Genomic DNA, 106,482 nt, shown 5'->3' with positions numbered 1-106,482 from the left:
GGCTCGCCCGGCTGCCACCGCCGGTACGGTCGGCGGGGGCCATCTCCATGCCCTGGAGGTCGAGAAGCGCCATGTCGAGTCATCTCCTTCTGTGCTGGTCTATCGGGTGGTCGTGCCCTGACGTCGCCGGTGAGGGCGTTCGGTTCAGTTGCAGGTCGTGACGGACAGCGAGCTGTCGCCGCAGAGCAGCAGGCTCGCCCGGCTGCCACCGCCGGTACGGTCGGCGGGGGCCATCTCCATGCCCTGGAGGTCGAGAAGCGCCATGTCGTGTCACCTCCTTCCGTGCTGGTCGGTCGGATCGGTCGCCCTCGCCGAGGCGGGGGAGTCGGGGGCGCCCGCCAGGGGCGCGAGGAACGGCAGGCTCACCGGGGCGTCGGGCCGCGCGGCGGCCAGCGCCAGCAGCACGCCGGCGGTGCCGGTGCCGAGGTCCATGGACAGCCGCAGCAACTGCTCGCCGGGGAAGGCGGTGCCGTCGGCGTAGGGCAGGGCGTGCCAGGCCAGCCGGGCCACCTGGGCGTCGCGTTCGCGGCAGCGCTGCGGATCGTCGGGGTACGCCGCCAGGTAGGCCACGATGCCGGCGCGTCCGGCGAAGAGGCCGGACTGCGCGTAGAACGGGGACCGGGCGGCGCGGCGCACGCCGGCGCTGGCCTCGGCGAGCCGCTCGTCGGCGCGGTGCCGCAGGTACTCGTCGAGCACCAGCCCGATCCCGACGCTGCCCTGCCCGAGGTAGGGCATGGTGCGCCAGCCCTCGTTGACCTCCAGCGCGCCGTCGGGGCGTACCACGCAGCGGCGCAGGTCCTGGCGCAGGGCCGTGGCGGCGTGCTCCAGCAGCGCCTGCTCGCCGGTCAGCTCGTGCAGCCGCACCAGCAGCAGCGCCGGCCCGGTCCGGCCGCGCAGCAGCCCCGCGTACGGGTTGCGTCCGCCGCTGATGTCCGGCCCCGGGTCGTCGGCGAGCTGGTCGACCACCCGCTCGGTGGCCCGCCAGGCCGCGTCGCGCAGGGCCGTCTCGCCGGTGCGCCCGGCCAGCTCGGCCAGGTTGAGCGCGATCCCGGACAGGCCGCCCGAGAGGCTGTGGTCCAGGCCGTCGAGCGGCTGGCGCAGGCAGATGTCGAGCACGTCGAGGGCGTCCTGCCGGCGGCCGAGCGCCTCGAGGGCGTACGCGACGCCGTGCAGGCCGTCGTAGAAGCCGCACCGGGTGCCGGAGGCGGGCGCCGTGGCCCGGCGGACCAGCCACTGCTCGTGTTCCGGCCACCGTCCGGCGCCGCTGACGTGCAGGGCGTACAGGACGCCGGCCGCGCCGTGGGCGAGGTTCAGCCCGCCGCTGCGGAACTGCTCGATGTCGCCGGGGAAGAGCCGGTCGTCCCGCTCCGGTGTCGCGCTGGCGAGGATCGCCCGGGCGAGCCGGTCGCGGTGGGCCGGTCCGACGTCGACGGTGAGGTCGGGTGCCGGTCCGGCGTCCGCCGGGGCGGCGCCGGTGATCTCCCGTACGGCGTCGTCGAGGAGTTCCCTCGGCACCGGGAAGTGCTCGGCGATCACGTCGGCGAGGTGCGCGGCCTTGTCCGGCCCGAGCCGGACGAGCTGGGTCAGCGGCAGGAACAGCGCCAGCCGCAGGCAGGCCAGGGCGTACCGGTCGACGGCGGGACCGGTGCGGTCCCGGGGTGCGGCGAAGCCCTGGTTGCGCAGTCCCGGCCGGCGGTGACCGTCGATGGGCGCGGCGACCTCGAAGTCGACGAGCGCGATCCGGTTGTCCGGGCGGACCATGACGTTGAACAGGTGCAGGTCGCCGTAGACCAGGCCGCGGTCGTGGATCGCCGTGACGACCTCCTCGACCTGCCGGTGCACGTCCAGCGCCCAGCGGGTGTAGTCGGCGCGGTCGGCGTCGGTGGCGTCGGCGTCGATCAGCGGGTACCGGTCGACGAGGACCTTGTTGAGCGCGCGGCCCTCGATGAACTCCAGCGCGAGGAACCGGTGCTCGCCGAGGGCGAACTCGTCGTGCACCCGGGGCACCTGCGGCAGGTCGGCCAGCCGGCGCAGCGCGTCGGCCTCCCGGGCCAGGCGGGCCACCGCGTCGGTGCCGTCGGCGTCGAGACCGGCGTGCGGCCGGGCCTCCTTCAGCACCACCTGGGCGTCGGTCCGCACGTCCCGGCCGACGTAGAGGCCGCCGCCGTTGGAGAAGTGGATGACCTTCTCGATCCGGTACGGCACCTCGTCGGTGCTGGTGGCGCTGCGGGCGGCCAGGTGCGGGCCGAGGAAGTCGGGCAGCGTCACCCAGGACGGCACGTGGAACACCGGGTCGCGGCGGTCGGGCACCAGCGTGCCCGTGTCGTCCTCGATCGCCGGGACGACCTGGCCGTCGGGGGAGTGGCAGTAGCGCGCGGCGAAGCCGCCGTAGCGTACGTGCACCGGGCCGGCGCCGTGGCGCAGGTCGCTGAGGATGTACGGGCCGGGCTCGCCGGCGAGCAGCTCGTCGAGCTCCTTGCAGACCAGCTCCAGCTCCGCGTCGTCGCGGGGGTAGACGGTGACGAACTTGCCGCTGGCCGCCCGGGAGGCGTACTTGGAGTTGCGCAGCAGCAGGGTGCGCGGGCCGCGCAGGAACTTGAAGGACAGTCCACGCGGGACGCAGTAGTCCCAGACGGCGGCCAGCACCCGCTCGGCGTTGTCGAGCGTCGCCGACACGTGGATCTTCCAGCCCTGCTGGGGCAGCGTGCCACCCTCCGGGGCGTAGATCAGCCAGTCGTCGAGCGGCTCGGAGCGCCAACCGTCGGGGACGGGCCGCTGGGCCGCCGCGAAGGTGGGCTGCTCGACCGCGCTGCCGAGGGAGTCGTAGAAGAGCCGGTCGGCGGCGCAGTAGCTGTCGTAGCGCTCGTCCACCCTGACCACTCCCTCCGCTGTTCGGTCGGTGCCTTTGCCGTTCGGCCGATGGCCCCGGCCTGTCGATGGACATGAGTCTGTCCGTTCGGGCTATGGCGGCTCCAGTGCGTTCAGTCATGACGACGAATGCGTGCCGCACGGGTCGGCCGTGACAAATGTCAGTTGCGCCCGCAGGCTCCTTGGCCAGGTACGCCCGGCAGAGGGCGCGCGGTGCCCGCCGGCGGTTCGCCGGCCATGGGGTCGGGCGGTACGCCCACCCGGGCCGGTGGCGGTACGGTGCTCGCCGTGACCGCAGACGATCACCCCTCCGTCGCCGGCGTCGGGCCCGTCGCCGTGCTGGCCAACCCGACCGCGGGCCGGGGTCGGCACCGGGGGTTGCTGCCGCAGGTCCTGCACCGGCTCGCGGCCGCCGGCCGGCCCGTACGCCCGCTGCACGCGCGCACCGCCGACGAGGCCGAGGCGGCCTGCCGTGCGGCGGTGCGCGACGGCGCGTCGGCCCTGGTCGCGGTCGGCGGCGACGGGACCGTGCACCGCGCGGTGCAGGCCATCGCGGGGACGGGCGTCCCGTTCGGCCCGGTGCCCGCCGGCACCGGCAACGACTTCGCCGCCGACACCGGCTTCCCGGCCGACCCGCTCGCCGCCGTCGACGTGATCGCGGCAGCGCTGCGCGACGGTCGCACCCGCCCGGTGGACCTGGCGCGGATGACGGGAGCGGACGGCGCGGACCGGTGGTACGGGGCGGTGCTCGCGGCCGGCTTCGACGCGATCGTCAACGAGCGCGCCAACCGGATGCGCTGGCCGAGCGGTCCGCGCCGCTACGACCTGGCGATCCTGGTGGAACTGGCCCGGCTGCGCCCGCGCCGCTACACGCTGCGCCTCGACGGGGTGGCGCACGAGGTGGACGCCGTGCTGGTGGCGGTGGGCAACTGCGCCAGCTACGGCGGCGGCATGCGGATCTGTCCGGACGCGGACCCGACCGACGGCCTGCTCGACGTGGTGGTGGGCGGCCGCTTCGACCGGCGCACCCTGATGCGGGTCAAGCCGCGCATCTACCGGGGCACCCACGTGACGCATCCGCTGGTGCGCAGCTACCGCGCCCGTACGGTCGAGCTGAGCGCCGAGGGCATCACCACGTACGCCGACGGCGAGCGCGCCCTGCCCCTCCCCCTGACGGTCACGGCCACCCCCGCCGCCCTCCACCTCCTCCGCTGATCTCCCGCCCCGGCGTCAGGAGGGGGTGCGGGTGATGCGGTCGAGCCATTCGGCCAGCAGGGTCCGTTCGGCGGGGGTGAGGTCGGTGGTGAGGGTGTCGAGGGCGGCGCGCAGCGCCACCGCGTGCCGGACCGGTCGGTCGGCCCGGGAGGTCGCCCGGGCGGCGGGGGAGTCGGTGACCAGGGCGGCGAGCACCGCCTCGCGGGTGCGGGTCGACAGGGCCGGGTCGCGTTGCGGCGGCGGGGTCCGGATCAGGGTGAGGGTGACCCCGCAGGAGCTGGCGTGCAGCATCTCGGTCGCCTGGTCGACGCCCGTGCGCAGCCGGCCCGCCTCGGCCACCCGGTGCACGAGCTGGCGCAGGATGTCGGCCGCGACCCGGGCCGCGGTCGGGGTCTCGCCGGGGCGCGGGTCGCCGTACATGAGGGCGTGGAACGCCGGGTTGGCCACGCCGAAGCCGACGTGCAGGTCCCAGCCCCGGCGCAGGTCGTCGACCGGGTCGTCGACGAGGTCGCCGGCCGCCTGGGCGTGCAGGTACGCGGCGAACCCGTAGCTGGCCGCCGCGTCCAGCAGGCCGCGCATGTCGCCGAACTGGCGGTAGATCGTGGGCGCCTGCACCCCCGCCGCCCGGCTGACCGCGCGGGTGGAGACGGCCTCCCGGCCACCCTCGGCGAGCAGCGCGGCGGCGGCCCGGACGATCCGGTCCCGCGGCGACGTCTCGGTGATCATGGCAGCGACGATAACGCCTTCGCGTTAGCGCCGCGTGTTAACGGCGCTGTCGGCGTGCCGTTAGCTCTGCTTCTCGACGCCGGCCAGGTCCAGCACGGCGCCCAGTCCGTTGGCCCGGCCCGCCTCGGCGGCCGGCAGCACCAGCACCGCGCACCCGGCCGCGACGGCCCCCGCGTCGGCCGGGGTGTCGCCCACCATCAGCGTCCGCTCCGGGTCGACGCCGAGCATCCCGCAGGCGCGCAGGAAGATCCCCGGGTCCGGCTTGCAGCGCCCCACCTCGTACGAGAGCACGAACGCGTCGACCAGCCCGGCCAGCCCCCAAGCCTCGAAGTGCGGCCGGATGTCGAAGCCGATGTTGCTGACGACGCCCACCCGGACGCCCCCGGCCCGCAGCGCGGCCAGGGTCGGGGCGGTGTCCGGGTAGGGCACCCAGCCCTCGGGCACCAGCACCCGCTCGTAGAGCGCCTCTGCGAAGCCCTCGATGCCCGCGTCCACGGTCTCGGCCAGCCCGGTGTAGGCGCCCCGGTGGGCGTGCGGGTAGAGGTCCCGGTCGGCCCAGAGCTCGGTCAGCCGGGGCGGCACCCGGGTCGGCAGCGGCCCACCCGCCCGGCCGGCGGTCAGCAGCCGGTCGGCCAGCGCGGTGGCCCGCATCCGCTCCAGGGTCACCCCGCAAGCGGCCGCGGCCGCGAGCACCCAGTCCCGGGGCTCCTCCACCTGGGCCAGGGTGCCGTGGAAGTCGAGCAGGACCGCCTCCACCGGCCGGCGGGACGGACCCGGGCGGACGGCGTCGTCGGCGCCGCGCGAGGCGTGGGGCGGTTCGGCATGATCCGGCACGTCGTGCACCCTACCGACCGCCTCCGACCCCACTGCCGGTCGGCCTTGTCCGGTGGCTGTCGGCGGCACGCATTAATCTTGGAGGCATGTCGAGCCCCGCCGAGCGGTACGCCGCGGCGCGCCGCCGGGCCGCGCAGGCCTCACAGTTCCCGGCACTGGACGAGTTCGCCCTCGATCTGGGGTTCGATCTCGACGACTTCCAGCGGGAGGCGTGCCAGGCTCTGGAACGGGGCAGCGGCGTCCTGGTCTGCGCCCCGACCGGCGCCGGCAAGACCGTGGTCGGCGAGTTCGCCGTGCACCTGGCGCTGCGCGGCACGCCGGCGCGCGGCACGGCGGCCGGCGACGCGACGGCGCCCGCGGCCGGCGACGGGGGCGCCCCACCCCGCCGGCGCAAGTGCTTCTACACCACCCCGATCAAGGCCCTGTCGAACCAGAAGTACCACGACCTGGTCGACCGCTACGGCGCCGAGCAGGTCGGGCTGCTCACCGGCGACAACGCCATCAACGGCGACGCCCCGGTGGTGGTGATGACCACCGAGGTGCTGCGCAACATGCTCTACGCCGGCTCGGCCACCCTCGACGGCCTGGCCTACGTGGTGATGGACGAGGTGCACTACCTCGCCGACCGGTTCCGCGGCGGCGTGTGGGAAGAGGTGATCATCCACCTGCCCGCCTCGGTCACCCTGGTCTCCCTGTCGGCCACCGTGTCCAACGCCGAGGAGTTCGCCGACTGGCTGGTCACCGTGCGCGGCGAGACGGCCGTGGTGGTCAGCGAGCACCGCCCGGTGCCGCTGTGGCAGCACATGCTGGTCGGCAAGCGGATGTTCGACCTGTTCCACGACGCCGACGCCGCCCGCAAGCACGACGTGCACCCCGAGCTGCTGCGCTACACCCGCGACACCATGCGCCGGCTGGAACTCGGCGAGGGGCGCAGCGCCGGCCCCGGCGGCGGCCGGCGCGGGCCCCGCTGGCGCGGCCCGATGCGCCCCGACATCGTCGACCGGCTCGACCGGGAGGGGCTGCTGCCGGCGATCCTGTTCATCTTCAGCCGCGCCGGCTGCGCCGCGGCCGTGCAGCAGTGCCTCGCCGCGGGCCTGCGGCTCACCTCCCCCGACGAGCGGGCCGAGATCCGTCGCGTCGTCGAGTCGCGGGTCACCGCCATCCCCGGCGAGGATCTGACCGTACTCGGCTACTGGGAATGGCTCGACGGCCTCGAACGCGGCCTGGCCGCCCACCACGCCGGCATGCTGCCGGTGTTCAAGGAGGTCGTCGAGGAGCTCTTCGTCCGGGGTCTGGTCAAGGCGGTCTTCGCCACCGAGACGCTCGCCCTGGGCATCAACATGCCGGCGCGCTGCGTCGTGCTGGAACGGCTGGTCAAGTACAACGGCGAGGCGCACGTCGACCTGACGCCGGGGGAGTACACCCAGCTCACGGGCCGCGCCGGCCGGCGGGGCATCGACGTCGAGGGGCACGCCGTCGTCGTCTGGTCCCCGGAGACCGACCCCCGGCACGTGGCCGGTCTCGCCTCCACCCGCACCTACCCGCTGCGGTCCAGCTTCCGGCCGTCGTACAACATGGCGGTCAACCTGGTCGGCACGGTCGGCGCCGAGCCGGCCCGCGCGCTGCTGGAGTCCTCGTTCGCCCAGTTCCAGGCGGACCGCTCGGTGGTCGGCCTGGCCCGCCAGGTGCAGCGCAACACCGAGACCATCGAGGCGTACGGCGTGGAGGCGGCCTGCCACCACGGCGACTTCGACGAGTACTTCGCGCTGCGGGTGGCGATCGGCGAGCGGGAGCGGGCCATCGCCCGGCAGGGGCAGAGCCAGCGCAAGGCCGCCGCGGTGGCCTCGCTGGAGCGGCTGCGGGTCGGCGACGTGATCCGGGTGCCGTCGGGCCGGAGGGCCGGCCTGGCCGTCGTGCTCGACCCGGCCACCGGCGGCTTCGGCGAGCCCCGGCCGCTGGTGCTCACCCAGGACCGCTGGGCGGGCCGGGTCAGCCCCGGGGACTTCACCGCCCCGGCCGAGGTGCTGGCGCGCATCCGGGTGCCGAAGCACTTCAACCACCGGTCCCCGGCGGCCCGGCGCGACCTGGCCGCCGAGGTCAGCGGCACCGGGCTGGACCGGCACGGCGGCCGCCGGGGCGGCCGGTCCCGGCAGGCCGTCGGCGAGGACCACCGGCTCAGCCAGCTCCGCACCGAGCTGCGCCGGCATCCCTGCCACGCCTGCCCCGACCGCGAGGAGCACGCCCGCTGGGCGGAGCGGCGCCGCCGCCTGGAGAACGACACCGAGGAGCTGCGGCAGCGGGTGGCCGGCCGGACCGGCTCGCTGGCCCGCACGTTCGACCGGATCGTGGCGCTGCTCACCGCCCGGGGCTACCTGACGCCCGACGGCGCGGTGACCGACGCCGGCCGGATGCTCGGCCGGATCTGGACCGAGGCGGACCTGCTGGTCGCCGAGTGCCTGCGGCGCGGGGTGTGGGACGGGCTCTCCCCGGCGGAGCTGGCGGCGGCGGTCTCCGTGGTGGTCTTCGAGGCCCGCCGCGACGTCGACGAGCGGGCGTCGCTGCCGCGCGGCCCCGTGGCCGAGGCGGTCGACGAGACGCTCAAGCTGTGGAGCGAGATCGAGGCCGACGAGGCGGCCCGCGGCCTCACCGTCACCCGCGAGCCCGACCTCGGCTTCGCCTGGCCGGTCTACCGGTGGGCGCGGGGGGAAGCGCTGGCGAAGGTCCTCGGCAGCGGCCACGAGATCGACGGCGAGATGCCGGCCGGTGACTTCGTCCGCTGGGCGCGGCAGGTGGTCGACCTGCTCGGCCAGCTCGCCGACTCCGGCGGCGCCTCGGCGGAGCTCAGGTCGACCGCCCGGCAGGCGATCGGCGCCGTGAACCGGGGCGTGCTGGCCTACCACACCCCGGCCTGACCGTAACTGTCCGTCACCGGACATCGAAATCGACGCATCGCAAAGTCATCGCGACGGCACCCCCCGAATTGTCCGGGGGGTGCCGTCGTGCCTGGTAGCGGCATCCCTGATCATTGCTCCGGCGCGAGATCGCGCGTCGGTGGATCGATCTGGGAGAAGGCCGCCGTGGCGGAGATCAATCACTTTGAGTACGGGTGGATCACCCCCGCGCTCAGCTACGCGCTGTCGGTGCTGGGCTCGGCCCTGGGCCTGATCTGCGCGATCCGCATCCGCACCGCGGGCAGCGCGGGCCAGCGCGCCTGGTGGGGAACTCTGGCGGCCTGGGCCATCGGCGGCACCGCGATCTGGACCATGCACTTCATGGCGATGCTCGGCTTCGCCGTCCAGGGCACCCGGATCCGGTACGACGTGCCGATCACCGTGGCCAGCGCGATGATCGCGGTGATCGCGGTCGGCATCGGCCTGGCCATCGTCGGCACCGGGCGGTTCTCCGCCGTGCGGCTGCTCGCCGGGGGCCTGTTCACGGGCGCGGGGGTCGCCGCGATGCACTACACCGGCATGGCGGCCATGCGGCTCAACGGCCGGATCGACTACGACACCACCCGGGTCGTGCTCTCGGTCGTGATCGCGGTGGTCGCGGCCACGGTGGCGCTCTGGCTGGCGATGACCGTCCGCCGGGGGCTGGCGATCGTCGGCTCGGCGCTGCTGATGGGCGTGGCCGTCAACGGCATGCACTTCACCGGGATGAGCGCCATGTCGGTGCATCGGCACGCCGGGCAGGGCGAGGTGTCCGGCGCCGGCGTCAGCACCCTGCTCGTGCCGATCATCCTCGCGGTGGTGTTCGGCGTGGTCGGGCTGGTCTACGCACTGCTGGCCGCCCCCACCGCCGAGGACCGGGCCGCCACCGCGTACTTCGACGACCTGCGGGGCCAGGAGCCGGCCGAGGCGTCGCCGCCGCCGGCGCCGGACCCGGTGGGGCTGCGGGCCCGGTCCACACTCGGCCAGCCGGGCACCCCGTTCCCGTCCCGCCGGGGCAACCCGCCGCGCTGACCCGTTCCAGCGGGTCGACGCCGCCCGCCGGGCCCCGGCACGGCGGGCGGCGTCAGGACCGCTGCGCTAGGGCGTCGACCAGGCGGCGTGCCGAGCCCGCCAGGTTCCACTCGCCGGCCAGCTCGAGCAGTCGGTCGGGATCGGCCGGTGCGGTCGGCAGCTCGGTGGCCAGCTCGGGCAGCGGCACGTCGAGGGCGACCCGGACCACCTGCGGCGCGACGGCCAGGTAGTCTCGCGCGGCGGTGAGCTTGGTGCGCAGCCCGGGGGCGAAGCCGGAACCCGGCTCGTCCAGGGCGGCCAGGATGCCCGCGATGTCGCCGTACCGCTCGACGAGCCGGGCGGCCGTCTTCTCGCCCACGCCCGCCACGCCGGGCAGTCCGTCGCTGGGATCGCCCCGCAGGGCGGCGAAGTCGGCGTAGCGGTCCGCCGGAACCCCGTAGCGGGCGCGCACCGCGGCGTCGTCGCAGTCGTCCAGCTTGGCCACGCCCCGCCCCACGTAGAGCAGCCGCACGGGGCGTGCGTCGTCGACGAGCTGGAACAGGTCCCGGTCGCCGGAGACCACCTCGACCGGCGCCGGCTGGGTCACCGCGAGGGTGCCGAGCACGTCGTCGGCCTCGTAGCCGGCCGCGCCGACGTGGGCGATCCCGACGGCGTCGAGCACCTCCAGGATCAGCGGGACCTGCGGGCTGAGGGTGTCGGGCACCACCTCGCCGCCCTCGGGGGCCACCCGGTGCGCCTTGTAGGACGGCAGCAGCGCCACCCGCCAGTCGGGCCGCCAGTCGTGGTCCATCGCGCAGACCATCCGGTCGGGCCGGCGGGTGCGGATCAGGCTCGCCAGCATGTCGAGGAAGCCGCGCACCGCGTTGACGGGGCTGCCGTCGGCGGCCCGGGCCGCCGACTCGGGTATGCCGAAGTAGGCCCGGAAGTAGAGACTGGGCGCGTCGATGAGCAGGATCGGGGGTCGCTGTGCCACGCCCGACAGCCTGGCACATGCCACCGACGATCAGGGGGCACGGCGCGGCCGGTCAGGGGCGTTCGTGGTCGCGGTGGAACGTCTCGCGGCGGACCACGTACTGCAGGCCGTAGCTGGCGAGCAGCAGCACGATCGCGACCGCCACCTCGATCCACGCCGCCGTGCCGTCGGCGACGGTCAGGCCGACGGCCAGCAGCACCAGGCCCGCCACGGCGAGGATGCCCGCCCAGAGCAGCCGGCGGCGTCGGGTCGCGGCGCGCTCCCGGTCCGTCGCTGCCACGGCGGTCGGTCCTCTCCGTCGGCGACCCGTACGAGCCGAGCCTATCGGCGCGTACGGCCGCCGGCGGCGGAACCGGGCTGCGGGCCCGCCGCTGCGGGGCGCAGACTTGCCGGTGTGACGTTCGTTGCGGGCCTGACGCTCGGCCGCCGGTTCCACGACGAGGTGCTCGCCCCGATCCTGCGACGCCGCCTTCCCGGCCTGCGCTACGCGGCCGGCCTGCTCGACGGCGGCTCCGAGCTGCTCGGGCTGGACACCCCGCGCTCCACCGACCACGACTGGGGGCCGCGCGGGCAGCTCTTCGTCGCCGCGTCCGACGCGGCCCGGATCCCGCACCTGCGCGCGGCGCTGGACGCCGACCTGCCGGCGGAGTTCCTCGGCTGGCCCACCCGCTTCACCGGGGAGGGCCGGCTGGGGGTCGCCGACCCGGCGGGCAGCCGCCACGGCGTCACGATCGACGAGCTGGGCGGCTGGTGGCGCGATCGGCTGGGCTTCGACCCGGCCGCCGGCGTCACCACGGCCGACTGGTTGGCCACGCCGACGCAGCGGCTGGCCGAGGTGACCGGCGGCGGGGTCTTCCACGACGGCCTCGACGGCGCGCTGACCGGGGCCCGGGCGGCGCTGGCGTGGTACCCGGACGACGTGTGGCGGCACGTGCTCGCCGCCGCGTGGACCCGCGTCGCCCAGGCCGAGCACCTGCCCGGCCGTTGCGCCGAGACCGGCGACGACCTCGGCAGCCGGGTGGTCACCGCCGGGCTGGCCCGCGACCTGATGCGGCTCGGCCTGCTGCTGCACCGCCGCTGGCCCCCGTACGACAAGTGGCTGGGCGCGCTGTTCGCCCGGCTGCCCGACGCGGCGCCCCTGGTCGCGGCCCTGGCCGACGCGCTCGGCCCCGGCGACTGGCGCCGGCGGGAGGACGGGCTGGTCCGGGCGCTGGAGGCCCTCGCCGCCCGGACCGACGACACCGGCCTCGCGGCCCCGGTGCGCGCCCGGCCCCGGCCGTTCCACGGACGGCCGTTCCTGGTCCTGGACGCCGGTCGGGTCGCCGCCGCGCTGCGCGCCGCCATCACCGATCCGGCGCTGCGCGCACGCGCACCCCTCGGCGCGGTCGACCAGTACGTCGACAGCGTGGACGTGCTGACCCACGCGCACCGTGCCCGCCGGCTCGCCGCCGCGCTGCCGGTGGCGGCGCACGAACCGGGCTGACACCGGACCGGCCGGGCCAGGCCGAAGGGGAACAGGCCGGTGGCGGCGGGCGCGCCGGACCGGCGGTGGACGGTGCCGGGCCGGCCGAGCCGGCGTGCGGCTGGTGCCCGAGGGGCCGACCGGCGGCGCGCGGGGCCCCGCCCCGCCGGGGCGGTGACGGGGCCCGTGCCGCTCAGGCGGGCAGTCGCCAGACCTGGTTGGCGCCGCCGAAGCAGTCCCAGATCTGCAGCCGGGTGCCGTCGGCGGAGCTGTTGTCGGTGGCATCGAGGCACCTGTTGGACGCCGGGTTGCGCAGCGTGCCGTTGGCCTGGGCCTGCCAGACCTGCGCGCCGGTGCCGTTGCAGTCCCACAGCTGCACCTTGGCGCCGTTGGCGGTGGAGGCGCTGGTCACGTCGGCGCACTTGCCGAGGGCGCGCAGGGTGCCGTCGGTGCCCACCGTCCAGGTCTGGGCGTTGGTGCCGTTGCATGCGTAGAGCTGCACGGCGGTGCCGTTGGCGGTGCCGGCGGCGGCCACGTCGACGCACTTGCCGCCGATTCCGGTGATCGGGCCGGTACGCCCGACGGGCGGCGGGGTGGTGCCGCCGGTGGCGGTGTCGTAGATGGCGCTGACCAGGGAGGTGGCCCCGGTGGTGTCCTGGCTGAGTTCCCAGTTCATCATGCCGCCGGCGTTGGCCATGGCCCACTGGGTCTTGCGCTTCACCGTCGGGATGCCGTTGTAGCACTGCTGGGTCCCGCCGACGGTGGTGCAGTCGCGGTTGGCGTTGGCCGGGTCCATGGCGACCAGCGAGGCGTAGGTGTGGTAGCCGGGCCGGCTGTAGAACGGCACGCCGAGCACCGCCTTGCGGGCGGGCAGGCCACGGGACTTCCAGAAGTTGACGGCGTTGATCGACCAGTCGTAGTTGGCGTGCGGGCTGCCGCCGTCGTACGCCATGATGTTGAGCCAGTCCACGTGGCCGAACACGGCCGGCTGCACGCCCTCGGCGTACCAGCCCTCGGAGACGACGGCGGCGGTGAGCAGCTTGCCCCGGCTGTGCAGGGCGCCGGCCAGCTGCTGCATCAGCGCCGTGTAGTTGGTCGCCGAGGCGCCCGGGTCCGGGTACTCCCAGTCCATGTCGACGCCGTCGAGGTTGTACTGGTTGACGAAGTTGACGACGTTGTTGACGAACGTCGTGCGGGTGCCGGCGTTGGCGGCGAGCGCCTCGAAGGCGGAGTCGTCGCCGTTGTTCCAGCCGCCGATCGCGATCGACACCTTGACGTTGCTGGCGTGGCCACGGGACACCAGTTGTGAGAGCTTGGCGGGGTTCTCCACCGGGCGGAGGCTGCCGTCGCCGTTGGGCAGCACGAACGCGTAGTTGACGTGGGTCAGCTTGGCGTACTGCACCGCGTTGACGTCGCCGGTCCAGGACGGCAGGTAGCCGACGCTGCGGAAGCCGTTGGGCAGCACGGCGGCCTGCGCGGGGGCGGGGGCCAGGGTGAGGGTGGTGGCGGCGGTGGCCAGCGTGAGCAGGCCGGCGGCGAGGGCCGACCTGAGGCGGGACAGCGATGAGGGCATCGGGGGCCTTCCCGTGGCGGGTGGTGGCGGCCGTGCCGCCCGCGTCGGCGGCGTGGCGCCGGGTGCGGGCGTACGGGTGGGGACGGGGTGGACATCCTCGAGGCAGCCAAATCCTAAGGAGTGTTAACTGTCACGTCAACGACGATGTTCGATGGATTGGCGGGCGCTCCCGTGCCGCCGGGCGGGCTGGGTCCGCGCCCGAACGACCGTTAAGCTGACCGGGTGGGAATCGACGAGCTGTATCCGCCCCGGCGGCTGGCCGAGGCCCGGCGCGCCACCGCCGCCGCAGGCCTGGACGCCCTGCTGCTGACCCCGGGCTCCGACCTGCGGTACCTGACCGGCTACGACGCGCACGAAGGGGAGCGGCTCACCTGCCTGGTGCTGCCCGCGCAGGGCGAGCCCACCCTGATCGTGCCCACGCTGGAGCGGCCGGCCGCCGAGGCGTCCCCGGCGCCGGCCACCGGCGTACGCATCGTCGACCACGCCGACGGCACGGACCCGTACCCGCTGCTCGTCGCCGCGCTCGGCGGACCGGTGGCGACGGTCGGCCTGGCCGACCGGATGTGGGCCGAGCAGGTCCTGGCCCTGCGCGCGGCGCTGCCCGGCGCCACCCAGCGGCTGGCCTCCGAGGTGCTGCGCGAGATGCGCCTGCGCAAGTCCCCGGCCGAGGTCGCGGCGCTGGCCGAGGCGGGCGCGGCGATCGACGCGGTGCACGAGCGGATGGGGGAGTGGCTGCGGCCGGGGCGCACCGAGGCGGAGGTGGGCACCGATATCGCCGCGGCGATCCGGGCCACCGGCCACGTGAGCGTGGACTTCGTCATCGTCGCCGCCGGCCCGAACGCCGCCAGCCCGCACCACGGCACCTCCGACCGCCCGATCGGCGCCGGCGAACCGGTCGTCGTGGACATCGGCGGGACGATGCCGTCGGGCTACCGCTCCGACTGCACCCGCACCTACGTCGCGGGCGCCCCGGCACCCGCCGAGTTCGTCGACTACTACGCGGTGCTGCACGCCGCCCAGCGGGCCGCGGTGGCCGCGGTCCGCCCCGGGGTCACCGCCTCCGACGTCGACGCGGCGGCCCGGGAGCCGATCGCCGCCGCCGGCTTCGGCGCGGCGTTCCTGCACCGCACCGGCCACGGCATCGGCCTGGACGGCCACGAGGATCCCTACGTGGTGGCCGGCAACGCCCGCCCGCTGGAGCCGGGGATGGCGTTCTCCGTCGAACCGGGCATCTACCTGGCGGGCCGGCACGGCGCCCGCATCGAGGACATCGTCGTCTGCACCACGGACGGCGTGCAACGGCTCAACACCACCCCCACGGAGCTCATCGCGCTATGACTGTCGACCGGATCCTCCCCACCGACGAGGCCCACGACCTGCTGGACCTCGCCACCGAGCTCGCCGACCGGGAGCTGGCGCCGCGAGCCGCCGGGTTCGAGGAACGCGCCGAGTTCCCCCGCGAGGTGCTGCGCACCCTCGGGCGGGCCGGCCTGCTCGGCCTGCCCTACGCCGAGGAGCACGGCGGCGCCGCCCAGCCCTACGAGGTCTACCTCCAGGTGCTGGAGATCCTGGCCAGCCGCTGGCTCGCGGTCGCCGAGGCGGTCAGCGTGCACACCCTGTCCTGCTACCCGCTGGCCCAGTTCGGCACGGACGAGCAGCGCAAGCTGCTGCCCGACATGATCGGCGGGGAGCTGCTCGGGGCGTACTGCCTGTCGGAGCCGCAGGGCGGGTCGGACGCCGCCGCGCTGACCACGAAGGCCGTGCGCGACGGCGACGACTACGTGGTCGACGGCACCAAGGCGTGGATCACCCACGCGCAGGTGGCGGACTTCTACAACATCTTCTGCCGCACCGGCGGCCCCGGCCCGAAGGGCATCTCCTGCCTGCTGGCCGACCGCGCCACGCCCGGCATCGCGCCGCAGGCAGCCGAGCGGACGATGGGGCTGCGCGCCTCCCCGGTGGCGCAGATCGCCTTCGACTCGGCCCGGGTGCCGGCCGAGCGGCTGATCGGCGGCGAGGGGGCGGGCTTCACCATCGCCATGGCCGCCCTCGACTCGGGGCGGCTCGGCATCGCCGCCTGCGCGGTCGGGCTGGCCCAGGCGGCGCTGGACTACGCGGTCGGCTACGCCCGGGAGCGCCAGCAGTTCGGCAGGGCGATCATCGACTTCCAGGGGCTGGGTTTCACGCTCGCCGACCTGGCCACCCAGATCTCCGCGGCCCGGGCGTTGACGCTGGCCGCAGCCCGGCTGCGCGACGCCGGCCGGCCGTACTCGATTGAGGCGGCGAAGGCGAAGCTCTTCGCCACCGACGTGGCGATGCGGGTGACCACCGACGCGGTGCAGGTGCTCGGCGGGGCCGGCTACGTGGCCGACCACCCGGTGGAGCGGTACATGCGCGAGGCCAAGGTGCTCCAGATCGTCGAGGGCACCAACCAGATCCAGCGGCTGGTCATCTCCCGGGCGCTGGCGAAGGGCTGACGGGCGTCGCCCCGCCGACGCGGCACGTGTGCCGCGTCGCGTCGGCGGGCCGCGTCGTCGCCGCGACGCCGTTTTCCCGGTAGGTTGCACGCCGTGGAGGAGATCGACCGCGCCATCATCGCCGCGCTGACCGCTGACGGTCGGCTGTCGTACACGGATCTGGCGGAGAAGGTGGGCCTGTCGGTCTCCGCCGTGCACCAGCGGGTGCGTCGCCTGGAGCAGCGCGGCGTGATCAAGGGGTACGCCGCCCGGGTCTCCTTCGAGGCCCTCGACCTGCCGCTGACGGCGTTCGTGGCGATCCGGCCGTTCGACCCGTCGCAGCCCGACGACGCGCCGGAGCGGCTGGCCCACCTGCCCGAGATCGACTCGTGCTACTCGGTGGCGGGGGAGGACTTCTACCTCCTGCTGGTGCGGGTGGCCAGCCCCGCCGACCTGGAGCGGCTGCTCCAGGAGATCCGTACGGCGGCGAACGTGACCACCCGCACGACGGTGGTGCTGTCGACGCCGTACGAGAACCGGCCGCCGAAGATCAGTGCCGAGCCGCAGACTCGGGTGCGGTCGCGGGCGTCGGGGGAACCGGCTGGTTCCAGCGCAGGATGACCCGCCGGCCGTGCTCGTGGCCGAGCACGCTGACCGTGGCGGTGTCCAGGCGCAGCAGCCCTCCGGCCGACGGCGGCAGGCCGACCCAGCGGGCGCCGAGCACGCGCAGGCTGTGGGCGTGCCCGACGAGGGCGACGGTGCCCCGGTCGAGCAGCGGGTGGACCCGGGCGAGCACCCGGTCGAGGCGCTCGCCGACCTGGTTCGGGGACTCCCCGCCGGGGCAGCCGTCGGCCCAGATGGACCAGCTCGGGTGGTCGTCGCGGATGTCGGCGGTGGTGCGCCCCTCGTACTCGCCGTAGTTCCACTCGGCCAGGTCGTCGACCGTGCCGGTGACCGTGAGTCCGGCGAGCCGCGCGGTGTGCAGCGCCCGGGCGCGGGGGCTGGTCAGGACCGCGGCGAAGCGCCGGCCGGCGAGGAAGCGGCCGAGGGTGCGGGCCTGCCGCTCGCCGTCGGGGGTGAGCTGGAGGTCGGTGTACGAGGTGTGCCGGCGGCTGGCGCTCCAGGTGGTCTCGCCGTGCCGGATCAGCAGGAGCTCTCCCATCCCTCCAGTCAACCAGACGGCCCGTCTTCCCTCGTTCACCTAGTGTCCTAGGATGCCCTAGCGGATGTGCGGGCCGCCGCAGACCACGAAGGGAGACCGCCGACAACACCGCGAGCCCACAGAGCGCGTCGGAGGAGGGGGCTGGCTAGCCGGAGGGCGGTCCGCCCGACGTGGGTGTGCCGAGAGATGTCGCCGTGCCCGGCGGGGGAGACGTGGCGGGAGTCGTGTGCCGGGTCGGGTGGGTTTGGAAACGCGTCACCCCCGGGCCGGTGCCGGCTCCGGGGGTGACGGTGCGCTGGGGTCAGTCGTTGCGGTGCGAGGCCCACCACTGCTGCCCGGTCTCGGGCAGGGTGTCGATCGGGTCGTAGTAGGCGTGGCGCTTGTTGAGCGCCTCGGCGTCGGCGGACTCGATGGAGGTGCGGTAGTTCTTCGTCCAGTACGAGATGCCGCGGTCGCGGTCGTACTCGGTGAGCATGTGCACCCAGCGCTTGCCGACGAAGGGGACGTCGCAGACGATGCGCGGGGTGGCGTAGCCGGGCAGGTAGCCCATGATGTCGTGCTGGAGCTGCTGGGCGTGCCAGACCGGGACCCGCCAGTGCTCGGCGTTGGGGATCATGTCGCACATGTAGAAGTAGTACGGCAGGATGCCCGCCTCGCCCTGGAGGGCGAAGCAGAGGTCGAGCAGGTCGGGGGCGGTGGCGTTGACGCCGCGCATGAGCACGCCCTGGTTGCGCACGTCGCGTACGCCGACGTCGAGGGCGGTCTGGGCGGCCCGGGCGACCAGCGGGGTGAGCGACTGGGCGTGGTTGACGTGGGTGTGGATGGCGAGGTTGACGCCGCGCCGGGCGGCGGTGCGCGCGACCCGTTCGAGGCCTTCGACGACGTCGGGCTGGAGCCAGTGCTGGGGCAGGCCCATGAGGGCCTTGGTGGCGAGCCGGATGTCGCGGATGGTCTCGATCTCCAGCAGCCGCATCAGGTAGGACTCGAGGTTCTTCCACGGGACGTTGGCCACGTCGCCGCCGGAGACGACGACGTCACGGACGCCGGGGTGGGCCTTGAGGTAGCCGATGTGGGCGTCGTAGCGGTCGACGGGCTTGAGGGTCAGCTTGAGCTTGTCGACGGCGGGGGTGGAGTTGCCGACCAGGTCCATGCGGGTGCAGTGCCCGCAGTACTGGGGGCAGGTGGAGAGCAGCTCGGCGAGGACCTTGGTGGGGTAGCGGTGGGTGAGGCCCTCGGCGACCCACATGTCGTGTTCGTGCAGGGAGTCGCGGCTGGCGTACGGGTGGGAGGGCCAGTCGGTGCGCCGGTCGGAGGCGACGGGGATCATGTAGCGCCGGATGGGGTCGGCGAGGAACGCCTCGGTGGTCATCGGGGCGAACGGCACCATGGTGTTGATCATCTGCGGCGGCACCAGCATGGACATGGTGGCCAGGGCCTTCTGGTCGGCCTCGAGGTCGGCGTAGAAGGTCTCGTCGACCGCGTCGCCGAGGACGGTGCGCAGCTGTTTGATGTTCTTGACGCAGTTGACGCGCTGCCACTGTGCGTTCTCCCACTGGTCGCGGGTGACGTGGCGCCAGCCGGGGAAGCGGGTCCAGTCGGGTTCGACGAGGGGCGCGCGGCGGTATTCGTACGGCTGTCCGGCGGTGGGGACCGCGACCGGCGCCGGGCGGGGCGGGGACAGGGTCTCCGCCGGTTGGGTCTGGGTCACGGCCCCTCCTCGATGTTGGTGCGGTTGATCAGCGACCCCGAAGGCTACTGGAAAATATTCGGTGAAGAAATTAGTCTGCCGTAAGTTTTCCCGCTACGCGAGCCCTGGTCGGGGCTTCGAGCGGCGTGACAGGGGAGGTCGGCGTGACGTCACCGGTGGGTCTGCACCGCGTTGTCGAACCGGCGGGGGTGCTGCCGCAGGCCGCGTGGCGGCTGGACGCGAGTCCGGAGATCGCGCCGAACGAGGTGCGGATCCGGGTGGAGCGGTTGAACCTGGACGCGGCGAGCTTCCGGCAGCTGTGGGAGAAGCACGGCGGGGACGGCGACGCGGTCCGCGCCGAGGTGCTTCAGATCGTGTCCGCCCGGGGCAAGATGCAGAACCCGGTGACGGGATCGGGCGGGATGCTGATCGGCACGGTGGAGGAGGCGGGGCGGCGTTCCCCGCTGGGGCTGCGGGCGGGGCAGCGGGTGGCGACCCTGGTGTCGCTGACGCTGACGCCGCTGACGATCCTCGACGGGTTGGCCCGCTGGGACGGGCGCAGCGAGCAGGTGCCGTGCGACGGGTACGCGATCCTGTTCGCCCGGTCGATCGCGGCGGTGCTGCCGGCGGATCTCGATCCGCAGCTGTCCCTGGCGGTGCTGGACGTGTGCGGGGCGCCGGCGCTGACGGCGCGGGTGGTGTCGCGCTACGTGGCGGAGCGGGAGCGGGCGGGGGACGCGACGCCGGTGCGGGTGGCGGTGATCGGTGGCGCGGGTAAGAGCGGGTCGCTGTCGCTGGCGGCGGCGCGGCGGGCGGGTGCGGCCCGTACGGTCGGGGTGGTGCCGGTGGTGGCGGAGCGTGACGCGCTGGCGGCGGTGGGTCTGGCGGACGCGGTGGCGTTGGCCGACGCCCGGGATCCGGTGGCGTTGTCGACGGCGGTGACGACGGCGTTGGAGGCGCCGGCGGACGTGACGGTGGTCTGCGTGGACGTGCCGGGCTGTGAGCACGGTGCGGTGCTGGCGACGGCGGATGGCGGCACGGTGGTGTTCTTCTCGATGGCGACGAGTTTCGCGGCGGCGGCGTTGGGGGCGGAGGGCCTGGCGGCGGACGTGACGATGCTGGTCGGCAATGGTTACGTGCCGGGGCACGCGGAGTTCGCGTTGGGTCTGCTGCGCGCGGAGTCGGGGGTGCGGGCGTTGTTCGAGGCGCGTCTGGCGGCAGACTGATGGTCATGACGAACCCCTCGACTCTGTACCGCGGCGGGACGCTGCACTGCCCGGCCGATCCGAGCGCGACGGCTCTGCTGGTCACCGACGGCCGGATCTCCTGGTTGGGGGTGGACGCGGACGCGCCGGCCGCCGAGCGGGTGGTGGATCTGGACGGGGCGTTGGTGACGCCGGCGTTCGTCGACGCGCACGTGCACGCGACGGACACGGGGTTGGCGTTGTCGGGGCTGGACCTGTCGGGGGTGCGGTCGGCGGCGGAGTTGCTGGACGCGGTGGCGGGGTTCGCGGCGGGGTTGCCGTCGGACGCGGTGGTGCTGGGGCACGGCTGGGACGAGTCGAGCTGGTCGGTGCCGGAGCTGCCGGACGCGGTGGTGTTGGACCGGGCGGCCGGTGGTCGGCGGGTGTATCTGTCGCAGGCGTCGATCCATTCGGCGTTGGTGTCGGCGGCGTTGCTGGCGGCGTGTCCGCAGGTGGTGTCGGCGGCGGGGTATGACGCGTCGGGGTGGTTGCGGCGGGACGCACACCATGTGGTGCGGGCGGCGGCGTTCGCGTCGGTGACGCGGGCGCAGCGGGTGGCGGCGCAGCGGGCGGCGTTGGCGCACGCGGCGTCGCTGGGTATCGCGGCGGTGCACGAGTGCGGTGGTCCGGAGATCTCCGACGAGGAGGACTTCACGGGTTTGTTGGCGTTGTCGGGCGACGGTGTGGCGGAGGTGTACGGGTACTGGGGTGAGCTGCTGGGTGCGGCGCGGGCCCGGGAGTTGGGTGCGGTGGGGGCCGGGGGTGATCTGTTCGCCGACGGGGCGTTGGGGTCGCGTACGGCGCACGTGTCGCGTGACTACCTGGACGGTGACGGGGGTTGTGGGCACGGCTACCTGAGTGCGGAGCAGGTGCGTGAGCATCTGTTGGACTGTGCGGCGCACGGTGTGCAGGGTGGGTTCCACGCGATCGGTGACGCGGCGATCTCGACGGTGCTGGAGGGCTTCGCGGGGGCGGCGGAGAAGCTGGGCACGGACCGGGTGCGGGCGGCGCGGCACCGGATCGAGCACGCGGAGATCATGAACAAGCGGTTGATCGCGGGGTTCGTGGAGTACGGGATCGTGGCGAGCATGCAGCCGGCGTTCGACCGGTTGTGGGGTGGCGCGGGTCGGATGTACGAGTCGCGGCTGGGTTTGCAGCGGTCGTTGGAGTCGAATCCGATGGGGGCGATGCACGGCGTCGGGGTGGCGTTGGCGTTCGGGTCGGATTCGCCGGTGACGCCGCTGGATCCGTGGGGTTCGGTGCGGGCGGCGGTGTGGCACCACAGCCCGACGCAGCGGATGAGTGTGCGGTCGGCGTTCGCGGCGCACACCCGTGGCGGGTGGCGGGCGGTGCGTCTGGACAACGAGGGTGTGCTGGCGTTGGGGGCGCCGGCGACGTTCGCGGTGTGGTCGACGCCGGCGGGGGTGGACCGGGGGTTGCCGGTGTTGTTGGCGGCGGATGTGGAGGCGCGTGGTCCGTTGGACCCGACGCCGCTGCCGGTGTGTCGGCGCACGGTGTTGCGCGGTGACGTGATCTTCGAGGAAGGGTCTTCGTGAGCGAGCGAACCATCGGTACGGCACGGGGGGCGCGTGGCGCCGTCGCCGGGCGGAGTGGGGTGACGGTGTGACGGGCAAGCTTGACCTGGATCCGCGGCTGGTGGCGCGGGCGCGGGAGTTGGCGCGCCGGGCGGGGCAGCCGGTGGTGGATCTGGCGCGCAGCCACACGACGGTGTCGGTGGAGCGTGCGGTGTTGCGGCTGGCCGGGGTGGCCGGTGCCGATCCGGACGGGATTCCGTGGGTGAACCGGCTCGTGGACGCGGTGGTCGCGGACGTGGGGTTGGGGCACGGGGTGGCGTTGCCGGTGTTCGACGCGCTGGCCCGGGAGCAGCTCGGTGACGTGACGTTGCTGGCGCAGAAGGCGGCGGCCGGGTCGGTGCGGTTCGAGGTGCCGACGAGGAAGGCGGCCACGGCGGCGCGGAAGGCGGCGCGGCGGTCGGTGGGTGCGGGGATCCGGGCGATCGACCGGCGGCGGGCGGAGCGGGACCGGCTGGTGAGGCGGTTCGGGGATCCGAGGCAGCGGCCGTGGATCTATCTGATTGTGGCGACGGGGGACATCTACGAGGACATTCCGCAGGCGCAGGCGGCGGCGCGGGCGGGTGCGGACGTCATCGCGGTGATCCGGTCGACGGGGCAGTCGTTGCTGGACTACGTGCCGGAGGGTGCGACGCGGGAGGGCTTCGCGGGCACGTACGCGACGCAGGAGAACTTCCGGTTGATGCGGGCGGCGCTGGACGAGTCGTCGAGGGAGTTGGGCCGGTACGTGCGGCTGACGAACTACGCGTCGGGTCTGTGCATGCCGGAGATGGCGACGTTGGCCGGCCTGGAGCGGCTGGACATGATGTTGAACGACTCGATGTACGGGATCCTGTTCCGGGACATCAACCCGATCCGGACGTTCGTGGACCAGCGGTTCTCGCGTCAGGTGCACGCGCGGGCGGGGATCATCATCAACACCGGTGAGGACAACTACCTGACCACCGCGGACGCGGTGGACGAGGCGCACACGGTGACGGTGTCGCAGTTGCTCAACGAGTTCTTCGCGCACGAGGCGGGGTTGGCGGACTGGCAGTTGGGGTTGGGGCACGCGTTCGAGATCAACCCTGATGTGCCGGAGTCGTTGCGGTTGGAGTTGGCGCACGCGTTGCTGGCGCGGGAGTTGTTCCCGGACGCGCCGTTGAAGTGGATGCCGCCGACGAAGCACATGACGGGCGACGTGTTCCGGGGCAACCTGCTGGACGGGTTCTTCAACCTGGTGGGGACGGTGACCGGTCAGGGGATCCTGCTGGTGGGGATGATGACCGAGGCGGTGGTGACGCCGTGGTTGTCGGATCGGGACATCGCGCTGCAGAACGTGCGGTACGTGCTGGGTGCGGCGGGCGGGTTGCACGAGGACTTCGTGCCGGCGCCGGGCGGGTTCATCCAGCAGCGGGCCAACCGGGTGCTGGGTGAGGCGGTCGAGCTGTTGGAGCGCATCGGTGAGCAGTCGCTGTTGACGGCGATCGCCGAGGGCACGTTCGGGATCATGAAGCGGCCGGCGGACCGGGGCAAGGGGCTGGCGGGGGTGGCCGCGCACGAGGCGGACTACTTCAATCCGGCCACGGAGATCCTGGAGGCGCCGGCGGTGGCGGGTGGAGAGGTGGCACGGGCGTGAGCGCCGTCGAGGCCGGCGGGGACGCCGGGAAGAGGATCGTGCGGCCGTACGGGGACACGACGGGCGACGGCATGGTGCAGGTGTCTTTCACGTTGCCGGTGTCGCACGACAAGCGGGCCGAGGGCGCGGCGGTGCAGTTGGCGAACAAGATGGGCATCGATCCGGCGATGCTGGTGCACGCCAAGCCGATGAGCGACGGGTTCACGTTCTTCGTGGTGTACGGGCGGGTGAACCATCTGGTGGACCTGTCGGCGGTGCAGGTGGTGGAGCGTGACTTTCCGCTGCTGAGCGCCAAGGAGGTCAACGCGGTGGTGAAGCGGCGGTTGCGGCGCAAGCTGTCGGTGGTGGGGGCGTGCATCGGCACGGACGCGCACACGGTCGGCATCGACGCGATCCTCAACGTCAAGGGCATCGCCGGGGAGAAGGGCCTGGAGTACTACCGGGAGTTGAAGGTCACGAACCTGGGTGCGCAGGTGAGCGTGCCGGAGTTGGTGGAGGCGGCGCGGGTGGAGCGCGCGGACGCGGTGTTGGTGTCGCAGGTGGTGACGCAGCGCGACGCGCATCTGCACAACACGCGGGAGATGTCGGCGGCGTTCCGGGAGGCGATGCCGGCGGGGCGTCGGCCGTTGCTGATCGTGGGTGGGCCGCGTTTCGACGAGTCGATGGCCGGCGAGTTGGGTGTGGATCGGATCTTCGGCCGGGGGACGACCCCGGGTGAGGTGGCGAGTTTCCTGGTGCACGCGTTGATCACGGACAAGAGGGCGAAGGCATGAGTGATTCCCGGGTGGGTCTGACGGTCGTGCACCGGCGGTATGTGCCGTATTCGCACGCCCACTACGCCGGCAACCTGGTCGACGGGGCGTACGCGTTGGGGTTGTTCGGGGACGTGGCCACGGAGGTGTGTATCCGCACCGACGGTGACGAGGGGTTGTTCGCGTCGTATTCGGACGTGCAGTTCCGGGCGGCGATGCGGGCGGGTGACGTGTTGGAGGTGACGGCGACGGTGACCCGGGTGGGTACGCGTAGCCGCACGATCGACTTCGCCGCGAGGGTGGTGTGCCGGGGCCGGCCGGATCGGGGTGAGTCGGCCGCGGAGGTGCTCGACGAGCCGATCGTGGCGGTCACCGCGACCGGCACGGTGGTCGTTCCGCCGGTGGCGTGAGGTACGCGGTCTGCGCCGACGTCGGGTCCACGTACACGAAGGTGGCGGTGGTGGATCTCGACGGGGGCGCGTTGGTGGCGTCGGCGTCGGCGCCGACGACGGTGGGCACGGACGTGCTGCACGGCCTGGACGCGGCGGTGGCGGCGGCCACCGCCGGCCTGGCAGTGGGTCGGGTGCCGTGGTACGTGTGCTCGTCGGCCGGTGGTGGGTTGCGCCTGGCGGTCGTGGGCTACGAGCGTCTGGTGACGGCGCAGGCGGGCCGGCGGGTGGGTCTGTCGGCGGGCGCGGACGTGGTGCACGTGGCGGCGGGTCGGCTCGGTGCGGCGGAGCTGGCCGGGTTGCGGGCGGCCCGCCCGGACGTGGTGCTGCTGGTGGGCGGCACCGACGGCGGTGACGCCGAGACGTTGACGCACAACGCGACGCGGCTGGCGAGGGCCCGCTGGCGGGTGCCGGTGGTGTTGGCCGGCAACGCCGACGTCCGCGACGACCTGCACGCGGTGCTGGCGGGGGCGCGGGTGCCGGTGACGATGGCCGACAACGTGCTGCCGCGCATCGGGGTGTTGGCGCCGGCGTCGGCGCGGGCGGCGATCCGGGAGGTGTTCCTGCGGCACGTGATCGGTGGGAAGCGGTTGTCGCGGGGGTCGCGGTTCGCGCGGCTGGTGCGGGCGGCCACCCCCGACGCGGTGTTGACCGGCGTGGAGGTGCTGGCCGACACGCTGGGTGGTGATCTGGTGGTGGTGGACGTGGGTGGCGCCACGACGGACGTGTATTCGGTGCTCACGCCGGACGAGCGGGCCACCGGGCCGGGGCGGGAGGTGGCGGGGTCGCTGTGGCGGGCCCGTACCGTCGAGGGGGACCTGGGCATGCGGTGGAGCGCGCCGGGGGTGGTGCGGGCGGCCGTCGAGGAGCGGTTGCTGACCGACGGGCAGCGCGACGACCTGGCGGCGGGGGCGGCGGTGCGTGCCGGCGATCCGGGGTTCCTGCCGGTGGGGGACGCGGAGCGTGCGGTGGACGCCCGGATCGCGGCCCTGGCGGCGACGGTGGCGTTGCGGCGGCACGCGCGGGGGGCGGCCACGGGTGAGCGGGCCGGGCGGGACCTGCGCGACGTGCGGCTGCTGGTGGGTTCCGGTGGGGTGCTGCGGCACGCCGCGCCGGTGGACGCGGCGGGTGTGCTGGGTGCGGTGCTGGCCGACCATGCCGGTGGGTGGCCGTTGCCGCGGGCGGCGCGGCCGGTCGTCGACGTGGACTACGTGCTGGCCGCCGGTGGGTTGCTGGCCGCCGAGCATCCGGAGGCGGCGGGGGCGTTGCTGCGCCGGCACCTCGCCACGGATTGAGACTCGCCGACGCGACACGCCGTGGTGTATCGCACGACAGGCCCGGGTGGGTTGACAGCGGCGGGGGTCCACGCCGTACCGTCTTTGAGTCCTACTACGGGAAGCGGCTGTTGTTCGCTTCGTCCCTTCGTCCGCTGGCCGAGCGACATGTGAGCAGTGCGTCGCGGCGGCCAGGTCCAGCGGGCGGGGGTCGGCGGGGCGGCGCGAACCGGCCGCGGTTACCGGTGTACGGGCAGGGTGAGGTGCACGGCCAGTAGACAACGGCCAGGCGGGGGCAGCCAGTCCGCGTCGGGTCGGTCCGAAGGTCGGCGCAGCTCATTCTCGCCCCACCGGCCGGGAAGGGCCTGGGAGCATCGGGGCGCGGCGCGAGCCGCGCCCCGATTTGTGTCCGTGGCCTGCCCTGCGGGGTGTGTGGCCCGGTGGGGCGGCGACCGGCCGGCGGGTAGCCTTCGGCCCGTGATCGTGGGGATGGTGCCGGCGCCGACCGGGGACGACAGCGGGCCGCCTGCCGGGCGGGCGGGTGTGCCGCGGGCGCTGCCGTTGCCGGTGGCCGCGCCGATGGCGGTGGTGGCCGGGCTGGCGTTGCTGGCGGCGTTTCCGCCGTACGGGCTGTGGCCGCTCGCGCCGCTGGGGGTGGCGTTGCTGGCCGCGGCGACGCACCGCCGCCGGGTGCGCGGGGGCGCCGGGTTGGGGCTGCTGACCGGGGTGGCGTTGTTCGCGCCGCTGCTGAGCTGGACGAATCTGCACACCGGCTACCTGCCGTGGGTGTTGCTGTCGCTGTTGCAGGCCGGCTACCTGGCGCTGCTGGGCGCGGCGGGCGCGTACGCCTCGCCGCTGGTCGACCGGGTGCGGTGGAGTTGGCCGGCGGTGACCGGGGTGTTGTGGGTGGGGCAGGAGGCGCTGCGCGACCGCACCCCGTTCGGCGGGTTCCCGTGGGGGCGGCTGGCGTTCAGCCAGGACGGCTCGCCGCTGCTGCGGCTGGCCGCGTGGGGTGGCGCGCCGCTGGTGACGTTCGCGGTGGCGCTGACCGGTGGGCTGCTGGTCGCGGCGCTGTGGCGGCCGTGGGGCGGTCGGCGGCGCTGGTGGGTGCCGGTGGCCGGGTTGGCGGCCGGGGCGGTCGCGGTGCCCATGGTGGGGCTGCTGGTGCCGGTGTCCGGTGCGGGGGGCGGCGACGCGGTGACGGTGGCGATCGTGCAGGGCAACGTGCCCCGGCTCGGGTTGGACTTCAACGCCCAGCGGCAGGCGGTGCTGAACAACCACGTCGACGCCACGATCGAGCTGGCGGGGCAGGTGTCCGCCGGTGTGCGGCCCCGCCCCGACCTGGTGGTGTGGCCGGAGAACTCCAGCGACATCGACCCGCTGCGCGACACCGACGCCGGGGCGCGCATCTCACAGGCCGCCGACGCGGTCGGCGCGCCGATCCTGGTCGGTGCGGTGCTGCGCGGCCCGGGGGAGGGGCAGGTGCGCAACGCGGGGATCCTGTGGCGGCCCGGCAGCGGCCCGGACCTGGAGCAGCTGTACACGAAGCGGCATCCGGTGCCGTTCGCCGAGTACGTGCCGATGCGTGATCTGGCCCGGATGGTCAGCAAGCAGGTCGACCGGGTCCGCGCCGACTTCGTGCCGGGCAGTGAGCCGGGGGTGCTGCGTACGGGGGCGGCGGTGCTCGGCGACGTGATCTGTTTCGAGGTCGCCTACGACGAGGTGGTGCGTGACACCGTCACGGGCGGGGCGCAGCTGCTGGTGGTGCAGACCAACAACGCCACGTTCGACGTGGCCGAGGCACGCCAGCAGTTGGCCATGGTGCGGTTGCGGGCGGTCGAGCACGGCCGGCCGGCGTTGATGGCCTCCACGGTCGGGGTGTCCGGGTTCGTTGCCCCGGACGGGCGGGTAAGCGACGCCACCGGGTTCAACACCCGAGCGGTCGTGGTGCGGCAGCTGCGGCTGGACGACGGGCGCACCCTGGCCACCCGGGTCGGGTTGTGGCCGGAGGTGGCGCTGGCCACCCTGGCCGTGGTGGCCCTGGTCGGCGCGGGCGTGCTGCGCCGCCGGCCGCACGCCGGGTGACACCAGCCGGTACGCCGGCGGAGGGGGAGCGACGGTGGGCGAGACGACCGGCACCCGGACGGAAACCGGTCATCCGGGGGTGGGTCGGGTGCTCGTGGTGATCCCGACCTACAACGAGGCCGACAACGTGGCGCGGATCGTGGCGCGGGTGCGTCGCGCCGCGCCGGCGGTGGAGATCCTGGTCGCCGACGACAACAGCCCGGACGGCACCGGTGCGCTCGCCGACGCCCTGGCCGGCGACGACCGTCGGGTGCACGTGCTGCACCGCGAGGGCAAGCAGGGCCTCGGCGCGGCCTACCTGGCGGGGTTCGCGTGGGCCCGCGAGCGCGGCTTCGACGCGGTGGTGGAGATGGACGCCGACGGTTCGCACGCCCCGGAGGACCTGCCCGCGTTGCTGTCGGCCGCCCGCGACGCCGACGTGGTGATCGGGTCCCGCTGGACCGCGGGGGCGCGGGTGGTGAACTGGCCGCTGCGGCGGCTGCTGTTGTCGCGCTGCGGCAACCTGTACGCGCGGCTGGTGTTGGGCATGCCGTTGTCCGACGCGACCGGCGGCTACCGGGTGTACCGGCTGGCGGTCCTGGACGAGATCGACCTGGCGTCGGTCTGCTCGCAGGGCTACTCGTTCCAGGTGGAGTTGTCGCGGCTGGCGCACCGGTCCGGGGCGCGCATCGTCGAGGTGCCGATCACGTTCGCCGAGCGGGAGCGCGGCAGCAGCAAGATGAGCCCGCTGATCGTGGCGGAGGCGTTGTGGCGGATCACGGCGTGGGGGGTGCAGGACCGGCGGCTGGCGGTGCGGCGGGGCCTGCACGGTACCCCCACCGGTCAGGTGCGGTGGCCCTGAGCGGCGGCGTGTCATGCTGGACGGGGCGCCGGCGCCCGTGCGGGGTGGCCCCGCCGCAGGCGCCGCTGATGGCGAATGGGGTGAGATGCGCCGAGGACTGAGGTTTGTGCCGTTGGCCCTGTTGGCGGCGACGCTGCTGGAGTTGGTGGTGTTCGTCGCGGTGGGGCGGGCGATCGGGTTCGGCTCGGCGCTGCTGGCGGTGTTCGCGGTGTCGCTGCTGGGGCTGGTGCTGCTGCGTCGGGAGGGGATGCGCGCCTGGCGTGGCTTCAAGGCCTCCGCCCAGGCCGGTCAGCCGCCGGGCCGGCAGGTCACCGACGGTCTCGTCGGGCTGCTCGGCGCGCTGCTGCTGGCGATGCCGGGCCTGCTCAGCGGCCTGGTGGGGGTGTCGTTGCTGGTGCCGCCGGTGCGCCGGCTGGCCCGCAACGGGGTGCAGCGGGCCGCGGAGCGGCGGGTGTCGTCGATGGTCGCCGGTGACCTGTTCGGGCCGCGCCGGGTGCGGGTGCGTCGGGGTGCGCCGCAGCCGGCACAGCCGCAGCCGGCTGCCGAGCCGACCGTCGTCGTCGACGGGGGTCGTGCCATCGAGGGTGAGATCGTCGAGCCCGGCCGGAACTGATCCGGACACGACGGCGCCCCGGGAGCGGATGCTCCCGGGGCGCCGTGGCGTCCAGGTGTGGCTCAGGCGCGGCCGCGGCGGGTGCGGACCTCCTGCAGCCGCTCGGCGAGGATGTCCTCCAGCTCGGCGATGGAACGCCGCTCCAGCAGCATGTCCCAGTGGGTGCGCGGCGGCTTGGCCTTCTTCTGCTCCGGCTCGTTGCCGTCGACCAGCCGGGCCACGCTGCCGTCGAACTTGCACTCCCAGGTCGTGGGGACCTCGGCGTCGACGGCGAACGGAACCTCGAACTGGTGGCCCTTGGCGCAGAGGTACTCGCGGGTCTGACGCGGCGCGAGCTCCGTGTTGCGGTCGGATTCGTAGCTGACCGCGCCCAGACGGCTGCCACGCAGCATACGCTCGCCCATGATCGACTTCCCCTCGTTCGTGGTGCTGGTCTTCTCGGTGTAACGGTCCGTTCCCGCCGGGCCATTCCCGCCCGGACGCCGGGCGGGCCTGCACAAGGGTAGCCGGCCACGCCAGCCGCCCGACGGGGTCGCCCCGGGCCGCATCGGGCGGGTGGAGTGTTTCCGCTGTGCCACCGGCGATGGTAGCCGCCCCGAGGCGGCGCAGGTCGCGGCGGCCGGTGACGCGCCGGCCGCGCCGCGCGGATGCGCACTCCGACCGCTCACCCGAAAGCCCGGCCCGCTCCTCCTCGCGGGGACGGCACAGCGACTCTTCGCGGGGAACGGCACAGCGACGCGGCGGCCGGCTCAGGCCGCCGGGGTCGGTGGCAGCGGCAGCGGCAGGCCCGGCAGCCCGTCGATGCTGCGGGCCACGTGGTCCTTGCCGGCGAAGTAGTCGCTCAGCGACGCGTCGTCCTCCCGGGCGAAGCGCCGGGCGTGCAGGTCGCGGTCGGCGTCGTAGGACATGAACGGCACCGCGTAGCCGCAGGTGTCGCGGATCAGTTCGGCGCGCACGACGATGATCGCCCGCAGGCCGTGGACGCTGGTGTCGATGTCCGGGAAGTGGCCCACCAGCTCACCCCAGCGGGGGTCGTCACGGAACACCGGCTCGCCGCGCCCGTGCACCCGCACGATGTTCGGCGGCCCGTCGAACGCGCACCACATGAGGGTGATCCGGCCGTTCTCCCGCAGGTGCGCGATCGTCTCGGCGTTGCTGCCCGCGAAGTCCAGGTAGGCCACGGTGTGCGCGTCGACGACCGCCCACGAGCCACGCAGTCCCTTCGGCGACAGGTTGATGGTGCCGTCGCCCGACAGCGGGGCGGTGGCGGTGAAGAACAGCGGCTGGTCCTCGATGAAGCTGCGCAGCCGGCCCTCGATGCGCTCGTATGTCTTTCCCACCTGCGCATCATGGCCCGGTGACGGTCCCTGCGCTGCCCCGGGGCGGTGCGGTGCTCAGGGCGTGGACGCGGCGATGCGTACGCGGTCGCTGTCGTCGTCGGAGAGGAACGACGCCAGCGCCCGTCCCTGCTCGGCCACGGCGGCGCGCTCGGCGCGGGAGAGGCGCCGCAGCGGGGTGACGAGCACGGTGTCGGCCGTGCCGCTCCAGGTCGCGGCGACCCGGCCGTCGACCAGGACGACGCGGGCGCCGGCGACGGACAGGCCACGGTGGGCGTCGTCGACGATGCGGCTGCGGTCGTCGTAGCCGAGCAGCGCGTTGTCGAACGCCGGCAGGAACCGCACCGGGGCGGGTGTGTCGGGGTCGGGGCGCGGCGCGTCGGGCAGGTCCCACAGCCGCCGTCCGCGCTCGTCGCGGAAGGCGACCAGCTCGTCGCGGATCGCGGCCACCGCGGCCGGCAGCCCGGCGAGGCCACACCAGGCGCGCAGGTCGGCCGTCGAGGCCGGACCGAAGGCGGCCAGGTAGCGCCGCACGAGCGCCTCACCGACCGGGTCGCAGCCGGGCGGGGCCGGCGCGTCGATCTCGCGGCCCAGCCAGGAGGAGAGCAGCACGTTGCGTACGCCCGCGGTCGTGCGCCACAGCCCGCGCGGCGGCAGTTGCACCACCGGGACGAGGGCGGCGAGCAGCATCTCGCCCAGCGCCCTCGGTCCCGGTGCCGGCCACCGGTCGGCGAGCGTCCGCGCGAGCCCGCTCATCGAGCGGGGCTCGCCGTCGGCCAGCACCTCCCGGCCCGCTGCCGCGAGCTCGTCGAGGTCCACGCCGGCGAGCTCGCTCCGGTAGGCCCCGAGTACCCGCTGGCGCAGCATGCCGTCGTGGCGGGCCCGCCACGCCAGTGCGTCGTCGGCGGTGACGAGGTGCACGGTGCGGCGCATGAGGTGCATCCGCACCACGCCCCGGCCGGTCAGCAGGTCCGACAGCGCCGCCGGGTCGAACCCGCGCACCCGGGACCAGAGCCCGACGAACGGCTCCTGTGGTTCCTGCGCCTGCAGGCCGCCCAGGTGCGCGACGGCGTCGAGGACCGGCATGTCGGCGCGGTCGAGCAGCAGCTGCCGGGCCAGGGTGGCGCGGTTGAGCGCCCGGCTGTCGAGAACGGTCATCGGGTGCACGTCTTCCCTGCGGATCCACGGGACGGGTTCGGGCGGGTCCCGCTCAGGTGGCCCGCTGCCCGTCGAGACTCTCGCGCAGGATGTCGGCGTGCCCGGCGTGCTGGGCGGTCTCGGCGATGACGTGCATCAGCACCCCGCGTACGCTGAGCACCCCCGTCACCTCGTGCCACGGCGCCGGCGGCAGCGGGTGGGTCGTCGACAGGTCGGCGACGGCGGCGACGGTCTCCTCGGTGCGGGCGGCGACCTGCGCGTAGTGGGCGAGGATCCCGGCCAGGGTCTCGCCGGGCAGCATCTGGAAGCCGGCCTCGTGTTCGACGAGCCACTGCGGCACCTCGCGGGCCGTGCCGGCCGTGATGTCGGCCCAGGTGACCCCCTCGGGCAGGTCGAAGGACATGGCCGAGGGGCCTTCGACCACGAAGCGCAGCCACGACTGCTCCATGGCCGCGACGTGCTTGATCAGCCCGCCCAGGCACAGCGCGCTGACCGTCGGGCGCTGGCCGAGCTGCTCGTCGGTGAGGCCGCGGACGGTGCCGGTCAGGGCGGATCGGGCGGTCGAGAGTGCGGCGAGCAGGTCGGCCCGCTCGGGGTCGAGGGTCGACGAGGGCGTGGCGGTGGCGGTGTCGGTCACGGCGTTCGGGTCCTTCTTGTCGTCGGTGGGCACGTGACCTACGTTCGCAGTCGAAGCGGACAGGATGTGTCCGCTTCTGCGGGCACCATGGGGGAATGCCGAAAACTTCCGCGCGCCTGCTGGCGTTGCTGTCGCTGCTGCAGGCACGCCGGGACTGGCCGGGGGCGCTGCTGGCGGCGCGGTTGGACGTGAGCGCGCGCACCGTACGGCGCGACGTCGATCGGCTGCGCGAGCTCGGCTATCCCATCGCGGCCGTCAAGGGACCCGACGGTGGCTACCGCCTCGCCGCCGGTGCGCAGCTGCCGCCGCTGCTCTTCGACGACGAGCAGGCCGTGGCCCTGGCCATCGCGCTGCAGAGCGCCACCACCGCCGGCGCCGGTATCGAGGAGGCCGCGGCGCGCGCACTGCACACGGTCCGGCAGGTCATGCCCGCCCGGCTGCGTCACCGCATCGACATCCTCCAGGTCACCGCCGTCGAGCGGTCCCCGACGCGAGGGGTCCGGCAGGTCGACAGCGGCGTGCTCATGGCGCTCGGCGCCGCCGTGCACGCCCGCGAGGTGCTGCGCTTCGACTACAGCCCCGTGACCCCACCGGAGGCCGACGGCGACGGTGGGTTGCCTGCGCCGCGCCGGGTGCAGCCGCACCATCTCGTCACGTGGGGCGGACGCTGGTACCTGGTGGCGTGGGACCTAGACCGCGGGGACTGGCGCACCTTCCGCGCCGACCGGATCAGCCCGCGTACCCCCACCGGGCCCCGGTTCACCCCGCGTGAGCTGCCCGGGGGTGACGTGGCGGCCTTCGTAACCAGCCGGTTCCGGGGCTCCGGGGGCGCCGACGGCTGGCCCTGCCGCGGGGAGGTGATCCTCGACCTGCCGGCCGCGGTGGTGTCCAGGTACCTCCACGACGCGCTCGTCGAGGAACTCGGCCCGCACCGCTGCCGGCTCGTCCTGGGTTCGTGGTCGTGGGTGGGTCTGGCCGCCTCCATCGGCCGTTTCGACGTCGACATCGAGGTCGTCGGCCCGGCCGAGCTCAGGGACGCCTTCGCGCGGCTGGCGCGCCGCTACACCGCCACCGCGGGCGGATGACCGGACCGTTCAGCCGGCCTCGCGGGCGCCCAGGTGGGCCAGGGCGGCGGCGAGGTGGCTGACCTGCTCGGCGAGCTGGGCCGTCCGCCGCTGCGCCTCGTCGCGGTCGGTCTCGGCGGCGCGCAGCCGTACGGTCAACTCGGCGGCGCGACCCTCGGCGGCGCTCGCGGCCTCGCGCGCGGCGGCCAGGTCGGCGCGCAGCGTGTCGTGTCGGCCGGTGAGAGCGGCCAGTTCCGTACGGGCCTGCTCGGCGGTCGCCTCGGCGCGCTGGCGGGCGGCCTCGGCGTCCCGGCGAGCGGCTTCGGCGCGTTGCCGGGCCGTGTCGGCTTCGGCGGCGGCCGCGCGGGCGGCGTCGGCCTCGGCGCGGGCCTGTCCGGCACGCTCGCGGGCCTGCTCGGCCTCGGCGTGCAGGCGCTGCGCGCGGTCGAGGGCCTCGGTGGCGGCGCGGGTCGCCCGGTCGGCGTCGGCGCGGGCGGCGTCGCGTTCACCGGTGAGTTCGGTGGCGCGGCGGCGCTCGGCGTCGGCCTCGACGCGTAGCGCACGCAGCTCGTGGCGGGCCGTGTCGCGGTCGCGTTCGGCCTGGGTGCGCAGGGCCTCGGCGGCGCTGGCCTGCCGGCGGGCGTCGTCGCGGGCGGCCTCCGCCCGGTCGGCGCGTTCGACGGCGGCGGTGGCCCGCTCGGCGGCGCGCCGGGCCTCGTCGTGGGCGGCGTCGCGTTCGGCGGCGGCGGACCGGGCCTCCTCGCGGGCCCGGACGGCGGCCGCGGCGGCGTCCTCGGCGTCGCGGCGGGCCTCGTCGCGTTCGGTCTGGGCCGCCGCGACCTGCGTCGCGGCGTCGGCGCGGGCCTGCGCGAGCTGGCGTTCCACCCCGACCGGGGACAGCTCGGCGTGCAGGGCGTCGGCGAGGGTCTCCGCGACCTGCTCCAGCCGGTCCACCGCCTCCCAGGTGCGGGCCACCTGACCGGGCAGGCCGGGGGCGTTGCGGTGCCGCATCCGGCTGTTGCGCGAGGCCCGCTGACAGGCGCCGTCGTTGTCGCGGCAGTAGCGGAACGGCCGGCCGGCGCCGACGCGCTGCGGCACCTGGCGTCCGCAGTGGGCGCAGGGGCGGGTCTCGGCGGGGGTGGGCTCGGCGTCCATCGAGGGCGGAGTCTACTGCCGGGCCCGGTGGCCCCCGGCGCAGCGCCCCGCGCCCCCGGGCATGAGCGGCCGCCCCCGGGGCCGGAGCGACCCCGGCCGGTCCGCCGCGCGGCGGACCGCCTGCGGCATGGGCGGCGCGGGCCGGCGCTGCCGGGGGCGGGCCGCCGGCGGTGGGTGGCGCGCGGACCTGTGTGTGGGCTGCTAGCCGGCCGTGCGGGCCGTGCGGTCCAGGGTGTAGCGGCGTTGCAGCAGCAGCGCGACGAGCATCGCCGCGGCGGGCAGCAGCCCGAAGCCCCAGCGGATCGCGGTCAGCGCGCCGTCGGGCTGCGTGACGCCCTCGCCGGCGGTGGAGGCGACGAACCCGCCCGCGGCCAGGCACAGCGAGTACGCCCACGGGCCCAGCGCCGCGCCGGTGGCCTCGGTGGCCGTCCAGACCCCGGTGTAGGTGCCGGCGGCGCCGCCGCCCGCCCGGATGACGTCGGGCACCATCGAGAACGGCAGCAGTTGCATGCCGGCGAAGGCGACGCCGAGCACCGCCACGGCGGCCACCAGCACGGGCAGGCCCGCGGGGCGGCCGACGGCGAGGACCAGCGAGCCGGCCGCGAAGGCGCCCTGGGCGCCCAGCAGCGCCCGCTGCTTGCCCACGCGGCGGGCCAGCGTCAGCCAGGCCGGGGTGACCAGCAGCGCCGGGGCGACGAAGGCGGCCACCAGCACGGTGGTCAGCCCGGGGCGACCCAGCTCGTACTCGGCGTAGTAGGGCACCGCGGCCAGGACCAGGTGGGTGGTGGTGGACATGGCCAGGTACGCGGCGACCAGCCAACGGAACTGCCGGTCGCGCAGCGCCACGACGAGCCCCCGCCAGCCGCCGCCGTGCGGTGCGGGCGGCGCGGCGGCGGCCCGGCGCAGCCGGGCGATGCCGGCCACGCCGACCAGCATGGCGGCCAGCATCCCGACGGCCAGCAGCACGGCCATCCGCTGGTAGCCGGCCCGGGTGGCGTCCTCGCCGCCGGCCAGCAGGGGTGCCAGCAGCCCGGAGGCGAGGATGCCGAGGGTCAGCACCACCATCCGGAAGGCCATCAGCCGGGTCCGCTCGTGGTAGCCGATCCGCAGGTCGGCGGGGGTGGCCAGGTAGGGGACCTGGTAGGCGGCGAAGAGCAGGTTGCCGGCGACGAAGGCGAGCGCCACCCAGGCGGCGGCCGGCGCACCGGTGAGCGCGCCGGGCACGGCGAACAGGGTGGCGAAGGCCAGCGGCAGGGCGCAGCCGAGCAGCAGCAGCCGACGCCGGTCGCCCCGGCGTGCCTGTTCGACGTCGCAGCGGTGCCCGATCCAGGGGTGCAGCAGCACGTCGGCGACCTTCGGCAGCAGCAGCGCCAGGCCGGCCAGCCAGGGGGCGACGGCCAGCACGTCGGTGAGGAAGTAGAGCAGCAGCAGGCCGGGGACCGTCACCCAGACGCCCATGCCGAGGGAACCGGCGGCGAAGCCGAGCAACGGCCCGCGCGGCAGGGCGGTGGTGGTGTCCGTACCGGCCGGCTGCTGGTCGAGCCCGGTCATGGCGGCCTCCTCGGCGGGCACGCCGCCCGCAATCCAACGGATGCTGGATTGTAGGGGCAGAATGGCGGCCATGACCATGCCCCGCCGTCGACCCGGGCGGCCCCGCCGCGACGAGACCCGACCGACCCGGGAGGTGGTGCTCACCGCCGCGACCGCGCTGTTCGCCCGGCGGGGCTTCGACGCCGTCGGGCTGCGGGAGGTCGCGGCGGCCGCCGGCGTCGACGTGGCCACGGTCTCGCACCACACGGGTACGAAGGCGCAGCTCTACGACGCCTGCTTCGCGCGGGTCTTCGCCGCCGAGCGGGAGGCGCTCGAGGCGGCGGCCGGGCGCGCCCGGCAGGCGCTGGACAGCGGGCCGGCCGAGGTCCGGGGCGCGCTGCACGACCTGGTGGACGTGTTCGTGGACTTCCTGGAGGACCGGCCGGAGACCACCGCGTTGTGGCTGCGCCGCTGGCTGGAGCCGCAGCGGCACGCCGAACTCGACGAGCGGTACGCGGCCCCGCTGTACCGGCTCGTCGCCGACTTGCTCAGCGCCGCCGCGGCGGCCGGGGCGCTGGTCGAGCCGACGCCGCACGTGACGGTGCGCAGCCTGGTGTGGGCGGTGCACGGGCACGTGGTGGCCCTGGCCGCCGGCGGGGGATCGCAGGCGCGCGAGCGGCGGGAGTTCCGCGCCTTCGTGCACCGCTTCCTCGACGGGCTGTACGGGCCGGCGACGCCTTGACGTGCCGCCCGCACCGGGCCATTATCCAACGCACGTTGGATTAATGGGAAGGAGTCGGCGATGGGTGCGCAGCCGTCCGTGGCGGTCATCGGCGCGGGCGCGGCCGGACTGGCCACCCTCAAGGCGCTCGCCGACGTCGGCGTGCCCGCCGTCTGCTTCGAGGCGGCCGACCGCGTCGGTGGCCTCTGGGTGTACGGGGCGCCGGGCTCGCCCGCGTACCGGACCCTGCACCTGAACACCAGCAAGGCGCGCACCGAGTTCGTCGACCACCCGATGCCGGCGCACTGGCCGGACTACCCCGACCACGCCCGGGTCGCCGGCTGGCTCACCGACTACGCCGACCGGTTCGGGCTGCACGACGCGGTGCGGCTGCGGCACACCGTCGACCGGGTCGAGCGCGGCGGCGACGGCCGGTGGACGGTGCACGCCGACGGACCCGACGGCGGCGTCGAGGTCAGCGTCGACGCCGTGGTCGTCGCCAACGGCCACAACCGGGTGCCGAAGCCGGCCGCCCCCACCCCGCCGGGCGCCTGCACCGCCGAGCAGCTGCACAGCCACGCCTACCGGGGGCCCGAACAGCTCGCCGGCCGGCGGGTCCTGGTCGTCGGCGGCGGCAACTCCGCCATGGACATCGCCGTGGACGCCTCGTACGCGGCCCGGCGCACCCTGCTGTCGCTGCGCCGGGGCGTCTGGGTGGTGCCGAAACACCTCCTGGGCCGCCCGTCGGACACCCTCAACGGCGCCCTGGCCCGACGGTTGCCGTGGCGGCTGCGCCAGCGCATCACCCAGCGGCTGCTCACCGCGACCGTCGGCGCGCCCACCCGCTACGGCCTGCCCGCCCCCGCGCACGGCTTCCTGCAGGACCACCCGACGCTGTCGGACGGGCTGCTGTCCCGGCTGACCCACGGCGAGATCGAGCCCCGCCCCGGCATCGCCGCCTTCGACGGCGAACGCGTCACCTTCACCGACGGCCGCGTCGACGAGGTCGACCTGGTGATCTGGTGCACCGGCTACCGGGTGGAGATTCCGTTCCTCGACCCCGCGCTGCTCGGCGACGGGGCGGACACCCTGCCGCTGTACCGGCACGTGTTCCACCTCGACGCGCCCGGGCTGGCGTTCGTCGGGCTGATGCAGTCCACCGGCGCCGCGTTCCCGCTCGTCGAGGCGCAGGCCAAGCTGGTCGCGGCGCGGCTGTCCGGCCGCTACGCGCTGCCCGAGCCGCACGCACAGCGCGCCGCCTGCCGGGCCGAACTGCGCGCCGCCACCGCCCGCTGGGGACAGCGCCGGCCCGCCATGCGGGTGGACTTCGACGCGTACCTGGCCGAGCTGAGGCGGGAACTGGCCGCCGGCACCCGCCGCGCCCGCGCCACCGGAGCCACGGCGTGAGCGGGCTGGAGCACCGCCGGGTGCTGGTCACCGGGGCCAGCGGCACCTTCGGTCGGCATCTGTGCGCCGCGTTCACCGCCGCCGGGGCGCGGGTCGTCGGCATCGACCGTCGGCCGGGCACCGTCGGCGGCGTGCCGGTGCTCGGCTGCGACCTGACCGACCCGGCCGCCGTGCCGGCCACGGTCGCCGCCGCCGTGGACCGGCTCGGCGGGCTGGACCTGCTGGTCAACAACGCCGGCGTCGGCGGCCCCGCCCCGGCCGAGCTGGCACCGGACGCGGTGGTGCGCCAACAGTTGGAGGTGAACCTGCTCGCCGCCTGGCGGACCACCGCCGCCGCGCTGCCCGCCCTGGAGGCCGCCCGCGGCCGGGTGGTGTTCGTCGCCAGCCGGATGGCCCTGCTGCCGCTGCCGCTGGCCGCCGCGTACGGGGTCAGCAAGCGGGCCCTGGTCGCGTACGCCGACGCGCTGCGTCACGAGGTGGGCACCCACGTCGGGGTGAGCGTCGTCTACCCGAGCATGGTCGCCTCGCCGATCCACGACAGCACCGCCGACGCCGGCCTGTCCCTGCGGGGCGTGTCCCGCCCGGAACCGGTGCAGGGGGTCGTCGCCGCGATCCTGCGCGCCGCCACCGCCCGGCGGGCACCCCGGGACGTGGCCACCACCCGGCGCGGACGCCTCGAACTGGCCCTCGCCCGGCACGCCCCGACGCTGGCCGACCGGCTCGTGCGCCGTACCGTCGCCGCCCGGGTCGCCGCCGGTGACCTGGACGCCGCGCCGCTGGCCGCGGGGATGCTGCGCCGGCACCGCGACGCCACCGGCTAGCGTGGCCGGCGTGGCCATCTCCCCGTACGTCGCCCGGCTGCGCGCCCACGTCGGTCACGACCTGCTCCTGCTGCCCGGGGTCAGCGCGGTCGTGCGCGACGACGCCGGACGGGTGCTGCTGGCCCGGCGCGCCGACAACGGCCGCTGGTCCGTGCCCGCCGGCCTCATCGACCCCGGCGAGCAACCCGCCGACGCCGTCGTGCGGGAGGTGTACGAGGAGACCGGCGTGCACGTGCGCGTCGCCGGGGTCGCCGGCGTCGCCACCCACCCCGTCGTCTACCCCAACGGCGACGTCTGCGAGTACCTGAACGTGTGGTTCCGGTGCCGGGCGGTGGGCGGCGAGCCGCGCGTCAACGACGACGAGTCCACCGAGGTGGCCTGGTTCGACCCGGCCGACCTGCCGGAGATCAACGAGTGGGCGCGGCTGCGCGTCGACACCGCGCTGCGCGAGGACGCCCCCGTCTGGCACGCCGCTCCCGGCGAGCGGCATCCGGCGCTCGCCCGGCCCGACGCGCTCTGACCGCCCGTCGGCGCAGGGCGTGCGGGCACGGCCCCCGGCCTCGACGCCGAGCGCCGCTCATCCGGGGGCGTCGAAGGCCACCTCGACCGGCGTCGCCGCGGCCAGGTCCACGCCCCGTCCGCCGTACGGGCTGCGCACGCTGATCCGCTGCGCGACGGGGGAGAGCAGGCGTGCCCGCACCCGCCCCGGCGACCAGGACAGCTCCTCGACGGTGACGCGCCCCCGGCAGGTCACCCCGCGCAGCGCCCCGGCGTCCAGTCCCGGCAGGACGGCCGGCAGCAGCCGCAGCAGCCCTGGGCGGGACTGCACCAGCGACTCGATCAGCACCGCCGGCAGGGCGTGCGCGGCGTCGGCGTTGTACGTCACCAGGCCCGGGTTGTGCGCGCTCATCAGGGACCGGAAGAACATGTCGTTGCCGAGGATCTTCAGCAGGTTACCGGCGGTCAGCGCGCCGTCGCGCAGCCGGGCGGCGGCCAGCGCCCGGTGCAGGCTGCCGTGCGCGGAGAGGTTCTCGTCGCCGCGCAGCGTCAGCGCCCGGTGCGCGGCCCGGGCCAGCTCAGGCGTGTCGTCCGGGTTGATCTCGTCCAGCGGCCACACCGGGTAGAGGTGGCTGACGTGGCGGTGGTCGTCGTCGCCGTGGTAGCCGGGCCAGGCCCACTCGGCCAGCGCCCCGCGCCCGTCCACCCGGTACGCGGGCAGCCGCGCGAGCAGCCCCGCCCACCGGTCCGAGCCGGTCACCTCGGCGGCGGTACGCAGGGCGTGCCGGGCGGCGGCGATGTCCATCGTGGCGTTCACCGCCACGTGCACCGCCCGCCCCCGCTCGTCGTACGGGCCGGTCTCCGCCGAGTACGACGGCACGACGACCACCGTGCCCGCCTCGTCGGTGACGGTGAGCAGGTCGGCGAAGAAGTCCGCCACCTCCGCCAGCCAGCCGGCCACCTCCCCGAGGGGCGCACCGGTGACCAGGTGGTGCTCGTGCAGCGGGTGCAGCAGCCAGTCCGCGCCGGGCAGCCACGCGGCGAAGGGCCAGTCCTCGTGCAGGTGGAACAGGTGGCCGTGCTCGCCGTCGGTGCGGCTGGGCGCCAGCAGGCCCCGGGCCCCGTAGATGGCCCGCGCGTTGCGCCGCCAGTCGTCGACCTGGCCGCGTACCAGGTTCGCGTGCGCGGCGGTCACCTCCGGCAGGGCGCCGACGTTCGCGCCGGCCAGTTGCAGGTTCAGGTTGGCGTCGGTGGTGAAGTCGCCCGCCCAGGCGGCGTCCCACGAGCCGAGCCACAGCCCGGTCAGCCGGGGCGGCAGGACGCCGCTGGAGCTGAGCAGCAGGTACCGGCCGGCGTGGAACAGCCGCTCCAGCAGGGCGGGCTGGATCGTGCCCGGGTCGGCGTTCTGCGCCGCGACCAGCTCGCCCACGGGCCGCTGCCGCTGCGCGTCCGGCACCCGCAGGTCCAGGCTCACCCGCCGGTAGGCGCGCCCGTGCAGGGCGGCGTGCCGGGCCAGCAGGGTCTCGTAGTCGTCGCCGGCGTGCGCGGCCAGCCGGTCCTCCAGGTCGCCGGTGCGCCACGGCGGGGTGTCGGGGCGGTCGAGCACCGTGGTCAGCAGCGCCGGGCCGCGCACCGCCACCCGGTCGTCGCCGACGACCGCCACGTCGCCGCGCAGCAGGGTGAGCCCCTCGAAGCCGTACGCGCCGCCCGCGTCGGGGTAGCGGCCCCGCACCCGCAGGAAGACCAGATCCCCCCGGCGGTACGCGGCGGCGCCGTAGCGCACCGACGCCGGCCGGCCGGGCAGGTCCCCGGTGACGCCCACCTCGCAGGGGCCCGCGTCGACGTGGGTGACCACCAGCGCGTCGGCGCGGGAGACGAACGAGCGCCGACGGCCGCCCGACCACTCGACGACAACCTCACCGGTGGTGAACTCGGTGCGGCGCCGGTAGTCGTCGACCGGGCCGGGCGCCACGGCGTCGACGGTGAGGGCGAAGCCGGGGTGGAACGACTGCGTCCAGCGCAGCACGCCGTCGCCGGCGAGCAGCCGGCTGGCCTCGGCGCGCCGGCCGGCGAGGATCAGCTCACGGACGCGCGGCAGCAGGGCGGCCAGCTCGGGCGGCCGGGCGTCGCGGGTGCCGTTGGGCAGGACGAAGCGGTGGTGGTTGACGATGATGCGTTCGGCGTGCGGCCGGCCGTACACCATGATCCCGGCCTCGCCGTTGCCGGAGAGGAACGCGTCCTCCCAGCGGGCGGCGGGGGCGGTGTCGACGATGCGGTGCGCGGCGGGGGACGGCCCGCCCGTCACCGGCCGGCCCTCGCCGTCGGGGCGGGGGCGGCGGTGCTGTCGCGTACGGTCAGCCGGGGTGGCAGCAGGGTGACCTCCGGCACCGCCTCGCCGTCGAGCTTGCGCATCAGCAGCGAGACGGCCTGCGTGGCGATCTCCTCAGCGGGGACGGGCACGGCGGTGAGCATCGGGCTGGCCTGCTCGGCGAAGCGGTCAGGGCAGACGGCCACCACTGACACGTCCCGCGGCACCCGCCGGCCGAGGGCGGGCAGCGTGGCCAGCACCGGGTCCACGGCGGCCTCGTTCTGCACGATCAGCCCCGACACGTCCCGGTGGCGCTCCAGCAGGTCGGTGAGGCCGCGGCGCACGGCCACCGCCCCCTCCTCGCAGGGCAGCGCCAGCGCGTCGACGCCGTGCCCGGCGGCGGCCTCGACCACGCCCGCGCGGGTGCGGTGCGCGAAGCCGGTGCCCCGGTCGTAGACGGCGGCGGGCGCGCCGAGCAGGGCGACGCGCCGGTGCCCCAGCCCGGCCAGGTGCGCGACGCAGGCCCACCCGGCCCGGTGGAAGTCCAGGTCCACGCAGGTCAGGCCGGTGGCGTCGGCGGGCAGACCGATGAGCACGCTGGGCCGGGCCAGCTCCCGCAGCAGCGGCACCCGCGGGTCGTCCAGCTCCACGTCCATGACCAGGACGCCGTCGACCAGGGCGGTGGCGGCGACGCGCCGCAGGCCGGCGGGCCCCTCGTCGGAGGTGACCAGCAGCACGTCGTGGTCGAAGCGGCGGGCGGTGGTGACCACGGCCATGGCGAACTGCATCACCACGGGCACCTGCATCCCCGCGCGCAGCGGCAGGACCAGCGCGATCACGTTGGCCCGCCGGCTGGCCAGGGCCCGCGCGCCGGCGTGCGGGTGGTAGCCGAGCAGGCGGATGCTGGCCAGCACCCGGTTGCGGGTGACCTCGGAGATGGTGCGCTTGCCGCTGAGCACGTACGACACGGTGCTCACCGCGACCCCGGCGTGGCGGGCGACGTCGGCGATGGTCGGCTGCTCCGGCGACGTGCGCCCGCGCGACCCGCTCACCGCGCCCGCCCCGACGCCGGCACGGCCGCCCGGCCGTCGGTCGCCTCGTCGCCGCGTACGGCGAGGGCGCCGACCAGCCGCACGTCGCGCGCGGAGCGTCCGACGAGGACGGTGTGGGTGGCGTCCTCCACCACCCGGCGGCCCCGGGTCTCGTCCCACCAGCTCAGCTCGGCGGTACGCAGCCGCAGCCGGACCACCTGCCGCTGCCCCGGCGCGAGGCTGATCCGGGCGAAGTCCCGCAGCTGGCGCAGCGGCTGCTTGACGCGGGAGCGGCGCTGGCGCGTGTAGAGCTGCACCACCTCCTCGCCGGGCCGGTCGCCGGCATTGGTGACCTCGACGCTCACCTCGACCTCCTCGCCCGCGGTGGCCTCGGCGACGCTCAACCGCAGGCCGGCGTAGTCGAATCGGGTGTAGCTGAGCCCGTGGCCGAACGGGTACAGCGGATCGCCCCGGTGGTACAGGTAGGTCGCGTCGGAGCCGATCACGTCGTAGTCGAGCAGGTCGGGCAGCTCGGCGGCGTCGGCGTACCAGGTCTGGGTGAGTCGGCCGCCGGGCTCGGCGTCGCCCAGCAGCACGTCGCCCAGCGCGGTGCCGTGCTCCTGGCCGCCGTGCGCGGACCACAGCACCGCCGGCACGTGCGTGCCGGCCCCGCCGACGGCGTACGGGTAGCTGCTGGTCAGCACCAGCACGGTGCGCGGGTTGGCGGCGTGCACCGCCCGTAGCAGCGCCTCCTGGCCGGCGGGCAGGGCCAGGTCGACGCGGTCCTCGGTCTCCCGGCCGTTGACCATCGGGTGGTTGCCCAGCGCCACCACCGCCACGTCGGCGGCGGCGGCCAGGGCGGCGGCCTCGGCGGCCCCGTCGACCAGCAGTTCCACCGTGAACCGGGTCGCGTCGCCCGGGGTCGGGGCGTCGGCGCGCAGCCGCCCGTGCGCGTCGACGGCGACGTACCGGTCGGTGGCGAGGTGGTGCAGCAGCACCGTGCCGTCGAGGCCGTCGTGGAAGCGGAAGGTCTCGCGCACCACCCAGCCGCCCGGTCCCGGGCGGTCGTTGGCGAGCGCACCGGCCTCGTCGGCTCCGACGTGGCGGCCGTTGCCCGCGGCGCGCAGCGCCACCACGTCGCGTCCCCAGTCGAAGACGTCGAACCCGGTGGCGTCGGCGCCGACGGTCAGTGGGCCGCCGTCGGGGCTGTCGGGGCAACCGACGTACTTCCCGTCGACGCGCAGCGCGATCCGGTCGGTGCCGGGGTGGGTGGTGACCGTGGACAGCCGCTCGGCCAGTCCCTGGTACGCGGTCACCGCGTACGGCAGGGTGCCGCTGTACCAGTCGGTGTGCACGGCGTCGGCCAGCGGGCCGAGCACGGCCACCCGCAGCCCCGCGCCGGTCAGCGGGAGCAGCCCGTCGTTGCGCAGCAGCACGATCGACTGGCGGGCGGCCTCGCGGGCCAGGTCCCGGTGCGCGGGGCGGTCGGCGACGTCCGGCGCGACGCCGGCGAAGGGGTCGTCGCGCGGCGGGTCCAGGTCGCCGAGGCGGACCCGGACGGTGAGGATCCGCCGGGCGGCGCGGTCCACGTCGGACACGCTGATCAGCCCCCGGTCCAGCGCCTCGGTCAGCCGCGCGACGGTCGGGGCGCTGTCGGCGTCGTCCTCGGTGAAGCTGTCGATCCCGGCGCGCAGGGCGGCGGCGAAGCCGCTGACGTGGTCGGGCAGGTGGCCCTGCACCCCGGCGATGTTGGTCACCGCACCGGCGTCCCCGACCACCATCAGCTCCCCGGGCGCCCACCGGCGCAGCTCGTTCTCGATGAGCGGGCTCAAGTGCGCCGGCACCCCGTCGACCAGGTTGTAGGAGGCCATCACGGCGACGGCCGCGCCGGCGGCCAGCGGGGCGCGGAAGGCGGGCAGCTCGTACTCGTGCAGCACCCGGGGGGACAGGTCGCTGGAGGTGGTGGCCCGGTCGGTCTCGTTGTTGTAGGCGAGGAAGTGCTTGACCGTCGGCGCCGTACGCAGCCGGTCCGGGTGGTCGCCGCGCAGTCCCTGGGCGTACGCGGTGGCGAGCCGGCCGGTCAGCCACGGGTCCTCGGACCAGCCCTCCTCGTTGCGTCCCCAGCGGGGGTCGCGCAGCGGGTTGACCACCGGCGCCCAGACGTTGAGGCCGACCCGCTCGGGGTCGGCGTGGTGCTTGGCGCGCACCTCGTCGCCGACGGCGGCGCCGACGGCCCGGACCAGCTCGGGGTTCCAGCTGCTGGCGAGCCCGACCGCCTGCGGGAAGACGGTGGCCTTGCCGAGCCACGCCACCCCGTGCAGCGCCTCGGTGCCGGTGCGGAACGGGGGCAGGCCGAGCCGGGGCACGGGCGCCTGCCACTGGTGCAGCAGGCCGAGCTTCTCCGGCAGGGTGAGCCGGCCCAGCAGGTCGTCGACGAGGGCGTGCGGGGAGGGGGCGGGGTGCTCGGTCATGGTCGGTGTCGCCTTCCGTGGGTCCGCGTCGCGACCGTGTCGAAGCGCTTCGACGAACGGTGGCGCGAGCGGCGTCGCGGTGGAGGGTGGCGGTCGCCGGCCCGGAAGCGTTGAAGCGCTTCGACGACTGCGCGAGACATGCCGCCCCGGGTGCCCGAGCCACAGGGCGGCGGTTCGAGGTTGGCACTGCCGGGCCGCTGCGGTCAAGGCCCGGCGGCCCCGGGTCACGCCGCGGGAAGCCGGCCCGACTCGACGGCGGCGAGCGCGGCGGTGGCGCCACCGAGCGCGGTGGCCGCCGGGTCGAGGGTGGAGGCGTCGAGCAGGCAGCCGCCGGCGCCCGGGGCGTGGGTCCGCGCGGCGAACTCCGTCCGGGCCGCCGGCAGCAGCCACGGGGCCAGGGTCGCGAAGTGTCCGCCGACCACCACGGCCTCGGGGTTGAGCAGGTTGGCCAGGACGGACGCGGCGTGCCCGAGCCGGCAGCCGACGTCGGCCAGTCCCGCCAGGACGGTGGGGTCGTCCTGGCGGGCCAGCGCCTGGATCCGCTCGATCTCCGGCAGGAAGTCGGTGACCGGCCCGTCCTGCTGCGTGTCGGGCAGGAGGCGGCCGACCACCGCCGGCAACCCGGCGTACGCGGCCAGGCAGCCGCGCCGCCCGCACGCGCAGGCGGGACCGGCCGGGTCGAGCGTCAGGTGCCCGATCTCGCCGGCGAATCCCCGGCCGCCGCGCAGCAGCCGCCCGCCGGCGACGATCCCCGCGCCGACGGAGGCCCCGCCGGTGAGGTGGACCAGGTGGGCGGCCCCGGCGTACGCGCCGTGGCGGTGCTCGGCGAGGACGGCGAGGTTGGCGTCGGTGTCGACGTCGACGGTGAGGCCGGGCTCGCGCAGTGCGGCGCGCAGGTCGGCGGCGAGGGCGACGTCCCGCCAGCCCAGTGCGGTGGCCCGGGGGACGGCGCCGTCGGCGTCGACGAGGCCGGGCACGCCCACGGTCAGGCCCAGGACGCGGCGGTCCTGCCCGGTCAGCCGGGTGATCGCCCGCCGGGCCAGGGCCGCCAGCGCGCGGACCGTCTCGGCGGGGGAGGACGACGGCGCGGCGAAGGCACGCCGCCAGGTGAGCAGCCGGGTGCCGGCCAGGTCGACGGCGACCACCACCAGTTCGTCGGCGGCGATCTGCATGCCCAGGGCCGCGTACGGGGCGCCGTCGAGGACGAGCATGGTGGCGGGGCGCCCGACCCGGTTCTCGGTCAGCCCGGTCTCGCGCAGCAGCCGCCGCTCGATCAGCTCGCCGACCAGGCTGGACACCGTGGCCTTGTTCAACCCGGTGTGCGCCGCGATGTCGGCCCGGGAGCAGGGGGCGTGTCGGCGGACGTGCCGCAGCACGACGGCCCGGTTCGCCGTCCGGACGTCGCCGAGGTCGCTCGGCCGCGGTTCGTTGTGGCTGCTGATCACGATCTGTCCGCTCCCTGGGCGACGGTGCGCGATCCCGGTGGTGCCGCGCGCCCCATCATCGCGTACGTCGTCGGAGCCGCTGTCTTGTGGGACGGATCACCGTCGATTAGTTTGTTCGGCTAGAACCCCAACTAATTCTAGCCGGACACGCGCGGTCCGCGAAACCGCCACCGAAGACGAAGGGAGTGCGCCGTGAAGCCGTCCCTGCCGGGCGCATCCACCGACCGCCGGTCCCTGCTGCGCCTGCTCGGCATCGGCGCCGCCGCGACGATGGGCGGCACCACCCTGGCCGGTTGCAGCAAGGAGGCCGGGAGCAAGGGCAGCGCCACGAAGGCCGACGCCATCCGTTCGGTGCTGCCCACCCACAAGCCGGCCGAACTGCTCCCGCCGGACATCCCCGGCGAGGGGCCGATCCCCGACGGCTACCTCAGCTACCCGCGCAGCCTCGTCGACGCGGTCACCGAGCAGCCCGGCCGGGGCGGGCCGCCGATCCGCACCATGAGCCCGTGGTGGGGCCCCGCCCCGCCGACGGCGGGCCGCAACTCCTACCTCGCGGCGGTCAACGCCAGGCTGGGCGTCGAGGTGCACCCGAGCCTGCAGGACGGCACCACGTACGCCGACAAGCTCAACGCGATGCTCGGCGCCCGCGACGTGCCGGAGCTGCTCAGCGCCCCCAACTGGGAGGTCGACAAGGTCGCCCGGTTCTCCGACGCGGTCAAGGCGCTGTTCGAGGACCTCACCGACCACCTCAAGGGCGACGCCGCCGCGAAGTACCCCTACCTGGCCGCGCTGCCCACCGGCGCCTGGGAGTACTCGGTGTGGGGCGGGCGGCTGTACGCCGTGCCGTTCCCGACCGACGGGCCGTTCGGGTACGCCCTGTTCCACCGCGCCGACCTGCTCGCCCAGGCCGGCCTGGCGGCGCCGACGTCGCCGGAGGAACTGCACGAGTTCGGCCGCAGGGTCACCGACCCCGCCAAGGGGGTGTGGGCCTTCGGCAGCGTCTTCGAGATGGTGCAGCAGTTCTTCGGCTGCCAGCAGTACTGGCGCAAGAAGCCCGACGGCGGCCTGGAGCACAAGTTCGAGAACCCCGCCTTCGCCGCCGCCCTGGAGTTCACCGCCAAGCTGTTCGCCGACGGGCTCGTGCACCCCGACACCGTGGCCAGCAAGGGCGCCGACGAGAAGCAGCTGTTCAAGGCCGGCAAGATCCTGATGTACCAGGACGGCCTCGGCGCCTGGCAGGGCATGCAGGGCGAGCGGGTCAAGCAGCTGCCGAGCTTCGACATGCAGCCGCTGCCGGTCTTCGGCGTGGCCGGGGCGCAACCGGTCATCTGGGGCAGCGAGAAGCCCATCTTCTTCACCTTCCTCAAGAAGGGCCTCGGCGCCGAGCGCGTCGACGAGCTGCTGCGGGTGCTCAACTGGTGCGCCGCGCCCTTCGGCAGCCGCGAGTTCGAGCTGCGCGAGTACGGCGTGGAGGGCAAGCACTTCACCCGCTCGGCCGACGGCAGCCCCATCCCCACCGAGCTGGGCCGCAAGGAGCTGGGCGCGCAGTACACGCACATCGGCGGCCGGGTCCCGGTCAAGGTGCGCAGCGGGGACACCCCCGACTACGTGCGCGACTACCTGGGCTACTACCAGAAGAACATCGCCCGGATGGAGAAGGACCTGTTCGCCGGCATCAAGCTGGAACTGCCGGCCAACTGGTCGAAGATCATCCAGCCGACCGACGACAAGATCCGCGACATCCTCCGGGGCCGCCGCCCCGTCGGCGACCTGGACCAGGTCCGCAAGGAGTTCCTCGCCTCCGGAGGTGAGGAGGGGCGCGCGTTCCACGAGAAGGCGCTCGCCGACAACGGCCGATGAGCGGCCCGGGCACCGCCGGCGCGGTCGACGCGCCGGCGGCCACCGGCGAGGCCACAGCCGTTGGGCAGGACCCGGCCGCCGGCCGTACCCCGCCCGTGCGGCCCCGACGCACCCTGCGGGACCGGCTGCGCCGGGACTGGCCGCTGCTGGCCATGACGGCGCCGGCCGCCGCGCTGCTGCTGGTCTTCCACTACCTGCCGACGCTGGGCAACGTCATCGCCTTCCAGGACTACAACCCGTTCGTCGGCGACGACCCCGTCGAGGCGTTCTGGTACAGCGAGTGGATCGGCTTCGGCAACTTCGAGGCGCTCTTCGGCGACCCGCTGTTCTGGGACGCGGTCCGCAACACCCTCAGCATCACCGCGTTCCAGCTCGTCTTCTTCTTCCCGCTGCCGATCCTGCTGGCCGTCCTGCTCAACAGCCTGGTCTCCGGGCGGGTGCGCGGCTTCGTGCAGAGCGTGGTCTACCTGCCGCACTTCTTCAGCTGGGTGCTGGTGGTCACCTTCTTCGTGCAGATGCTCGGCGGGGCCGGGCTGCTGGCCCAGGAGATGCGCGAGGCCGGCATGCAGCCGTTCGACGTGATGACCGACCCGGACACCTTCATCGTGCTGGTCACCGCCGAGGCGGTGTGGAAGGACATCGGCTGGGGCGCCATCGTCTTCCTGGCCGCGCTGGCCGCGATCGACCCCAACCTGTACGAGGCGGCGGCGGCCGACGGGGCCGGGCGGTGGCGGCGGCTGTGGCACATCACCCTGCCGGGCCTGCGCCCGGTGATCGTGCTGCTGCTCATCATGCGGCTCGGCGACGCGCTGTCGGTCGGCTTCGAGCAGTTCATCCTGCAACGCGAGGCGGTCGGCCGGGAGGCCGCCGAGGTGCTGGACACGTTCGTCTACTACCAGGCCATCAGCACGCAGCAGTGGGGCCTCGGCGCCGCCGCCGGGCTGTTCAAGGCCGTGGTCGGGCTGGTGCTCATCCTCACCGCCAACAAGGTGGCGCACCGGCTCGGCGAGCAGGGGGTGTACGCAAAGACATGACCGCGCAGCTCAGTGGCGCCGGCCCGGTGCCGGCCCGCCCGAACCCCGACCCGCCGTCGCCGCGGCGGCGACGGTCCCGGCGACCCCCCTGGGAGGAGCCGCCCACGGTGCCGGGCACCGTGGCCAAGGGCGCCGTGCTCACGCTGCTCGTCGCGGCCGTGCTCGTGCCGCTGTGGGCGGTGCTGGTGACCAGCCTCGCCTCGCGGGACACGATCGACGCCGCCGGCGGAATGGTGATGGTGCCCCGCGAGATCGACCCGTCGGCGTACGTGACCATCTTCAGCGGCGGGCAGATCACCCAGGCGGTGTGGATCAGCACCCTCGTCACGGTGCTCGGCACCACCGTGAGCCTGGTGCTCACCGTCCTCGCCGCGTACGGGCTGTCCCGGCCCGGGTCGGTGGGGCACCGGGGTCTGCTCTTCTTCTTCCTGCTGACCTTCCTGATCTTTCCCGGCCTGGTGCCCAGCTACCTCGTGGTCACCGGCCTCGGGCTCAAGGACAGCATCTGGTCGCTGATCCTGCCCAGCGCGATCAGCGTGTTCAACCTGGTGGTGATCCGGGCGTTCTTCATGAACGTCCCCGGTGAGCTGCTCGACAGCGCCCGCATCGACGGCGCCGGGGAGTTCCACATCCTGGTGCGCATCGTGCTGCCGCTGTCCAAGGCGGTGATCGCCGTCGTCGGCCTCTTCTACGCCGTCGGCTACTGGAACGCCTACTTCAACGCGGTGCTCTACATCGACGACAATGACAAGTTCCCGATCCAGCGGGTGTTGCAGAGCTACATCCTCGCCGGGCAGTCGCCGAATGTGTCCGGGGCGGCGGTCAGCCTGCCCGGCGTGACCGCGTACCCGCCGACGCTGGCGGTGAAGATGGCGGTGGTGGTGGTGACCGTGATCCCCGCGGTGATCGTCTACCCGTTCGTGCAGCGGCACTTCACCAAGGGCGTCATCACCGGCGCGGTGAAGGGCTGAGCGGGCCCGTGCGGCGCCCGACCCGGCGCGGGTCGGGCGCCGCGGCGCGTCAGGCCGGGTCGGGCAGCCATCCGTCGAAGGGCGCCGGGGTCACCGGCTCGCCGTTGAGCAGCAGCCGGGCGGGGCAGTCCGCGCCGACGACGCTGACGTGCGTCACCCGCAGCGGCCCGTCGGTGTCCACGCGCAGGGTGTCGCCGTCGCGGACGGCCGCCACGACCGTGTCGCCGTCGACGTCGTGCAGCACCCTGCGGGCGTCGATCCCGCCCCAGCTCACCAGGGTCACGTCGCGGAACGGCCCGTCGCCCACCGTGTCGCCGGGGGCGACCACCGGCACGAGCGCGCCGTGCCGGACGTAGAGCGGCAGCCGGTGCGGCGGCACGTGGACCCGCAGGTGCCGCCCGCCGGGGTGCCGCTCGCCGGTGGCGGCGTCGACCCAGTCGTCGCCGACCGGCAGGTAGACGTCGCGCCGCCCGGACGGGTCGGTGACGGGGGCGACCAGCAGGTCGGTGCCGAGGCGGTACTGCAGGTCCGTCGTCCAGGCCGTCGGGTCGTCGGGGGTGTCCACCAGCAGCGCGCGCATCATCGGCGCCCCGCCGGCGGCCGACTGCACCGCCGCCGACCACAGGTACGGCATCAGCCGGTAGCGCAGCCGCAGGGCGGCCACCGCGTCGCGTTCGGTCTCGGCGGGGAAGTCCCACGGCAGCCGGCTGGTGGTGCCGTGCAGACGTACCAGCGGCGACAGCGCGCCGAACTGGGTCCAGCGGACGTACAGCTCCGGCGTCGGGGTGCCATGGAAACCGCCGGTGTCGTGGCTCCAGAACGGCACGCCGGACAGCCCGTGCGACAGCCCGCCGCGCAGGGTGCTGGCCAGCCCCGGCCAGGTGGCGTTGACGTCGCCGCTCCACTGGGCGCTGTGCCGCTGCCCGCCCAGGTACGACGAGCGGGCCCACACGGTGCGGTGCCCGGTCACCTCCTCGGTCACCTGGGCGACCACGTCGTTGAACAGCAGCGCGTACACGTTGTGCAGCTCGACGCCGGTCATCCCGTTGTGGGCGACGGCGTCGACGGGCACGCCCTCAGCGAAGTCGGTCTTGAACACCGCCACCCCCTGCTCCAGCAGAGGCCGCAGCAGCCCGGTGAACCACTCGACGGCCGCCGGGTTGGTGAAGTCCACGATGGCGCTGGCGGGGTGGCTGCCGTGCCAGACGTCGGCGACGTACGGGCTGCCGTCGGCGTGGCGCAGGAAGTACCCGGCCTCGGCCGCCTGCGCGTAGAGCGGGCTGTCGGTCATCAGGTACGGGTTCATCCAGAGGCAGACCCGGAACCCCCGCGCGGCGAGGGTACGCAGCATCGCGGCGGGGTCGGGGAACGCCTCGTCGTCCCACCGCAGGTCCGACCAGCGCCCGGCGACCTGCCAGTAGCAGTCCAGGTGCAGCACGTCGCAGGGGATGCCGCGCTCGCGCAGCAGGCGCCCCCGCTCGAGCACCCGCTCCTGCGAGTCGGGGAAGAAGCCGGAGGAGACCCAGGCCCCGAACGCCCACTTCGGCGGCAGGTACGGCCGGCCGGTGAGCCGGTCGAAGCGGTCGAGCACCTCGGCCGGGGTCGGGCCGGCCAGCACGTAGTAGTCGAGCAGGTCGTCGGGGACCAGGAACTGCACGCTGCTGTGGGTGGACTGGCAGACGTCGAACTGCACCGGCAGCCCGCTGTCGACCAGCACGCCGTAGCCGCGGTCCGACAGGTAGAACGGCACGTTCTTGTGGGAGCGGTCCGACTCGCCGCCGAAGGCGTCGAAGTTCCACATCAGCGGCCGCTGCCCCCGCTTGTCCAGCGGGGTGAACTTCTCGCCGAAGCCGACGAAGCGTTCGTCGCCGGGGGCGACGAAGCTCTCGTGCCAGGCGACGGGCGCGCCGTCGACGGTGGACCGGCCGAACGGCAGGGTGCGCCGCCGGCCGCTGATGTCGCGGGTGCCCGGGTCCTGGTCGAGCAGCAGCCGCCCGTCCGCGCCGAGGAAGCGCAGGTGCCACGGGTCCAGCCGGATCTCGGCGACCACCGCGCCGGCGTCGACCCGGACGCGGGCGTCGTCGACGGTGACGGTGGCCGGGTGGGTGCCGGGGCGCACCAGCGGCAGCGCCCGAGCGGAGCGGCTGCGGGCCTGCGGGTCGTCGGACAGGCGTACCCGGATCACCCCCTCGCCGGCGGCGTCGACGCGTACCACCATGCTCGCGCCGTCGGAGAGGGCGGCCTTGAACGTCACCCCGTGTGGGTCGGTCGCGACGACCTCGGCCCGACCGACGACGGCGGCACCCTCCTCGCCGGGGCCGCGCGCCGGCAGGTCGGGTGGGTCGGCCACGAAGGTCTCGTACGGGACCAACGGCGGTCGGTAGGGCATCGGCGTCTCCTCCGGGATGGTTCCGACGGTCCCGTCAGTTTCTTTGGCTTGCCAACTAACTGTCAACGACAACCTTCGCCGGGTCGGCGCGAGGTGGGCGTTGACAGGCGGAAACCTGATCAATATTTTGGATGCCTCCCCAACAAACTGGCGGTGGACGATGTGGGGTGACGGCGCGGGGCTGCGCTACGGCGGCGACTACAACCCCGAACAGTGGCCGGCCGAGGTGTGGCGCGAGGACGTCGCCCTCATGCGTCGCGCCCGGGTCAACCTGGTCACCGTCGGCGTGTTCGCCTGGTCGCGGCTCGAACCGGAGCCCGGCCGGTACACCTTCGACTGGCTGGACCGGGTGCTGGACCTGCTGCACCAGGGCGGCATCGGCGTCGCCCTGGCCACCCCGACGGCGTCGCCCCCGCCCTGGTTCTCGCTGGCGCACCCCGACGCGCTGCCGGTGACCGCCGACGGCGTCCGCCTGCACCACGGCAGCCGGGACACCTACTGCGCCGCCGCGCCCGCCTACCGGGCCGCCGCCCGGCGCATCGCCGCCGCCCTCGCCGACCGCTACGCCCACCACCCCGCGCTCGCGCTGTGGCACGTGCACAACGAGTACGGCACCACCTGCCACTGCGCGCACACCGCGCGGGCGTTCCGACGTTGGCTGGCCGAGCGGCACGGCGACCTCGACGCGCTCAACGCCGCCTGGGCCACCAGCTTCTGGAGCCAGCACTACACCGACTGGAGGCAGATCGACACGCCCCGCGCCACGCAGTACCTGGCCAACCCGGGGCACCTGCTGGACTTCCGCCGCTTCTGGTCGGACACCCTGCTCGCCGCGTACGTCGAGCAGCGCGACCTGCTGCGGACGGCCAACCCGGCGGTCCCGGTCACCACCAACCACGTCCTCGCCGACTGGGTGCCCGTCGACCACGCCCGCTGGGCCGCCGAGGTGGACGTGGTGGCGATCGACCACTACCCGGACGCGGTCGACGGCGGCGCCGAGGAACAGACCGCCCTCGCCGCCGACCTGGCCCGGGGCTGGGCCCGCCACGGCGCGGCCCACCGCACCGGCGACGGCGACCGGCCGGCGTCGTGGCTGCTGATGGAGAGCGCCCCCAACCAGATCCACAGCGGCGGGCGGATGCACGCCAAGGAACCCGGCCGGATGATCCGGCACAGCCTCTCCCACGTCGCCCGAGGCTCGCGGGGCGCCATGTTCTTCCAGTGGCGGGCCCCGGCGGGCGGGGCGGAACGCTTCCACTCCGCGCTGGTGCCGCACGCCGGCCCCGACACCCGCGTGTTCCGGGAGGCCGTCGACCTCGGCGCGACGCTGGAGCGGATCTCGGAGGTCGACGACGGCACGGTCGACGCCGCCGTCGCCATCGCCTGGGACGCCGCCAGCGGCTGGGCCCTGGGCCACCCGGGGATGCCGTCGCCGCACCTGCGCCACGGCGACGAGGTGGCCGCGGCGCACCGGGCGCTGTGGCACGCCGGGTTCGGCACCGACGTGGTGCTGCCCGGCGACCGGATCGACGGGTACCGGCTGCTGGTGCTGCCCGCCCTCTACCTGGCCTCCGACGCCACCGCCGACTGGGTGGGCGGGTACGTCCACGGCGGCGGTCACCTGCTGGTGACCTGGCTCAGCGGAGTCGCCGACGAGCACGCCTGGGTCCGGCTCGGCGGTCACCCCGGGGCGTTCCGCGACGTGCTGGGCGTGCGCGTCGAGGAGTTCCACCCGCTCGCCGACGGCGAGACGGTGCCCCTGTCCGACGGCGGGACCGGTCGCCTCTGGGCCGAGACGGTACGCCTCGCCGGCGCGGAGCCGGTGACCTCGTACGCCGGTGGCGCGCTCGCCGGGCTGCCGGCGGTCACCCGGCACCGCAGCGGCGCCGGCACGGCCTGGTACCTGTCCACCCGGCCCGACGACGGCACCTACCGCCGGCTGGTGACGGACGCGGCGCGGGCGGCCGGCGCGGCACCCGTCTGCCCGGCGGCGCCGGCCGGGGTCGAGGCGGTCCGGCGACGCGCCGCCGGGGCGAGCTGGCTGTTCCTGCTCAACCACACCGACCGGCCGCAGCGGGTCCCGGCGGCCGGGGTCGACCTGCTCACCGGCGCGACGGCCGCCACGGAGGTGCACCTGTCCGCCGGGGGCGCCGCCGTGCTCCGGGAGAACTGATGCCGCCGGCCGCCGTGGCGTCCCGGATCGCGCCGACGGCTGACCCGCCGCCCGGCGAACCCCCGATGCCGCTCGCCGCCGGCGTCCGGCCCGCGGGCTGCCGGCGCGCCGTCGCCGGCGGGCTCGCGGTCAGGGCATGGCGACGGCGGCGCGCGACCGGTCGGCGGCGATGCGCACCGCCAGCCCCGCCAGCACCGTGCCCATCACCAGGCGCTGCACCCGCAGCCACAGCGGCCGGCGGGCGAAGAACCCGGCGAGCGCGCCGGCGCTGAGCACGATCAGCGCGTTCACCGTCAGCGCCACCGCGATCTGGGTCAGCCCCAGCAGCAGGCTCTGCGCGGCCACGTGGCCACGGGCCGGGTCGATGAACTGCGGCAGCAGCGACACGTAGAGAATCGCGATCTTGGGGTTCAGCAGGTTGGTGACCAGGCCCATGGTGAACAGCCGCCGGGCCGGGTCCGGCGGCAGCGGCGCCGGGGCGAACGGCGACTGCCCGCCCGGTCGCAGCGCCTGCCACGCCAGCCACAGCAGGTACGCCGCGCCGGCCAGCTTGACCGCCGTGTACAGGGCGGGCACCAGCACGAACACCGTCGCGATGCCGGCGACCGCGGCGGCCAGGTAGACACCGAATCCGGCGGCGACGCCGAGCAGCGACACCAGCCCCGCCCGCCGGCCCTGCGTCACCGACCGGGACACCAGATAGACCATGTTCGGGCCGGGGGTCAACACCATCCCCAGCGCCACCAGCGCGATGCCCACCAACGCACCCGTACCGACCATGCCGCGTCCCCCCGTTGCACCCGACTCGCGCCGACCCTACGCCGTACGCCACCGCGCCGCCGACCCGTTTCGGCGTGCCGCGCGCCGCCCGCCCGCCCCCACCGCCGACGCGGCGACGGGCACACTGTGCCGATGCTGCACGCCCCGGCCACCCCGACCCTGCCGGAACTCCTGCTGCGCCCGTGGCGCGACGACGACGCCGACGCCCTGATCGCCGCGTACCGCGACCCGGTACTGCGGCGCTGGACCCGGGCGCCGGTGACCACGGCCGCCGAGGCGCGCCGGTTCCTGGCCGCGGCACACCGGGACTGGGACGACGGCAACCGGTTCTGCTTCGCCGTGCTGGAGCCGCACCCGGTCGGCGAGACCCTGGTGGCGCAGGTGGTCCTCAAGAACGTCACCGAGGGCGGCGGGGACGCCGAGGTCGGCTACTGGACCGCCGCGCCCGCGCGGGGCAGGGGCATCGCCCCGCACGCCCTGACCGCGGTCACCGACTGGGCGTTCGCCCGGTTCGCCGGCCTGCGGCGGTTGGACCTGCTGCACCAGGTCGACAACCCCGCGTCCTGCCGCGTCGCGGAGAAGGCCGGCTACCTCTTCCAGGAGGTGCTGCCGGCCCGACCGCCGTTCCCCCGCGACGGCCACCGGCACGCCCGGGAATGCCCGGCCCGGTCGGGGCGCTGACTTCTCCCGGCGGCCACGGCGCGGTGGCCGCGTTACCGTGGGGCCGGGGGAGGTGTCGGCAGGTGGACAGCTGGGAAGCGACGGTCGAGGCGCGCATCCGCGCGGCGCAGGAGCAGGGGGAGTTCGACAACCTGCCCGGCATGGGCAAGCCCATCCCCGGTCGCGGCCAGCCCTACGACGAGTCGTGGTGGATCAAGAGCTTCCTGGAGCGGGAGAAGCTCCCCACCGATCTGCTACTGCCGACGCCACTGCAACTGCGCCGCCGCATCGAACAGGTACCCGACGAGGTGCGGGACCTGCCGACCGAGGAGTCCGTGCGCGCGTTCGTCGCCGACCTCAACGCCCAGATCCTCTCCTGGCTGCGTACGCCCACCGGCCCCCGGGTCGCGGTGCGCCCGGTCAACGCCGACGAGGTGGTCCGCCGCTGGCGGACCGAGCGGGAGGCCACCGCCGCCGCCACCCCGCCCCCGGCGCCGCCGGCCGCACCGCGCCGGCGGGGCTGGCGACCGCCCTGGCGTCGTCGGGCGGCGTAGCCGCCGTCAGTGCACCGCCGCCCGCCACGACCAGGACGTACGCCGGGCGCGGCCGGGCAGCTCGCCACGGCCGGTCAACCACCGCAGCACCTGCGGCGCCGGCCCGGCGGGCGCGTCCGGAAACAGCCGCCGCACCACGGCGGCGCTGAGCCGCTGCGGCGGCTGCCAGGGCACCCCGAGCCCGCGGGCGATGTCGTCGGTGTGCAGCAACGTCTCCGCCACCCCCATCGCCGCGAAGCCCGCCGGGTCGCAGGGACCGTAGTGCCACGCCCGCGTGTCCGGCCCGGCGGCGTCGACGGCCGCCCGCAGTAGGCCACCGCAGGCGACGACGACCCGCAGCACCTCGGCCGGGCCGGCGGCGGGGGAGACGACCAGGTCGAACGGCAGATAGCCGTCGTCGGGACGCCCACTGACCTGACCGGCGTACGCCAGCAGGTCGTGCGCGACGTGCGCGGCGGTGGTCCAGCAGCTCCACTCCAGCCCGCCGGCCGGCACGCCCCAGTCCCGCCCGGTGTGCGGGCCGAGAACGGCGGTCATCTCGGTCACCGCGCGGTCCACGTCGACGCCGGTCAGCTCGGGCATCTCCCGACCGTGCCATCGCACCACGGCTGCGGCAACCGGATGACGCTTGCCCGCCGTGACCCCTCGGCACTAGGGTCGGATCCGTGACTGCCGGGTCGGCCATGGGCCACGAGCGGACAGGGCACCCGGCCGCCAGGTGAGCCGGGGGCGGGCCCGCGGCCCGCCGACGCCCCGCACCTGCCGGTGTCGACGCCACGTCCACCGCGCCACGCTTGCCTCACCGTCCACGCCGGCCGTCCGCCGGCGTATCCGCATCCTCGCCGCCACCGGTCGCCGGGCGGGCGATCCACCGTGGCCGCACCCTCCTGCCCGAGCAGAGAGCAGAGCATTGCCCAACGACTTCAACCAGCAGATCATCGACGAGTTCCGCGCCAACTCCGGCCGGGTCGGCGGCCCCTTCGAGGGGGCCCGGCTGATCCTGCTCACCACCACCGGGGCCCGCTCCGGCGCCCCGCACACCACCCCGGTCGGCTACCTGCCCGACGGCGAGGAACGCATCCTCGTCATCGCCTCGGCCGGGGGCGGTCCGAAGCACCCGGACTGGTACCACAACCTGCTCGCCGACCCGCTCGCCACCGTCGAGGACGGGGTCTTCACCTACCAGGCCCGCGCGGTCGTGCTGACCGGCGCCGAACGCGACGAGATCTTCGCCCGGGCCGTGGAGGCCGACCCCGGGTGGGCCGCGTACCAGGCGAAGACGACACGGGTGATCCCCGTGGTGGCCCTGCACCAGGTGGCGGGCGGGCCACCGGAGGCGGCGTCCTGGGGCGCGGCGCTCAAGTTGGTCCACGACGCGTTCCGTCGGGAGCTGGCGTTGATCCGCGACGAGGTCGCCCGTTCCGGTCCGGGCCTGGGCGCGCAGTTGCGGGTCAACTGCCTGACCTTCTGCCATGGCCTGCACCACCATCACCGCAACGAGGACGACGGCATGCTCGCCAGGCTGGAGGGGCAACGTCCGGACCTCGCCCCGACGCTGGCACGGCTGCGCGAGGAACACCGTCGCATCGCGGCGCTCGTCGAACGCCTCCAGCAGGTAGTCGCTGACCCCGACGCCGACCCGGCCCAGGCCCGCCGGGAGGTCGAGCGTCTCACCACCGAACTGGAGGCCCACCTGACGTACGAGGAGGAGCAGCTCATCCCCGTCCTCGACGGCACCGGCTGACGGCGGCGCCCGCGACCGGATCCGGCGCGAGCCGGCCCCGGTCGCGGGCGGAGCCCGGCGCGGCTGGTGGTACCCCGATTTGAGGGTTCACGACGCACATCTGGTGGAAATCGGGCGTAAGCCTCAAGAAGCACTTCAATGAAAAACTTGAGGCATGGACGTTGAGGACATGAAGCGGTACGTCCGCGAGACCTTCGACGGCGTGAACGCCGTGGAGGCGAACGGGGACACCTTCTACATCTACGACCCGGGTCGGGACCTGCCCGCCGAGCGACAGCTGCCGTTCGCGACGATCGTGACCGGCGACCACTACGACGACGCGTCCGCCCTGGACAGACCGGGTGCGTGGCGGCTCAACATCGGGTTGACCCGCTCGGCGTACGGGGCGCTGTTCGCGCAGCGGCACGGGCCGGACGTCGACCACACGGTGCCGGACGCCGTGCTGCCGCATCCGGTCTACGCGCCGCAGCACTGGGTGTGTGTCGTGAACCCCGGCGAGGCGAGCGTGGACACGGTGCGGCAACTACTGGCCGAGGCGTACGACTTCGCGGCCCGCAAGCACGCCAACCAGCGGTCCCGGCGGTCCTCGTCCTGACATGCGTGACGGCCGGCGCGTCCCACGGGCCGGCCGTCACACCTCGGGGTTAGCGTCGGCAGGTCTGCCGTCGGGCAGGCCCGCCGAGACGAGGGGACACCGCCTGATGTCGCGCAACACCCAGACCGTCGAGACCTACCTGGACGGCTTCCGGAAGAACGACCACGCGCAGATCCTGTCCTGCCTCACCGACGACATCGAGTGGACGGTGTTCGGCGCCTTCCAGCTCAAGGGCAAGCAGGCGTACGACGCCGCGATCGAGGGGCCGGGTTTCGTGCCGCCGCCCCACCTGGCGGTCGTACGCATGGTGGAGCAGGGCGACACCGTCATGGCGGAGCTCGTCGGCTCGGTGCGACGCGACACCGGCGAGGAGATGCGCATGTCGATGGCCGAGGTGTTCGTCCTGCGCGACGGCAAGATCGCCGAGCGGCGCGCCTGGGTCATCGAGTTGAAGGAGAACGACCACCGCTGACCGGCGAGAGGTCAGCCGGGCTTGATCTGGCCGAGCTGCACGAGCAGCTGCACCCCTCGGTACACCTCGACCATGTCCCGGCCGGTGAACGTCACCGTACGCGCGCCGGGGGCGCGGGCGAAACCAGGCACCAGCGTCGCCTGGTCCACGGTCGTCGGGCTGTACAGATCGACCTCGACGTCGACGGGCCCGGCGAGGACCAGCGGCGGCACCTCCGCGCGCCGTCCCACCGCCGTCGCGGCTGCCCGCCGAAGGCGGTCCTGGGCCTCCCCGGGGTGCAGCGTCACCGCAGCCGCCTGGCCCAGCGCGCGCTTGACCTCGACGGCCACCGCATCGGGGACCATGTCGCGCAGCTCGGCGCACGCGACGTCGTCGCCACTGATCAGCACCACCGGAACACCGAAGTGACCCGCCACTGCGGTGTTCATGCCGATCTCGCCCGTCGGCCGTCCGTTGAGTCGTACGTCGAGCACCGCGTCGCTCATGGTGTGGGCCAGCACCGCCGGTCCCGCACCGGCGCGCGCGTGGTACCCGACGAGCAGCAGCGCGTCAACGCCCATCTCGAGCCCCGCGACCATGCTCAGGGGGCGGGGCTTGCCGCGGACGAGTCGCGCCCGGCGGTCGAGTTCCTCGGGCAGGAGGTTGCGGAAAGGCCCGTGCGCGTCCGCCACCAGCACGTCCGCGGCCGGCTCCGCGTCGAGCACGCCAAGGACGGCCGCGTTCACCTCGGCCGTCATCAGCCTGCGGGAGCGCTCGTAGTCGTAGCCACCCGGATTCGTCTCGGTCGGGTGGACGATTCCCGAGATTCCCTCCATGTCGGCCGAGACCAGCACTCTGGGTTCCGTCGTCATCACCTCACCGTACCGACGCCGATCACGGTGCTCGTGCGGCCGCAGCGGTCAGCTCTGCTGGTAGTTCACCGCCGCGATGCCGCAGGGCGCGTGCAGGTGCAGGTAGTAGGCGCCCTCACCGAAGCCCACGTCGGCTCCGCCGACCAGGCCGAGATAGTCCATCGGCTGCCGGCAGGCGGGGCAGTCGACGTGCTCGGCGTCCTGGATCCAGTCGGGATGGCCGCCCAGGGTGGAGCCGCCTTCGTCCCACGCGCTGGCCTCGAACGATGAGGTCCGGCGGGGGCCGACAGCCGGAAGCACGGCCGGCGGGTCCTCCGGCTCGATGGTGACCGGCGCGTAGTCCGGGCGGCAGTTGCCCGCCCACCAGACGGCGTCGCCGTCGGGCGTGACCTCGCAGCACAGCGTCGTGTAGCAGGCGCAGAGGTGGCAGGTCACGATCCTCAGCCGGCCGGCCCAGCCGGTGTGGGCCAGGACCTCACCCACCTCCGGGGTGTCGGTGTCGAGGTCGGCGATGGTCCACAGCGGGGAGGCGCACCACGGGCAGGCAGGGCCGTCGACGGGCCTTGGCACCTCGATCGGAGTCAACCGGTACGCCGTAGGCGCGCACAGCTCCCGGCGGCTGCCGTCGGGAGCGACCGTCCAACCGGCCTGGTGGGCGTAGTCCAGCGCCCCGACGTGCAGTCTGTCCGCACCGGCCGGCGGCTGTTCCTGCCATCTCCGCAGGGCCTGCTCGGCGCGCGGGTCGGAGGCGTGCGCGAGGATGAGCAACAGATGGTTGAGCCGGTGCGGCGCCCGGCCGGCGTTGACGTCGTCGATGATCCGGCGGACCACGTCTCCGGTCGCGCCGCGATACAAGGTCGGCGGCCAGAGTACGCCGGCGTCGAGCAGTTGACCCAGGTGTCCGACGAGGCGTGCCGGCTCGGCGGCGGCGATCTCGATCAGTTCCTCGAGCGCGGCGTCGTCGCCGGCTCCGGCCGCCCGGACCAGTTCCTCGATCATGGCAGCATGGTAGCCAGGCGGTCCGTCGACCAGGCGTGGTGACCATCGGGCCGCCGCAGGTCGGGTTCAGGTCCTCCAGCCGACCCACTGCCTACGCGGGCAATCCCCGGCTCAGCGGTTGTCGCCGCTGCCACCCAGTACGCCACGGCCCTGGCGGCTGGCCAGCTTGGCCAGGTTGCCGGTCGCGATGTCGTCCAGCGTGAGATCGAGGTAGTCGGCAAGTACCGCCACGTACCAGAGGACGTCACCGAGTTCCTTGGCGATGTCGGCCCGGTCGATGCGTGACTCGTCGCTGTCGAGGTCCCGGACCCACTTCTTGAACTTCTCGGCGATCTCACCAGACTCGCCGACCAGTCCGAGTACGAGGTGGAGCAGTTCGTTCTTCTTGTCACGCGGGGCGGCCGTGCGAAGGGCCCCGCGCTGGTACTCGTCCAGGTCCATGGCGGACCAGTATGGACGAGCCGCTCCCACTCGCCCAGCCGGCTCACCCGACGACCGCGGCAAGGCGCTGCCTCAGCGCCCTGAGACGAGACGGGCGCCCTCCTCGCCGATTATTGGATTACCGGTAATGACAAACCAATAAAGAGCCTGCACGAAAGCCGCAAATCGGCCGCACATCATAATGACTGTTATGGGCGGCTGCTCGGCTGGGTGCGAGAGCCTGGATCAAAGTGCTGTTGGTGGATAACCGTGGAGAGCCAGACGGCGTCGACGCTGCCGTCGTCGAGCGGGATGCGCTCGGCGTCGCCAGGCACGACAGGCGGGGTTCACCGAGCGGGCGCGCATCGCCTCGGAGGGCTCAACCGCGATGACCTCAATGCGGTCGTACAGGCAGTGAAGGCTTGCGCCCACATTCCGGTGCCGGAGCCCAGGTCGAGCACCCGCACCCCGGCACGGGGATCGAGGCGCCGCGTCACGGCCTCCCGCCAAGCGGAGAGTCCGTCGTCGGTGAGGTGACGGGTCGCCTCTAACGCCGCGGCGTCCGCGTTGTCGTACGCGATTCGAGCCAGGCCGATGACCCAGCCGCCTGTGCGCACGAGCAAGCAAGGGGGTACAGCGGTGTGACGAACCGCCCACGCTGAAGGGCTACCGGTCGGACGCGGCTTACGTAGGGTCGGGCCATGGGCGCGGATTCTGAACTACGGCGCTGGCTACGGCAGCGTGGAGCCGAGACGATCCAGCACCCCGGCGGCACTCTCTACGCCCACCTGTGCCGACTGCACGACCGCCTCGCTGAGCTGGGGTGTGGCGTTGACGCGCAACTGGCCGGTCTCGCGCACGCCGTCTACGGCACGGACGGCTTCTATGTGACGCTGCTCGACCGGACCGATCGAGCCACGCTCCGAAACCTCATCGGCGACGATGCTGAAGCCCTGGTTTACCTGTACGGGGCCTGCGACCGCAGGCGGACCTGGCGAGAGCTGGCGACAACCGGTGAGGTCGTCGACCGCTTCACCGATCAGACGTGGCACCTGAGCCCGGGCCAGATGCGACCCTTTGTGGATCTCAGCATCGTTAACGAGTTGGACATCGTCGAGCAAGACCCGCTTACCGCGGACAAGTACGGCGCATACTTCCGCTCCCTGTTCGCCGCCTGGGCACCGATCGCTTCCCCACAGGTCACCAGTGAAGCGCAGCGACTCCTCAGCGAAGGTAGCCGAAGCACTTCGGCGAGGCCCCAGGATTGACGGTCCTCACCGGCGCTACAAACCACAGCCGGTTCACCGAGGCCAGCAAGATGGTGCCGTTGGTCTGGATAGCGTCACGGCTGCCCGTCCCAGCCCTCCGTCATGTCGAAGACCCGGCGGCCGACGATTGTCGCCCCGATCTGGTCCCAGTACGGCCGGGTGTAGTCGTAGGACGTCTGCGACACCTTCAACTCGCCGCTCTCGTCCAACGGCACGTCACCGCTGGACAACGGACGCATCGGCGGTGAGGCCTACCGCTCGGCGATGCCGAGCGTGTGCCTCACGGAAGCACTCGCCGAGGCGCCGCTGTCACCCAGTCGTGCCGTCCAGTCCCACACGATGTGCCGCACCCGCGGGCTGACAACCTGGCTGCTGCCGGCGCCGGCAGCGGTCATCGGTGATCTCCCGCGATCGGACTGGTCGTCGCAGTCGAGCGACACGAGAACGCCTGGAGATAGTCGTCGATCTCAGCCAGCACGGCGGCCTTGTCCGCAGCGGCGAGAAACGAGTACCGCACGGCCTGGCGGGCCAACTCGGCGACGCCGCGCCCGTCGAGGTCGAGCAGATCTGCGGCCACCTGGTATTCCCTGTTCAGGGTGGTGGAGAACATGGGCGGGTCGTCGGAGTTGACGGTGACCGGCACACCGGCGGCCACCAACTGCGGCAGTGGATGCTCGGCCAGCGACGGCACCGAGCGGGTACAGGCGTTGGAGGTCGGGCACACCTCCAGGGCGATGTCGTGCTCGCGCAGGTAAGCCATCAACTCGGGGTCACGGGCGGCGGCTATGCCGTGGCCGATGCGTTCCGCGCCGAGATGGCGTACCGCATCCCACACGGTCTGCGGGCCGGTCGACTCACCGGCGTGCGGAACGCTGCGCAACCCGGCGGCCCGCGCGGCGGCGAAGTGCCCGGCGTACCGGGCGCGGGGGATTCCGGACTCCGGGCCGCCCAGCCCGAAGCTGACCAGCCCGTCCGGGCGCTGCTTGAGCGCCACCTCCAGGGTGACGTCGGCGCCGGTCATCGTGGGCTCGCCCGGGATGTCGAAGCACCAGCGCAGCTGGATACCGTGGTCGCGGGCGGCCCGCAGCCGTGCGTCCTCCACCGCCTCGCAGTACGCCTCGGCCGGGATACCACGCACGATCGAGGAGTACGGGGTCAGCGTCAGCTCGGCGTACCGCACCGACTGGGCGGCCAGGCCGGCACCGATGTCGTAGGTGAGTGTGGCCAGGTCCTCGGCGTCGCGGATCAGGTCCACCACCGACAGGTACACCTCGACGAAGTGCGCGAAGTCAGTGAACGTGAAGTACTCGGCCAGCAGCGCCGAGTCGGCCGGCACCGCAGTGGTCCCGGCGTGCCGTTCGGCCAGCCGAGCCACGGTCTGCGGTGTTGCCGACCCGACGTGGTGAACGTGCAGTTCCACCTTGGGCAGGCCGGCGATGAAGTCAGTCAGGTCCGTTGCCATATGCACAACCCTCACCGTGCGGGTGATCCGCCGGAAGGACGGCAACCTCCCAGCGGGAGGCGCCCTTGGGCCAAGGAACGGGCCGAGCGTGGCGGATAGTCATCCGTCGCAGCGCCTCTCGACCCTCATCGGCACGCTAACAAGGCCGCTCGGTGACGACAACCCTCCGCGACGCGCCAAGATCGCCCTTGGCGGGTCTCTCCCGAACATCGGTCCCCGAGCGCCTACCCTGGCAGTGCCGCGCCTGGGGTACGGGTGCCGGACGGCGAACGGTCGGTCGTCGTGGCGAGCGCTGCGACCCGTTGTGAGAAGGAGAGCCGAAGTGGTCGCGCAACGGCTGCGGGTCGCCGCGTACGGCGTGTGTCTGCGGGACGGACATCTGCTGCTTGCCCGGTACGTGTCGCCCGACGGATCCCAGCGACACTGGACGCTGCCCGGCGGGAGGGTCGAGCACGCCGAGGATCCGTTCGACGCGGTCGTCCGCGAGGTGGCCGAGGAGACGGGCTACCATGTTCAGGTCGAGCGGTTGCTCGGTGTGGACTCGCGGGCGAGGCACGTCGAGTGGGGCGGCCCCGACGGCGCCGAGTTGCACAGCGTGGGCGTCTTCTATGAAGTAAGCGTCACCGGCGGCGAGCTTCGTGATGAGACGGGTGGTTCGACCGACCTGGCGCGGTGGATCCCGATGACGCGGGTCAGCGCCCTGGACCGCTCCGTCGTCATCGACGTCGGGCTCGAGTTGCACCGTCGGGCGCCGCTCACCGGGCACGTGGAGCCGATCGAGGTCACGGGACCGCTGCGGCACTGACCGCGGCCGTGCCGAGGAATCCGCCGGACTGCCGCGACCACAGGTCCGCGTAGAGCCCGCCGCGTTCCAGCAGCTCCGCGTGGGTGCCCTGCTCGGCGGTCCGGCCGGCGTCGAGGACCACGATCCGGTCCATGCGGGCGATGGTGGAGAGCCGGTGGGCGATCGCGATCACCGTACGGCCGGTCATCACCTCGCTGAGGGTGTCGTGGATGGCGGCCTCCGCCTCGGAGTCGAGCGCGGACGTGGCCTCGTCCAGGACCAGGATCGGCGCGTCGCGGTAGAACGCGCGGGCCAGCGCGATCCGCTGCCGCTGGCCACCGGACAGGCGTACGCCGCGTTCGCCGACATGTGCGTCCAGGCCGGTCCGGCCGTCCGCGTCCCTGAGCGTGGCGACGAACCGGTCGGCGGACGCCCGGCGTAGCGCTGCTTCGATCCGCGCGTCGTCGGCGTCACCGGGTCCGGCGATGTTCTCCCGGACCGAGCGGTGCAGCAGGGTGGCCTCCTGGGCGACCATGGCGATCTGGCCGCGCAGGCTCTCCTGCGTCACGTGGGTGACGTCGGTGCCGTCGATCATGATCGTGCCGGACTCCGCGTCGTGGAACCGCAGCAGCAGACCCACCAGGGTGGACTTGCCCGCACCCGACCTGCCGACGATGCCGACGCGTTCACCGGCGGCGACGTCGAGGCTGAGCCGGTCGAGCCCGCCCTCGCTACGGCCGTAGTGGTGGCTGACCTGTGCGAAGGTGATCGCTCCACCCCGTACCCGCAGCTCGGTCGCCCCGGGTCTGTCCGGGACCGCGAGCGGTTGCGCGACGGTCCGCAGGGCCCGCCGCAGCGCGCCGACGGACCCGAACAGCGACGACACGGCGTCCAGGAGCCACTCCGCCATCGCGGTGATCCGGAAGCTGAGCGCCAGCGCGGCCGCGACGAGACCCAGGGGCGCGGCATCGGCACGCCACAGCGCGATCCCGTATCCGACGAGTCCGACGAGCAGCGCGCTGCTCAGCGCCATCATGGTGCCGTTGATCGTCACCTCGACCCGCTGCAGGTCCAGGTGCGCGCGCCGGGACAGCGCGAACACCCGGCGGTCGTGCTCGGTGCGGGTGTCCCGGCCGCCGAGCAACGCGAGCGTGTCGACGTTGCCGTACGAGTCGACGAGCAGGCCGGTCAGCGTGGACTCCGCGTCCTGCAGGCGCTCCGACGCGCGCCGGTAGCGCGGCACCACCCACCGCATGAGCATCGCGTACGCCAGGATCCAGGCGCCCAGCGGAAGCAGCAGGCGCACGTCGATCGTGGACATCAGCCACACCGAGCCGGCTGTGTAGGCGATCACGAACACCAGCGTGTGCACGACCGAGTACGCGGCGGTGCTGGCGGCATCGCCACCGTCGCGGACCGAGGTGGCGATGCGTCCGGCGAGGTCGTCGCGGAACCAGCCGACGGACTGCCGGGACACGTGCCGGTGTGCCCGCCAGCGGGCGAGGGGGCGGGCGTTGGCGCGGAACGCGATGTCGTCCAGCGCCTCGCCGACCACGTGGATCAGCGGCCTGACCAGCAGCACGAACAGGGCGACGGTGAGCAGCTCGGTGCCGTGGTCGGCCCAGAGCCGCTGCGGGCTCGCGGCGGCGAGCGTGTCGACGAGGCGTCCGGCGTACCCGATGAGCCAGACCTCGATGGCGGCCGCCAGGACGGTGGTGGCGACGGCCGCCGTCACGACCGGTCGTAGCGGTCGCAGCTCCTCCAGGAGGAACCGCCGGGCGCCGGCGGCCGGGGTGCGGTCGTCGCCGGTCGGGAAGGGATCAACAGGGTTTTCGAACAGACCGAACACGAAGTGCCTTTCCGGCGGGGGAGACGGACGGGGAGCCGGGGAAACAGCCGGACGTCCTCATGATCGATCTCCTCTTCGTGTCGGGTGGGTGTCCTCGCGAGGCTAGGCGACATCGCGGGGTGCCGCCTTCCATTTAGCGGCGGGGGCCGCCGAAGGGCCCCCGGGTCAGGGCGCCTCGGTGCGGGTGCGGCGGGCGTAGGCGCGGGCCGCGCGGGCGCGATCGCCGCAGCGGACCGAGCACCAGTGCCGGCGGGCGTGGGTGCGCAGCAGGTAGCGGGTGCAGGGGGCGGAGCCGCAGGCGGCGAGGCGGTCGGCGTGGGGGCCGCTGAGCAGGTCGGCCGCGTCGGCGGCCAGGACCGCCATGGCGTGGTCGACGATCTGCGTGACGGGGTGCGCCGGGGCGCGGTGCAGGCCGCGTGCCTCGTCCCAGTGCAGCAGGTCGGCGGCGGGAGCCGTGGTCAGGGCGTCGTTGACCGCGCGCAGGGCGCCGACGGGGGCGGGTCGCGCGTCGATCCGGGAGGCGATCAGGGCTCGGATCTGATCGCGCAGCGCGCGCAACCGCTGCGCGCACACCTCCCGCAGCTCCGCCTCGGGCGGGGCGAGGTGGCGTTCGGCCAGCCACCGCGTGGCGGCCTCGGGGGTGCCGAGGAGATCCAGGGACTGGCCGCCGGGCAGCGTCGGGGCGCTGTTGGCGAAGTCCAGCGCGACGTGCCGCTCCGCTCCCGGCGCCGGTAGCAGCGCGGCGGGGCCGGTGGCCTCGGTGGTCGCGGACTCCGTCACGGTTCTCATGGTACATCTTGCATTTATCCGTGAGAGTCGATTACGGTTCCTCACGGCAAAGCTATTCCCCAACCGTGAGGAACCGTGGTGACCGACACCAGCACGACGACCGTCCCCGTCCGCGTCTTCGGCGGCCCGACCGCCCTCATCGAGTACGGCGGGCTCAGGTTCCTGACCGACCCGACCTTCGACGCCCCCGGCGACTATCCCCTGGGCCCCGGCATGGTCCTCACCAAGACGGCCCCCGCCACCGCCGGCCCGGCCGACCTCGGCCCCGTCGACGCGGTGCTGCTCTCCCACGACCAGCACCCCGACAACCTCGACCACACCGGTCGGGCCCTGCTGGCCGACGTCGCCCTGACCGTCACGACCCCCAGCGGGGCGGGTCGCCTCGGCGGCACCGCCCGGGGCCTGGCGGCGTGGGAGTCCGTCGAGCTGGACCGCCCCGGCGGTGGCACCGTGACCGTGACGGGCGTGCCCGCCCGGCACGGCCCGGAGGGCTGCGAGCCGCTCACCGGCGAGGTCGTCGGGTTCGTCCTGACCGCCGCCGACCTGCCCACCGTCTACGTCAGCGGCGACAACGCCTCGCTGGACCTGGTCCGGCAGATCACCGAGCGCTTCGGGCCGGTCGACACCGCCGTACTGTTCGCCGGGGCCGTGCGTACCCCCATGTTCGACGGCGCGCTACTCACCCTCGACAGCGTCCAGGCCGCCGAGGCCGCCCGCATCCTGGGCGCGCGGCGGGTCGTGCCCGTGCACGTGGACAGCTGGGCCCACTTCACCGAGGGGCGCGACGACGTGGTCGAGGCGTTCACCCGGGCCGGCCTGGCCGACCGTCTCCAGCTCGGCTGAGCTGAGAGCCGTCAGCGTCCGCTCCGAGGACGGCCCGGGGCAGGTCAGGTCCGCGCGCCGCCGAGACCGAGCAGGACGGCGAGGCCCAGGGCGCTGCGCGGGGCGTACGGCACCCGCCACAGTCCACCGTGCGCGGCGCCGTACGCCTCGTCCTGCCACGGGTGCGGCAGCGCCGGGCCGCCCGTACGCAGGTGGTGCACCAGGAGCGCGGCCATCAGCGTGTTGCTGGTCGCCGGGTCGAACACCTCGATGCCGAAGCGGTGCGCACCGGCGTACGCGGCGGCCAGCGCCCGGTTGCGCAGCACCGAGCGGGTGCGAGTGGGCGGGGCGACGGTGAACGACACGGTGGCCCCGGCGTCGCGGGCCACCGTCGCCCGCCACCGTTGCAGGCGTTTCGCCAGCGCGTAGTTGGGGCCCTGCTGGGGGACGAGGCTGTCATTGACGCCCGGGTCGACGCCCGGCGGGTAGTTGCGGTGCAGGAGCCTGCCGCCGGAGGCGACCCGCAACGACCGGCGGACGATGCCGCGCGCCGCGTAGCCGCGTTCGGCGTGGCGCACCGTGTCGCCGGGAACGGCGAAGACGTCGGTGGGGGTGGCCAGGAACGCGAGCGCCACGTCGTCGCGGCGCTCCTGCACCCGGAGGGTGAGCGCGTCGACCGCGGTGGCGACGCGGACGTTGGTCGCGCCGTCGGCGTAGACGTAGTTGCCCAGCACGAGCCGGCCGTCGACACCGAGCAGCCAGTCGGCCACCTGCGGAAGGTTGTGCAGCAGGTCGGCGCCGGCGCGGGCGGCCAACGCGCCGTCGTCGGGGTCGGTGCCAGCGGGGACGGGCAGGTGGAGCCGGCCGCCGGAGCGGCGCGTCGTGTCCAGCAGCCGCCGCCAGATCTCCGGGCGTGGCAGGTCGACCGCGACGACGTCGCCGCCCCAGCGCAGCACGGACGGCAGCGGGCCCATCTCCGCGCCCGCGCCGAGCACGACGATGCGCTGGTCGCGCAGGTCGAGCCAGTCCGGGTTGGCCATGACGGCGCGTACCGCGTCGGCGCAGGACGGCTCGACGACGCCGGCACCCACCCACGCGTCGAGCCGGCGGTGCAGGTCGTCGCCGCGCAGCCGCCGGCCCCGGTACGGCAGGGACAGCTCCCGGTCGACCTCGCCGGTGCCGGCGACCGTCGCCGTGTCTAGCGGCGCGACCTCGGTGGGCGTGCCGAACGCGTCGGCGAGGCCGATCTCGGTGCCGTCGGCGCGCAGCACGGTCATCCGGCGGTGCAGCGAGGCGAGCCCGTCGCGGGCGATCGTCACCGCGGCCTCGCGGGAGAGCAGTCCGGCCTCGACGAGCCGCCGGAAGTGCCCGAGGTAACCGTGGCGCCAGTCCGTCTCGTGTTCCGCCGAGCGCGCGCCGACCGGATCGACGGCGCGCAGGGCGTCGGCGACGACCGCCCGCCCGAGCGCGGACGTACTGCGTCCCGCGTCGGTCTTCGGAAACACCACCCCGGTCGGACCCTCCACGCGCACCGCCCTCCCTCGCCTGCCGCCAACGGTGTCACTCTGCCGCACCGGGCGACGCCGTGCAGCGCTGGCCCTCGGGCACGACGGGTGGTGGCGCGCGGTCCGCGGCCCCGCCCGGGCCGGATAGGCGCTGGGCACACAATTGGTCCTGTGACGATGCCGTTTCCCTCGCCAACCGTCCCGGCCGCCAACCGCGCCGAGGTGTTCCTGGGCTACCTCGACTTCTTCCGTGACAGCGTGCTGGCCAAGGTGTCGGCGCTGCCGGAGGAGGAGCTGCGCCGCAGTCGGCTGCCGTCGGGCTGGACCCCGCTGGAACTGCTCACGCACCTGCGGTACGTGGAGCTGCGCTGGATCGAGTGGGGCTTCCAGGGCCGCGACGTCGCGCAGCCGTGGGGCGACCGGCGGGGCGACGCGTGGTACGTGGGACCGGAGGAGAGCGTCGCGGATGTGCTGGCCGCCCTGCGCGCGCAGGGCGCGCACACGACCGCGGTGGTGACGGCCAACGACCTGACGGCGGTCGGCGCGCCGGGCCCCCGGTGGGACGGCGCCGATCCGGCGACGCTGGAACGGGTGCTGTTCCACCTGCTCCAGGAGTACGCCCGTCACCTGGGGCACCTGGACATCGTCGCCGAACTCGCCGGGGGCCCGGTCGGGAAGTGACCTGGGCTCCTACCCGGGCCGGGGCGGCCGATATCGCCGGGAGCGGCGTGGTGGCGGTCAGCCTCGGTGGCGTACCTCGGTGTCCCAGATCTCGGCCCACGGACGTCGCAGGCCACGGCAGACCCAGATCGGGCCGCCGCTCTCGTCGTTGTCGACAGCGACGCGCTGGTCCACCCGCCCGGCGAGGGTGACCTCGGTGAACCAGCCCCGCAGCCGGTCCGGTCGCGCGAACCCGACCGCGATCACCACGTCCGCGTTCTGCGGCGGACGGCCGAAGTCGACCATGCTGTTGTGGCCGGAGTACGCGCGCGGGAGTCCACGCGCCGGACCGTACCGCGCCACGGCGCCGGCCTCGCCGTAGTTGCCGGCGAGGATCACGGCGCGCTGCCGCTGGTCGACGGGCAGACCACGATGGACGGCGGCGAGCGAGTCCGCGAAGGCGGGCCAGCCGATGGTCTCGCCGGCGTCGTAGTTGGCGGCGACGACGAAGCCGGGAAGCCGATCGGCCGGCAGTACGGGCAGCAGCAGCACCATGCTGCTGGCGGCGGTGAGCACGGCGCCGACCACCAGCAGGCCTCGGCGGGCGACGGCGCGACCTCGCGACGCCCAGCCTGAGGCGACGACGGCTCCGGCGGCGGTGAGCACCAGCAGCAGCGGGGCGTCGTAGTAGCCCTTGCCACCGGCGAGCAGCACGATGCCGAGGACCACCAGCCAGGCCCATCCGACGGACCGCCAGGCGCGCCAGGCCGGCCGCCGCAGCAGCGCCACCAGCCCGGCGACCCAGATCGGGACCGTGAACGGGCTGATGATGACGAACTGGAGGACGAGCGCGTCGAGCCGGCCACTGTAGGAGCTGTCGCCGTCGGCGATCGCGGCGGCCACCGACAGCTGCGGGAAGTCGTGCGTTGCCTGCCAGATCAGGCCCGGCGCGGCGAGCAGCAGGAAGACGGCGGCGGCCACGAGCACCCACCGGTCGCGCAGCAGCCGCCTCGGCCCGGCGATGGTGATGCCGGCCAGCAGGCCCACGGCGAGCAGTGCCGGCAGCAGCTTGTTGAGCATCCCGACGCCGAGCGCGAGCCCGACGCCGAGCGCCCACCGGCTGTCGGCGGTACGCAGCAGCCGCACCACGCAGAATGCGGCCGTCAGCCAGACCAGCAGGTCGACGGTGGTGGTGCTGAGCAGATGCCCGCCGGCGAGCACGATGCCGGCGGTGGCCGCGAGGAACGCGGCCCAGGTCTGCGCGCCGCGACCGGCGCCGAACTCGCGGGCGATCGCGGCGACCAGCAGAACCGCCACGCCACCGACCACCGCCGACGGGGTGCGCAGCGCCACCAGGCTGCCCGGGGCGATCGTGTCGGCCAGCCGGGCCAGCGCCGGCACCAGGGGGCCCTGGTCCACGTAGCCCCAGTCGAGGTGCTGGCCGCAGAGCAGGAAGTACAGCTCGTCGCGGTGAGGACCGTAACGGCCGGCAAGCAGGAGCAGCACCGCCGTCGTCGTCGCGGCGACCACCCACGCGCCGGTGGCGCGGGGACCGGCAGCGGTGGGCCGCCCACCCGTGGGCGTCGCACGCCGCCGCGCCGGCGCGGCGAGGTCGGCGACGGGTTCGGTCACCTCTCCATCATCGCCCGTGAAGGCCGGTCGCACCGCCCCGTCGTCCGGTGCGATTTTCCGGCGACACCCCGCCGCCGGCCGTACGCGAGCCGCCGACGCGTGTTCAGGCCGGGGCCGGCAGGCGCAGCCGGCCGTCGACCATCTCGGCGACCGCGTCGACGCGGTGCAGGTGCTCCCGGTCGTGGGTGACCAGGACGGTGGCGGTGCCGCGCTGCCGGGTGAGGCCGGTGACCAGCTCGACGATCGCCGCACCGCGCTCGTGGTCCAGCGCGCTGGTGGGCTCGTCGACCAGCAGGACCGCCGGGTTGTTCATCAGGGCGCGGGCGATGTTGACCCGCTGACGCTGCCCACCGGAGAGCTGGTGCGGGCGACGGTCGGCCTGCTCGGTGAGCCCCACCGCCGCCAGCAGCTCGGCGGCGCGGGCGCGCCCGGCGCGGCGGGAACGGCCAGCGAGGTGGGCGATCACCTGCACCTGTTCGGCGGCGGTCAGCGAGGCGATGAGGTTGGGCTGCTGGAAGACGATTCCGATCTTCTCGCGCCGCAGCGCGGTCGTGCGCCGTCGGCCGAGCCCCGCGGTGTCGGTTCCGGCGACGACCACCGTGCCCGAATCGGGGGTGATCAGCGTGGCGGCCACCGCCAGCAGGCTCGACTTGCCGGAGCCGGAGGGGCCGATGACGGCGGTGGTGGTGCCCGCCGGCACGCGCAGGCTGACCCGGTCGAGTGCGGTCAGTCGGGCGTCGCCGTCGGGATAGGTCAGCGTGACGTCGGCGAGGTCGAGGCTCATCGGGCGCTCCCCAGGGCGATCAGCGGGTCGACGGAGGTGATGCGGCGGATGGACAGGGCGGCGCCGGACGCGCCGAGCGCGATCGTCACGGCGGCCGGGAACAGCACGGATTCGGCGGTGAGCGCGAACGGCACCGCGCCGGCCGCTGCGGCGCCGACCGCGACCGCGAGCGCGGTGCCGGTGGCCGTGCCGGCGAGCAGCAGCACCAGGGCCTGCCCGAGGGCGTCGCGCAGCAGGTGGCCGGTGGTGGCGCCGAGCGCCTTCAGCACGGCGACGTCGGGCGCGCGCTGGATGGTCCACACGGTGAAGAACGCGCCGACGACCAGGGCGGAGATCGCGAACAGCATCCCGCGCATGAGTTGCAACGACCCGTTCTCGGCGGTGTGGGAGCCGATCGCGGACAGCGCCGCCGATCGGGTGACCGTACGGGTGCCCAGCTGCCGGTCGGCGGCGGCCAGGTCGGCGTCGCGGGTGGTTCTCAGCGCGACGACCGTCGCGGCGTCGCCGTCGGTGCCGGGGGCCAGGGCATGCCAGTCGTCCAGGTCGGTCCAGATCACCGGGGTGTGGCTGTGGGAGGCGTCGCCGGTCACCGCGGCGACGGTCAGCCGGCGTCCGCCGACGGACACGGTCTGTCCGGCTCGGGCGTCCAGCGCGTCGGCGGCCCCCCGGGACAACACGGCCCGACCGGGGGCGAGGGTGTCGGGTGCCAGGCCCGACCCGCGCGGGACGCCGAACACGGTCAGCGCGGCGCTGCGGTCGCCCGCGCCGACCCTGGTGGTGGCGATTCCGAGCGGCGCGGCGCCGGTCACCCCCGGCACGGCCTGCCAGCGCCGCCACTGCTCCCGACTGACGGTCGACTCGGTGAACGAGAGCTTCTGCCCGCCGGCCGGGGCGGAGAACACCAGGTGGTCGGTGGGCAGGTCGGCGATGGCCGAGGTGCTGCCCCGCCCCAGGCCGGCCGTCAGCCCGGACAGCAGGACCACCAGCAGCGTCATCAGCGCGACGACCGTTCCCATCAGGGCGAAGCGGCCCTTGGCGAACCGCAGATCTCTCCATGCGACGAACACGATCGCATCAGCCTTCCGGTAGCGGGGCAGGGCCACGGTGGTGGCACGGCACCAACCGTCGTCCGGATCGCGGCCGCAGCCATCGCGCCACCGATCGGGTTCGCGACGTCGAACTGCGTACGGCGGGATCAACCTTTTGGTTGATGGCGGTGGCCGCAGGCGTCCTAGCCTGGAGACATCGTGAACCCGGAATCGCTCGCTCGGCCGCTGCGGGTGCTGCGCGTCTGCCTGCACCTGCTGGTCGGAGTCCTCCTCGCGGTCGCCGCCGTACGTGCCGTCACCGGGCAGGGGCCGCAGCGGGCCGCCGTGCTCGCCGCGTCGGTGACGCTGGCCGTCGTCTATGCCCTCGGGGCGGTGCTGCCGCTGGTGCGCCGGTCCCGCCGCGCCGCGGTGGCGTGGCTGGCGGTGCTGACGGCCGGGTGGCTGGTGCTGCTGGTCCTGACCCCGGACGGGGTGTGGTTCGCGTTCCCGCTGTTCCTGCTGCACCTGCACCTGCTGCCCGCCCGCTGGGGGACCCTCGCGGTGGCGGCGACGACGGTGGTGGCGGTCGCCGGTGTCGCCGGCCACCAGGGGACGATCACGCCGGGAGTGGTGATCGGCCCGGGCATCGGCGCCGCGGTCGCGGTGGGCACGGTGCTCGGCTACCAGGCGTTGTACCGCGAGAGCGAGCGCCGCCAGCGGTTGATCGAGCAGTTGACCGCCACCCGCGCCGAGTTGGCCGCCGCCGAGCACGCCGCCGGTGTCCTCGCCGAACGCGAACGCCTGGCCCGCGAGATCCACGACACCCTCGCCCAGGGGTTGTCGAGCATCCAGTTGCTGTTGCGTGCCGCGCAGCGGGCCCTTCCGGACCACCTGGACGTGGCGGCCGGGCACGTCGAGCAGGCCCGCCGCACGGCGCAGGACAACCTCGTCGAGGCCCGACGGTTCGTCCGCGCACTGACCCCGCCCGGCCTCGACGGCGCCTCGCTGCCGGGCGCGCTGCGGCGGCTGTGCGCCGCCACCGCCGCGGCGTCCGGGCTGGCCGTACGTCTGCATCTCGACGGGACGGCGGTGCGCCTGCCGACCGGCCACGAGGTGGCCCTGCTGCGGATCGCCCAGTCGGCGTTGGCCAACACCGTGCGCCACGCCGGGGCCACCCGCGCCGACGTGACGCTGCGATATCGCGACCCGGGTGTGGTCCTCGACGTGATCGACGACGGGTCCGGCTTCGACGTGGGCGACGCCGTCAGCCGGCCGGGCGGCGACGGGGGGTTCGGGCTGGCCGCGATGCGGGCCCGGGCCGAGGAACTCGGCGGCACCCTGGCCGTGGAGTCGACGCCCGGTCGCGGCGTCAGGCTGGCCGTGAGCTTTCCGTCTCCGGGCGCCGAGGCGACGGCGGCGGGCGCATGAGCGGTCGGATTCGGTTGTTGCTGGCCGACGACCACCCGGTCGTGCGTGCCGGGCTGCGCGCCGTCCTCGCCACCGAGCCCGACTTCGAGGTGGTCGCCGAGGCGGCCACCGCCGAGCGGGCCGTCACGCTGGCCGAACGGGACCAGGTCGACGTGGTGCTCATGGATCTGCGGTTCGGCACGGGGATGCACGGCGCCGACGCCACCGCCGCCATCACCGCCCGCCCCGACGGCCCGGTCGTGCTGGTGCTGACCACCTACGACACCGATGCTGACATCCTCGCCGCCGTGGAGGCCGGCGCGATCGGCTATCTGCTCAAGGACGCCCCGCCCGAGGAACTCGCCGCGGCCGTGCGCGCGGCGGCCGCCGGCCGGTCCGCCCTCGCCCCGGCCGTCGCCCGTCGCCTGATGGGCCGGTTGCGGTCCCCGGGCACCGCGTTGAGCCGTCGCGAGACCGAGGTCCTGCAACTAGTCGCCGACGGGCTGTCCAACCAGCAGATCAGCCGGCGGCTGCACCTCAGCCCGGCGACGGTCAAGACGCACCTGGTGCACGTCTACGGCAAGCTCGGCGTCGATTCCCGTACCGCCGCCGTCGCCGCCGCCAGGGCCCGCGGACTGATTCGTCTGTGAGGGGGGCCGTGCCGGCCGGTCACGCGCTCGGTGCGTTCAGCGTGCGGCGGCTCGTCTCGTCGGCGGGCGGCACCGGCGACGAGGTGAGCCGCCGCACGCCGGGCACGGCGGCGGTGCCGGCGCAGGCGACGAGGACCAGAGCGCCCGCCGCGAGCAGCGGTGCGGGCTCGCCCCAGGTCCGGGCGGCCATCGGCGCGAGGGCGTAACCCAGCGGCATCGCACCGAGGGAGACCAGCCAGTCGTACGAGGTGACCCGGGCCAGGACGTGCGGCGGGAACTGTCCCTGCACGACGGTCTCCCACACCGGGTTGAGGTAGCCGATGGCGCTCAGCGCGACCCCGTAGGCGGTGATGACCAGCGGGGCGGGCGCGGCGACGGCGAGCAGGACCAGCGGCGCGGCGTAGCTGGCCAGCCCGAGGTTGGCCGTCAGCACCGGTCTGCGGGGGCGGATCCGGGCGGCGAGCAGCGAGCCGGCGAGCATGCCGACCGCGCCGGCCTGGAGCATCAGCACCCAGACGCCCTCGCCGCCGAGGCGACGCACGGCGACCGCCGGACCGAGGGTCATGAGGACGGCGGCCGCGCCGTTCCACACGCCGTGGCCGAGCAGGCTGGTCCAGAACCAGTCGCGGCTGCGGACCTCCCGCCAGCCGTGTGCGAGGTCGGCCAGGACGCTCCGTCGCGGCATCGGGACGTGGCGGACCCGGACGAGCGCGAGCAGCAGCGCGCTGAGCGCGAACGTCGCGGCGTCGAGGACGAACGCCCAGCCGGGCCCGGCGGCCCAGATCAGCGCGCCGGCGAGGGCGGGGCCGGCGAGGCGGCTGGTGTTGGCGGTGACGCCCATCAGGGCGTTGGCCTGCTGCCGTTGGGCCGGTTCGACCGTGCCGGCGACCAGGGGCGAGGCGGTGGGCAGGGCGAACGCGCCGGCGGCGCCGCCGACGGCGGCGGCCACCGCGATCACGTCGAGCGATGCGGCGCCGAGCAGTTCGACGCCGACGGCGAGTTGCGCGAGGCAGCGTACGAGGTCGGCGAGGATCGCGACGCGGCGGGCGTCGAGGCGGTCGGCGAGCACGCCGCCGAGGGGCAGCAGGAGCAGGCGGGGCACCAACGCGCAGGCCAGCACGAGGGCGAGGGCGCCCGTGGAGCCGGTCGCCCGCAGCACGGCCAGGGCGAGCGCGGCGGGCACGACCGCGTCGCCGACGGTGGAGACGGTACGGCCGAGGAAGAGCAGCCGGAACTCGCGTACGCGGAGGGGATGGGTCACCCGGGCAATGTACTTCGACATCGAACCTTTCGACAACGAATAATTCGACGTCGCATAGGCTGGGCCGCATGAGCGACCGCGACCACGTCGACCGGCACGTCGAGCGCTGGCTGCCGATCCTGCCGACGCTCGACCCCGAGGTCGAAGGAGCGGTGACCCGGATCCAGTTCCTCACCCGCCACCTGCGCGAGGTCAAGGAGCGGACCCTGGTCGCCCTCGACCTGCACGGCCACGAGTACGACACCCTGCACGCCCTGGCCGGGCGGGGCGGCCGGGCGGCCCCCTCGGACCTGGCCCGCGACCTGGCGATGGCCCCTGCCTCCGTCACCGCCCGCGTCGACGCGCTGCTGCGGCGCGGCTTCGTGCGCCGGATCCCGTCCACCACCGACCGGCGGCGCGTCGACGTGGAGCTGACCGAGGCGGGGCAGGCGGCCTGGCACGGGGCCATGGACGTCCGGGGCGCCGAGGAGCACCGGCTGCTGGCCGCGCTCGCCCCGCACGAGCGGCGGCAGCTGTCCGACCTGCTGCGCCGGGTGGTGCTGCGCGCCGAGGCGGTCGGCGAGTAGACCCGCCGGGCTCGCGGCGGTGCCCCTCTGCGGGGGGCGGAAATGGGGGTGCGGCCCGCGTACGGCGGCTGGCAGGGTGGCCGCATGACAGCGCAGGCTCTGGCGGGGGCGCTCGCCGACGACGTACGGCGGCAGGTCTTCGCAGCGATCGTGCTGGGCGACGCCGACGCCCCGGCGGTGGCCGACCGGACGGGCCTGCCGGCGCGGCAGGTGCTGACCGCGATCCGCCGGCTCGTCGACGCGGGCCTGGTGGCCGGCGGCGACGGTGACCTGCGGGTCGACGCCGATCGGCTGCGGCAGGCGGCCCGGACGCCGGCGGCGCCCCGTCCGGCCGGCGACTCCACGGACCGCGTGCTGCGCACCTTCGTGCGCGACGACAGGCTGACCGGCCTGCCGGCGCAGCGCGCCCGGCGGCGGGTGGTCCTGGCGCACGTGGCGAAGTCCTTCGAGCCGGGGGTGCGCTATCCGGAGCGGGAGGTGGACGAGGTGTTGCGGCGCTGGTGCGAGCGCGGCGGCTCCGACCACGCGGCGCTGCGCCGGTACCTGATCGACGAGCAGTTGCTGGCCCGTGAGCAGGGCGTCTACTGGCGGATCGGCGACTGACCGTCCGCCTCGGGCTCGCCCCCGTCGTGGCCCGCAAGATATCCCGTTGACCCGGCGGCGAGGATCTACGGGTGAGCGCGACAGCCTGGACGACTGCCCCGACCCGTCCCGACCGGCCCGAGGCGACGGCCCTGCTCGAGGAGTACTTCGAGGAGATGGTCCGCCGCTACCACGGCCGCCCGGTCAGGCCGGGTGAGGTCGCGGCGGCGATGGCCGACGAGCCGAGCGACGACCTGGCCGCACCCACCGGGATCCTCCTGGTCGCGCACCGCGACGGTCGTCCGGCCGGCTGCGCCGGGCTGCGGTACCGGCCGGGCTGGGCGGAGCTGACCCGGGTGTACGTGCGCCCCGCACACCGCGGCCGCGGCGGCGGGGCGGTCCTGCTCGCCGCCGCGGCGGGGCGGGCCCGTGCCGCCGGGGTCGACCGGATCCGGCTGGACACCCGTGGCGACCTGGTCGAGGCCCGCGCCCTGTACGCCCGGCACGGCTACCGGGAGATCCCGGCGTACAACGACGGCCCCTACGCCGAGCACTGGTTCGAGAAGGTCCTGAGTTGACGACGCGGCCGCAACGCGCTAAATACAGAGGAGGAAGTTGAGTCGCATCGGCTCAACTCAAGGACCTTCGGCCAGGAGAACCGAGGAGGCAGGCCATGTTGATGCGTACCGACCCGTTCCGTGAGTTCGACCGGATCACCGAGCAGTTCTTCGGCACCGCCGCGCGCCCCGCGATCATGCCCCTGGACGCCTACCGCGACGGCGACTGGTTCTACGCGGCGTTCGACCTGCCCGGCGTCGACCCGGACAGCATCGACTGCACCGTCGAGCGCAACGTGCTGACCGTGCGCGCCGAGCGCCGCCGGCCCGCCGGCGACAACGTCGAACTCGTCGCCGCCGAACGCCCGATGGGCACCTTCACCCGGCGGCTCTTCCTCGGTGACACCCTCGACACCGACAAGCTCGAGGCCGGCTACGACAACGGCGTGCTGACCCTGCGGATCCCCGTCGCGGAGCGGGCCAAGCCCCGCCGGGTCACCGTCACGGCCAGCGCCAACGGCAACGGCCGCAAGCAGATCAACGCCTGATCCCGGCGGGCGGGGGCGGGACGGCCGGTGCGGCCGCCCGCCCCGTGGCGCTTGCGGGGGCGCGGGTGGCGGCGCCAGAGAGCCGGCCGCGACGGCGGGGGTGTACGCGGCGTCACGCCGGGAGGGGCAAATCGGTGGCGAGGGCCGTGGGCCGGTGCCACACTCGACGGCGATCCCGCAGCCGAACCGTCAGGAGTCGACCGGACGATGTGATCCCGCAGGACGCGGCAGGGCAGCGCCCCGCCGCCGCCGGTTCCGGCCGTCCGCCCGCCCGGGCGTCGACGGCCCCGCCCGTCGTCCCGCGGAGGAGCACCCGTGTTGAAGGTCGCGTCCGTCATCAAGCACTACGACACCGAGCCGCTGTTCACCGACGTCGAGCTGATCCTGAACGCCGGCGACCGGGTCGGCCTCGTGGGCCCGAACGGCGTGGGCAAGTCCACCCTGTTGCGGGTGCTCACCGGCGAGGAACCACCGTCGGGCGGGCACGTCGCCCTGGCTCCCGGCGTCCGGGTCGGCTACTTCGCCCAGCAGGTGCCGGACCCGGACGCCACCGTCGGGCAGTTCCTCGCCGCCGGGCTCGGCGAGCTGCAACCCCTGGCCGCACTGCTGCGTGATCTGGAACGGCGGATGGCCGACGGCGACGGCACGGCGCTCGCCGAGTACGGCGACGCACAGGAACGGTGGGCGGCGCTGGACGGCTGGCGGGCACAGGCCCGGCTGACGGAGGTCCGCCAGCGCCTCGACGTCGACCATCTGCACGACGACACCCCGCTGCGCCGGGTCAGCGGCGGCGAGCAGGCCCGGCTCACCCTCGCCCGGGTGCTGCTGCACGCCCCGGACCTGCTGGTGCTCGACGAGCCGACCAACCACCTCGACGCCGACGGGATCGCCTGGCTCGGCGACTGGCTGGCGGGCTTTCCCGGCGCGGTGCTGGTGGTCAGCCACGACCGGGCGTTCCTGGACCGCACGGTGACCAGGATCGTCGAGCTGGACGGCATCCACGAGGCGCCGCAGACCTACACCGGCGGCTACAGCGACTACCGGGCGGAGAAGACGCGCCGCTGGCAGCGGCTGCTGCTGGACTACGAGGCACAGCAGAAGGACCACCGGCGCTGGCTTGCCGACATCGACCGCACCAAGGAGCAGGCCCGCGGAGTCGAGGAGACCGTGCGCAGCGGCCTCGGCGCCGACCAGCAGCGCCGTTACGCCAAGAAGGTGGCGAAGAAGGCCAAGGCCCGCGAGCGGCGGCTGCGCCGGCAGATGGACTCGATCCGTTGGCTCGCCGAGCCCCGTACCCGGCCACCGCTGACGCTGGCGTTCCCCCAGCAGGGCACCGGCGGGCGGGAGGTGCTGCGGTCGCGGGGCCTGACGCTGCGCGCCGGCGGCCGGGTGCTGCTCGACCGCGTCGACCTGAGCGTCCGCGCCGGCGACCGGATCCTGCTCACCGGCGCGAACGGCGCTGGCAAGACCACCCTGCTGCGGGCCCTCGCCGCCGAGGAACACCCCGCCGGGGGCGAGGTCGTCGCCGACGAGCCGGTCGCCGTACTGCCGCAGACCCACGACGCGCTGCGTACCGACGTCACCGTGCGCGACTACTTCCGCTCCCGGGTGCCGGTGTACGTCGACGACGCCGAACGGCTGCTCGACGCCCACCTGTTCGGCCCGGAGCGGTGGGACGTGCCGCTGCGGGTGCTCTCCGCGGGTGAGCTGCGCCGGCTGCTGCTCGCGGTGCTGGTGAACAGCCCGGCCGAGGTGCTGCTGCTCGACGAGCCGACGAACTACCTCGACTTCGACGCCCTCGACGTGGTGGAGGAGGCGCTGCGGCAGTTCCGGGGCACCCTGGTGATGGTCAGCCACGACGCCTGGTTCGCCGAGGCGGTCGGGGTCGACCGGCGTTGGCGGCTGGTCGACCGGCGGATCGTCGAGGAGCCGGCGGTGGCCACGATCGCGTAGGGCGCGCCTCCTCCCGTTCCCGACCCGGAGCTGAGAACCTTTTTCACATGCTCTCCCCGAACGCTCCGGCGCGGCCAAGCCGGCCCACCCCGCTGGCCCTGCCCGGGGGACCCGTCGACTTCACCGAGGCGTGGCTGCGCAACCGGCGGCTGTCCGAGCACACCCGCGACGCGTACCGGCGCGACGTCGCCGGCTGGCTCGCGTGGTGCGCCGCCCGCGAACTGGACCCGTTGCAGGCGAACTTCCTGCACGTCAACGAGTACGGTCGGGCGCTGGAGGCCACGCTCGGCGCGCGTACCGGCAAGCCGCTCACCCCCGCCACCGTCGCGCGCCGGCTCTCCGCCCTGTCCAGCTGGTACGACTTCCTGGTCAAGCTGCGCGCGGTCGAGGCCAACCCGGTCGCCGGCGCCGACCGCCCCCGCATCGACCGGGACCACTCCGCGACGGTCGGGCTCACCCCCGAGGAGGTCGACGCGCTGCTCGCCGCCGCCGAGGCCGACACCGGGCCGACCGCCGCGCGCAACCGGGCCGCGCTCGCGTTGCTGGCCGACCTCGGACTGCGCGTGGGGGAGCTGGTCTCGCTCGACCTGGCCGACCTGGGCGCCGAGCGGGGCCACCGCAGCGTGCGGTTCGTCGGCAAGGGCGGCAAGTCGCGCCGCCGCGCCCTGACCCCCGGCACCGCGTACGCGGTCGACGCGTACCTGGCCCAGCGGGCCGCCGCGCAGGGCGTGGCGGTGCACGAGCTGACCGGCCCGCTGCTGGTCACCGCCAGCGGGGCCCGGCTGGACCGGCACGCGATGTTCCGGCTGGTGCGCCGGCTGGCCCGCACGGCCGGCATCCCGGCCTGGGCGAGGCTGTCGCCGCACTCGCTGCGGCACGCGTTCGCCACCACCGCCCGGGCCGAGGGCGTGCCCCTGGAGGACGTGCAGGACGCGATGGGCCACGCCGACCCGCGCACCACCCGTCGCTACGACCGGGACCGGCACAACCTCGACCGCGATCCCGCGTACGCCATCTGGGCGGCGCGGGCCCGCCGCCGCGGCTGAGCCGCGGTGGCCGGTGGACGCCGCGCGTACGCGGCATCCACCGGCCGGTAGCCGCGGCCTACGGGTCCGTGTGGATCAGCGCCCGGCTCAGCGCCTCGATGCTCTGCTGGCCCCCGGCGACGATCAGGACGTCGCCGTGGGCGAGGACGTGCCCCAGCCCCGGTGCGGTGATGGTCCGTCCGTCGCGTACGACGGCGACGACGCTCACTCCGTGGACGCGCGCGACCGCCTCGGCCAGGGTCCGGCCGTCGTACGGCGACGCGGCCGTGACCGGCAGCTCGACGACGCTGATCGCCTCCCGGTGCCGTTCCAGGTGCGTGACGTGGTCGATGGTGGCGACGGGGTGCAGCAGTTCGGCGACCTCCTGCGCCTCGGTCGCGCTGAGGGTCACGGACCGTTCCACGGTGTCCGGGTCACCGGGCGCGTAGACGACGACGTCGCGCCGGCCGCCGCGATGGCAGACGACCCCGATCACCTGTCCCTCCCCGGTGTGCAGGGTGTAGCCGACGCCGATACCGGGCAGCGGCACGCGTTCTATCTGCATCATTGCCTCCTGTCGTGTTGCACGGCGGACCGGCCGGCTGGCCGGTCGCCGGCGTGGGTGCGCCAGGGCTCGGCTACGCCACGAAGTAGCGCAGCCACACGTACACCCAGGCGATGACCGTGGTCATGATCGTGGTGACGATGCCGTACCGGGTGAACTGCCAGAAGCTGATGGGCTCCTTGGCGCGGGCGGCGATGCCCAGCACGACGATGTTGGCGCTGGCCGCCACGGCCGTGCCGTTCCCGCTCAGGTCGGCGCCCAGGGCGAAGGACCACCACAGCGCCTGGCCGGTACCCGGGTCCGGGGCCCCCGCGACGAGGCCCTCCACGATCGGCGCCATGGTCGCCGCGTAGGGGATGTTGTCGAAGAACGCGCCGAGCACCGCCGAGCCGAAGACCAGACCCGTCGCCGCCGCGAAGTAGTTGTCGCCGACGGCGGCGCTGGCCCGTTCGCCGATCCAGCTGATCACGCCGGTCTCGGTCAGGCCGGCGACCATCACGAACAAACCGGTGAAGAACACCAGCGTCGGCCATTCGACCTCGCCCAGATAGGTCGACTTGTCCGTCCTGGACACCAGGACCATCAGCCCGGCACCGAGCAGCGCGACGACGGCCACGTCGATGTGGATCACCGTGTGGAGCGTGAAGGCGACGATCACCAGGCCGAGCACGACCAGGCAGCGGATCAGCATCCGCGGGTCGGTGATGGCGGCGCGGGCGTCCATGTCGCGTACGGCCTCGAACCGCTCGGGGCGGTGCACGAAAGCTCGGCGGAACATGACCCGCGCCAGCACCAGGAACGCCAGGAACATCACCACCGTGATCGGGGCCATGTGCCAGAGGAAGTCGTTGAAGCTCAGTCCGGCGCGGCTGCCGATGATGATGTTGGGCGGGTCGCCGATCAGGGTGGCCGCGCCGCCGATGTTGGCGGCGAGCACCTCGGCGATCAGGTACGGCGCGGCGGGCATGCCGAGTCGGCGGCACACGGAGATGGTGATCGGGGCGACCAGCATCACCGTGGTGACGTTGTCCAGGACCGGCGAGGCGATACCGGTGATCGCGACGAGCAGCACCATCAGCCGGTACGGCCGCCCCTGCGAGCGCTGTGCGGCCCAGATCGCCATGAACTCGAACACGCCGGTCTGCTTGATCACCCCGACGATGATCATCATGCCGAGGAGCAGGAAGATAACGTCCCAGTCGATGCCGGCGTGGTGCGAGTAGAACACGTCCGAGCCGGGCACCAGCCCGAGCGCGGCCATCAGGCCGGCGGCGCCCAGCACCACCGCGACCCGGTTGATCTTCTCGGTGGCGATGAAGACGAAGGCGACCGTGAAGATGACGATCGCGGCGAGGGCGGGCCACGCGCTCACGGGCACCCGCCCGGCGGCGGACCGTGCTCCACGCCGCCGCGCCGGTGCGCGCGGGTGACCGTCCGGGCTTCCGGTGGCGCGGGTTCGGTCACCATCGGATGACGGTTCACAGGGTCCTCCCGGGTTCGGCACGGCGCGGCGGACAACGCCCGCACGGGCGGCGACGGTGGGAGCCGGGCACGAGGCATCGGAGCCCGGAGCGGCTCCCGGCCCCGGGCTCGCGTTCATGGTCATCGGTCCGCTGCGGGCCGACATCGGGGCTGACACCCATTTGCCGCCGGCCCGGTCGATGCCCGGCTTGTCGGCCGCCCGGTCGTTGCCCGGCTTGTTCGCGGCCCGGCGGACCCGCGGGATAATGGGTGCCGGCACGCATTTACAGGACGCGCCCCGGCCGACAGGCTGGCCATGATGAGGGTGATCACCGCCGCGGCGCGTGCCGGCCCGTCGCGTCCCGCGCCGCGGACGAGCGCCGGCGTCGGACGGCGTCGAAACCGGACCGGGAGGGGAGGTACCGTCGTGTCGCTGTTCTGGCGGATCTTCCTGCTCAACGCCGCCGTACTCGTCGCCGCCACGCTGCTGCTGCTCGGCCCGGTCACGGTGTCCACCCCCGTGCTGCTCACCGAGGCCGTCGTGCTGACCGTGGGTCTCGCCGCGATGCTGGTCGCCAACGCCGCGCTGCTGCGCGTCGGCCTCGCGCCGCTGCACCGGCTGACCCGGGCCATGACCACCATCGACCTGCTGCAACCCGAACCCCGCCCGGTCCCGGCCGGTCAGGCCGGCATCGCGGACCTGATCCGCGCCTTCAACGCCATGATCGACCGGCTGGAGGCGGAGCGGGCCTCCAGCGCGGCCAGCGCCCTGTCCGCCCAGGAGGCCGAGCGCCGGCGCGTCGCCCAGGAACTGCACGACGAGGTCGGCCAGACGCTGACCGCGGTCCTGCTCGAACTCAAGCAGGTCGCCCGGCACGCGCCCGAGCCGGTCCGCGCCCAACTCGCCCAGGTGCAGGAGACCACCCGCGACAGCCTCGACGAGATCCGCCGCATCGCCCGCCGGCTGCGCCCCGGAGTACTGGAGGAACTCGGCCTGACCAGCGCCCTCAAGGCGCTCGTCACGGAGGTCACCGGGCACACGGACCTGTCGGTGCGCCAGCACCTCGACGCGGACCTGCCCGCCCTCGACGGCGAGGCCGAACTGGTGATCTACCGGGTGGCGCAGGAGGCCCTCACCAACACCGTCCGGCACGCGCGGGCCGCCACCGTCGAGCTGTCGCTGACCCGCCGACCGGGCCACGTGCAGCTGCGGATCCGCGACGACGGCCGGGGCATCGGCGACGCCGCCGAGGGCGCCGGCGTACGCGGCATGCGGGAGCGGGCCCTGCTCATCGGCGCCCAGCTCAGCGTGGGGCCCGGCCCGGACGGCGGCACCGAGGTGCGACTGCGGGTGCCCGTCGGCGACTCCGAGGCCCGGCCGTGACCACCCGCATCCTGCTCGCCGACGACCACGCCCTCGTACGCCGTGGCGTGCGCCTCATCCTCGACAGCGAACCGGACCTGACCGTCGTGGCCGAGGCCGGCGACGGCGCGGAGGCCATCGCCCTGGCCCAGACCGAGCGCCCCGACCTGGCCATCCTCGACATCGCCATGCCGCGGCTGACCGGCCTGCAGGCGGCCCGGGAACTGTCCCGGCAGCAACCGGGCCTGCGCATCCTCATCCTGACGATGTACGACAACGAGCAGTACTTCTTCGAGGCCCTCAAGGTCGGCGCCAACGGCTACGTGCTCAAGTCCGTCGCCGACCGCGACCTGGTCGAGGCCTGCCGCGCCGCCGTACGCGACGAGCCGTTCCTCTACCCCGGCGCCATCAACGCCCTCATCCGCACCTACCTGGAACGCAGCGCCCGGGGCGAGAGCCTGCCGGCCAGGGCCATCACCGAGCGCGAGGAGGAGATCCTCAAGCTCGTCGCCGAGGGCCACTCCTCCAAGGAGATCGCCCGCCTGCTGTTCATCAGCGTCAAGACCGTCGAACGGCACCGGGCCAACCTGCTGCAGAAGCTCGGCCTCAGGGACCGGCTGGAACTGACCCGCTACGCCATCCGGGCCGGGCTCATCGAGCCGTGACCGCGCGCGGCGGGGGTGACGGGCGCGGGCGGCGACCGCGACCCGGCCGGCCGGCACGGGAACGACAGGGCCGACTTTCCTGCGGGCGGGCCCGCCGGTTCTCTACGGTCGACGGGTGGGCGCTGAGCAGCCGTGGAGCCGGCCGGCCCGTCGGGGCCGCCCGGTGCGTACCGGGTTGGTGTTCGCGGGCGTGACCGTGCTGCTGTGCTGCGTCGGGGTGGCCGGGCTGGGCGCCTGGAACGTGCAGGTGGTCACGCAGGCCAGCGGCCCGGTGCGGGAGACCGCCGACGGGTTCCTGCGGTCGGTGGCGGCGGGCGACACCGACGGCGCGTACGACCGGCTCTGCGCCGACACGCGCAGCCGGTGGAGCCCCATCGGGTTCACCAGCTGGCTGCGCACCCCGCCGGTGGTCGACGGCTACGAGATCGTCGACGTGTCGGTGGCGACCCGGGGTGGCAGCCCGCGCGGCACGGTGACGGTGCGGCTGACCCGTGACAGCGGCCTCACCGAGGAGCGGAAGCTGTCGGTGGTGCGCGAGGACGGCGACTGGCGGGTGTGCGGTGACCCGTACTGAGGCGTCAGCGGCGGGGGCCGAGTTCGCCCGCGCGGTAGTGCCGGCGGCAGAGCACCTGGTAGCGCACCTCGGCGCTGTCCACGGTGTCGCCGATGACGACCTGCAGGCCCTCGCGGACCACCCGGCCGTCGACGACGCGGGCGTTGAGCAGCCCTTCCCGGCCGCACCAGCAGAGCACCTCGACCTGGATGCGGGCCACCTCGTCGGCCAGTTCGAACAGCCGCTGCGCGGCCGGGAACAGGCACGAGCGGAAGTCGGTGGCCAGCCCGAACGCGTACACGTCGACGTCGTAGCTGTCGACCAGCTCGGCCATCTGCTCGATGTGCTCCAGGTTGTAGAACGACGCCTCGTCGCAGATCAGGTAGTCGACGCGGACGCCCTCGGCCCAGGTGTCGCGCACGAGGGTGCGCAGGTCCAGCTCGTCGGTGACCTCGACGGCCTCGTGGGCCAGGCCGATGCGGGTGGTGACCTGCGGGCCCAGCGAGCGGTCGATGCGGGTGGTGACGAGGCCGCGGCGGCCCTGCCGGGAGTGGTTGTGGTTCATCTGCAACGCCATCGTGGACTTGCCGCAGTCCATCGGCCCCCAGAAGAACTTCAACGCCGCCGCGTGCAGCGGACGCCCGTCCACGCCCCGCGCCGCGGCGCACCCGGCGGGGGAGTCGTCGGGGCCCAGCGGCGGGCGCGCCAGGCAGGTCGGGGCGGCGGCGTGGTGGGTCACGGTCGGGCAGCCTAGCCGATCGACGTCGGCTGATCCGGCCGGTGCGGGCGGGCGCGCGTCGCTCAGAGCACCCGGGGCGGGGTGTTGCCGGCGGCGACGATCGCCCGGCGGATCGGCACGGCCAGCAGCAGCAGGAACCCGACCACGAAGAAGATCAGCAGGGAGACCAGGCCCACCCGGTAGGAGTTGGTGAGCTGGAACACGATGCCGAAGGCCAGCGGGCCGAGCCAGCTGGTGCCCTTGTCGCTGATCTCGTAGAAGCCGTAGTACTCGCCCTCCTTGCCGGCGGGGATGAGCTGGCTGAACAGCGACCGGCTCAACGCCTGGCTGCCGCCGAGCACCAGGCCGATGGCGGCGCCGAGGATCATGAACGGCAGCGGCGCCTCGGCGGGCAGCCGGAACGCGCCGAGGATCACCCCGGTCCACAGCACCAGGCTGATCAGCACGGTCTTCCAGGCACCGATGCGCTTGGCGAGGGCGCCGAGCAGCAGCGCGCCGCCGAAGGCGAGAAACTGCACCAGCAGGATGGTGACGATCAGGGTGCTCTGCCCGAGCTTCAGCTCCTCGGTGCCGTACTGGCTGGCCAGGGCGATGACGGTCTGGATGCCGTCGTTGTAGACCAGGAACGCCAGCAGGAAGAACAGCGTCAGCGGGTACGCCTTGATCTCGCGCAGGGTGCGGCCGAGCTGCCGGAACCCGTCGGTGAGCGGGTTGCCGCCGGCCAGCGCGGCGGCCGTGGGGTGCTCGCGCAGCCAGCGCAGCGGGATCAGGGTGAACACCGCCCACCACACGCCGGCGGACACGATCGACCAGCGGGCCAGGTCGAGGGTGCGCTGGTGGTTGCCCTCCTCGCCGAGCATGCTGACCGCGACGAGGTTGAGCGCCAGCAGCAGGCCGCCGCCCAGGTAGCCCAGCGCCCAGCCGCGGCTGGAGATGCCGTCGCGTTCGTCGGGACCGCCGAGCCGCGGCAGGAACGAGTTGTAGACCACGACGCCGGCGCCGAAGGCGATGTTGGCGACCATGAACAGCGCCCCGCCGAGCAGGTACCGGTCGCCGGTGACGAAGAGCATGCCGACGGTGGCGCCGGCGCCGGTGAAGGCGGCGGCGGCGAGCAGCCGCTTCTTGTGCGCCGAGCGGTCGGCGATCGCCCCGACGACCGGCAGCGCGAACACGGTGAGGAACACCGACAGCGACACCAGGTACGGGAAGTACGAGCCGGCGGCGACCTTGATGCCCAACGGGTGGACGTAGCCGTCGCAGGTGTCGGCGCCGAGCTCGCAGCCGGCGGCGAGTTCGGTGACGGTGGTCAGGAACGGGCCGAGGAAGACGGTGATGACGGTCGTGGAGAAGGCGGACATCGCCCAGTCGTAGAAGTACCAGCCGCTGCGTTCGCGGCGGGTGCTCGCCGGGGCGGGGGTGTCGTCCACGGCGGGGGTGACGGTCTCGGCCATCGGGGTCCTTCGAACGGGTTCAGGCGGCCCAGTGGCCGCGGCTGCGGTAGACGTCGCGCAGCACGCCGACGTGATCGGTCATGATGCCATCCACTCCGAGGTCGAGTAACTCGTGCATCTCGGCAGGTTCGTCGATCGTCCAGACATGCACGTGCAGTCCGAGTCGGTGGGCGTGGCGCAGGAACCGGCGGTCCACCACGGGCACCCGCCCGTAGCGCACCGGCACCTGCGCGGCGACCACCGACGGGGGCAGCCGCAGCGCCCGCCCGGTCAGCGACGCCATCCGCAGCCGGGCCACCCCGCGCATGCCGAGGCTGCTGGCGACGCGCCCCTGCGTCAGGGCGCGCAGCCGGGCCAGCCGGGCGTCGCTGAACGAGGCCAGCAGCACCCGGTCGCCGGCCCCGACGCGCGCGACGGTGGCCACGGTCGGCTCGACGCCGCCGTCGGCCTTGACGTCGATGTTGAACCGCACCTGCGGCCAGGCGTCGAGGATCTCGTCGAGGCGGGGGACGACGGCGGCGCCGCCGACGCGTACCGAGGCCAGGTCGGCCCAGCGCAGGTCGGCGATGCGCCCCGGCTCGCCCGTGACCCGGGTCAGCGTGGCGTCGTGGAAGACCACCGCGACGCCGTCGGCGGTGCCGTGCACGTCGGTCTCGACGTACCGGTAGCCGAGCCCGACCGCCCGGGCGAACGCCGCGGCGGTGTTCTCGTCGCCCTCGGCGGCGCCGCCCCGGTGGGCGAACGCCAGCGGTGCGGGGCCGTCGAGGTAGGCGTGGGTCACGCGGGGAGTATGCCCGGCCCCGTTGGCCGCCGGGTGGCCGCCCGGTTGCCGCCGCGTCGACGCGCGGCTGGCGGATGTCGGACAGTGACGACGGTGTCGCGCTGCGGTGCGGTGAAGATGTCCGGGTGATGCCATGGATGCCTCCTCCCCGGCCGGGAGGGGCCGGGGAGCCGCCGGCGCCCGCGCCGGGGGTGGCGGCCCGGGCGTTGGACCCGCTGCCGGCCCGCATCGCGCTGCCGCCGCCGGAGCGCCCGCACCGGCGCGTCCCGCCGGAGGCCCGGCCGCTGCTCTGGCTGGTCCTGCTGGTCGGTAACCCGTGGGCCGCCCGGCTGATCATCGAGTGGCGCTACCGACTGCCCCGGGGCGACGGACCGGCCGGGCTCATGGGGGCGCTGGGCGAGGCGACCCTGGCGGGGCTGGGCTGGCCGAGGTGGGACGTGCGGCCGTTGCGGGCCGACCATGTCGCCTGGTGGCTGGCGGAGAACGCCCGCACCGTGCTGTTCGTCGTGATCGCGGTGGCGCTGCTGCGTCGGCTGGCCACCCCGGCGTTCGCGCCGCGGCGTACGCACCGGGTGCTCGCGGTGATCGGCGCGAGCGTGACGGCGGCGGTGCTCGCGGCGGTGGGCGGCGTGACGACGCACGTCCTCACCGACAGCGGCATGCTGCGCGGCGTGGACCTGACCTCGGCGGTGCTTGGCGCGATCTCCGGGGCGCTGTACTGCGGATTCGTCGTGGGTGTCCTGCTGGCCTGGGCGGCGGTGCGCGGGCCGGGGCCGCGCCGTGGGGGATTCCCGGCGACCCGGCACGGAGGTGGCTGACATGGTGGTACGGCAGCACAGCGGCCCGCGCGACGAGGCGCCGTCGGCACGCGCGCATCCGGACGCCGGCAGCGAGGCCACCCGCTACCTGTGCGCGGCCGCCCACACCGACGACGCGTTCACCGAACGGGTGCTGGCCGAGGTGTTCGACGACGACCTGCGCGCGGTCGCCCCGTCGGTGGGCTTCGACCTGGGCACGGTGCTGCGGCACTGCCTGTCCGCCCGCCGGCGGCGTCGTCTGCGTGACGTCGGGCTGCTGGTCGCCGGCGGCCTGGCGGTGCTGCTCGCCCCGCTGGCGACGGTGCTGGTCGGGGTCACGATGGCGGTGGGCAGCTCACTGGCCCCGCTGCGGCCCGGCCGCAACGGCCCGGTGGGCCCGTTCCTGTCGATGATCGCGATCGCGACGGTCTCGCTCGTGCTGGTCTTCCAGCTCGGCGCGGCCACCCCGGGCGACGACCCGGCGGGCCTGCCCGGTTGGGTCGTCGGCCGGCCGTGGCTGGCGTTGCCGGCCGGCCTGGTCGCCTACCTGGTGCTCGTGGGGCACCTGTTGGGCACCCGGCGGCTGCTGGTGACCCGGTTGCGCCGGGCCCGGTTCCGGCCCGGGCCGCCCGACGTGGCGTCGCTGCCGGCGCGTGACGCCGAGCGGCTGGCCGCCGTCGAACGCGCCCAGGGCGGCAACGTGACGGTCTACGGCGGCTACACCCCGTTCGTCGGGCACGGCACGCCGGTGGCGGGGTGGTCGTTCGCCCTGCCGATCCTGGCGGACGCCCACGGGCCGGCCGGGACCGCCCCCACGGGCGACGTGTCCGCCCCCGCGCCGTTCACCGTCGTGGAGCTCATCGACCACGTGCGGGCCCGGCTGGCGGCGATCCGGCTGGACCAGGCCGGCGATCCCACCCCGCAGCGGCTCGCGGGGCTGCTGCTCGAAGACCGGGTGTTCGTCTGCGGCGACCGGCTCACCGGCGACGCGCGGCTGCTGCCGCACCGGGAGCGGATGCCGCGCCAGCGGTGGTCCGACGACGAGGTACGCGAGGTCGCCGGCCGCCCGCAGGGCGCGGCGCGGCACTACCTGTGCGCCCTGGTGCCGTCCTGGGGCGGGGAGGTCGTCGCCTCCACGTTCCTGCACTTCTCCACCGACGGCCAGGTGCTCTACCTGGAGTGCGCCCGCACGGTGCTGGAGCCGCCGCGGCAGGGGTACCACGACGTGGACCGGCTGACCGAGTGGCTGCCGGTGAGTCAGCTCGCGCAGGTGCTGGCCACCGGCACCGAGCGGTTGCTGCCCACCGCGCTGGGCGCGCCGGTGCGGCTGCTGCGGGACCTGGTGCGCGGCGCCGCGCGTGGGCGGCGTCAGGCGCGGCTGCGGCAACTGGCGCGCGAGGACCTGGGCTACGACTACGGTGCCCGGGTCGGCGTGCGGGAGGTCGCCTCCGGCGCCGAGTACCACAACTACTTCCAGGTGCTCGACGCCGCCAAGCACCTGAAGGTCGTCGAGCGGCACGTGCTGGCCGCCATCATGGACTTCCTGGACGCCCGTGGGGTGGACACGGCCGAGTTCCGTAACCGGCAGACGACGATCCTCAACCAGGGCGTCATCCAGACCGGCGGCCTCAGTGTGGTCGGCAACCAGGCGGTGGGCCAGGGCGCCCGGGCCGAGCAGCAGGCCGAGGGGGCGCCGCCGCGCAGCCGCCGGCCGCGTGACGACTGAATCGCAGGGGAGGAAGGGCATGCCCGAGGCGACCAACTACGGCGTCCAGCAGTCCGGTGGGGTGAGCCAGGTGGGCAATCAGGCGGTGGGTCCGGGCGCGTACGCCAGCGGCGGCAGTCTGTGGGCCACCGCGCCCGCCGGTGTCGACGCCACGGCGCTGGTCCGGCAGCTGCTCGAGGTGCTCGACCGGCACCGGGGCGAGCTGTCGGAGCCGGCCCGGGTGACGGCCGCGCAGTTGCGTGCGGAGCTGACCCGACCGGACGCCGAACCGGGCCGGGTCACCGGGTTGTTGCAGCGGCTGGCGGTGGTGGCGGCTCCGGTGACGCCGGTCGCGACGGCGGTCGGCGAGCTGCTGCGGCTGGCGCAGGGGCTCTGACGGCGCGCGCGGGCACCGGCGGTCCGGCGGGTCAGCCGGGCGAGCGGTGCCGGCGGTGCGCGCGGCTGGTGTCGCTCGGGCGGCCGGGGTCGACGTGGCGGGGGCGCTCCGGTTCGTCGGGGCGCAGCGGCACGAGGGCGTCGGTGATGGCGTCGATGATCCGGTCGGTGGCTTGCCGGGCGGCGCCGGGCGCGCCGTGGGCGAGGTCGGTCAGGTCGACGGGCTCGCCGAAGTGCACGCGCAGCACCGGGCGGCGCCACACGGCGCGGGCGACCCCGCGCAGCAGCCCCTTCGGGGCGCGGTAGGGCAGCACCTCGTGGGAGCCCCACTGGGCGACCGGGACCACCGGCGCGCCGCAGGTGAGGGCGAGGCGGGCGGTGCCGGTCTTGCCGCGTTCGGGCCAGATGCCGGGGTCTAGGCCGATGCGGCCCTCCGGGTAGACCAGGATCACGGAGCCGCCGGAGACCGCCGCGGCGGCGTCGTCGAGGGCGCGGCCGACGGCGGCGGTGCCCCGGTCGACACGCAGGTGCCCGGCGCGGCGCATCGCGGCGCCGAGGACGGGGGTGCGGAACAGCCCGCCGGTGGCCATGATCCGGGGGGCGACGCCCCGGGCGCGGCAGGCGGCGGCGAGCACGACGGGGTCGAACGGGCTGATGTGGTTGGCGGCCAGGATCAGCGGGCCCCGGCGCAGCGCCTCGGGCACGTCGCCGCTGACCTCCAGGCGGGCCAGGAGCGCGACGACGACGCGGGCGAGCAGTTGCGCGGCACGCCAGATCAGCGGTGGCTGCCAGCTCGGGCGGGTGGTGTCCATCAGCGCGCAATGGTCGCACGCGCAGGCCGGCCGCCGTGGCGCGGGGCGCGCGCCGGCGGGCCGTCCGGCAGAGGTGATCAGGGTCATTGGTCCCGGGTCGCTTCGGGACCCCCGCCCCTGCCGCATTTTCTACGACGCGCAGTAGTATTTACTACGTCTCGTAGTATGCACAGCCTGGGGGTTACTGGTGGACGCGTTGGACGTCGCCCGCTGGCAGTTCGGTGTCACCACCGTCTACCACTTTCTCTTCGTGCCGCTGACCATCGGCCTGTCCGTGCTGGTGGCGATCCTCCAGACGATGTGGCACCGCACCGGCGACGAGAAGTACCTGAAGCTCACCAAGTTCTACGGCAAGCTCTTCCTGATCAACTTCGCGATGGGCGTGGTGACCGGCATCGTGCAGGAGTTCCAGTTCGGCATGAACTGGAGCGACTACTCCCGCTTCGTCGGCGACATCTTCGGCGCCCCCCTGGCGATCGAGGCGCTGGTCGCGTTCTTCCTGGAGTCCACCTTCATCGGCCTGTGGATCTTCGGCTGGGACCGGCTGCCCAAACGGCTGCACCTGGCCAGCATCTGGGCCGCCGCGATCGGCAGCAACCTCAGCGCGTACTTCATCCTCGCGGCGAACTCGTTCATGCAGAACCCGGTCGGCTACCGGATCAACCCCGACACCGGCCGCGCCGAACTCACCGACTTCGTGGCCGTGCTGACCAACAAGGTCGCCATGATCACCTTCCCGCACACCATCGCCGGCGCGTTCCTGGTGGCCGGCTCGCTGCTGGTCGCCGTCGCCATGTGGCACCTGGTGCGCAACCGCGACTCCGCCGACACCCCCGCCTACCGCTTCGCCGCGAAGTTCGGCTCCTGGGTCACTCTGGTCTCCGCCGCCGCCGTCGGCATCACCGGCGACATCCAAGGCAAGATCATGACCCAGGTGCAGCCGATGAAGATGGCCGCCGCCGAGGGCCTCTACACCACCGAGAGCCCCGCCTCGTTCTCCGTACTCACCGTCGGCAGCCTCGACGGCAGCCGCGAGCTGTTCGCCCTCAAGATCCCGCACCTGCTGTCCTGGCTGGGCACCGGCGACCCGAACGGCACCGTGCAGGGCATCAACGACCTGCAGGCCCAGTACGCCGCCCAGTACGGCGCCGGCAGCTACACCCCGATCATCCCGGTCACATACTGGAGCTTCCGCTTCATGATCGGCTTCGGGATGGCCGCCGCCGCCATCGCCCTGCTGGTGCTCTGGAGCCAGCGCAAGGGCCGCACCCCCACCAGCAAGTGGCTGCTGCGCGCCGGCCTGGTGATGCCCCTGCTGCCGCTGGCCGCGAACTCCTTCGGCTGGATCTTCACCGAGATGGGCCGCCAGCCGTGGATCGTCTTCGGCGAGATGCTCACCCGCGACGGCGTCTCCCGCAGCGTCTCGCTGACCGAGGTGCTCACCTCCTTCACCGCCTTCACCCTCATCTACGCCGCCCTCGCCGTCGTCGAGGTCAAGCTGCTGCTGCGCTACGCCAAGGCCGGCGTGCCCGACCTGACCCCCGACCCCGACATCGACGACACCCACGACGACGCCGAGCGCCCGCTCGCGTTCGCCTACTGAACACCGGAGACACACCGTGGAACTCACCACCATCTGGTTCCTGCTCGTCGCGGTCCTGTTCACCGGGTACTTCATCCTCGAGGGCTTCGACTTCGGCGTCGGCATGCTGCTGCCCGTACTCGGCCGCGACGACCGCGAACGCCGCGTCCTGATCAACACCATCGGCCCCGTCTGGGACGGCAACGAGGTCTGGCTCATCACCGCCGGCGGCGCCATGTTCGCCGCGTTCCCCGAGTGGTACGCCACCCTGTTCTCCGGCTTCTACCTGCCGCTGCTGCTGATCCTGCTCGCCCTGATCATCCGCGGCGTCGCCTTCGAGTACCGCCACAAGCGCCCCGAGGCGTCCTGGAAACGCCGCTGGGACACCGCCATCTTCGTCGGCTCGGTGGTGCCGGCGGTGCTGTGGGGCGTGGCGTTCGCCAACATCCTGCGCGGCGTGCCGCTCGACGCCGAGCACGAGTACGTCGGCGGCCTGCTCGACCTGCTCAACCCGTACGCCCTGCTCGGCGGCGCGACCACCGCGGCGCTGTTCCTCACCCACGGCGCCGTGTTCATCGCCCTCAAGACCGTCGGCGAGGTCCGCGAGCGCGCCGCCGCCCTCGCGGTACGCGTGGGCGTGGCCGCCGCCGCCCTCGCGGTGGCGTTCCTGACCTGGACGCTGAGCATCCGCTCCAGCACCGCCGCCGTCGTGTTCGCCGTCGGCGCGGCCTTGGCGCTGCTCGGCGGCCTCGCCGCCGCCCGCGCCCGCCGGGAGGGCTGGGCGTTCACCGGCACCGCCGTGGCGATCGCGCTGGCCGTGGCGACGCTGTTCGCGGCACTGTTTCCGAACGTGCTGCCCTCCACCGGTGACGTCGCCGGCACGCTGACCGCCACCAACGCCGCCTCCACCCCCTACACCCTGAAGATCATGACCTGGGTGGCGGTGGTGTTCACCCCGATCGTGCTGGCCTACCAGGGCTGGACGTACTGGGTGTTCCGCAAGCGCATCGGGGTGGCCCACATCCCGCGGCACTGACCCACCCCCGCCGGGTGGCCGCGGGCCCCGCCGCCGCCACCGGCACCCACCACGGGGCCGACGCGACACACCTGCCGCGCCGGCCCCGTGGCCGTGTCGCGTCAACGGGGCCCGGAACGGAGGGCGGCGCGCACGAGTACGCCGGTCATCACGAGGGGCCTTCGCTCACCGCAGCGCCGACCTACGGCTGACCGGCCCTGGTGGTAGTCGAGCTCACTCTCGCCCGATCCCTTTCGCTGGGTCGAGGTGACGTGGTGCTCGCATGGGGATGCGCTCGGTCGGGGGTTGCTGAGGTTACTCCTGCCGGAGCCTGATGTCGCCGAAGGCTGCCCTGAGCGCCTTCCCGATCAAGTCCGGCAGGTCGGTACGCCCGTCGTCCTTCGCCCACCGCACCAGCGCGGTGTGCATGGCGGCCAGGCAGGCGCTGGCCGCCGCCGCGGCGTGGAAGGCCGTGTCCGGATCGGCGGCCTCGTCCCCGAGACCGTCCACGATGGCTTGTTGCAGCACGTAGTGGTTGTCCAGGTGTCGGGCGCGCAGGGCGGGCGTCGAGATCATCAGCTGCAGGCGGGCCAGCAGGAGCCGGTCGTCGCCGGCGGTCAGCGTCCGCGCCGACTCGACGAGTGCGCTGCCGATGCGGCGCACCAGGGGCTGCCCGGCCGGCGTCGCGGCGATCCGTTCGGCGACCAGCGGGCCGTTCTGGTCGACCAGCACGAGATCCTCCTTCGTCGGGAAGTGCCGGTACACCGTCATCGGAGACACGCCCGCAGCCTCTGCGACGTCGTTCACGGTCGTGCCGTCGTACCCGCGCTCGACGAACAACCGCACCGCGTGCGCCTGGATCACGCGCTGCGTCTCGGCCCGTCGTTGCGCCCGCAGTGTCGAATGCCGTTCGCCCATGTGGTAGACACTATCGCACTGGTAGTAACTAACAACTTGGGAGTAGCTCACATCATGTGTGACCTGATCGGTAGAACAGCCCTGGTGACCGGCGCGTCGCGAGGCATAGGCCAGACGATCGCGATCCGACTGGCAGCGCGGGGGGCGGTCGTCATCGTGCACTTCGGCACAGACAGGGACGGCTCGACGGCGACGGTCGACCAGATCGTGCGGGATGGTGGAACGGCGTACGCCGTCGGTGCGGAGCTGGGCGTCGACGCAGATGTCGAGACGCTGTTCGCGGGCGTCGAGGCCAGCCTGGCCGGGCGACCACTCGACATCCTCGTCAACAATGCGGCAGCGCCACCCGCAGGCCCGCTCGGCGCCACGACACGAGCAGCCTTCGACCATCTGTTCGCGGTCAACGTACGAGCGCCGTACTTCATCATCGAGCGAGCGTTGCCCCTGCTGCGCGACGGCGGTCGGGTCATCACGATCTCGTCCGTGGCGACCCGGATGGCCAACGCCACCCAAACGTCGTTCGCCATGACCAAGGGCGCGGTCGAGACGATGACCCTGACGTTGGCCAACCAGCTCGGCACCAGGGGGATCACGGTGAACGCGGTCGCGCCCGGCGCCACCCGGACCGCGACCAACGAGCCGGTCTTCGAGACACCGGGCCTGGCCGAGCTGATCACCGCGATGACGGCACTCGACCGGCTGGGCGAGCCCGGCGACGTCGCCGACGTGGTCGCGTTCCTCGCCTCCGACGCCGCACGCTGGGTCACCGGGCAGGTCATCGACGCCAGTGGCGGCCTGTTCCTGGGCCCGCGCGCCTGACCACCGAAGGCGCCCGCCATACAGGCCGACCTCGCCCCACTTACCGCCACCGGGCGCAGGACACCCTGCTCGGCGGGGCTCGTCGACCACCACGCCCCGCTGCGTCACCGACCCGCGCCGGCGGGGCGAGCGGCACCGCCACCCACCCCGCCGGCCGTCCGCGTCAGTGCGCCTCGCGCAGCTCCGCCAGGCGCGCCTCGATCTCCGCCAGCTCCGCGCGCAGCTTCTCCGCCTGCTGCTCCGCCTCGGCCCGCTCGGCGGCCATGATCTGCTCCACCGCCTCCTGCACCCCCGGCACGTCGACCAGCGCCACCATCCGCAGCGCCTCGGCCGGCTTCACCACGTACGGCTTCGCCAGGGACTTGCTGCCCTGCTGCGCGGCGACCGTCCACTCGCCGTCGGCGTACGCCAGCGTCACCGTCAGCCCCGCCGGACCCTTCGGCTTCACGGCCTTCACCGCCTTGCGCGCCGGCGCCGGCTTCGCCTCCACCATCTCCACCTTCGGCTCCTCCCGCCGCTGCTGCGGCACCCGGTCCAGCACGAACTCCGGCTCCGCCGGCGCCGCCTCCACCTGCTCCTGCGGCTCCGGCTGCGGCTCCGGAGCCTTGCGCCCGGCACCGCGCGGCGCCACCGCCACGTCGGCGGGGGAGAAGGGCAACTCGTCGCGACCGAAGCGGACCACCACGAACTCGTCCGACACGGCCGGATCGGTCAGCTCCACCACCTGCCCCACCTGCCCGGCGATCTGACCCGCCGAGGCGGTGAACACCACCTTCGGCTTGCGGCCCGCCGCCAGCGCCTCCCGGATGCTCTGCACCTCGTCAGTGGACAAACCCTGGCCAGCGGCACCCATCAGCAACCTCTTCCGTCGTACACCTGTTCAGATGCCTGCCTTGATACCAGCCCACGCCGACAAGCGGAAGATCAACCCCCCAGCGCCCGCAACGCCGCGTCCGCGTGGTCGTTCATGTTCAGCTCGCTGTGGACGACCTCCACCACCCGCCGGTCGGTGTCGATCACGAACGTCATCCGCCGCGTGCTCAGCGCGCCCAACGGCAGCCGCCGCCGCACCCCGAACAGGTCCGCCACGACCCCGTCCACGTCCGACAGCAACGGATAGTCGAACCCGTGCCGCCGGGAGAACTCCGCCTGCTTCGCCACCGGATCCCGGCTGATCCCCACCCGGGTCGCGCCCACCGCCGCGAACTCCGCCGCCAGGTCCCGGAAGTGGCAGCTCTCCGCCGTGCACCCCCGCGTCATCGCCGCCGGATAGAAGAACAACACCACCGGCCCGCCGGCCAGGAACTCCAACAACCGCCGCGGCGTACCCGTCTCGTCGGGCAGCTCGAAGTCCTCCACCACGTCGCCGACACCCACACCCGCCACAGCACACCTCCAGTCACCGTCCACCGACGCGCCCGAGCCTATGCGCCGGCCCACGAGCCCGCCCCGGTAGCGTCGGCTGCGCAGCCACGACAGGGGAGAGGGACATGCGACCGGTCACCGTGATCACCGGCGGCAGCCGCGGCATCGGCGCCGCCACCGCCCGCCGCCTCGCCCACGCCGGCCACCACGTCGCCTTCAGCTACCGCCGCGACCGCGCCGCCGCCACCGCCGTGCTCGCCGACATCGACGCCACCGGCGTACGCGGCCTCGCCGTGCCCGCCGACACCCGCGACCCCGACCAGGTCACCGCCCTGTTCGACGCCGCCGCCGACCTCGGCCCGATCACCGGCCTGGTCAACAACGCCGGCGTCACCAGCCCCATCGGCGCCTTCGTCGACCTCGACCCGGCCGACCTGCGCCACGTCGTCGACGTCAACCTCATCGGCTACGTCCTCTGCGCCCAGCAGGCCGCCCGCCGCATGGACCGAGGCGGCGCCATCGTCAACGTCTCCTCCGTCGCCGCCACCCTCGGCAGCCCCGGCGAGTACGTCCACTACGCCGCCGTCAAGGCCGCCACCGACACCCTCACCACCGGTCTCGCCAAGGAACTCGCCCCCCGCGGCATCCGCGTCAACGCCGTCGCCCCCGGCATCATCCGCACCGACATCCACGCCCTCTCCGGCCAACCCGACCGACCCGACCGGGCCGCCGCCCGCATCCCACTGGGCCGCCCCGGCGAACCCGACGAGGTCGCCGGCGCCATCGCCTGGCTGCTCGGCCCCGACGCCAGCTACACCACCGGCACCGTCCTGCGCGTCGCCGGCGGCCTCTGACCCCGTCCGCCGCACCCCGAACCGTCGCCGTCCGTGCGACGATGCGCGCTGTGACCGGTGTCTTCGGCGACGTCGCCGACCTCTACGACGACGCACGTCCCGACTACCCGAGCGCCCTCGCCGACCTCATCCGCGACTACCACGGCGGCACCCCCACCGCGGTCACCGAGATCGGCGCCGGCACCGGCAAGGGCACCGCCGTGCTGCTGCGCCTCGGCACGCCCGTCACCTGCGTCGAACCCGACCCCCGCATGACCGCCCGACTCACCGCCACCTTCCCGCAGATCCACCCCGTCACCGACACCTTCGAGCGGTGGCAGCCACCCACCGGCGGCGTACCCCTGCTCGCCTGCGCGTTGGCCTGGCACTGGCTCGACCCGGCCACCCGCAACCCACGCGCCCACGACGCCCTCACCCCCGGCGGCACCCTCGCCGTCTTCGGCCACGAATACGGCTACGCCGACCCCGAGCACGCCCGCGCCGTCGACACCACGCTGCGCGGCGTCGACCCCACCGCCACCCACCGCCGCACCGACTGGTTCCACCAGGACATCACCGACAGCGGCCTGTTCACCGACGTACGCGCCCACACCCTGCACCGCGACCTCACCCTGACCACCGACGGCTACCTGCGCCTGCTGCGGACCTTCGGCCCGTACCGGCAGCGCACCGCCGCGCAGCAGACCCGGGCGGCCACCGCGATGCGCACCCTCGTGGACGGCTTCGGCGGCAGCGTCGTGCTGCGCCTGCGCACCACCCTCGTCCTCGCCCGCCGCCCCCACCGACCCTGATGCCACCGACCGTCCCACCCGGCACCCCGACGCCGGGTCGCGCAACCCGCCGGCCGCGCCGGCACGCCGGGTTGCTGTCGGTGGGCTCCTCTACCGTCCGCGAACGTGAGCGCAACGCAGACGTACCGGTACCTCGGATCCTCCACCCTCGCACGCGGCGGCCTCGGCCTGCAGACCAGCGGCGGGCCCACACCCCACCCCCGGTTCTTCACCGGGTTCCTCACCACCCCACCGGCGGCGGCCGTCGGCCTGCTCGCCGTCGCCGAGGTCGCCCGGACCCGCTACCACCGACCCGTCAGCCCCGCCAGCCTCGACCCGGTGGTCACCGGCAGCCGCGACCGGCTCCGGTTCGAATCCTTCTCCGGCTGCTGCGGCGTCTACGCCCGCCTCGACACCCTGCCCGCCGGCCTCGACGGCGACATCATCGAGCACGGCACCACCAACGTCGACGTCAACAACCCGCTGCGCGAGGCACTGGCCCGCGTCGGCGGCCTCGACCCGCTGCACCTGTCCGTCGGCCCCGACGACCTGACCGTCTCCACCATGGACGGCCCGATCGTGGAGAAGAAGGTCCCTCTCCCGGCGCGCTGGCTGCGCGGCTTCGCCGAGGTGCAGATCCTCTGCGCCGCCTTCGAACCCCGCGCCGAGATCCCCGCCACCGAGGCGGCCACGTTCCTACGCCGACTACCCACCACCAACGACCGGTCGGTGCTCTGGGCGGTGCCGGCCGGCCGGTCCCTGCGACTGACCTCCCGACCCGTCCCCGGCGCCGTCTGCCTGGCCGGAGCGAGCCGACTGACCGCCCTACGCGGCATGCTGCGCTTCGCCGAGACCCTGCGCGTGTACGGACCCACCGTCGCCGCCGGCTCGGCACCCGTGCCGAGCACCTGGGAACTGGACACCGGCGCCCTGCGGCTCTCCCTCACCCTCTCACCCGAGCCGTACCGCGGATTCTCCGGCGAAGGCGCCGCCCTCACCGCACTGGCCGGCGACGACGTCGTCGACGACGCCGACCTCGTCGCCGCCGTACTCTCCTGGGACCCCACCATCGACGTCGACCGGCTGGCCACCGACACCGGCCTCGACCCGGCCCGCGTCCGCGCCGCGCTCGCCCAACTCGGCACCGCCGGCCGCGTCGGCTACGACGTCTCCGAGGCCGCGTACTTCCACCGGGTCATGCCCTACGACGCGGGCCGCGCCGAACGCGACAACCCCCGCCTGGTCGGCGCCCGGGCGCTGCTCGACGCCGCAGCCGTCGAACTCGACGCAACGACCGCCACCGTCCGCAGCGGCGACCAGGTCTACCGGGTCCGCCGACTGCCCGACGGCGACTTCACCTGCACCTGCCCCTGGTGGGCCAAGCACCGCGGCCAACGGGGGCCGTGCCGGCACGCGTTGGCCACCCGGATGCTGACCGTCGACCGGGCGGAGGAGCGGGCGTGAGACACGCACAGCAGGTGTTCATGAAGAGCGCCGTACGGCGGCAACGCGAACTGGCCGCCGGCGGCACCAGCGACCTGTTCGACCTCATCCAGAACGCCTCCGCCGGCCTGATCGTGACGGCCCTGGCCGGGCTGGCGGAGCAGCGCCGCCGGGAGATCGGCGCCGAGGTGACGACCTGGTTCAAGCAGCGGCAACGCACCACCTGGTGGACGGCCGGCTCCGGCACCGCCCTGGCCGTCGCCGTGGTCGGCTGCCTACCCACCGCCGCGCAGGCCGCGACGATCCTCGCCCGCAACACGGTCAACCCCGACGGCGAACGCGCCGCCGCCCTGATGTCCACGGTCGCCGAGGAACGTGGCATCACCTGGCTCGGCGACCTGGCGCACCGGCTGGCCACGAAGATCAACCAGCAGACGGGAATCGAACACTGGCGGTTCGTCGCCGCGCTGCTGCGCGTCACCGGGACGACACCACCGGCCAACGACCGGTTCGTCGAACTGTGGCTGGACTCGGTGCAACTGCCCGACCGGCGACGCGCCGGCCGACCGGCACCCCTGATCGAACGGCTCCGCGACGACCCGTTCCTCGACGCCATGCTGCCCCGGCTGTTCGAGATCGACGGCCTCGGCCTGCGCATGACGTTCGACGAGGTCACCACGACCTGGGACGAACGACGACGCCACGTCCTGCCGACCGCGCTGGCCCGGCTCGCCACCGAAGCCACCATCGACCGGACGATCCTGATCGACGGCGCGATCGGCCGGCTGCTGCGCGGCGACCGGGCGGCGGCCCTGCGCGCCTTCACCATCCTGCTCACCGAACTCCAACCCACCACCACCGAGGTCGCCACCCGCGCCACCGACTACCTCCGCCTGCTCACCGACGCACCGGCCCCGGCCGCCACCATGGCGCAGAAGGCACTACGAGACCTGCCCCACCTCGAGATCGACACCGTCCTCGACACCTCCCGCGACGTGCTGCTGCGACCGGACAAGGCACTCGTCAAAGCCCAGCTCACCTGGCTCGACCGCCTGGCCCGCCAACACCGCGACCGGGCGGCCCAGGTCGCCGAGGTCATCGCCGTCGCCGCCGAACACCCCGCCGTCGAGCTACGCGACCGCGCCAACACCCTCGCCACCCGCCACGGACACGACCCGACGGCAGGCGGCACCGGCCCAGCGAAGGCCCGGCCACGCGGCGACGACCTGCCCCCGCCCGCACCACCGGCACCGGCACCCACCCCCATCACCGACGTCGACGAACTCGCCGAGGAGGTCGCCGCCCTGCTCGGCACCCCGTCGCAGGGCACACCGCTGGACCGCATCCTCGACGCGCTGGTCCGGCTCACCGCCACCGACGGCGCACGGGTGCACACCGCCCTCGCCCCCGTCATCGAACGCTGCCACTGGTCCTGGGGCAACGAACACCGCCACGACCCCCTCTGCCTGTGCAAGGTGGTCGTCGACGTCCTCACCACCGCCCCGACCACCGACCAGCAGGCCCGCCGACGCAGCCGGTGGGACACACTGCTCGCCGCGCTGCGCCGCACCGACCGGCAGACACCGCAGCCGGAACTGGTCACCACCGACCCCCGGGTACCCGCACCGCACCGGCTGCTCCGCGCCCGCCTCGCCGAGATCGGCGCCCACCTCAACGAACCCGGACACCCCGGCCTGCTCGCCACCCCCACCCACGCCAACGGCGCCCTCGACCCACTCGCCCTGATCGAGCGCCTCGCAGCCCTCGGCGACCGCACAGCCTGGCACTGGGACCTCACCCAGGCCCTGCTGCGCCTGCCCGCCGACACCGACGAGACGGTCGCCGGCAAGGCGGCGGCGCTGGGCACCCCGGCGGGGGAGCGGCTCGCCACCTGGCTCCGCTCCGGCGGACTGCCACCACCCGTCATGCGCATCACCACCCTCACCCGGCGGCCCCGCAGAAACGGCTACGACTGGGAGCACGACCAACTACCGCCGAAACGCATCGCGGTCGAGCTGCGCCCACCCGACGGCTACGACGACCGGTACGGACTGCTGACCGTCGACCCCGCACCGATCGGTGTCGAACACTCCGACTGGGCGAACCTGTGGCCGTCGATCCTGCCGGGGCACCGCGCAGTGGTCGCCGCGTACGCCCTGCCGATCGTGGCCGCCACCGCGGACATGGACCAACGCGGCGGCACGACCATGCTGCCGCTGCTCGCCGAGAGCACCGGCCCCGGCGGAGCGGCCCTCGACCTCGCCCTGTCCTACGGACTCGCGGCCCGCCACGGCACCGACCGGATCGCCGCCCTGGACGCCCTGCTCACCCTCGCCGCAGCCGGGCAGCTCGACCCCACCGCGACGGGCGGACAACTGGGCCGACTCGTCGCCGGGCAGCTGGTGAAGCTGTCCAGGGCACTCGAACCCCTACGCGACGCCGCCCTGGCCGGAGCACCGCTGACCGTGTGGCGACTGGTCGCCGCCGCACTGCCCCCGGTGCTCGCCGCGCCCCAGCCCCCGCGCGGCCTGCCGGACCTGCTAAGCCTGGCGGCCGAGACGGCCGGCACGACCGGCGTCCGCATCGAGGTGCCCGGCCTGGCCGACGTCGCCGGCCGGGGCGGATCGAGCCGCCTCGTCACCGAGGCCCGACGCCTACGCCGCGCGCTCGACACGGCCTGACCCGTCGCTCGCCCCAGCACCCCGGAAACCACCCGCCGCAGCCGCTCGGGGCGTACGGCGTGCCGGCGCGGCCCCCCGACCGCCCCCCCCCGGTGCAGGGGGGCCACCCCCGCGCCCCCGGGCCCCCTCTTGCAGGGGACCCGC

The 106,482-nt window shown here is 74.3% G+C and carries 98 protein-coding genes and 2 pseudogenes; 55 read left to right on the top strand and 45 right to left on the bottom strand.

What is annotated here, in order from left to right; all coding sequences use genetic code 11:
- The 3 genes from ACLQ22_RS21605 to lanKC all read right to left on the bottom strand — a co-directional run.
- A partial coding sequence (locus ACLQ22_RS21605) for a hypothetical protein (protein WP_425693958.1) occupies window positions 1-43 on the bottom strand: 43 nt, incomplete at its 3' end.
- A 101-nt stretch (window positions 44-144) separates the two neighbouring features.
- Window positions 145-264 carry a SapB/AmfS family lanthipeptide gene (locus tag ACLQ22_RS21600; protein ID WP_089003486.1) on the bottom strand — a complete coding sequence of 40 codons (120 nt, stop codon included), beginning with the start codon at window positions 262-264 and terminating at the stop codon, window positions 145-147.
- 6 nt (window positions 265-270) lie between these two features.
- On the bottom strand, window positions 271-2,871 hold the full coding sequence (lanKC, locus tag ACLQ22_RS21595) for a class III lanthionine synthetase LanKC (RefSeq protein ID WP_425693898.1): 2,601 nt from the start codon (window positions 2,869-2,871) through the stop codon (window positions 271-273).
- A gap of 276 nt (window positions 2,872-3,147) precedes the next feature.
- On the opposite strand from lanKC, the gene ACLQ22_RS21590 reads away from it, so the two are divergent.
- Entirely contained in the window at window positions 3,148-4,083 is a 936-nt protein-coding gene (locus ACLQ22_RS21590; protein WP_425693957.1) for a diacylglycerol kinase, read from the top strand.
- Between the two features lie 15 nt (window positions 4,084-4,098).
- Here the strand turns inward: ACLQ22_RS21590 and ACLQ22_RS21585 are convergent, their stop codons facing one another.
- Window positions 4,099-4,809: a TetR/AcrR family transcriptional regulator gene (locus ACLQ22_RS21585; RefSeq protein WP_425693897.1), complete on the bottom strand. Its 711-nt coding sequence runs from the start codon at window positions 4,807-4,809 to the stop codon at window positions 4,099-4,101.
- A gap of 60 nt (window positions 4,810-4,869) precedes the next feature.
- On the bottom strand, window positions 4,870-5,643 hold the full coding sequence (locus ACLQ22_RS21580) for an HAD family hydrolase (RefSeq protein WP_425693896.1): 774 nt from the start codon (window positions 5,641-5,643) through the stop codon (window positions 4,870-4,872).
- Between the two features lie 86 nt (window positions 5,644-5,729).
- Between ACLQ22_RS21580 and ACLQ22_RS21575 the strand changes: the two genes are divergently transcribed.
- Both ACLQ22_RS21575 and ACLQ22_RS21570 read left to right on the top strand, forming a co-directional pair.
- A complete protein-coding gene (locus ACLQ22_RS21575; RefSeq protein ID WP_425693895.1) occupies window positions 5,730-8,555 on the top strand; it encodes a DEAD/DEAH box helicase in 2,826 nt (941 codons plus the stop codon).
- Between the two features lie 165 nt (window positions 8,556-8,720).
- On the top strand, window positions 8,721-9,605 hold the full coding sequence (locus ACLQ22_RS21570; RefSeq protein ID WP_425693894.1) for an MHYT domain-containing protein: 885 nt from the start codon (window positions 8,721-8,723) through the stop codon (window positions 9,603-9,605).
- 52 nt (window positions 9,606-9,657) lie between these two features.
- Here ACLQ22_RS21570 and ACLQ22_RS21565 read toward each other — a convergent pair whose 3' ends face one another.
- Together ACLQ22_RS21565 and ACLQ22_RS21560 are read right to left on the bottom strand one after the other, a co-directional pair.
- The gene (locus ACLQ22_RS21565) at window positions 9,658-10,578 is read right to left on the bottom strand and encodes a 5'-3' exonuclease (RefSeq protein WP_425693893.1); all 921 of its coding nucleotides are present in this window, start codon (window positions 10,576-10,578) and stop codon (window positions 9,658-9,660) included.
- Window positions 10,579-10,630: 52 nt separating this feature from the next.
- Entirely contained in the window at window positions 10,631-10,858 is a 228-nt protein-coding gene (locus ACLQ22_RS21560; RefSeq protein ID WP_425693892.1) for a hypothetical protein, read from the bottom strand.
- Window positions 10,859-10,972: 114 nt separating this feature from the next.
- Here ACLQ22_RS21560 and ACLQ22_RS21555 point away from each other — a divergent pair, with 114 nt between their 5' ends.
- Window positions 10,973-12,061 carry a DUF4037 domain-containing protein gene (locus tag ACLQ22_RS21555; protein WP_425693891.1) on the top strand — a complete coding sequence of 363 codons (1,089 nt, stop codon included), beginning with the start codon at window positions 10,973-10,975 and terminating at the stop codon, window positions 12,059-12,061.
- A 172-nt stretch (window positions 12,062-12,233) separates the two neighbouring features.
- Here ACLQ22_RS21555 and ACLQ22_RS21550 read toward each other — a convergent pair whose 3' ends face one another.
- Window positions 12,234-13,613: a glycosyl hydrolase family 18 protein gene (locus tag ACLQ22_RS21550; RefSeq protein WP_425693890.1), complete on the bottom strand. Its 1,380-nt coding sequence runs from the start codon at window positions 13,611-13,613 to the stop codon at window positions 12,234-12,236.
- 222 nt (window positions 13,614-13,835) lie between these two features.
- Between ACLQ22_RS21550 and ACLQ22_RS21545 the strand changes: the two genes are divergently transcribed.
- The 3 genes from ACLQ22_RS21545 to ACLQ22_RS21535 all read left to right on the top strand — a co-directional run bounded on the left by ACLQ22_RS21545 (window position 13,836) and on the right by ACLQ22_RS21535 (window position 16,690).
- Window positions 13,836-14,951 (top strand): M24 family metallopeptidase, encoded by a 1,116-nt coding sequence (locus tag ACLQ22_RS21545; RefSeq protein ID WP_425693889.1) that lies wholly within the window; start codon window positions 13,836-13,838, stop codon window positions 14,949-14,951.
- Window positions 14,948-16,090 carry an acyl-CoA dehydrogenase family protein gene (locus ACLQ22_RS21540; RefSeq protein ID WP_425693888.1) on the top strand — a complete coding sequence of 381 codons (1,143 nt, stop codon included), beginning with the start codon at window positions 14,948-14,950 and terminating at the stop codon, window positions 16,088-16,090. Before ACLQ22_RS21545 ends, ACLQ22_RS21540 begins: the two co-directional genes overlap by 4 nt.
- Before the next feature lie 93 nt (window positions 16,091-16,183).
- Window positions 16,184-16,690 (top strand): Lrp/AsnC family transcriptional regulator, encoded by a 507-nt coding sequence (locus tag ACLQ22_RS21535; protein WP_121398264.1) that lies wholly within the window; start codon window positions 16,184-16,186, stop codon window positions 16,688-16,690.
- Here the strand turns inward: ACLQ22_RS21535 and ACLQ22_RS21530 are convergent.
- Window positions 16,620-17,231, bottom strand: a complete 612-nt coding sequence (locus ACLQ22_RS21530) for a histidine phosphatase family protein (RefSeq protein WP_425693887.1) — start codon at window positions 17,229-17,231, stop codon at window positions 16,620-16,622. The genes ACLQ22_RS21535 and ACLQ22_RS21530 overlap by 71 nt on opposite strands.
- Before the next feature lie 301 nt (window positions 17,232-17,532).
- Complete coding sequence (locus ACLQ22_RS21525) at window positions 17,533-18,939, bottom strand: KamA family radical SAM protein (RefSeq protein WP_425693886.1); 1,407 nt, start codon at window positions 18,937-18,939, stop codon at window positions 17,533-17,535.
- 155 nt (window positions 18,940-19,094) lie between these two features.
- Between ACLQ22_RS21525 and ACLQ22_RS21520 the strand changes: the two genes are divergently transcribed.
- The 9 genes and pseudogenes from ACLQ22_RS21520 to ACLQ22_RS21480 all read left to right on the top strand — a co-directional run bounded on the left by ACLQ22_RS21520 (window position 19,095) and on the right by ACLQ22_RS21480 (window position 29,386).
- The gene (locus ACLQ22_RS21520) at window positions 19,095-20,144 is read left to right on the top strand and encodes a zinc-binding alcohol dehydrogenase (RefSeq protein WP_425693956.1); all 1,050 of its coding nucleotides are present in this window, start codon (window positions 19,095-19,097) and stop codon (window positions 20,142-20,144) included.
- 5 nt (window positions 20,145-20,149) lie between these two features.
- Complete coding sequence (locus ACLQ22_RS21515; protein WP_425693885.1) at window positions 20,150-21,718, top strand: amidohydrolase; 1,569 nt, start codon at window positions 20,150-20,152, stop codon at window positions 21,716-21,718.
- Window positions 21,719-21,785: 67 nt separating this feature from the next.
- Window positions 21,786-23,372: a lysine 5,6-aminomutase subunit alpha gene (locus tag ACLQ22_RS21510; RefSeq protein ID WP_425693884.1), complete on the top strand. Its 1,587-nt coding sequence runs from the start codon at window positions 21,786-21,788 to the stop codon at window positions 23,370-23,372.
- Complete coding sequence (locus ACLQ22_RS21505) at window positions 23,369-24,145, top strand: OAM dimerization domain-containing protein (RefSeq protein ID WP_425693883.1); 777 nt, start codon at window positions 23,369-23,371, stop codon at window positions 24,143-24,145. The genes ACLQ22_RS21510 and ACLQ22_RS21505 overlap by 4 nt, the downstream gene beginning before the upstream one ends.
- Window positions 24,142-24,534 carry a hotdog domain-containing protein gene (locus ACLQ22_RS21500; protein WP_121398270.1) on the top strand — a complete coding sequence of 131 codons (393 nt, stop codon included), beginning with the start codon at window positions 24,142-24,144 and terminating at the stop codon, window positions 24,532-24,534. The genes ACLQ22_RS21505 and ACLQ22_RS21500 overlap by 4 nt, the downstream gene beginning before the upstream one ends.
- A complete protein-coding gene (locus ACLQ22_RS21495) occupies window positions 24,531-25,868 on the top strand; it encodes a glutamate mutase L (protein WP_425693882.1) in 1,338 nt (445 codons plus the stop codon). Before ACLQ22_RS21500 ends, ACLQ22_RS21495 begins: the two co-directional genes overlap by 4 nt.
- Window positions 25,869-26,250: 382 nt before the next feature.
- Window positions 26,251-27,964, top strand: a pseudogene (gene lnt, locus ACLQ22_RS21490) (apolipoprotein N-acyltransferase); the annotation flags it as partial.
- Between the two features lie 2 nt (window positions 27,965-27,966).
- Window positions 27,967-28,773, top strand: a complete 807-nt coding sequence (locus ACLQ22_RS21485) for a polyprenol monophosphomannose synthase (protein ID WP_425693881.1) — start codon at window positions 27,967-27,969, stop codon at window positions 28,771-28,773.
- A gap of 85 nt (window positions 28,774-28,858) precedes the next feature.
- The gene (locus ACLQ22_RS21480) at window positions 28,859-29,386 is read left to right on the top strand and encodes an FxsA family protein (RefSeq protein WP_425693880.1); all 528 of its coding nucleotides are present in this window, start codon (window positions 28,859-28,861) and stop codon (window positions 29,384-29,386) included.
- Between the two features lie 62 nt (window positions 29,387-29,448).
- On the opposite strand, the gene ACLQ22_RS21475 is transcribed toward ACLQ22_RS21480, so the two are convergent.
- From ACLQ22_RS21475 to ACLQ22_RS21460, 4 genes are all read right to left on the bottom strand, one after another.
- Complete coding sequence (locus ACLQ22_RS21475; protein ID WP_007460094.1) at window positions 29,449-29,790, bottom strand: RNA polymerase-binding protein RbpA; 342 nt, start codon at window positions 29,788-29,790, stop codon at window positions 29,449-29,451.
- A 345-nt stretch (window positions 29,791-30,135) separates the two neighbouring features.
- Entirely contained in the window at window positions 30,136-30,726 is a 591-nt protein-coding gene (locus ACLQ22_RS21470) for a pyridoxamine 5'-phosphate oxidase family protein (protein WP_425693879.1), read from the bottom strand.
- Window positions 30,727-30,780: 54 nt separating this feature from the next.
- Window positions 30,781-31,881 (bottom strand): winged helix DNA-binding domain-containing protein, encoded by a 1,101-nt coding sequence (locus ACLQ22_RS21465; protein ID WP_425693878.1) that lies wholly within the window; start codon window positions 31,879-31,881, stop codon window positions 30,781-30,783.
- 52 nt (window positions 31,882-31,933) lie between these two features.
- A complete protein-coding gene (locus tag ACLQ22_RS21460; protein WP_425693877.1) occupies window positions 31,934-32,551 on the bottom strand; it encodes a DinB family protein in 618 nt (205 codons plus the stop codon).
- Window positions 32,552-32,613: 62 nt separating this feature from the next.
- On the opposite strand from ACLQ22_RS21460, the gene ACLQ22_RS21455 reads away from it, so the two are divergent.
- Window positions 32,614-33,603, top strand: coding sequence for a helix-turn-helix transcriptional regulator (locus ACLQ22_RS21455; protein ID WP_425693876.1), 990 nt, complete (start codon window positions 32,614-32,616; stop codon window positions 33,601-33,603).
- A gap of 9 nt (window positions 33,604-33,612) precedes the next feature.
- Here ACLQ22_RS21455 and ACLQ22_RS21450 read toward each other — a convergent pair whose 3' ends face one another.
- Both ACLQ22_RS21450 and ACLQ22_RS21445 read right to left on the bottom strand, forming a co-directional pair.
- On the bottom strand, window positions 33,613-34,737 hold the full coding sequence (locus ACLQ22_RS21450) for a hypothetical protein (RefSeq protein WP_425693875.1): 1,125 nt from the start codon (window positions 34,735-34,737) through the stop codon (window positions 33,613-33,615).
- 201 nt (window positions 34,738-34,938) lie between these two features.
- On the bottom strand, window positions 34,939-36,288 hold the full coding sequence (locus ACLQ22_RS21445; protein WP_425693874.1) for an MFS transporter: 1,350 nt from the start codon (window positions 36,286-36,288) through the stop codon (window positions 34,939-34,941).
- A gap of 70 nt (window positions 36,289-36,358) precedes the next feature.
- Here ACLQ22_RS21445 and ACLQ22_RS21440 point away from each other — a divergent pair, with 70 nt between their 5' ends.
- Genes ACLQ22_RS21440 through ACLQ22_RS21425 form a run of 4 tightly spaced genes read left to right on the top strand, consistent with a single transcriptional unit; the run spans window position 36,359 to window position 39,736 of the window.
- The gene (locus ACLQ22_RS21440; RefSeq protein WP_425693873.1) at window positions 36,359-37,009 is read left to right on the top strand and encodes a TetR/AcrR family transcriptional regulator; all 651 of its coding nucleotides are present in this window, start codon (window positions 36,359-36,361) and stop codon (window positions 37,007-37,009) included.
- A gap of 60 nt (window positions 37,010-37,069) precedes the next feature.
- Window positions 37,070-38,395: a flavin-containing monooxygenase gene (locus ACLQ22_RS21435; RefSeq protein ID WP_425693872.1), complete on the top strand. Its 1,326-nt coding sequence runs from the start codon at window positions 37,070-37,072 to the stop codon at window positions 38,393-38,395.
- Entirely contained in the window at window positions 38,392-39,216 is an 825-nt protein-coding gene (locus tag ACLQ22_RS21430) for an SDR family NAD(P)-dependent oxidoreductase (RefSeq protein WP_425693871.1), read from the top strand. The genes ACLQ22_RS21435 and ACLQ22_RS21430 overlap by 4 nt, the downstream gene beginning before the upstream one ends.
- A 10-nt stretch (window positions 39,217-39,226) precedes the next feature.
- A complete protein-coding gene (locus ACLQ22_RS21425) occupies window positions 39,227-39,736 on the top strand; it encodes an NUDIX hydrolase (protein WP_425693870.1) in 510 nt (169 codons plus the stop codon).
- Between the two features lie 57 nt (window positions 39,737-39,793).
- On the opposite strand, the gene ACLQ22_RS21420 is transcribed toward ACLQ22_RS21425, so the two are convergent.
- From ACLQ22_RS21420 to ACLQ22_RS21405, 4 genes are all read right to left on the bottom strand, one after another.
- The gene (locus ACLQ22_RS21420; RefSeq protein ID WP_425693869.1) at window positions 39,794-42,019 is read right to left on the bottom strand and encodes a glycosyl hydrolase family 95 catalytic domain-containing protein; all 2,226 of its coding nucleotides are present in this window, start codon (window positions 42,017-42,019) and stop codon (window positions 39,794-39,796) included.
- Window positions 42,016-43,074 (bottom strand): LacI family DNA-binding transcriptional regulator, encoded by a 1,059-nt coding sequence (locus ACLQ22_RS21415; protein WP_425693868.1) that lies wholly within the window; start codon window positions 43,072-43,074, stop codon window positions 42,016-42,018. Before ACLQ22_RS21415 ends, ACLQ22_RS21420 begins: the two co-directional genes overlap by 4 nt.
- Window positions 43,071-45,524, bottom strand: coding sequence for a glycoside hydrolase family 3 C-terminal domain-containing protein (locus ACLQ22_RS21410; protein WP_425693867.1), 2,454 nt, complete (start codon window positions 45,522-45,524; stop codon window positions 43,071-43,073). The genes ACLQ22_RS21415 and ACLQ22_RS21410 overlap by 4 nt, the downstream gene beginning before the upstream one ends.
- Window positions 45,525-45,748: 224 nt before the next feature.
- Window positions 45,749-46,969: an ROK family transcriptional regulator gene (locus ACLQ22_RS21405; protein ID WP_425693866.1), complete on the bottom strand. Its 1,221-nt coding sequence runs from the start codon at window positions 46,967-46,969 to the stop codon at window positions 45,749-45,751.
- Window positions 46,970-47,161: 192 nt separating this feature from the next.
- Between ACLQ22_RS21405 and ACLQ22_RS21400 the strand changes: the two genes are divergently transcribed.
- From ACLQ22_RS21400 to ACLQ22_RS21390, 3 genes are read left to right on the top strand one after another with little or no spacing between them, the layout of a single operon-like run.
- Window positions 47,162-48,829, top strand: coding sequence for an extracellular solute-binding protein (locus ACLQ22_RS21400; protein WP_425693865.1), 1,668 nt, complete (start codon window positions 47,162-47,164; stop codon window positions 48,827-48,829).
- A complete protein-coding gene (locus tag ACLQ22_RS21395) occupies window positions 48,826-49,863 on the top strand; it encodes an ABC transporter permease (RefSeq protein WP_425693864.1) in 1,038 nt (345 codons plus the stop codon). The genes ACLQ22_RS21400 and ACLQ22_RS21395 overlap by 4 nt, the downstream gene beginning before the upstream one ends.
- Complete coding sequence (locus ACLQ22_RS21390; RefSeq protein WP_425693863.1) at window positions 49,860-50,834, top strand: carbohydrate ABC transporter permease; 975 nt, start codon at window positions 49,860-49,862, stop codon at window positions 50,832-50,834. Before ACLQ22_RS21395 ends, ACLQ22_RS21390 begins: the two co-directional genes overlap by 4 nt.
- 49 nt (window positions 50,835-50,883) lie before the next feature.
- On the opposite strand, the gene ACLQ22_RS21385 is transcribed toward ACLQ22_RS21390, so the two are convergent.
- Window positions 50,884-53,223: a TIM-barrel domain-containing protein gene (locus ACLQ22_RS21385; protein ID WP_425693862.1), complete on the bottom strand. Its 2,340-nt coding sequence runs from the start codon at window positions 53,221-53,223 to the stop codon at window positions 50,884-50,886.
- 160 nt (window positions 53,224-53,383) lie between these two features.
- Between ACLQ22_RS21385 and ACLQ22_RS21380 the strand changes: the two genes are divergently transcribed.
- Entirely contained in the window at window positions 53,384-55,396 is a 2,013-nt protein-coding gene (locus ACLQ22_RS21380; RefSeq protein ID WP_425693861.1) for a beta-galactosidase, read from the top strand.
- Between the two features lie 129 nt (window positions 55,397-55,525).
- Here the strand turns inward: ACLQ22_RS21380 and ACLQ22_RS21375 are convergent, their stop codons facing one another.
- Entirely contained in the window at window positions 55,526-56,176 is a 651-nt protein-coding gene (locus ACLQ22_RS21375) for a LysE family translocator (protein ID WP_366643488.1), read from the bottom strand.
- Between the two features lie 132 nt (window positions 56,177-56,308).
- Between ACLQ22_RS21375 and ACLQ22_RS21370 the strand changes: the two genes are divergently transcribed.
- Both ACLQ22_RS21370 and ACLQ22_RS21365 read left to right on the top strand, forming a co-directional pair.
- On the top strand, window positions 56,309-56,857 hold the full coding sequence (locus tag ACLQ22_RS21370; protein ID WP_425693860.1) for a GNAT family N-acetyltransferase: 549 nt from the start codon (window positions 56,309-56,311) through the stop codon (window positions 56,855-56,857).
- A gap of 62 nt (window positions 56,858-56,919) precedes the next feature.
- Window positions 56,920-57,390 (top strand): DUF1992 domain-containing protein, encoded by a 471-nt coding sequence (locus ACLQ22_RS21365; RefSeq protein WP_425693859.1) that lies wholly within the window; start codon window positions 56,920-56,922, stop codon window positions 57,388-57,390.
- A gap of 6 nt (window positions 57,391-57,396) precedes the next feature.
- Here the strand turns inward: ACLQ22_RS21365 and ACLQ22_RS21360 are convergent, their stop codons facing one another.
- The gene (locus ACLQ22_RS21360) at window positions 57,397-57,972 is read right to left on the bottom strand and encodes a maleylpyruvate isomerase N-terminal domain-containing protein (RefSeq protein WP_425693858.1); all 576 of its coding nucleotides are present in this window, start codon (window positions 57,970-57,972) and stop codon (window positions 57,397-57,399) included.
- 328 nt (window positions 57,973-58,300) lie between these two features.
- On the opposite strand from ACLQ22_RS21360, the gene ACLQ22_RS21355 reads away from it, so the two are divergent.
- The 3 genes from ACLQ22_RS21355 (at window position 58,301) to ACLQ22_RS21345 (ending at window position 60,201) form a co-directional block, all read left to right on the top strand.
- Entirely contained in the window at window positions 58,301-59,134 is an 834-nt protein-coding gene (locus tag ACLQ22_RS21355) for a nitroreductase/quinone reductase family protein (protein ID WP_425693857.1), read from the top strand.
- 154 nt (window positions 59,135-59,288) lie between these two features.
- On the top strand, window positions 59,289-59,729 hold the full coding sequence (locus tag ACLQ22_RS21350) for a DUF6194 family protein (protein ID WP_425693856.1): 441 nt from the start codon (window positions 59,289-59,291) through the stop codon (window positions 59,727-59,729).
- Between the two features lie 106 nt (window positions 59,730-59,835).
- Window positions 59,836-60,201, top strand: coding sequence for a nuclear transport factor 2 family protein (locus tag ACLQ22_RS21345; protein WP_425693855.1), 366 nt, complete (start codon window positions 59,836-59,838; stop codon window positions 60,199-60,201).
- Window positions 60,202-60,212: 11 nt separating this feature from the next.
- Here the strand turns inward: ACLQ22_RS21345 and ACLQ22_RS21340 are convergent, their stop codons facing one another.
- The 4 genes and pseudogenes from ACLQ22_RS21340 to ACLQ22_RS21325 all read right to left on the bottom strand — a co-directional run.
- Entirely contained in the window at window positions 60,213-61,052 is an 840-nt protein-coding gene (locus ACLQ22_RS21340; RefSeq protein WP_425693854.1) for a M55 family metallopeptidase, read from the bottom strand.
- A 48-nt stretch (window positions 61,053-61,100) separates the two neighbouring features.
- Window positions 61,101-62,051: a hypothetical protein gene (locus ACLQ22_RS21335; RefSeq protein ID WP_425693853.1), complete on the bottom strand. Its 951-nt coding sequence runs from the start codon at window positions 62,049-62,051 to the stop codon at window positions 61,101-61,103.
- Between the two features lie 111 nt (window positions 62,052-62,162).
- Window positions 62,163-62,492: a nucleoside triphosphate pyrophosphohydrolase family protein gene (locus tag ACLQ22_RS21330; protein WP_425693852.1), complete on the bottom strand. Its 330-nt coding sequence runs from the start codon at window positions 62,490-62,492 to the stop codon at window positions 62,163-62,165.
- A 239-nt stretch (window positions 62,493-62,731) separates the two neighbouring features.
- Window positions 62,732-63,061 (bottom strand): annotated as a pseudogene (locus ACLQ22_RS21325) (methyltransferase domain-containing protein); the annotation flags it as partial.
- A 111-nt stretch (window positions 63,062-63,172) separates the two neighbouring features.
- Between ACLQ22_RS21325 and ACLQ22_RS21320 the strand changes: the two are divergent.
- Window positions 63,173-63,739, top strand: coding sequence for a DUF6817 domain-containing protein (locus ACLQ22_RS21320; protein ID WP_425693851.1), 567 nt, complete (start codon window positions 63,173-63,175; stop codon window positions 63,737-63,739).
- Between the two features lie 74 nt (window positions 63,740-63,813).
- Here ACLQ22_RS21320 and ACLQ22_RS21315 read toward each other — a convergent pair whose 3' ends face one another.
- Together ACLQ22_RS21315 and ACLQ22_RS21310 are read right to left on the bottom strand one after the other, a co-directional pair.
- Window positions 63,814-63,978 carry a hypothetical protein gene (locus ACLQ22_RS21315; RefSeq protein WP_425693850.1) on the bottom strand — a complete coding sequence of 55 codons (165 nt, stop codon included), beginning with the start codon at window positions 63,976-63,978 and terminating at the stop codon, window positions 63,814-63,816.
- A gap of 152 nt (window positions 63,979-64,130) precedes the next feature.
- On the bottom strand, window positions 64,131-65,201 hold the full coding sequence (locus ACLQ22_RS21310) for an adenosine deaminase (protein WP_425693849.1): 1,071 nt from the start codon (window positions 65,199-65,201) through the stop codon (window positions 64,131-64,133).
- Between the two features lie 322 nt (window positions 65,202-65,523).
- Here ACLQ22_RS21310 and ACLQ22_RS21305 point away from each other — a divergent pair, with 322 nt between their 5' ends.
- Entirely contained in the window at window positions 65,524-66,006 is a 483-nt protein-coding gene (locus ACLQ22_RS21305) for an NUDIX domain-containing protein (RefSeq protein ID WP_425693848.1), read from the top strand.
- Here ACLQ22_RS21305 and ACLQ22_RS21300 read toward each other — a convergent pair.
- Both ACLQ22_RS21300 and ACLQ22_RS21295 read right to left on the bottom strand, forming a co-directional pair.
- Window positions 65,984-67,834: an ABC transporter ATP-binding protein gene (locus ACLQ22_RS21300; RefSeq protein ID WP_425693847.1), complete on the bottom strand. Its 1,851-nt coding sequence runs from the start codon at window positions 67,832-67,834 to the stop codon at window positions 65,984-65,986. The genes ACLQ22_RS21305 and ACLQ22_RS21300 overlap by 23 nt on opposite strands.
- Window positions 67,835-67,999: 165 nt before the next feature.
- Window positions 68,000-68,623 carry an ABATE domain-containing protein gene (locus tag ACLQ22_RS21295; RefSeq protein WP_425693846.1) on the bottom strand — a complete coding sequence of 208 codons (624 nt, stop codon included), beginning with the start codon at window positions 68,621-68,623 and terminating at the stop codon, window positions 68,000-68,002.
- Between the two features lie 75 nt (window positions 68,624-68,698).
- Between ACLQ22_RS21295 and ACLQ22_RS21290 the strand changes: the two genes are divergently transcribed.
- A complete protein-coding gene (locus ACLQ22_RS21290; RefSeq protein WP_425693845.1) occupies window positions 68,699-69,466 on the top strand; it encodes an MBL fold metallo-hydrolase in 768 nt (255 codons plus the stop codon).
- A gap of 44 nt (window positions 69,467-69,510) precedes the next feature.
- On the opposite strand, the gene ACLQ22_RS21285 is transcribed toward ACLQ22_RS21290, so the two are convergent.
- Window positions 69,511-70,971 carry a hypothetical protein gene (locus tag ACLQ22_RS21285; protein ID WP_425693844.1) on the bottom strand — a complete coding sequence of 487 codons (1,461 nt, stop codon included), beginning with the start codon at window positions 70,969-70,971 and terminating at the stop codon, window positions 69,511-69,513.
- A 156-nt stretch (window positions 70,972-71,127) separates the two neighbouring features.
- Between ACLQ22_RS21285 and ACLQ22_RS21280 the strand changes: the two genes are divergently transcribed.
- A complete protein-coding gene (locus ACLQ22_RS21280; protein ID WP_425693955.1) occupies window positions 71,128-71,631 on the top strand; it encodes a DinB family protein in 504 nt (167 codons plus the stop codon).
- 57 nt (window positions 71,632-71,688) lie between these two features.
- Here ACLQ22_RS21280 and ACLQ22_RS21275 read toward each other — a convergent pair whose 3' ends face one another.
- From ACLQ22_RS21275 to ACLQ22_RS21265, 3 genes are all read right to left on the bottom strand, one after another.
- On the bottom strand, window positions 71,689-73,242 hold the full coding sequence (locus ACLQ22_RS21275; protein WP_425693843.1) for an ArnT family glycosyltransferase: 1,554 nt from the start codon (window positions 73,240-73,242) through the stop codon (window positions 71,689-71,691).
- Between the two features lie 103 nt (window positions 73,243-73,345).
- Entirely contained in the window at window positions 73,346-74,026 is a 681-nt protein-coding gene (locus tag ACLQ22_RS21270) for an ABC transporter ATP-binding protein (protein WP_425693842.1), read from the bottom strand.
- Window positions 74,023-75,093: an ABC transporter permease gene (locus tag ACLQ22_RS21265; RefSeq protein WP_425693841.1), complete on the bottom strand. Its 1,071-nt coding sequence runs from the start codon at window positions 75,091-75,093 to the stop codon at window positions 74,023-74,025. Before ACLQ22_RS21265 ends, ACLQ22_RS21270 begins: the two co-directional genes overlap by 4 nt.
- A 180-nt stretch (window positions 75,094-75,273) precedes the next feature.
- On the opposite strand from ACLQ22_RS21265, the gene ACLQ22_RS21260 reads away from it, so the two are divergent.
- Window positions 75,274-76,482, top strand: coding sequence for a sensor histidine kinase (locus ACLQ22_RS21260; protein WP_425693840.1), 1,209 nt, complete (start codon window positions 75,274-75,276; stop codon window positions 76,480-76,482).
- The gene (locus tag ACLQ22_RS21255) at window positions 76,479-77,111 is read left to right on the top strand and encodes a response regulator (protein WP_425693839.1); all 633 of its coding nucleotides are present in this window, start codon (window positions 76,479-76,481) and stop codon (window positions 77,109-77,111) included. The genes ACLQ22_RS21260 and ACLQ22_RS21255 overlap by 4 nt, the downstream gene beginning before the upstream one ends.
- Before the next feature lie 19 nt (window positions 77,112-77,130).
- On the opposite strand, the gene ACLQ22_RS21250 is transcribed toward ACLQ22_RS21255, so the two are convergent.
- Window positions 77,131-78,372 carry an MFS transporter gene (locus tag ACLQ22_RS21250; protein WP_425693838.1) on the bottom strand — a complete coding sequence of 414 codons (1,242 nt, stop codon included), beginning with the start codon at window positions 78,370-78,372 and terminating at the stop codon, window positions 77,131-77,133.
- Between the two features lie 68 nt (window positions 78,373-78,440).
- On the opposite strand from ACLQ22_RS21250, the gene ACLQ22_RS21245 reads away from it, so the two are divergent.
- The 6 genes from ACLQ22_RS21245 (at window position 78,441) to ACLQ22_RS21220 (ending at window position 83,624) form a co-directional block, all read left to right on the top strand.
- On the top strand, window positions 78,441-78,938 hold the full coding sequence (locus ACLQ22_RS21245) for a MarR family winged helix-turn-helix transcriptional regulator (protein WP_425693837.1): 498 nt from the start codon (window positions 78,441-78,443) through the stop codon (window positions 78,936-78,938).
- 84 nt (window positions 78,939-79,022) lie between these two features.
- Window positions 79,023-79,541, top strand: coding sequence for a DUF2087 domain-containing protein (locus ACLQ22_RS21240; RefSeq protein ID WP_425693836.1), 519 nt, complete (start codon window positions 79,023-79,025; stop codon window positions 79,539-79,541).
- 71 nt (window positions 79,542-79,612) lie between these two features.
- Window positions 79,613-80,098 (top strand): GNAT family N-acetyltransferase, encoded by a 486-nt coding sequence (locus tag ACLQ22_RS21235; protein WP_425693835.1) that lies wholly within the window; start codon window positions 79,613-79,615, stop codon window positions 80,096-80,098.
- A gap of 95 nt (window positions 80,099-80,193) precedes the next feature.
- A complete protein-coding gene (locus ACLQ22_RS21230; protein ID WP_425693834.1) occupies window positions 80,194-80,625 on the top strand; it encodes an Hsp20/alpha crystallin family protein in 432 nt (143 codons plus the stop codon).
- 315 nt (window positions 80,626-80,940) lie between these two features.
- Entirely contained in the window at window positions 80,941-82,578 is a 1,638-nt protein-coding gene (gene abc-f / locus ACLQ22_RS21225; RefSeq protein WP_425693833.1) for a ribosomal protection-like ABC-F family protein, read from the top strand.
- Window positions 82,579-82,625: 47 nt separating this feature from the next.
- Window positions 82,626-83,624: a tyrosine-type recombinase/integrase gene (locus ACLQ22_RS21220; RefSeq protein ID WP_425693832.1), complete on the top strand. Its 999-nt coding sequence runs from the start codon at window positions 82,626-82,628 to the stop codon at window positions 83,622-83,624.
- A gap of 58 nt (window positions 83,625-83,682) precedes the next feature.
- Here the strand turns inward: ACLQ22_RS21220 and ACLQ22_RS21215 are convergent, their stop codons facing one another.
- Together ACLQ22_RS21215 and ACLQ22_RS21210 are read right to left on the bottom strand one after the other, a co-directional pair.
- A complete protein-coding gene (locus ACLQ22_RS21215) occupies window positions 83,683-84,168 on the bottom strand; it encodes a TrkA C-terminal domain-containing protein (protein ID WP_425693831.1) in 486 nt (161 codons plus the stop codon).
- A 73-nt stretch (window positions 84,169-84,241) separates the two neighbouring features.
- Window positions 84,242-85,540, bottom strand: coding sequence for an SLC13 family permease (locus ACLQ22_RS21210; RefSeq protein ID WP_425693830.1), 1,299 nt, complete (start codon window positions 85,538-85,540; stop codon window positions 84,242-84,244).
- Between the two features lie 516 nt (window positions 85,541-86,056).
- Here ACLQ22_RS21210 and ACLQ22_RS21205 point away from each other — a divergent pair.
- From ACLQ22_RS21205 to ACLQ22_RS21195, 3 genes are all read left to right on the top strand, one after another.
- Window positions 86,057-87,013 carry a HAMP domain-containing sensor histidine kinase gene (locus tag ACLQ22_RS21205; protein WP_425693829.1) on the top strand — a complete coding sequence of 319 codons (957 nt, stop codon included), beginning with the start codon at window positions 86,057-86,059 and terminating at the stop codon, window positions 87,011-87,013.
- A complete protein-coding gene (locus ACLQ22_RS21200) occupies window positions 87,010-87,657 on the top strand; it encodes a response regulator transcription factor (RefSeq protein WP_366643445.1) in 648 nt (215 codons plus the stop codon). Before ACLQ22_RS21205 ends, ACLQ22_RS21200 begins: the two co-directional genes overlap by 4 nt.
- Window positions 87,658-87,772: 115 nt before the next feature.
- The gene (locus tag ACLQ22_RS21195) at window positions 87,773-88,231 is read left to right on the top strand and encodes a hypothetical protein (RefSeq protein ID WP_425693828.1); all 459 of its coding nucleotides are present in this window, start codon (window positions 87,773-87,775) and stop codon (window positions 88,229-88,231) included.
- A 4-nt stretch (window positions 88,232-88,235) separates the two neighbouring features.
- On the opposite strand, the gene ACLQ22_RS21190 is transcribed toward ACLQ22_RS21195, so the two are convergent.
- The 3 genes from ACLQ22_RS21190 to ACLQ22_RS21180 all read right to left on the bottom strand — a co-directional run bounded on the left by ACLQ22_RS21190 (window position 88,236) and on the right by ACLQ22_RS21180 (window position 91,181).
- Window positions 88,236-88,949, bottom strand: coding sequence for a thymidine kinase (locus ACLQ22_RS21190; RefSeq protein ID WP_366643444.1), 714 nt, complete (start codon window positions 88,947-88,949; stop codon window positions 88,236-88,238).
- Between the two features lie 62 nt (window positions 88,950-89,011).
- A complete protein-coding gene (locus ACLQ22_RS21185; RefSeq protein ID WP_425693827.1) occupies window positions 89,012-90,400 on the bottom strand; it encodes an MFS transporter in 1,389 nt (462 codons plus the stop codon).
- 19 nt (window positions 90,401-90,419) lie between these two features.
- Window positions 90,420-91,181 carry a glycerophosphodiester phosphodiesterase gene (locus tag ACLQ22_RS21180; protein WP_425693826.1) on the bottom strand — a complete coding sequence of 254 codons (762 nt, stop codon included), beginning with the start codon at window positions 91,179-91,181 and terminating at the stop codon, window positions 90,420-90,422.
- Between the two features lie 137 nt (window positions 91,182-91,318).
- On the opposite strand from ACLQ22_RS21180, the gene ACLQ22_RS21175 reads away from it, so the two are divergent.
- From ACLQ22_RS21175 to ACLQ22_RS21165, 3 genes are read left to right on the top strand one after another with little or no spacing between them, the layout of a single operon-like run.
- Window positions 91,319-91,999: a hypothetical protein gene (locus ACLQ22_RS21175; RefSeq protein WP_425693825.1), complete on the top strand. Its 681-nt coding sequence runs from the start codon at window positions 91,319-91,321 to the stop codon at window positions 91,997-91,999.
- A 1-nt stretch (window position 92,000) separates the two neighbouring features.
- Window positions 92,001-93,704: a hypothetical protein gene (locus tag ACLQ22_RS21170; protein WP_425693824.1), complete on the top strand. Its 1,704-nt coding sequence runs from the start codon at window positions 92,001-92,003 to the stop codon at window positions 93,702-93,704.
- A gap of 19 nt (window positions 93,705-93,723) precedes the next feature.
- The gene (locus ACLQ22_RS21165) at window positions 93,724-94,080 is read left to right on the top strand and encodes a hypothetical protein (protein ID WP_425693823.1); all 357 of its coding nucleotides are present in this window, start codon (window positions 93,724-93,726) and stop codon (window positions 94,078-94,080) included.
- Between the two features lie 31 nt (window positions 94,081-94,111).
- On the opposite strand, the gene ACLQ22_RS21160 is transcribed toward ACLQ22_RS21165, so the two are convergent.
- Window positions 94,112-94,891: a lysophospholipid acyltransferase family protein gene (locus ACLQ22_RS21160; RefSeq protein WP_425693822.1), complete on the bottom strand. Its 780-nt coding sequence runs from the start codon at window positions 94,889-94,891 to the stop codon at window positions 94,112-94,114.
- A 187-nt stretch (window positions 94,892-95,078) separates the two neighbouring features.
- Between ACLQ22_RS21160 and ACLQ22_RS21155 the strand changes: the two genes are divergently transcribed.
- Both ACLQ22_RS21155 and cydB read left to right on the top strand, forming a co-directional pair.
- On the top strand, window positions 95,079-96,494 hold the full coding sequence (locus ACLQ22_RS21155; protein ID WP_425693821.1) for a cytochrome ubiquinol oxidase subunit I: 1,416 nt from the start codon (window positions 95,079-95,081) through the stop codon (window positions 96,492-96,494).
- Between the two features lie 16 nt (window positions 96,495-96,510).
- Window positions 96,511-97,509, top strand: coding sequence for a cytochrome d ubiquinol oxidase subunit II (gene cydB / locus ACLQ22_RS21150; protein ID WP_425693820.1), 999 nt, complete (start codon window positions 96,511-96,513; stop codon window positions 97,507-97,509).
- A gap of 294 nt (window positions 97,510-97,803) precedes the next feature.
- Here cydB and ACLQ22_RS21145 read toward each other — a convergent pair whose 3' ends face one another.
- Window positions 97,804-98,352 carry a TetR/AcrR family transcriptional regulator gene (locus ACLQ22_RS21145; RefSeq protein WP_425693819.1) on the bottom strand — a complete coding sequence of 183 codons (549 nt, stop codon included), beginning with the start codon at window positions 98,350-98,352 and terminating at the stop codon, window positions 97,804-97,806.
- Between ACLQ22_RS21145 and ACLQ22_RS21140 the strand changes: the two genes are divergently transcribed.
- On the top strand, window positions 98,338-99,225 hold the full coding sequence (locus ACLQ22_RS21140; RefSeq protein WP_425693818.1) for an SDR family oxidoreductase: 888 nt from the start codon (window positions 98,338-98,340) through the stop codon (window positions 99,223-99,225). The two genes, ACLQ22_RS21145 and ACLQ22_RS21140, sit on opposite strands and share 15 nt — an antisense overlap.
- 163 nt (window positions 99,226-99,388) lie before the next feature.
- On the opposite strand, the gene ACLQ22_RS21135 is transcribed toward ACLQ22_RS21140, so the two are convergent.
- Window positions 99,389-100,078, bottom strand: coding sequence for a hypothetical protein (locus ACLQ22_RS21135; RefSeq protein ID WP_425693817.1), 690 nt, complete (start codon window positions 100,076-100,078; stop codon window positions 99,389-99,391).
- Between the two features lie 71 nt (window positions 100,079-100,149).
- Window positions 100,150-100,611, bottom strand: coding sequence for a peroxiredoxin (locus tag ACLQ22_RS21130; protein WP_425693816.1), 462 nt, complete (start codon window positions 100,609-100,611; stop codon window positions 100,150-100,152).
- A 104-nt stretch (window positions 100,612-100,715) separates the two neighbouring features.
- On the opposite strand from ACLQ22_RS21130, the gene ACLQ22_RS21125 reads away from it, so the two are divergent.
- The 4 genes from ACLQ22_RS21125 (at window position 100,716) to ACLQ22_RS21110 (ending at window position 106,338) form a co-directional block, all read left to right on the top strand.
- A complete protein-coding gene (locus ACLQ22_RS21125) occupies window positions 100,716-101,444 on the top strand; it encodes an SDR family oxidoreductase (protein ID WP_425693815.1) in 729 nt (242 codons plus the stop codon).
- Window positions 101,445-101,494: 50 nt separating this feature from the next.
- Window positions 101,495-102,235, top strand: a complete 741-nt coding sequence (locus ACLQ22_RS21120) for a class I SAM-dependent methyltransferase (RefSeq protein ID WP_425693814.1) — start codon at window positions 101,495-101,497, stop codon at window positions 102,233-102,235.
- Between the two features lie 105 nt (window positions 102,236-102,340).
- Window positions 102,341-103,678 carry an SWIM zinc finger family protein gene (locus ACLQ22_RS21115; RefSeq protein ID WP_425693813.1) on the top strand — a complete coding sequence of 446 codons (1,338 nt, stop codon included), beginning with the start codon at window positions 102,341-102,343 and terminating at the stop codon, window positions 103,676-103,678.
- Window positions 103,675-106,338, top strand: coding sequence for a DUF6493 family protein (locus ACLQ22_RS21110; RefSeq protein ID WP_425693812.1), 2,664 nt, complete (start codon window positions 103,675-103,677; stop codon window positions 106,336-106,338). Before ACLQ22_RS21115 ends, ACLQ22_RS21110 begins: the two co-directional genes overlap by 4 nt.
- Window positions 106,339-106,482 lie beyond the last annotated feature (144 nt).

Origin of the sequence: Micromonospora sp. DT178 (assembly GCF_049841695.1) — a bacterium.
GTDB lineage: Bacteria > Actinomycetota > Actinomycetes > Mycobacteriales > Micromonosporaceae > Micromonospora.
The sequence above is the reverse complement of the archived record's forward strand: the minus strand, read 5'-3'. Positions and strand labels throughout refer to the sequence as shown.

What these genes read in the sequence shown, in the direction of transcription:
- ACLQ22_RS21600 (WP_089003486.1), bottom strand. Translation starts at nt 264, where the DNA reads ATGGCGCTTCTCGACCTCCAGGGCATGGAGATGGCCCCCGCCGACCGT.
- ACLQ22_RS21585 (WP_425693897.1), bottom strand. Translation starts at nt 4,809, where the DNA reads ATGATCACCGAGACGTCGCCGCGGGACCGGATCGTCCGGGCCGCCGCC.
- ACLQ22_RS21575 (WP_425693895.1), top strand. Translation starts at nt 5,730, where the DNA reads ATGTCGAGCCCCGCCGAGCGGTACGCCGCGGCGCGCCGCCGGGCCGCG.
- ACLQ22_RS21550 (WP_425693890.1), bottom strand. Translation starts at nt 13,613, where the DNA reads ATGCCCTCATCGCTGTCCCGCCTCAGGTCGGCCCTCGCCGCCGGCCTG.
- ACLQ22_RS21540 (WP_425693888.1), top strand. Translation starts at nt 14,948, where the DNA reads ATGACTGTCGACCGGATCCTCCCCACCGACGAGGCCCACGACCTGCTG.
- ACLQ22_RS21530 (WP_425693887.1), bottom strand. Translation starts at nt 17,231, where the DNA reads ATGGGAGAGCTCCTGCTGATCCGGCACGGCGAGACCACCTGGAGCGCC.
- ACLQ22_RS21515 (WP_425693885.1), top strand. Translation starts at nt 20,150, where the DNA reads ATGACGAACCCCTCGACTCTGTACCGCGGCGGGACGCTGCACTGCCCG.
- ACLQ22_RS21500 (WP_121398270.1), top strand. Translation starts at nt 24,142, where the DNA reads ATGAGTGATTCCCGGGTGGGTCTGACGGTCGTGCACCGGCGGTATGTG.
- ACLQ22_RS21480 (WP_425693880.1), top strand. Translation starts at nt 28,859, where the DNA reads ATGCGCCGAGGACTGAGGTTTGTGCCGTTGGCCCTGTTGGCGGCGACG.
- ACLQ22_RS21475 (WP_007460094.1), bottom strand. Translation starts at nt 29,790, where the DNA reads ATGGGCGAGCGTATGCTGCGTGGCAGCCGTCTGGGCGCGGTCAGCTAC.
- ACLQ22_RS21465 (WP_425693878.1), bottom strand. Translation starts at nt 31,881, where the DNA reads ATGACCGTTCTCGACAGCCGGGCGCTCAACCGCGCCACCCTGGCCCGG.
- ACLQ22_RS21455 (WP_425693876.1), top strand. Translation starts at nt 32,614, where the DNA reads ATGCCGAAAACTTCCGCGCGCCTGCTGGCGTTGCTGTCGCTGCTGCAG.
- ACLQ22_RS21450 (WP_425693875.1), bottom strand. Translation starts at nt 34,737, where the DNA reads ATGGACGCCGAGCCCACCCCCGCCGAGACCCGCCCCTGCGCCCACTGC.
- ACLQ22_RS21445 (WP_425693874.1), bottom strand. Translation starts at nt 36,288, where the DNA reads ATGACCGGGCTCGACCAGCAGCCGGCCGGTACGGACACCACCACCGCC.
- ACLQ22_RS21440 (WP_425693873.1), top strand. Translation starts at nt 36,359, where the DNA reads ATGACCATGCCCCGCCGTCGACCCGGGCGGCCCCGCCGCGACGAGACC.
- ACLQ22_RS21435 (WP_425693872.1), top strand. Translation starts at nt 37,070, where the DNA reads ATGGGTGCGCAGCCGTCCGTGGCGGTCATCGGCGCGGGCGCGGCCGGA.
- ACLQ22_RS21410 (WP_425693867.1), bottom strand. Translation starts at nt 45,524, where the DNA reads ATGACCGAGCACCCCGCCCCCTCCCCGCACGCCCTCGTCGACGACCTG.
- ACLQ22_RS21395 (WP_425693864.1), top strand. Translation starts at nt 48,826, where the DNA reads ATGAGCGGCCCGGGCACCGCCGGCGCGGTCGACGCGCCGGCGGCCACC.
- ACLQ22_RS21390 (WP_425693863.1), top strand. Translation starts at nt 49,860, where the DNA reads ATGACCGCGCAGCTCAGTGGCGCCGGCCCGGTGCCGGCCCGCCCGAAC.
- ACLQ22_RS21385 (WP_425693862.1), bottom strand. Translation starts at nt 53,223, where the DNA reads ATGCCCTACCGACCGCCGTTGGTCCCGTACGAGACCTTCGTGGCCGAC.
- ACLQ22_RS21380 (WP_425693861.1), top strand. Translation starts at nt 53,384, where the DNA reads ATGTGGGGTGACGGCGCGGGGCTGCGCTACGGCGGCGACTACAACCCC.
- ACLQ22_RS21375 (WP_366643488.1), bottom strand. Translation starts at nt 56,176, where the DNA reads ATGGTCGGTACGGGTGCGTTGGTGGGCATCGCGCTGGTGGCGCTGGGG.
- ACLQ22_RS21370 (WP_425693860.1), top strand. Translation starts at nt 56,309, where the DNA reads ATGCTGCACGCCCCGGCCACCCCGACCCTGCCGGAACTCCTGCTGCGC.
- ACLQ22_RS21360 (WP_425693858.1), bottom strand. Translation starts at nt 57,972, where the DNA reads ATGCCCGAGCTGACCGGCGTCGACGTGGACCGCGCGGTGACCGAGATG.
- ACLQ22_RS21350 (WP_425693856.1), top strand. Translation starts at nt 59,289, where the DNA reads ATGGACGTTGAGGACATGAAGCGGTACGTCCGCGAGACCTTCGACGGC.
- ACLQ22_RS21345 (WP_425693855.1), top strand. Translation starts at nt 59,836, where the DNA reads ATGTCGCGCAACACCCAGACCGTCGAGACCTACCTGGACGGCTTCCGG.
- ACLQ22_RS21340 (WP_425693854.1), bottom strand. Translation starts at nt 61,052, where the DNA reads ATGACGACGGAACCCAGAGTGCTGGTCTCGGCCGACATGGAGGGAATC.
- ACLQ22_RS21335 (WP_425693853.1), bottom strand. Translation starts at nt 62,051, where the DNA reads ATGATCGAGGAACTGGTCCGGGCGGCCGGAGCCGGCGACGACGCCGCG.
- ACLQ22_RS21330 (WP_425693852.1), bottom strand. Translation starts at nt 62,492, where the DNA reads ATGGACCTGGACGAGTACCAGCGCGGGGCCCTTCGCACGGCCGCCCCG.
- ACLQ22_RS21320 (WP_425693851.1), top strand. Translation starts at nt 63,173, where the DNA reads ATGGGCGCGGATTCTGAACTACGGCGCTGGCTACGGCAGCGTGGAGCC.
- ACLQ22_RS21315 (WP_425693850.1), bottom strand. Translation starts at nt 63,978, where the DNA reads ATGCGTCCGTTGTCCAGCGGTGACGTGCCGTTGGACGAGAGCGGCGAG.
- ACLQ22_RS21310 (WP_425693849.1), bottom strand. Translation starts at nt 65,201, where the DNA reads ATGGCAACGGACCTGACTGACTTCATCGCCGGCCTGCCCAAGGTGGAA.
- ACLQ22_RS21295 (WP_425693846.1), bottom strand. Translation starts at nt 68,623, where the DNA reads ATGAGAACCGTGACGGAGTCCGCGACCACCGAGGCCACCGGCCCCGCC.
- ACLQ22_RS21280 (WP_425693955.1), top strand. Translation starts at nt 71,128, where the DNA reads ATGCCGTTTCCCTCGCCAACCGTCCCGGCCGCCAACCGCGCCGAGGTG.
- ACLQ22_RS21270 (WP_425693842.1), bottom strand. Translation starts at nt 74,026, where the DNA reads ATGAGCCTCGACCTCGCCGACGTCACGCTGACCTATCCCGACGGCGAC.
- ACLQ22_RS21255 (WP_425693839.1), top strand. Translation starts at nt 76,479, where the DNA reads ATGAGCGGTCGGATTCGGTTGTTGCTGGCCGACGACCACCCGGTCGTG.
- ACLQ22_RS21245 (WP_425693837.1), top strand. Translation starts at nt 78,441, where the DNA reads ATGAGCGACCGCGACCACGTCGACCGGCACGTCGAGCGCTGGCTGCCG.
- ACLQ22_RS21240 (WP_425693836.1), top strand. Translation starts at nt 79,023, where the DNA reads ATGACAGCGCAGGCTCTGGCGGGGGCGCTCGCCGACGACGTACGGCGG.
- ACLQ22_RS21230 (WP_425693834.1), top strand. Translation starts at nt 80,194, where the DNA reads ATGTTGATGCGTACCGACCCGTTCCGTGAGTTCGACCGGATCACCGAG.
- ACLQ22_RS21220 (WP_425693832.1), top strand. Translation starts at nt 82,626, where the DNA reads ATGCTCTCCCCGAACGCTCCGGCGCGGCCAAGCCGGCCCACCCCGCTG.
- ACLQ22_RS21215 (WP_425693831.1), bottom strand. Translation starts at nt 84,168, where the DNA reads ATGCAGATAGAACGCGTGCCGCTGCCCGGTATCGGCGTCGGCTACACC.
- ACLQ22_RS21185 (WP_425693827.1), bottom strand. Translation starts at nt 90,400, where the DNA reads ATGGCCGAGACCGTCACCCCCGCCGTGGACGACACCCCCGCCCCGGCG.
- ACLQ22_RS21175 (WP_425693825.1), top strand. Translation starts at nt 91,319, where the DNA reads ATGCCTCCTCCCCGGCCGGGAGGGGCCGGGGAGCCGCCGGCGCCCGCG.
- ACLQ22_RS21170 (WP_425693824.1), top strand. Translation starts at nt 92,001, where the DNA reads ATGGTGGTACGGCAGCACAGCGGCCCGCGCGACGAGGCGCCGTCGGCA.
- ACLQ22_RS21165 (WP_425693823.1), top strand. Translation starts at nt 93,724, where the DNA reads ATGCCCGAGGCGACCAACTACGGCGTCCAGCAGTCCGGTGGGGTGAGC.
- ACLQ22_RS21160 (WP_425693822.1), bottom strand. Translation starts at nt 94,891, where the DNA reads ATGGACACCACCCGCCCGAGCTGGCAGCCACCGCTGATCTGGCGTGCC.
- ACLQ22_RS21135 (WP_425693817.1), bottom strand. Translation starts at nt 100,078, where the DNA reads ATGGGTGCCGCTGGCCAGGGTTTGTCCACTGACGAGGTGCAGAGCATC.
- ACLQ22_RS21125 (WP_425693815.1), top strand. Translation starts at nt 100,716, where the DNA reads ATGCGACCGGTCACCGTGATCACCGGCGGCAGCCGCGGCATCGGCGCC.